Here is a 115,343-nt window from a genome sequence, read left to right on the forward strand (position 1 = left end):
TAATATTCTGACTTGTTTGTGGCTGAGACTTCACAGCGTCAGCCAAAGCTTGAACTGCCAGCGCGATTTCAGAGTCTGATTTTGCTGCTGACTCTACTTTTTCCACCAAAACAGCTTGTCCATAATCCTCTGGCTGCCGTTCAACTAATTCTGGATGTTGTGCTGCTAATTCTATGGCACTTGCTGTATCAGGAGACTTGCGCTTGAGCAGTTGCATCAACTTCCCAGCTTCCTCCACTACCTTTTCTGTGAAAATTTCGCTTGTCTTTTCAATTACTTTCGTTACAGCCAAAGTTGCGATCGCGCCAGCCGTGAAGAATTCCATATGTTACCAATTGTAAATGGAGTGAGTTAGCTATGTAGCTTTTCATTAAGTATCCTAGCTTAAAGAGTAGAGAAGCGTCAATGACGCACATCCAGGCCAGTCTTTAGTTTGAGCCACATATCCCTTCTGAAAAGAGCGATCGCCCCTCAACAAACCAATCTAACTGAAGGGCGATCGCCCTTTCATTCCCAAAAGCGATCGCCCTTGTGACAAGACATTTAAGTGCGATCGCAACAGCCTAAGCAACACCATAGCTCGTAAACTGCCTTGCATAGGGAGGCTGAAGCCCCAAAACGATATCCTCCCGTGCCACACCCATCAGCACTAACTCCTCAGCAATGAGTTCATCGGTTTGATTGCGTTGAATCCAGACTTTCCCATCTCTGATGTCTAAGTGGATCGGGCAACTATAAATCCGATTGTGACCGTCCCAACCTAAATCTACTATTTGATAATGGTCATGTTCAGTGTCAAATAATACCTGGATTTCAAGGTCGTCATTGATAGGTTTAGTTTTGCTATATTCCATCAGGAAAGTGCGAACAATTTGCCGATATTTAGCTAATCGATCCATTCCACAATCACCTCTTAATCTGGTGGTTTCTCTGTAACTCGCTCTTTCCAGTATCCTGGTTCTCGATTGCAGTGCATTACTGCCACAATTAAAATAAAATCATCCTCTATGGTGTAGAGAATTCCATAAGGAAACTTTCGCGTTAGGCAACGGCGAATATCTTCATCAACTATCGGCGAACGAGTTGGAGATTCGACAAGACGGAAGATAGCATCTTCAACGGCATTAATAAAAGCTTGCGCTAATTCAACTCGACGCTCTGTATAAAATTGGACAGCTTGAGCATATTCAGTTAATGCTGCCGGGTGAAAAACGTACCTCATTGTGCTATAATCTGCCTAATATGAGCTAACGCTTCTTCTCCTGGAATTGGCTCAACCATACCGCTTCGGATTTCGTCGCGACGCTGCTTAGCTTCCACAGTCCACAACTTTTGAACTGTTCCGTCTATATCAAATTCAAGACTCTCAACTAGCCTCTCTGCTAACTGCGCTCTCAACGCATTTGGCAAAGATAAAGCTTCTTTCATCAGTCGCTCAATTGATAGCATAATTATATCCCCAACTAAAATCGCTAAATAGTTAAGTTGAAAAGGAAGCACATTGTACAATCTGGTTTGATTATAGCCGATCACCCTGAATTTATACAAAATCGTTTGAATTTAAGAGAGTCTGAACAATGAGCGAAAATACCATTACCCAAGCCGCTGATAATATCTTTCTAGACCTCGGATTTTCAGCCCAAGAAGCTGATAACTTACTAATCCGATCGCAATTAATGCTAGCCCTGCAAAATCAGATTAAACATCACGGTTGGACTATTGACCAAACGGCTCAACATCTCAAACAGTCAAGCGACGAAATCAAAGCTTTGACTCAAGGTAAAATTGGGCAGTTCTCCGTTGATACTCTGATTATAATGCTCAACCAAGTAGGCATGACTGTCAAAGTCGAAATTTCCCCGCCCGGTAGCTTAGGGCGATCGCCCTTTCATTCCCAACAAGCGATCGCGCTTTTGATTCACCTCACCAAAAAAGCCACACACTCAACATGAGAAGTCTGAGGAAAGAAATCCGCCGGCTGCACTCGCGCTAACTTATAATCCCCATTTTCGCACAAAATCTTCAGGTCGCGAGCCAAAGTAGCAGGCTTGCAGCTAACATAAACAATGCGATTTGGTTTAATTCCCTTGATAGCTTCCAAAACCGCGCGATCGCACCCTTTCCTCGGCGGATCTAACAGCACAATATCCGGTGTCAATCCCAAGGAAGGCAGCAAACTCTCTACAGTTCCCACCTGAAACTCGACATTTCTCACGTCATTTAACTCACCATTTAATCTGGCTTGTTCGATCGCCGCCGGTTGCACTTCTAAACCTATGGCTATTTTCACTTGTTTTGCTAGGGGTAAAGTAAAAGTACCAATGCCACAGTAAGCGTCCACCAAAACCTCGTTCCCCTGCAAATTCAATTCGCCTACCATCACCTCTAACAATGCTTCAGCAGCCTCTGTATTTACCTGGAAAAAAGTATCAGCCCTTAGCTGAAAATTCAAACCAGCAAAGCTTTCTCGCAGATAAGAACGGCCCGCAATGCAGCGAGTTTCTGCACCAAAAATCACATTAGTTTGAACTGGATTTATATTCAAACAAACCCCTGCCAGTTGAGGATATTGTTTGAGCCACTCTGATGCTTGCTCTTCGAGTCCCGGTAACTCTCCAGTGCGAACTATTAAAGTTAGCAGCATCTCGCCGGTGCGCCGTCCGATCCGCAGGGATAAGTGACGCAATTCTCCTGTATGTTTCTTTTCGTCGTAGACTTGCCAATCCCGCCAGTGGATATCTTCTTTGACTTCTTTTAACAAAGGATTGAGGCGCGGGTCTTGCACCGGACACTGATTGAGATTGACTAATTTGTGGGTGCTTTTTTGATAGTAACCAGCTTGTACTTGACCTGTTGCAGATATGGCCACGGGATAAGTCGCTTTGTTGCGGTATCCCAAAAATTGGGAAAATCCCTCGATTTTTCCCGTTAAAATTTCATCAACTTGCGGATTGCTAAATCCGCCAATCCTTTCTAAGGCTTGAATGATTTGATTTTGCTTGGCTGTAAGCTGATATTGATAATCTACGTGCTGCCACTGACAGCCGCCACACTTGTCAGCGACAATGCAGTTAGCTCGGATGCGGTGTTCGGAGGCTTCGAGAAGTGTGTCCAGCTTGCCTGTAGCATAGGTGGATTTGACTTGCACGAGGCGGACAAGGACTCGATCGCCCGTCACGGTATCGGGTACAAACACTACTAACTCACCAAAACGACCAACTCCGTCGCCGGTGTCTGTCAAGTCGGTAATCTCTATCTCAATCAGTTGACCTTGCTGGCAAGGGTTTGCCAATTTCGTCGAGTTTGGGGTGGGGAATTTAGATTTGGTCACAAGTAGTCGTGGTAGGATTTAATATGTTAATGCAATATCGCTCTCTCTTTCCTGAGATAAGTCGTAGCGAAGCGGGGCGTAAGCCATCGCACTCAAACTCAATTGCAGGCTGTCTTCCTGCTGCTGAACGTCTTGCTGCTAAAGCCAAGCTTCAACCGGGGAGTCGAGCTTGTCGGGAGTTGCCTCGATATCGTCGGTGCGATATGGTCTTGGGGCGATTTAGCAAAAACTCGTTAAATAGTCAAAGTGTCTGCCGACATCCAAACTCTCACTCGCAATGTTTGAGTTTTTCCCGCAGTACCCTGGAACACAAGGAAACTGGCTTGAACATCAAGCATAACGCTTGGGGAGATTTACCCTCTACTTCTAGGATTGATAAATGTTAGGAGCAAGGAAAGTCTGCGAACCAAGAATCCCGTCGCCAACAGATGGGAATGTTTATTAATGTTATCCTCAAATTTGAATAACAATGAGCGTAGTTAGCCAATTTATTCTCCAAGCCGACGACGAACTTCGCTATCCCAGTACCGGCGAACTTCAAAGCATCAAAGATTTTTTTAAAACCGGAGAACAGCGGGTGCGTATTGCTACTGCGCTGTCTGACAGTGAGAAAAAAATTGTTGAAGAAGCTAGCAAAAAACTCTGGAAAAAACGCCCTGACTTTATCTCCCCCGGAGGTAATGCTTACGGCCAACGCGAACGGGCTTTGTGTCTGCGCGACTACGGCTGGTACTTGCGCCTGATTACCTACGGTATCTTGGCGGGTGACAAGGAGCCGATCGAAAGCATCGGTTTGATTGGCGTTCGGGAAATGTATAATTCTCTCGGCGTTCCTGTTCCTGGCATGGTCGAAGCTATCCGCTGTTTGAAGGAAGCTTCTTTGGCTTTGCTCAATCAGGAGGATGCTAAGGAAGCAGCTCCTTATTTTGATTATATCGCTCAGGCAATGTCTTAATTGCTTTGGTGATTGCTTTCATCAATGTGGCGGAGCATTCGCGGGTGATTTTTGGGGTGATTTTATCTCGCAATTGCTCGCAAATGTTTCGCTTCTGTTTTGGGAAAGGAAATCTGCCTCATTTCTGCTAGGAAGCAATACAGTTTAAGCTTTCCCAGATGTTGAGTTCGTCTTGTCTTTCTATGCACATTTGATTTAAAAAGTCAAGTGTTTTTTGGAGAGATTGTTTTTTGAATTTCCGGCTGTCGTAGTGAATGGATGTTTTGAGCTGCGAGAGTTCGGAAAGGCTGGGGCAGGTTTGGATATGATGGGCGATCGCATTTTGCCATTCTTCCAGCCTACGGTACGAGATAAATTGTCCGCCTCTGTCCCGCCGATGCACGAAAACCACGAAAGCCCAGGATTCGACTCGCTTAATTTGATTTTGGCTAATTTTGAGCAGTTGGGCGATCGACCTGACGGTGATGCGGAGCTTTTTCGAGGGTTGGATGCGGCGAAACAGTGCTGTCATGGCTGTCTATTTAGTTCGTTCCAACATTGTAACATAAGAGTCGCAAGTTGCAAACTTAAAAAATGAAACTAGAAAGTCAGGCGTGATAGCTTAGCTTTATGCAGATAGGTGATGACTGATGGTTGTAGCAGAAGCTAGGCGAGAAAAAGAATACTTGAGACGGAGATTTACTGATACCGGGCTGCGGCGGTTGGGTAAATTCCTGCGATCGTGGCGGGAAGCTAGGGGGTGGAGCGTTCACGAACTGAGCGAAAAGACCAAGCAGCATGAGGCTCAATTTTATAATCTAGGGGGAGAGCCTTTGCCGAAAGTTTTGGGGGTCAGCATTGCAGGCATTTCGAGAATCGAAAATGGCTATTACAACAAGCCTGCACCCGATCTTTTGTGGCTGTTCCTCGATGTTCTCGAACCAGTTCACCCGGTTGAAAAGCGGTTGGTTACTCTAGAAGAGTTACTGTTGATCGGAACTGAATTTTGGAACCCAAACGTCGAGGCGTAGGATTGACATAATAGTTAAATTGGATCTGTAAAATGCCGGGATTTCTTGACTTTAAGGCTGTCGTCGATCAGGAAAAACTGCGCCCTGTGCGATTTACGGATACGGGACGCGGTAGATTGGGCAAACTTCTGAAAGCAGCTAGAGAGATTCGGGGCTGGTCAATTATTGAAACAGAAATGGTCACAAAAGAATACGAGGCCGCTCTGTTTCGGACAGCAGGAGATCCTGTAGCAAAAGATGTCGGTATTAGTAATGCTACTGTTAGTCGCTACGAACGCGGGAAGTTAGAAAGTTTGGATTGGCGATCGCTCTCTCTGTTATGCTTTGTGCTCAAGCCGATCGATCCGGTGACTGGGGAAGCCCTGGAACCGACAAATGCGCTTTACATCGCGTGCGAACATCCGCCGTACAATGATGCGAAGCTCTATGACTAGATTATTTGCAGATAAGTAATGTCAGGATTCTCTAACAAGGCTGTGGTAGACAAAGAGCAGGAATTGCGTCCCGTTCGCTTCACTGAAACGGGGCGGATGCGTTTGGGGAAGATTTTAAAAGCAGCAAGACAGACAACAGGTTGGTCTGTCAGCGAAACAGAGTTCAAAACAAAGGGATATGAACAGGCGCTGTTCACAGCTACAAATCAACCCGTACCCAAAGATGTGGGTATCAGTGCCGCAAAAGTCAACCGTTACGAACGCGGGAAGCTGGATAATTTGGATTGGCGATCGCTCTCTCTGTTATGCTTTGTCCTCAAGCCGATCGATCCGGTGACTGGGGAAGCCTTGGAACCCACCAATGCTTTATATATCGCGTGCGAACATCCGCCGTACAATGACGCGAAGCTTTACGAATAGTTGATGGCTGACATCTGGCAGTATTGTTAATCAGCATTTTTTGGGCGGGCTAGAAGCCCACCCCACAAGCAAAATATTGAGTTGTTGTGGAACAGGCATCTTGCCTGTTCTTAACAATAGTGCGGGCTAGGAGCAACGGCCCACAAGCAAAATATTGAGTTGTTGTGGAACAGGCATCTTGCCTGTTCTTAACAATAGTGATCGGGAGTGAGTTATTACCGATCGCCCTTTTGTTGAGCAATTAAAGCTTTAGCTTGCTGCCATAGAGATTCTAACTCTTCTGGGGCATAATCTGACAAAGGTCGATCGCACGCAGCCTCTACCTTCGCAAACCGCTGCACGAAGCGATCGTTTGTTCCCTGCAAAGCAGCCGACGGATCTAAATCGTACCAGCGAGCTAATTGAATCAACACAAACATAATATCTCCCAATTCTGACTGCTGCGCTGCCTTATCCTCGTGTTTGAGAGCGTGTTCAAATTCTGCCATTTCTTCGTGAAATTTATCCCAAACGCCCTCTACACTGTCCCAATCAAAACTCACTTCCGCAGCTTTTTGAGAGATTTTCATCCCGGCAGTTATCGGCGGCAAAGTGCTGGCATAACGGCTCATTTTCGAGGCTAAAGTTGCCGGTTTTTCCGAAGTTGTGCCTTTTTCTGCTGCTTTGATTTTTTCCCAGTTTTCGTTGACTTCATCAACGCTGTTGAGTTCGACATCGCCAAAGACGTGGGGATGTCGCCGAATTAGTTTTTCTGTAATGCCCGCAGCGATTTCGGCGAAGGTAAACTGATTGGATTCGCTGGCAATTTGAGCTTGCAGAATTACCTGTAACAGTAAGTCGCCCAATTCTTCGACGATCGCATCTTTATCTCCTTTGCGAATCGCGTCGGCGGTTTCATAAGCTTCTTCGATGATGTGAGGAATGAGAGTTTCGGGAGTTTGGGCTAAATCCCAAGGACATCCGCCGTCGGGCGATCGCAATTTAGCCACAACTTCTATGAGTTCTTTTAGTGCTGTGAGCGATCGACTTTCAGAATTAGACATAATAATTTACCTTTTATATCACCCGCCAAGACGGTTATAACGTTGTTACTCCAACTATTGATTTTATTACTTCTTCCTTCTTCCTTCTTCCTTCTTCCTTCTGCCTTCTGCTAAGGATTTGCTAGATGTGCGAGTGGGAGCTTTGATTTTGGGTCTCTTAATTGTCTTAGGAGGGCGCAACCCGCTCAATCCTTTCTTTTTGAATCTTTTGTAAGCCGAGCCACCCCAATCGCTCAGATAATGGCTCATAGCGCCCAATTCTAGACCGATGTAAACGGCTAAAATTTCGATGTGGTGTTCCCAGATCGATCGCCCATAACTGAAAACCACATCCTGCCAATTCGCGCCTAAGTTCCCGACTTTTTCCGCAACTGCCAATCCCAAAACTCCGAGAACCGCGATCCAGATAGCGAGGTACAAGATTCGCAAAGCAGTGCCGATCAGAGGGCCGTGGGACAAAAAAGAGCGGTGGCGCAGGCTTTTTTGGTATGGGAGCCAAATCGCCTTGAACCATCCCCAGCGCTGATACTGGCAAGAGTAGATATCCAAATCGGGGCCAAACATCAGCCCGCCGAATAAGAAGCTGCCGGAAACGAGCAAAGTCAGGTTGCTGCTCTGAGTCTGGCCAAAGGTGAGGGCTGCCACCAAGGGCAAACTCCACATGGTTATTTGATCGTGGGTGCGGCCAGAGGGCATTTAAAGTTTAGGATTTTTTTTACTTGATCTTTCTGAGTTACTGTGATATGATAAATCCCGGTGAGTGCAATTGGGTGATTAGCTCAGTGGTAGAGCGCCTGCTTTACACGCAGGATGCCGTAGGTTCAAATCCTACATTACCCATCCGACAACTCAATATCAACAGTTTCAGCCGTTTTTAGCCTTCAAGCCAAGAACGGCTTTAACTGTTGCTGTTGACGGTTGACTGTTGAATTGGGTGACGACTAAATTTAACATTCTGTGGCGGATGTCTCAAAAGTTGCCACCCAATGCTAGAAAATTAATTTATTGATTTTCTTTTTTAGAACCAGCTATATGAAGCCTAAAATAACTAGCCCGATCGCGTGGCAGCAAGCTGAACTGCTCATGCAGCCAGCGATGATCCGAGTGCTCGACAACATCCGCAAACAATTAGAGGAGTCTGTCTGGACGGGCACTTATCAAGAAGTGCAGATTCCAATTCCTGGCTATCAACTAATTTTAGAGCTTCAAGGCGAGCAAAGATGCGTCGATATTTGGGAACTTTGCTATCGAGTCTGCTTTGTCAACTACCAGCCCGCCCACACTCAACTGCAAAGCCAGGAAGTCGTAATTGACACTAGCTTGATTGACGATGACACTGGCGATGTAGATTGGAATCGTCTTGATGCCAAAGCCAGCCAATTAATACAAGAAATATTCGCCAATTTAAGCAAATAGTCAGTTGTCAGTTGACAGGAAAGCAGTAGTTAACAGTCAACAGTCATCAGTCAACAGTCAACAGTCAACAGTCAACAAAATTTTATGCTGATTCAAGAATTGCACGACATTCAAGCAGCGGCTGGTGCTACTTTTGTAGAGTTAACAACCAAAGAAATTGTGCCAGTCAGTTTTGGTAACGACGCAGAAGCGATCGCCGCAACGAAACAAGGTGCCGCTTTGTACGATCGCACTCACTGGGGACGCATTCAAATCTCAGATAGCGATCGCCTGCGGTTCTTGCACAATCAAAGTACCAATAACTTTAATATACTCAAACCCGGTCAAGGTTGCGATACCGTTTTCGTCACATCCACCGCCCGGACGATCGACCTCGCCACCGCCTATGCTACAGAAGATGCCGTACTGCTGTTAGTTTCGCCCAACCGCCACCGCCAACTACTCGAATTGCTCGATCGCTATATTTTCCCAATGGATCGCGTCGAGTTAACAGATTTAACCGATACAACTGTTGCTTTCAGTTTCCTCGGCCCGGAAAGCACTCAACTACTAGAAAAAATCGGAGTTACTGAACTCGAAAATCAACCTTACGCTACTCACAAATTGATAAAAACCCCCCCTCTTTCCCCCCCTTACCAAGGGGGGGATGAAGGGGGGGTTCGAGTTGCGGTTGGTAGCGGTTTAGCAACTCCCGGCTACACATTAATTGCGCCCGCAAACGGTGCAGCCCAGTTATGGCATGAATTAGTCAAAGCTGGGGCCGTACCGATGGGCGATCGAGTTTGGGAACAACTGCGAATCCAACAAGGACGCCCCGCACCCGATTTTGAACTCACAGATGATTACAACCCCTTAGAAGCCCGTCTTTTACACACGATTACCTATGACAAAGGCTGCTACATCGGTCAAGAAACAATTGCCCGGTTGAACACCTACAAAGGAGTCAAACAGCAACTTTGGGGCGTGCAGTTGAGCGGTGCTGTTGAACCCGGAACAGCAGTCACAATCGGAGAAGAAAAAGTCGGCAAACTCACCAGTTTTACGGAAACTGAATCGGGCTTTTTTGGTCTGGCTTACATCCGCACAAAAGCTGGCGGCGAAGGACTCAACGTGCAAGTCGGATCGGTATCAGGGGAAATAGTAAATCTACCTTTCTTGAGTTCCTAGTTGCGATCGATCGCCTGTTGGCGCCGCAGCGCCCAAAACTTTTTTGTTGAGGTTGATTTGGGTGAACCTTAACCCAATAAATTGACACGAAGTCCTATCTTTAGATAGATTTGCAAACCAACAACAGCACTTATTCTGTATTACAGTCGTCCCAGAAAAAACAGAGTTTTTCAATGAAAAAGTTTACATCGCGCTTAGTTACAACTTGCCTGCGAGTAGGAATAATCTTTGCTGTAGGAATAGCGCTGATTTTTAGCTCCGAATTGGAATTTTCGGGCAACAAAATGCAAGCGTTCGCTACACCTTTAACCCCAGAAACTAAATCTTACGAAATTGCCCTTCCCGATCGCGAGCCAACAAGCGATACAGAGAAGGATGCCAGGGGTGTACTTGACAATATCCGAGAAAAGCTGAATCTCGACCAACCCATTGCCCCCAGTACCAAAAAATTTATAGAATCGGTAAAAGATAACGTGGGCGAAGCAGTTACGCCAGCACGGGAAGCAGTAGAAAAAGCGGCTGATCTAGGTAGCACCGATCGAGCCAACTAATTCAATCGCATCCAGTTTTCAAATATCATATTCTTAGTCCGCCTGCGCGGACTTTGTTTGTTTAGTAGCGATTTCCAGATCCGAATCATGGAAGGGAGAATGAACCCGGATTTGATTGTTCACATCGGCACTTCAGGCTGGAGTTACGACCATTGGGAAGGTGTGCTTTATCCCCACCAGCTACCGCCTCGCTCTAGGCTCGATTGCTATATCCAGCACTATCAAACCGTCGAAGTTAATAGCACCTACTACCGCTGGCCACCAAACACTACCTTTGCTAACTGGCGAGAGCGCCTCCCCCAAGGATTTCTGATGACTGTAAAAGCGCCGCGCGGTCTAACGCACTCCAAGCGTCTTTACTCGCCAGAAAAGTGGTTGGAACGCATGAGTGAGGGACTTCAATGCTTGGGCGATCGCCTTGGTATTCTGCTTGTCCAGCTTCCTCCCCAGTTCGGCTGCGATTTGGCCCGCCTAGCCTACTTTCTAGAACAGGTTCCCCCTTGGATCAAAGTAGCTGTGGAATTCCGACACCCAAGCTGGCACACAGAAGAGGTATTTTCGCTGCTAGAACGCCAAGGAGCGGCTTACTGCGTGATGAGCGGGGCGCTCCTCCCCTGTATCCTGCGCGCAACGGGCTCATTCGTCTATGTGCGCCTCCACGGCCCCGACCCCAACAATCTCTACGGCGGCTCCTACTCGGATGATGATTTGCATTGGTGGGCCGATCGCATCCACGAGTGGGAAAGCCAGGGGCGAAGCGTGTTCGTCTACTTCAACAACGACGGAGAGGGAAATGCTGTGAGGAACGCTTCAAAGCTAAAAACTTTTGTGGAGAACGGTACTTCCTGACAAGCGAAGATTGAGAGCGCCCCCATTCTTTTGGGCGCATTCAAAAACGGTTCGCAGTTCCCTGAAGCTGAATTAGAAATCAGAGGTGGCGTTCGTCTAGGTTGTTGTTTGACGATCGCACTCACCCGGAACCCGCACATCCAACTCAACATCACCCAGCACAAGCCGATCGCATTCAACTCAACATTACTGAACACTTTTGCTTCCATTTCAAACAAATCCCGCAGGGTGCGCTTGACATTGGGAAACACGAAATACTCGGCCAGTTTCTCGATGCGATAATTCAACACTTTGTAGCGGTGTTTGAAGTACAGTTCCACATTCCCTCGCTGTTCCCACAATCCCAGCAAGTTGACGGCAACATCTGAGTAATGCGCTCTCACATCCCGCTGGACTTCGGCTATCCCTTCCTCAATTAGTCGAGTCGTAATTCCAATTTTATACAAGCTGCTGCCGTCAGCTTTTACCTCAAGAAAGTAGAGCGAGTTCACTCTTGATGCGCCTCCATTGTGCGCGGTAAATATTCAAGTCAGCCCGCCGTTCGTCTCTCGCAAGATAACTCTTGCGCGCGGGCAACATCTACGGAGCGATCTAACTTAACTAACAGGGAATTGAAAGCCCCTCCTTATGCTCGGTCAGGAATCAGGGAGTATTGTAAAACTTTAATAAGTTTGTAAGCATCAATAAACAATAGTAGTATAATATAGTCAGAAAAGTCAAAAAAAAAATGTTGCTCTCGTTGAAAAATGGAGGCTCTAAATGCAACTAGCAGAGAGACACATCATTAAATCTACGGAACACCGTTTCGCCGAAATTGATGAATTAGCTTTTAAATCCAAGAATCTCTACAATGCTGCTAACTACGTCATTCGTCAGAGCTTTGTTTATGGATGGGGCTATGTCAATTACAACGAAATGAACCGTTTGATGAAGTCTCATCAAGCATACAAGGCTTTGCCAGCTAAAGTCAGTCAGCAAATATTAATGATCCTAGATAAGAATTGGAAATCGTTTTTTGAAGCGGTTAAAGCTTACAAAATTGATTGCTCTAAATTCACTAATAGCCCAAAACTGCCCAAGTACAAGGATAAGGTCAAAGGGCGAAACATTATCGTATACACGATACAAGCAATTAGTAGCAAACTGTTGAAGAAAGGGATTATTAAGCTTTCGGGTACTAACCTCTCCATCAAAACCCAAGTCAATCCCGATCAAGTTTGTCAAGTTAGGTTGGTTCCCAAATGTGATTCTTATGTGATCGAGGTAATTTATGACAAGTCGGAGTCCACCCTGGACGATGATAAATTCGTAGCTAGTATTGATTTAGGACTGGATAACTTAGTGGCGTTAACTTCAAATCAGCCGAGTTTTACCCCGCTCCTGATTAACGGGCGACCATTAAAATCAATCAATCAGTTCTACAACAAACGTAAAGCACTGCTACAAACTCAATTGAAAGCGAGTCGCAAGAGTTCACCTCGCATTCAACGGTCAACTCGCTGTCGCAACCAAAAAATTGATAATTACTTGCATCATACCAGTCGCCGGATTGTTGACTATTTGGTTGCCAAACAAATTGGGACGTTAGTAATTGGCAAGAACGCCCAGTGGAAAACTGAGATTGCTTTAGGAAAACCAACCAATCAAAATTTTGTCAGCATTCCTCACGCTCGACTAATTGAGATGTTGGAATACAAAGCTCGACTGGTTGGGATTAAGGTGATCGTGCAAGAAGAGTCTTATACTTCACGAGCAAATTTTCTGGGTTTAGATCCAATCCCTGTGTACGGAAAGACTGACAAAGATATTGCATTTAGTGGCAGGCGGATAAAAAGAGGGTTGTACAAAACATCAGTCGGTCGATTAATTAACTCTGATGTGAATGCCGCTTACAACATCCTCAGAAAAGCAATCCCAAATGCGTTTAGCGATGGGATAGAGAGCTGCGTAGTTCAGCCGAGGCGGGTCAATCCGCTTAAAGTGAAAGTGAAGGGGGAGGGGCTTAATGCCTCCCATGTCATGTAAGAAATGAGTATGCTTTTACCAGCTATTGGATTCTAGATATCAAGGGCCGTCGATTGTATGTGTTTCCGGAGCCAGAGGCAGAGTGTTATGCTAGCCCAGTTGTGTTGGCAGAGTCGGATTTAATCGCACCTTTGGCATTTCCAGATTGTCAGGAGTCTGTGGAGGATTTGCTCAGCACTAATGCTGAGCCGAGTTGTGAGTGAGGAAACTTTAAAAATTTCTGGACACATTGAAACAAACTTGCAGTGCTGTATCAGCCATCCGCTACAGACAGGAATTTTCAACGCAATCGTTGTTTTTTGGACGCTTGCTACAACACCAAACTCTAGCTTAAATGCTTGTAGCGAAGTCTACATTTGATTGTTTTTATAAGTACCTCTAAAGAATTGTTTGTAGATTCTCCTGAAGACGGAGGATAGCAGGAACCAAGGTAAATAACATACAAACTGTACAGAGTTATTGGAGAATCTAAAGGCAGAATTTAAAAGTAGTCTATTTGCGCCTTATAGGACAGACATGGGACTTACGCACTTGCCAACGTTGAACAAAGTGGCAGTATGTGGCGTACTCTTGTGTATTCCTTCAGGTTAATGACTACTTGATATTTGATACTTAATTAATTAAGTTTCCCTGATTTCCTCTTTCTCTGTTCTACCTGTCAGACGCTATTTACCCAGTTGTTATAAGTACCTCTAAAGAATTGTTTGTAGATTCTCCTGAAGACGGATGATAACAGCGACCAAGGTAAATAATATACAAACAGTACAGAGTTATTAGGAAATCTAAAGGCAGAATTTAAAAGCAGTCTATTGGCGCCTTATAGTAGGGAAGACATTCGACTTACGCACTTGCCCAAGCTAAACAAAGTGGCAGTACGTGGCCTATTTCTGTGCCTTACTTCAGGTTAATGACTACTTAATATTTGATACTTAATTAATTAAGTTTCCCTGATTTCTTCTTTCTCTGTTCTCCCTGTAAGACCCTAATTACCCTGTGGCAAAACGTTTCCTTGTAGATGCCACAGAGTATGCCTGAAATTTTCGCACTTTAAGATATTTGTCCTGCTTGTAGGTCATGGGCTATACCCAGACAGACCTACTCTTTTTTACGTGATTATCCACTTATTATCTAAGAACTCTCATGGTTAACTTACTCAGACCGCCCAGTGTTTCTTCAAGTTCTCGCTTCGGTACTGTAACTGGTTTGTGGAGGCAACAGTCTCTTTACGACAGAAGGGCGCTTAATACTGGAATCGTCCATTTCGGGCCTGGTCGTTTTTTTAGGGGCCACCTCGCCTACATAATACATAACTATCTTGCACAGAAGGATTCCCAAGAGCAGAGATGGGGGATTTGTGGGGTTAGCCTCAAGAGTCAACAGACCATTACTAAGTTGAAACCGCAGAGATTCCTTTACACTTTGACCAAACATTCTAGTTGCGCTCAAAATCGTGAGGAAGCGGAAGTTATCGGTTCTATCAGGGAAATAGTTAATGGTAGAGACAAGTGCGAGTATGTGCTTGAAAAGATGGCGTCTCCCTCTGTGCATCTGGTGACTCTTACAATTACTCAAGGAGGCTACCATCTAGACAAGAATTTTAATCTCGACACAGCGAATGAAGACATCGCGCACGATCTGCAAAATCCTTCCACTCCAACTACTGCAATTGGCTTTATCGTAGAGGCGCTACGCCGACGACGCGATCGCTCAATGGCCCCCTTCACCACCCTTTCTTGCGATAACCTTCCAAGAAACGGGGATATTCTGCAAAAAGCAGTGCTAGCTTACGCTGAAGAGATCGATCCTCAACTTGCAGAATACATCAGGGATAACGCGACGTTCCCTAATTCGGTTGTAGACAGGATTGTGCCTCAAGAGCAAGAATCCGACTATAACTACCCCAGCCGACTGTTGCAAGTTCGCGATCGCGCACCCATTGTAACCGAACCATTTTGGCAGTTGGTCGTGGAAGACAAATTCACAGGCGATCGCCCCAAGTGGGAAGATACGGGCGTGATTATGACTAGCGACATCACTCCCTTCCTGTATATGAAGTCGAGATTCTTGAATGCAGTACACTCCTTCATAGCCTGTTTAGCTGTAAGAGCAGGTATAAAGTATATGCACGAGGCGATCGCCCTACCGGAATTCCACTTGTTTACTCGGAATCTCATGGACGATATCGCAGCAGCAACACCAGTGCCTCGCGAGATGTGTGAACAATATATGGAACAGGTGTTACTAAGGCTCAGTAACGAAGCTCTTCCCGATACTACTGAGAGAATCTCTTCAGAAACAGCGAGGAAAGTAGGCAAGTATATATTTCCGATACTTCAGGATGCCTATAGCCGAAAAGTCAGCATGAAGCGGATTATACTTCCTGTTGCAGCGTGGCTTCTTGCAGTCAGAGAGGAGGCGAGCGAGTCTGGTCAGCCTTATCATGCCAAGGATACCCAAAGTGCAATTACAGCGATTCAAGAAGGCGCAGTAATTAGTGGGATTCTGGGATTGGAGAATGGCGAACAGACCGAGGTCGTAGATAATGAATGCCAACAAGCTTTGCGAGATATCCAGACCCACGGACTATTGACTACGCTTAAGAATTACAGTGAGGGAGGCCTTTTGAATGAAACCGTTTCAGCATGATTTGGTGGTGCTTTTCGATCATGACGGAACAGTCGTTGATAGTGAAACCATCGCACTTAAGAGCGCATGGAGGCTGACAAATGAAGTGGCTCGTGAGTTCCCTGGCGCTCAACACTATGAGCTTGATGAGTTTGTTAAAAGCTTCGCCGGGAAACCCTACAGGGAAATACTCAAAAAGCTCTACCCAGATTCATTAACCAGTCTTAAGGAAGGTGATATTGACAGGCTAGTGGCTGAAGAAGAAAAGAGAGCGATTGAACGGCTTACTGTAGAGGCAAAAGCGACTGAAGGAACGCCCCAAGTGCTGTCTTCCCTGCGCGACGACGGATTTGAATATGCACTTGTAAGTAACAGCAGCTTACAGCGGCTGAGTGCTTGCCTTAGTTCTGCAGCCCTGACCGACTATTTCCCCAGCGAGCAGATATTTAGCGCTCACGACTCTCTCCCGGTTCCGCGGCCCAAGCCGCTTCCTGACATCTACCTACATGCAGTGAAGTGTCTGGACGCAGAAGTTTCGGGTTGCGTGGCAGTTGAAGATTCTCTCAGTGGGGTAAGGGCTGCAGTTGCCGCTGGAATTGGGCAGATTATCGGTTATGTAGGGGGAACTCATATAAGCGAGGATGAACGAAGCAGCCGTGCAGATGCTCTTCAGTCGGCTGGTGCTCACCAAGTTATCGAGCGGATGCACGATCTTATCGGTCTATTATCAGCAACCCCAGTGTAAGGACACGGGCCATCAGGCGATCGCTTGATGCCCTTAGCCCGGTGTGTGAAAAATTAGATTTTGTCAAGAATAGCTCGGGCGACAACTTCATCGGAGATCAGTCATGCGATCGACTTGCCATGCAGAGCCGCCAAAATTGACTCCACCTTTTTCACCCATCCTGCAATACTGATAATAAGCCGTCATCACAAGGTCATAAATTAAGATGAACAGCAATACCAGCACAAGCTCAACAATCAAGCTGAATGAAGCATCCCTGTCTCGTTTACCTGGAAACGTTCCCATACCCAAGTACGATCGCCATCAAATTACTAATGGAATTGTGCATATTGGGGTTGGTGGATTTCATCGATCGCACCAAGCGCTTTATCTCGATGATTATTTCCATCAGAATCCTGGTAGTGATTGGGGAATCTGTGGTGTTGGATTGCTGGACTATGACTATGACAGGCGGATGCGGGATGCGCTTCAATCCCAAGATTGTTTGTATACCTTAGTTGAGCGATCGCCTGAGCGCGATCGCGCTCGCATCATCGGCTCAATCACTCGATACCTGTTTGCACCAGACAATCGTCAAGCAGTTATTGAAGAATTAGCAGATCCCAAATGCCGAATTGTTACTCTAACGATCACTGAAAGCGGCTACTACTACATTGAAGGAAGTGGCGAATTCGATGTGAACCACCCGACAATTCAGCACGATTTGCAACATCCTGACCAACCACTCGGGACATACGGTTTTTTGACAGCCGCACTGGAAAAGCGACGTAAACAGGGGTTGGCACCCTTTACAGTCTTGTCCTGCGACAATATCCAGGGCAACGGCAACATGGTGCGGAAAATGCTAACAACATTTGCCGAAATGCGCGATCCAGAGTTAGGACGTTGGATTGCTGAACACGTTGCGTTTCCCAACTGCATGGTCGATCGCATTACTCCGATGACAACCCCAGCAGATATCAAAATGGTGGCGGAACAGTTTGGTATTGATGATGCGTTTCCAGGCGTGACGGAGCCTTTCATCCAGTGGGTAATCGAAGATACCTTTTGTGCAGGCAGACCTGATTGGGAATCTGTTGGTGTACAGATGACTAAGGATGTTCATCCCTACGAGATGATGAAAATCCGGCTGCTCAACGCCAGTCATATGCTGATTGGCTATCTTGGCTCTCTGGCAGGTTATACCTACGTTTATGAAGTCATGGCTGATCCCTTGTTTCAGCAAGCAGTCGCTAACCTGATGGACGAGGTGACACCAATACTCCAACCCGTTCCGGGGATTGATTTAGATGATTATAAAAAAACTTTAATTGAACGGTTTTCCAATCCCAAAATTCGCGATCAGCTTCCACGCCTTTGCCTGAGTGGATCGGCAAAAATTCCTAAGTTTGTTTTGGGATCGCTCCGCGATAAATTACAACTTGAAGGTGCGATCGATTACCTAAGTTTGACGATTGCTGCTTGGTGTCGATACATCAATAGTCATGATGAACAAGGGCAACCTATTCCCATTGATGACCCATTAGCAGACATCCTCACTCAACGCGCCAGTTTGAGTGAATTAGATCCCAGACCATTACTCAGCCTCACTGAAATTTTTGGAGATTTAGTAGAGTCACCACGTTTCGTCGAGGCTGTTGCTGACCAGTTGCGTAGTTTGCATGAGTTTGGTGCTAAAGGAACGCTAGCCCGATTGTCGTAGGCACCCTCCGCATCCGTGAGTCGGACTAAATCCCCACCTAGTTTGTTAAACTTATCCATAGTTAATTTCCCGGAGGAAGTTCTATTGTGTTTGCCATCAAAAGAGCGCTAAAACTAAATAACAACGAAGCGACCTTGATGGCAAAACACGCGGGATTTAGGCGGGTTGTGTTTAACTTTGGGTTAAGCCTTCGCACTCAAATGTACAGCGAAGGCAAGCTTTCCGACTCGAAAGTAATTAATGAAATCAAAAAGGTTTTGACAAATCACGTCAAAAAACAACCTGAATTTGCTTGGATGAACCAGTTGTCTAGCCGACTCTACCAAAACGCATTGATCGACTTAAAAGATGCGTTTAGTCGGTATCGTTCAGGTGCCTCGGGCCATCCCAGATTTGCAAGCCGCCGAGACGGTCAATCCTTTAGGGTTGATTCATCTAATGGAAAAGTTCTTCTAAGTGCTGGAAATACGATCGAGATTCCCACGCTCGGAACATTTCGACTGCACGAACCGCTGGAATGCAGTTTCGTTTCTCAGACTTTCACTTTGTCAAAAGAAGCAAATCGCTGGTTTGTATCGTTCTGTGTTGATGCAGAACGCTTACCATTTGAGCAAACTAAAGAATCGGTAGGAATTGACGTAGGGGTTAAATATGCGGCCACTCTGTCAAACCAGCAAGTTTTTGAGGCACCAAAACCCCTGAAGCAAGCGAAAACCAAGCTTGCCAGATTGCAGCGCCAAGCTTCAAAACAGGTAAAAGGTTCTAACAACCAGCGCAAAACCTACAATAAAATCGGTCGAATTCACGCGCGGATAGCTTGTATTCGCTCATACTTTTTACACAAGCTGACGACTTACTTAGCTAAAAGTTTCAAGCTGCTTAAGATTGAAGACTTGAATGTAAAAGGGATGATGGCTAACCACAATCTGGCTGGGGCAATATCTGACCTAGGCTTTTATGAATTCAAGCGTCAGCTCGACTATAAGTGCAAAATGTATGGCTCGAAGTTGGTGCTAGTAGACCAGTGGTTTCCTAGTTCTAAAATCTGCTCGAATTGTGGCAATAAAAAAGATATGCCACTAAGCGTTAGGACTTATGATTGTCCGGCTTGTGGTATATCGATTGACCGCGATTTGAACGCAAGTATCAACATTTTAAATTGGGAACCCTCGGCTTGAGGGGGATAGCCTACTTATCTTGGGATAGCCGACTACCCAACAGCGTAGGAAGTGAACACTGAACAACTAAAGAAAGAGGACTTTAGATAAGTTTAGGCAAGTTTTACGAAGCAGGAAACTTATTGGACACTGCCACGGCTGCACTACCTTAAAGCCGTGGGATTCTCCGGTCTAGCCCAGCTCTATGTCTACGAGTGCAAAGGGAAATTCAGCAGCCAGTACAGGGCAATATTTATTGAGGTGATTCTTTCCTATCTTCGCTCTCGCCCAAGCATCTATCTTAAGGCGGATTCTCCTGAGTGAGTAACTCAGGTTGAATAGAGAAGACCGTGTATGCATACGGATGAATCTTCATGAAGCGCGACGCCACAGGCAAGTTTGTTAGCAATTGGGACTCGGAGATGAAACAACGAGTTAGCGTATCTGTTACCAATACAGCATGGCGATCGCTCGATAAAGAGGCTCACAGGCAAGGAATTTCTCGCTCTGAAGTCATTGAACGCTTTGCCCGCACTCTTGAAAGCGAACAGTTGTTCTGTGCCCAAGAAACTCAGCGCAAGGTGGCAATGATTCTTGAAAGCATTACGGATGCTTTTGTCGCCTTCGATCGCGACTGGCGCTACACCTACGTGAATCAAGCGGCGGCTAAAATCCTGCACAAAACGCCAGAAGAGTTACTGGGCAAGCACGTTTGGAACGAGGTTTTTCCTGAGTTGGTCGGTGGAATTGCCTATTGGGAACTAAATCGGGCAGTGATGGAACAGGTTCCTGTTTCCTGGGAAGAATTTGGGGAACCGGTTCAGCGTTGGTTAGAGGCGAATGCCTATCCCTCTGCGGAGGGTGTAGCGGTTTATTTTCGAGATGTGACCGATCGCAAGCAAGCGGAGGCAGAACGAGAACGGTTGTTGCATGAGTTGGAAATTGAACGCGCCCGATTTGAAGCCGTTTTGCGACAAATGCCTGCGGGAGTCATGATTGCCGATGCGGCATCTGGTAAATTAGTTCTGGCGAACGAACAAACCAAGCAAGTTGTTGGTTATGGCTACGAACAGTTGCTTACTATTGAGGAATATGCACCCATTATTCCATCTGAAATCTTTCGCTTAGATGGTCAGCTCTATGCCCCTCATGAGTATCCCTTGGCGCGATCGCTAAAAACAGGTGAAGTCGTTACCAACGAAGAGATAGAAATTCATCGAAATGATGGTAGCCGCATTTTCATTAACGTCAACTCAGCACCAATTTTAGATAACCAGGGGCAGATTGTTGCAGCCGTTGTTGTCTTCCAAGACGTGAGCGAACGCAAACGTGTAGAGCAAGCCTTACGCGAGAGTGAATCGCAGCTACGAAGTTTATTTGATGCGAATCTCATTGGGATTATTATTGGCGATTTTCAAGGCAATATTCTGGAAGTCAACGAGGCTTGGCTTGCCACTTTAGGTTACACGCGAGAAGAAGTTTTATCGGGAGAGGTAAACTTCCTTGAGATTACTCCACCGGAGTTTCGGCATTTAGACGAGGAAGCAATGGCACAGATGAAACAAGTTGGTCGCCATGCGCCGTTTGAGAAAGAATACATTCGTAAAGACGGTACTCGCGTTCCCGTCTTGGTGGGAACTGCCTATCTAGGACAACCCGATGATTTGGGACTAGGATTTGTAATTGACCTAACAGAGCGCAAACGCTTGGAATTAGAACTGTGGCAGCGAGAGCAACAGTTCAAAATGCTGGCTGAAAATGCCCCGGATATTATTAGCCGAATTGATGCAGAGTTTCGCCATCTTTATGTCAGCCCTTCTGTAGAACTGGCAACAGGTATTCCATCAGAGCAATTTCTTGGCAAGACTAATGTCGAGCTAGGAATGCCAGAAGAAATGTATCGCGTTTGGCATGACAGTTGGGGGCAAGTCTTTGTAACAGGCTCCGAACAGACGATTGAATTTAAGTTTCCGACTTCTTATGGTATTCGATGGTATCAGTCGCGTATTGTCCCTGAATTTGCTCCTGATGGCTCCGTAGAAACGGTACTGGGGATTACTCGTGATGTGACCGATTACAAACAAGTTGAACAGGCATTACGAGAGAGCGAAGAACGCTTACGATTGGCACTGACAGCGGCTCAGATGGTTGTCTGGGATATGGATTTGCAGAGCAATCGAGTGGTGTGTTCTGCTAATGCTCTAAACGTTTGGGGTCTTCATGAAGGGACGGGAGAAGAGTTTTTTGCGCTCATTCATCCAGACGATCGACAACAGGTGAGCCAAGCGGCGGCAGGGGCAATGGCTGGAGAACACCCCTACACACAGGAGTTTCGGCTAATTAGTCCAGACGGCGTTGTGCGCTGGATCAACAGTCAGGGGAGAGTCTATCTGGATGAGACAGGGCAAGGAGTTCGCATGATTGGCGTTTCGGTTGATATTACAGAACGCAAACAGATCGAAGCAGAACGCGATCGCCTTTTAAAACGAGAACAAACTGCCCGACTCGAAGCAGAAAGCGAACGCAAGCGGTTGCATGACATCCTGATCCAATTGCCTGCCATGATTGCCATTGTTAAAGGTGCCGATCTTGTGTTTGAATTTGCCAATCCCACCTACCTGCAAGGGACTGGACGCACTCCAGCCATTATTGGGAAATCAATACGGGATGTTTTCCCGGAGATAGAGGGGCAAATTTACTTTGAAGCGTTTGAACAGGTTTATCGAACGGGAGAAACATTTATTCGGAAGGAGTCACCTACTTACTGGGATCGCAATGGCGATGGGGTGTTGGAAGAAGCATTTTTCAACTGTATCTTTCCGGCTTGGCGAGATGCTGAGGGAACCATTCAGGGCGTCTTAATTTATAACATGGAGGTGACAGCCCAGGTGCGGGCAAGGCAACAGATTGAGACATTACTGGCAGAACTTCAGCACAAGGAGAGACAGCAGCAATTTTTGATCGAATTGAATGATGCGATTCGTGCCATTCAAGACCCCAAGGAAATTATGTGGCAAGTGGTTTGTTCCACAGGGCAACACTTCCAAGTTACTCGCTGTACATACGGTGAAATTGATTCTACTCAGGAATATGTCATCGTCGATCGCGACTATTGCAATGGTGTAATCAGCATCGTCGGTAGCCATCACATGGATTCGTTTGGTCGTGAACTCATTGCTGAATTAAAGCAGGGCAAAACTATTGTCGTAGATGATGTCGATCGCGATCCTCGGACTGCCGGATCGGGGACTCCTACGTTTGACGCAATTCAAACCAAATCTCTTCTGTGTGTTCCATTGGTGAAAGAAGGGCGATTTGTTGCATTGTTGGTGTTGCACCATGTCTCTACCCGCCACTGGACGGAGGAAGATGTGGTGCTGATGGAGCGAATTGCTGAAAAAACCTGGCTCGCCGTGGAGCGATCGCGGGCAGAAGAAGAATTGCGCGAAAGTGAAGCTCATCTGCAACTGGCCGTAAAAATCGGACGAATGGGAACTTGGGACTGGGAGATGCAGACAGGTGCAATGCTTTGGTCAGAAGGACACTTCACCGTCCTGGGTCTACAACCAAACGAATACGAACCGGGCTATGAAGTTTGGGCAAGTCGGGTTCATCCTGATGACCTAGCAGAAGTTGAGGCAACACTTCAGCAAGCCATAGCTGACAAGAAGGAGTATCACCATGAATATCGCCTGCGTTGGTCAGATGGCTCCATTCACTGGGTCGAAGCGAGAGGACAGTTTACTTATGATAGTCAAGGAAATCCCAAGCATTCGATCGGAGCCGTCATTGATATCACAGAACGCAAGCAAGCGGAACAGGAACGAGAACAACTACTAGAGCGCGAACGCATTGCCCGTTCAGAGGCAGAAGTGGCACAGCACCAATTGGCAACTATTTTTAATACATCTCCGATTGGACTTGCCCTGTTAGATGCCCAGCAGCGATTTATTGCCATCAACGAAGCCTTAGCAGAAATTAATGGATTAACCCGCGAGCAACACTTAGGACATTCCATTTCAGAACTTTTTGGTCAATCCGATCCACAATTAGTTGAAGTATTTCATCAGATCTATACCACAGGAAATCCCTTTATTTCACCAAACTTTGCGGTGAATGTTCCTGGACGCAGCGATCGCCGTCCCGGTTACTACAACGTTTACTATCTTCCGACTGTTAACTCAAATGGTCAGGTTGAAGGGGTTTTAGTTTATGTAGTCGATGTGACTGAACGGGTGCAGTTAGAACGTGCACAACGTTTTCTGTCTGAGGCAAGTGCGGTGCTTGCATCCTCACTCGATTATCAAACCACTCTAGAGCGAGTCGCGCAGCTTACAGTGCCGGAATTAGCGGACTGGTGTACGGTTCACATGATAGAAGAGGATGGTGCGATCGAGCAGATTGCGGTTGCTCACATTGACCCTGCCAAACTGGAATGGGCTTATCAGATTAGAGACAAGTATCCACTAAACCCGGATGACCCTCGCGCTGCTGCATACACATTGCGAACTGGACAACCTGATTTGGTGGCGGAGATTCCCGATGAACTGTTGGTACTCTCAGCGCGTGACTCAGAGCATTTAGAGATGCTGCGGCAGGTTGGATTCAGCTCTGCAATGACGGTGCCACTACGAACTCAGGCACGAATTCTAGGGGTCATTTCCTTTATCTCAGCCGAATCTGGACGACGGTATACCTCAGCAGATTTGCAACTGGCAGAGGAATTGGCTCGTCGTGCTTCCTTGGCGATCGACAATGCTCAGTTGTACCAGGTGGCTCAACGCGATCGCGCAAAAGCAGAAGCCGCTAACCGCATTAAAGACGAATTCTTGGCGGTGTTGTCCCACGAGTTGCGATCGCCCCTCAATCCGATTCTGGGCTGGACAAAATTGCTACGAACTGGGCGATTAGATGGCACAAAAACGCAGCAAGCCCTGGAAACGATCGAACGCAATGCCAAGCTGCAAGCCCAATTAATTGAGGATTTGTTGGATGTCTCGCGCATTCTGCAAGGAAAAATGACGTTAAACGTCGCGAGTGTGAATCTAGCGGCAACGATTGAAGCCGCCCTGGAAACGGTACGACTAGCAGCCGAAGCCAAACACATTCACATCCAGACCACATTTAATCCTATTTCAGGAACGGTTTCAGGCGATACCAATCGCCTCCAACAAGTAGTCTGGAACCTCCTCTCCAATGCTGTGAAGTTCACCCCAACCGGAGGACGAGTCGAGGTGCAACTAGAGCAGGTTGGTATGTATGCTCAGATTCAAGTCAAAGATACTGGAAAAGGCATCACACGAGACTTCTTACCCCATGTGTTTGACTACTTCCGCCAAGAAGATGGTACAATAACCCGACAATTCGGCGGGTTGGGATTAGGGCTGGCGATCGTGCGTCATTTTACCGAACTGCATGGAGGAACCGTTCAAGCAGACAGCTTAGGACAGAACTTAGGGGCTACATTTACCATCCGGCTCCCGTTAAACATTGTCGAGCCAGAACCCTCTTCTGATGACAGGCACCCAGAAAGTGCGACAGATTTAGCAGGGGTTTATGTCTTGGTGGTGGATGACGATGCAGATATGCGGGAGTTGGCAGCATTCACCCTAATGCAATCTGGCGCACAAGTTGCCACAGCCGCTTCGGGTGCACAGGCGTTGACCCTCCTGAATCAATCTGTCCCCGATCTACTCTTATGTGACATTGGGATGCCAGAGATGGATGGCTATTCCCTGATTCGGCAAATTAGAAAGTGGTCACCCCAACAGGGAGGTACGATTCCTGCGATCGCACTTACTGCCTATGCTGGAGAGATCAATCAGCAGCAAGCCTTAGCTGCTGGATTTGGGCTGCATATCTCCAAGCCTGTTGAACCAGAGGAATTGGTAAAAGCGATCGCCCGTTTGCTAAGACACTAAATGATTTGAGGATTAGCCTAATGCTGCTTGGAATAGATTTAGGAACAGGCTCTGCTAAGGCATTGCTCTTAGCGACAGACGGAACCACTATAGGTGAAGCATCAAGCTCCTATCCTGTTCATGCACCTCACCCCGGATGGGCTGAGTCTGATCCAGAGGATTGGTGGTTAGCTGTTGCCTCGGCTGTTAGGAAGGCAGTGGGAAATCATGCTGATCGGGTACAGGCGATCGGACTTTCAGGACAAATGCACGGCGTTGTCCTAGCGTCGGAGTCGGGTCAGCCTCTGCGTCCTGCTATCCTCTGGGCAGATAGTCGCTCTAGTGCCACGCTTAACACTTATCATTCGCTCGATGCCGCTATTCTAGAGCGCTTGGGCAACCCGATTACGGCTGGAATGGCTGGGCCCACTTTGTTGTGGCTACGAGAGCACGAGGCTACTGTCTACGCCCAAGCGCGTTGGGCACTTCAGCCAAAAGATTGGCTGCGGTTACGGATGACTGAAGAAGTCGCAACCGAACCATCTGATGCTAGTGGTACTTTGCTTTACGATGTTGTGTCGGACAACTGGGCAGGGGAAGCAATCTCAGCGCTGAATCTACGTGGTGATTGGTTTCCAGAAATTATCCCCTCTAGTGCGATCGCAGGCTACCTAACAACTGTTGCTTCAGAGCATCTTGGCTTACCTGTTGGCTTACCGGTTATCGCTGGTGCTGCGGATACCGCAGCGGCGGCACTTGGTAACGGACTATTAGAGCCTGGATTGGTTCAACTAACGATCGGCACAGGCGCTCAAATCATTACACCTCGATCGCAACCAATTATCGATCGTCATGGTCGTACCCATCTCTATCGAGCTGCCGTACCTAACCAGTGGTATACCCTTGCTGCAATGCAAAATGCGGGGTTAGCGCTGGAGTGGGTGCGAGGTATCCTCGGCTTGAGCTGGCAGGAAGTCTATACTAAAGCGTTTTCTGTTCCCCCAGGATGTGAAGGATTGACATTTTTGCCATACCTCACAGGTGAGCGAACTCCACACCTCGACCCCTATGTACGTGGGGCATGGGTGGGGCTTGGACTGCATCACACACAGGCGCACCTGATGAGGGCAGCTTTAGAGGGAGTTGCTTTTGCCTTACGACAAGGTTTTGAGGCACTTGAAGCAACAGGTTTTAAAGCGGCAGAACTGCGTTTAGCAGGCGGTGGAACTGCAGAAATGCCTTGGAAACAATTACTGACCGATGTATTGAGAATACCCCTCTATGCAACTACAGTTGCTGCTGCTTCCGGACGTGGTGCTGCTCTACTGGCGGGTATAGGAATTGGCATATACGCAGATGCTAATGACACGAGCAAACTGGCAGCCGCACCAACGCTTGCTGCAACTCCCCAATCAGTTGATCCAACCCTAGAAGAGGCTTGGATGCGATATCAATCGCTTTATCCACAGCTTAAAAAAATGTCATAGGAGTTATGCCTCAAGGAGGACGTGCTAGAAGCTATCTACAAATTATTCTTAAGCTAAGAATGCTTAAGATAACTCAAATAAAAAAAGAAAATTTACTAACATAGTAGGTACATATCACATGAATATAGTAAGTGGAATAAATCTCCCAAAATCAGCCGATGCTTCTGATTTATACATACAGTGTAATGAATCTGCATCTATCAACTACCAGGAAGATGAAAAAAAAGTTGTCTTAAGTCAAGGTGGTATTGTCTCCTCAAATTCTTACTTCAATTCCTTTTACGAACTATTTTATACTAAATACACAACTCTTAGCTCTATCTACTATGTGCTGAAACTTGAAGGAGATTTTAAAGTTGCTGTTTACAGAGAAGTTAACGGAGAAAACAAAAGAGAAATTATTTCTGAACAGAACTTTGAGAAATGTCAATTCTCAGAGCCGGTAAAAATCTTACCAATAAATCTCCTTCAAAATGAAAACGCTGGCCGAATATATTTTGAAATAACCTGTTCTAGTGAACAGGGTGCATTTAAAGAGGCGTGGATAGCAACTGATGAAAATAAAACTAGAGAGGTATCGTTAGCAATTACCATTTGTACGTTCAAAAAAGAGACTTATATAAAAAATACATTGACTGCGATTTTTCAAGATGAATTGCTACAAACTAAAAACTTCAAATTATTTGTTGTTGATAATGGTAGAACTTTAAACAAAGCTGATTTCACGGAGCCAAAGCTGAAACTGGTTCCCAATATAAATGCGGGTGGAAGTGGTGGTTTTACTAGAGGGCTAGTTGAAGCTTTAGAGGAAAACGTCTACTCTCATTTTTTGCTTATGGATGATGATATAGAGTTAGAAAGTCAATGTATTTATAGGTTGTTTTCTTTGCATGAGTACGCCAAGACTGATTTAGCAGTAGCTGGCGGACTGCTAAATTTAGAGAAAAAGCATATGTTGTATGAAGCAGGAGCAACGTACAACGAAGATTCTAAAACTAGAGGATTTGCGCCTGGGTCATTAACCGCTGCAAATCATAATATTGATCTACGAAGTTCTAGTTCTCTCAACAGGTTACTGGTGGAAGAACATATAGATTATGGCGGATTTTGGTTTTTCTCTTTTTCTAAAGACGTTGTTGAAAAAATTAAATTACCGCTACCTTTATTTATCAAGATAGACGACATAGAGTTTTGTTTAAGGATTAATGAGTTGGGTAACAAAATAGTAGCTTTTCCCTCAATGGCTGTCTGGCATCAACCTGCTTCGGCAAAGAAGTTAAATTGGGAAACTTATTATTATATCCGTAATGATCTAATAACTTATGCCATCCATTATTCGATAGAATATATGGATACAGTTCAGCATTTTACAAAAGTAATACTGGAGTCTTTATCAAGGTTTGATTATAACCATGTAGAAATGGTTATAAAATCTTTTGAAGACTATATAAAAGGACCCGATTTTATTAAAAATGCTGAGCCAGAAGCATTCCATGTAAACATTATAAAGCTTAGTAAAAGCTATAATGACCAAAATGAGATAGAAGATAAAGTAGTTGGCACTAACCTTTTGACTAGGTGGTTTAAAGTTGCTGCTGAAAGTAGTATTGAATGGTCATCCGTAAGTGAAAAATGGAAAAGTGCTTCAAAGGAGATGACATCTACTATATTTTGGCAGCAATACCTTGGGCTAAAGAAATAGAATTGAGCGTCTCCACTGGTTGATAGTTGACAGCTTAGGCCGCCAGCAACTCAACGATTCACAACAAAAGCGCCTTGGGATTAATTGTGGTAGTTGACACTCCCCCGTCACAACGTAGCTTGACGGGGGATTCTTCCTTCACAGCTTGATGCCGAGTAAAAGCAGTGCCTTTACTTGGTCTTACTCTAGCTCCAGAAGCTACGGAGGTATTTCCTACCTCTAAAATTCGTAAACCCTCATCTCTAATGTTTTTAGCTGCATAGATGTTTCTATCATGGTGATACCCGCATTAGGGCATTCCCACTTTCTGATATCCAATGAAAGCCAATTTACAGCAGATTGCAAGCTTATAGACGGCAATAGCAGCATTTAGAAAACCAGTTTTTTAGATGTTGAGGATTAATTAAATAAGCGTGCGAAGTGCGACCCAGATTTAGTATCCGATGGAAGTAACTTGAGTTAAATGATGACATAATCTTCGGCCAAAACAGCTTGAGTGACCTGCGGTTCCGGCTCTATTGGGTCGCTGTAATGAGTGTCAATGTATTGGATGAAACTTTCCCGATAAGCTTTGAGATGCGAGTTAAGTGCTTCTATATCCTGCTCTCCTGTCGCGAAACTACTCTCTCTTCTGAATTGACCGGATTCCTTAACAAAAGCCATGTCAACTTGCCACAAAGCCTGATCAGTCGGGCGATATGCCAAATCAACAATATCGTAAGCTGCGAATCCTTGGGACTTCATAAAACTCATTACATCATACATCTGACCGAACAAAGTAACTTCTACAATTACATATTCAGTCTGCTGCAAAATGTCAGTAGCTCCCGCTAAAACATTTAATTCCTGTCCGTCTACATCAACTTTAATTAAATACGGGCCTGGCAAATTTCTTTCCCTGCATATTCCATCCAGGGTAATTGCTGGTATGTTTCGCAAATAAGGATCGCTGCTGTCAGTAACTCGATTTTCAGAAATTGAAGAATGCAACATAGAGGGACTGACGTTAAGCGTGAAAACTCCCGCTTCTTTAGTCGCCGCAGCGATAATGTATTCTGCACTTTTGAGCTTGCGGCAAATTTTGGCGAGATAAGGTTCATTTTCGGCGATGGGTTCAATTAGCAAATGTCGCGAATTAGGGAAAGTGTCATAAAGGTTAAAAGTTCCCAATGCCGCACCGACATCAATCACAGTTTTTGGTTCAAAACCTAACTGTTTAGCCAGCAGCAAGCTGCCTGACATCGAGTTTCTGAGAATTCCTGTTTGTTGTTGGCTCACAATTTTTTCCTGATTTCAATGCGGATAAAGTTAATATTATGTCTTGCAGCCGAGTTATTGTATGTCCGAATAAAGAAACGAAGCAATCGCCGAGGTTTCCGATTGCTTCCCTTCGGATCGTAATGACAGAAATAGGTTTCAACTGAGATGTCGCACCATTCTCAATCAGTTTTTTAGGAACAGGCAAGATGCCTGTTCCACAAGAAAATTTACTATTTGTGGAACAGGCATCTTGCCTGTCCTTGAGCAGGGTGCAAGATGTGAGTTTCAACCCAACCTGCTACTATTTCGCGGATTTCTGCGCCTTGTTTTCCGGTTCGACAGATTGCAAAGCTTCGTCGAGAATGGCCCGTGCTTCTTCGGCTTTACTTCTAGCTTCTCGATAGCGGACATTAGCTTGAGCGAAGTTTTTGAGAACCTTGAAACCATCTTTCAAACGACCAATTTCCTCGGCAGTCACAGCCTCATCTGTAAACAAAATGTCGATCGCCGCCCGGATTTTGAGTGCTTCTTCGCGGGATTCCATGACTTTCAATTTGAGACTTGCCAAATTGCTCAAAATCTGGACGGCTTCAGTAATCGCATCCTCGCCTTCAGACGCAGCATCTTCGATATCCTTAACTTCAACAAACTGCTTGGGCCCAAATCCCTCCACGAGTTCCGTAGGCAGCTTGCCCTCATCCATGAGATCCATCAGCCGATCCATCGCTTCTTCGCGGGCTTTGGCTGAATCTTTCCCTTTGACAGTTAAAATAATTTCGGGGCTTTGAGGAAGTGTATAGCGAACCATATTTTGACAGCCTGTGCGCGAAAACAATTGAATGATATTTTATCTTTATTCGATCGCCAGTTGCAGCTATCAATCCGCTCCCTTACCAACCGCTTGCCAAAACTTGACACATATACACTCAAAAGGAACCCTCGACAATGAAAGATAAATTTCTTAACTTGCTTAACTTGCTTTTAGTAGCTGATGTGTTTTTCGTCTTTGCCATTTTTGGGTGGTTTGTGATCGCAGTAGCAGGGCGATCGACCGGGGTGAATCTCGGTTTTGATTTGTGGTACAGTCTGTGGCAGCCCGTATTTAATCCCGCCCTGGGAATTCTTATGGGCGGTGCTATTCTCAGCGGTATAATTAACCAAGTTTCTAAACGCCTCAATCCCAAGTAAAATTTATGTTTTGTTTGAGACGGTGATTGGCGATGCGACTGAGTTGGCGATCGAACTTGTGGGATGCGTCAGAGATGAGGCACTCCATTAGGTGGATGAAGCTGAAAAATACATAAGTAGTCAAAAGCGAGTGAAAAGCTCCCTGAAGGAGCGATTTCTTATGAAAGCAATCACAAAAGTTATGATTGCTTTACATTCTGTTACAGAGTAAATTTTATTTTCGCCTACCTATTTACGTCGAAAATCAGGATTGAACCATCGCGATCTAAAAATATCAACTCATGTTCTGAAGAACAAAAGTCGGGCATTAATTATGGGAAAACAAAAATGTATAGGTATCCTCACTAGCGGGGGTGACTGTGCAGGCTTAAACGCCGTTATTCGAGCGGTTGTCTACCGCGCAACGGGCACTTACAATTGGAAAGTGATGGGGATTCGTCAAGCCACCCACGGATTGATGAGTCGTCCCCCTGAAGCAATTTCCTTGGATATTGAGAAAGTAGACTCGTGGCTCACCATTGGCGGTACGATGCTAGGCACGACAAATAAGGGCGACCCTTTTGCTTTCCCGATGCCTGATGGGACTCTACGCGATCGTGCTGAGGACATTATCGAAGGCTATCATCAACTAGGTTTGGATGCTTTAATTGGCATTGGTGGCGACGGTAGTCTTGCCATTCTCAGGAAGATTGCTCAACAAGGTAATTTGAATTTAGTTGCTATTCCTAAAACTATAGATAATGATGTCGGAATTACCGAGCGTTCCATCGGTTTTGATACGGCGGTCAATATTGCCACAGAAGCACTCGATCGCTTGCATTTTACTGCGGCCAGTCACAGTCGCGTCATGATTGTTGAAGTCATGGGACGCGACGCTGGACATATTGCGATTAGTGCCGGAATTTCTGGGGGAGCTGATATAATTCTGATTCCCGAAATTCCTTACAAAATTTCCCAAATCTGTGCCAAAATCCAAGAACGCCAAGACCGGGGAAAAAACTACTGTTTAATTATAGTAGCGGAGGCAGTTCGCACTGAAGAAGGCGAGTTAGTAATGCACACAAATCGCTTAGGTCAAAGTCGATTAGGCGGAATTGGTCAGTATTTAGCTGATACAATTTCTGACTGCGGCGGTGCAGAAACTCGCGTCACTGTTTTGGGACACATTCAACGTGGAGGAACTCCTTCACCGCTAGAAAGACTAATTGCTTCTGCTTTTGGCATCGCAGCAGTTGATTTAATTGCCGAAGAGAAATACGACTGCATGGTATCTTGGCAAAAGCGGGAAGTTGTGAGCGTTCCTCTCGAAGATGCGATCGCCAAATATAGACCTGTAGACTTCGATGGTACTCTGGTTAAAACGGCCCGCGGTTTAGGAATTTGTCTGGGAGACTAAACAATTACCCCTCCGATTTCTTAAAGATTAACAATTTGTAGTGAGGACTAAAGTCCTTTGTTTCCCAACTCAACAGCAAAGATTAAAGTCCTTACTACAAACATTTGGCAATTCTGGAAAAGGTTTAGGGTGTAATCCCCCCCAAAAGTCGGATTGCCCGCCTGCCAGTTTGGATGCTGCAGAGGTACGATGGAATATAGGGAGGGAGGCCAAGCCCGCGAAGGTTAAGCTTGGCGACAATACCCACAGGAAGGGAAAAATGACACTTAACTTGCGACGACCGATTTTGATAGGCGGAATAGGACTTTCAGCAGCGCTGTGGCTGCTGGAAACTCTACAGCATTCGGGTTCAGAAATGGGCGAAACGGCACTCATCGGCTTGGCGGCTGCCGGTGCGGGGTATTGGTGGTGGAAACAACAATCCCCCAAACTCGAACTCGCACTCCCGGAACCCTTGGCGAACCGGGAAGCAGCCGAAAAAGCGATCGCGGCTTCAGAAACCGCAATTAAATTGCTGGCTTCAGAAGCTCCAAACTCTGCAGATCCGGCTAATCTAACAGCACAGCTCGATCGGCTCAGAGCGGAATTAGACAGACAAGATTTGCGGATTACCGTAACGGGTGGCAAAGCTGTTGGCAAAACTGCCTTAATTCAAGTTTTAAATTCTAATTGGGCATCTCAACACCAGCACAAGCTGAGTTTTCCAGAAACAGCACCGCTATTTGCTAATACAAATACCGATGCCAAAATCGGCGGTGATTTAGTGCTGTTTGTGACAGCGGGCGACATCACAGATTCCGAATTTCAAACATTATCTCAGCTAGCTGCCGCAGGTCAGCGCGTGCTGCTAGTCTGGAACAAACTAGACCAATATTTGCCAGAACAGCAGTCGCAGGTTTTGAACTCTTTGCAGCAGAAAATGCAAGGAATATTGGGAACCGAAGATATAATTGCGATCGCAGCTTCTCCCAATTCTATTAAAGTGCGCCGACACCAAGCGGACGGCACAGTTCAAGAACGGATCGAAAAGCAAGTCTCTCAACTCGACGCGCTGACAGAAAGATTGACTAAAATCTTAACTGAAGAACGGCAACAGTTGGTCTGGGCGAGTGCAGTGCGCGAGGCTGCAAGTATCAAGTTAGAGGCAAAAACCTTATTAAATGCGGTCAGGCGCGATCGGGCAATTCCCATTATCGAACAATATCAGTACATCGCCGCCGCCACCGTGTTTGCTAACCCGGTTCCCGCTTTAGACTTGTTAGCAACAACCGCCATCAGCACCCAACTCGTAATCGATCTCGGCGCTATATACCAGCAACAGTTTTCCTTAGACCAAGCTAAGACAGTAGCGGGTACTTTAGCTAATCAAATGTTTAAATTGGGATTAGTAGAACTGTCTACCCAAACTATTACTGGACTGCTGAAAAGCAATGCCGTCACCTATGTAGCAGGAGGCGCGGTGCAGGGAATTAGTGCAGCCTATTTTACCAGAATAGCAGGACTGAGTTTGATTGAATATTTCCAAAGTCAAGAACTGGAAAATGCTCCCAAAGGCATTTTCAATCTCGACCAGTTGACTAAAACTTTGCAAGCAGTATTTACGCAAAATCAGCAAGTTTCTTTCTTGCAATCTTTCGTCAACCAAGTGGCGAGTCGCCTTTCATCTCAGGTATCTGGGCCCGAAACCGTTAAGTCGGTGGCCAATTAGAAGTAGTCCAGCATCTGATGTTAAATTGGGTCGATGGCCCATGATATGCGTAGGGACACGGCAGTGCCGTGTCCCTACCTAATTCCAAAAAAAAAAATTATAAATTTATGAAAAATTGTATTAAAATAAGAAATAGGATTTATAATTCGACGATCAATTATACCTGCTTAAAAAAGCCGATCGCCAATGGCTGACAATTCCCTTCAAGAAAATCGCTTATCCCTTGCCCGCGCCAGTTTGCGCGAAGCCCTGGCGCGCTATTCCCACCTGCGCCAAGGGAAAAAAAACTCGAATAATACTGAATTAGAAGCGGCGCTGCAATATCAGTTAGATATCTTAACTTCCACCTCAGAAAAACTAGACCACAACATAATCCGCATTGCTACTTTCGGCTTAGTCAGCCGTGGCAAGTCAGCCGTATTAAACGCGCTTTTAGGTCACAAAATTCTGCAAACAGGCCCTCTCAACGGCGTGACTCAGTGGCCGCGTTCCGTGCGCTGGAGTGTGCCTTTATCCTTCCTTGACAGCGACGAATCCCCCCAACCCCCTCTTGCCAAGGGGGGGAAAGGAGGGGTGCAAGTTGAATTAATCGATACTCCCGGACTTGATGAAGTTGGCGGCGAAGTGCGCGGCGAAATGGCGAAACAAGTAACTCGCCAAGCTGACTTAATTCTGTTTGTCGTTGCAGGCGATATCACCCGAACTGAATATCAAGCACTGTGCGAATTGCAAACAGCTCAAAAACCGGTGATTTTAGTTTTTAATAAAATTGACCTTTATCCAGAATTAGACAGAAAAGCTATTTACCAAAGTTTGCAAGCGCTGGGAAATTCTGAAGAGTTAGCAGCCGCTGCGGTAACAGAGGAAACAGATAGCGAAAATTTGTCCGATCGCCCAAACAACTCCTCCGATAAATCTACTGCAAAATCCCCGCCTAAAACTGCCAAATCATTAGAAATAGTCATGGTAGCCGCCGAACCCGCGCCTGTGCAAGTGCGGGTGGAATGGTCTGACGGAAAAGTAACTAACGAATGGGAGTCGCCACCCCCGCAGATAGACGAACTCAAACATAAAATTCTCACAATTCTTAACAGAGAAGGTCGATCGCTCCTCGCTCTAAATGCTTTAGTGGAAGCTAGAGATGCTGAAGCAAACATTGCCCGTCACGTTCTCAAATTGCGACAAACAGAAGCCGAAGATTTAATCTGGCAATTTGCAAAATATAAAGCTTTGGCTGTGGGTTTAAATCCAGTGGCCTTCTTGGATGTAATGGGAGCAAGTGTCGCAGATTTAGCCTTAATTCGCTCTTTATCCAGACTTTACGGCTTACCCATGACTGGTTACGAAGCCGGGAAACTTTGGCAGACTATTTTCTCCAGTGCTGGCGGCGTACTTTTGGGAGAATTGGGTAGCAGTTTTCTGTTGGGATTTGGCAAAAGTGCGGCGGCTGCGGCCCCGCACATCGGCTTTTCTACTTTTGCCGGAGTTGCTGTAACTCAAGCTAGTTTAGCAGCTTACGGAACCTATGCTGTCGGTCGCGCCGCCCAAGTTTATTTAGAAAAAGGCTGCACTTGGGGCCCCCTGGGACAAGATACGGTAATTCAAGAAATTCTCGCCACCATCGAGCGTAATACAATTATCGATCGCTTGCAGCAAGAGTTTAAAATATGACACAAACAACAGCCATTACTGAAATCATTCAAACTTTAGCAGATGTTGAATCTCGATTCAATATTACGCGAACTGAATCGGAGGGATTTTTCCCAGAATGGTATGCAGATTTACCAGAAATTACAGAAGTCGATAAAGCCGCTCTCAATTTAATTCGGCGGCGGTATCTTTATCATTTAAATGATGGAAGCCTTACAGAAGGAACCGTTACGCTAATCATGGGTTCGACTCTATTGGAACGAGCGGGTTTTTACGATCCACCTTTTAAAATGATGGCTGAAAAATCTGTACAAATTGTTTTAGATGACGAGGATGATGAAGTAGAAACTCTCAAGGGACGGATTGATGTTTTAGTGATGCAAAATCAGTTTTGGGTGACACTCTTAGAGTCGAAGCGCACCACCATTTCAGTAATGTCTGCACTCCCCCAAACACTAGCATACATGACCGCCAATCCCCGCAAGGATAGACCGAGTTTTGCTGCGATGACAAATGGCAGTGAAATTGTATTCGTCAAGCTAGACTTTCAGAATCCGCCTAAATATGACTTATCAAGAATATTTTCACCTGTTCCTCTAATGAACGAACTTTATACGGTTCTTCAAGTCTTGAGAAAAATTGGTCAACTCATTGTTTAGCCCTAAAAATCGCTGTTGACTAGGGTGCGTCAATCGATTTTAGATTTGAGATTTTAGATTAAAGAATTGAAGCATTGACCCCACGGATAAATTCGGGGGCTTGTTTATCGAATACAGGTTTTTTATTTCTCCGTCCTGAGTCTGCGAAGGAATGAATCCGGGGGCTTGTATCCTGGATGCTTTCGGTCAGAAGAGCGTTATTTCTTAATAATCCAAGAGCTAGGATCTGACGCACCCTACTGCTTTTATTCTTATACAATTGTCAAAAAAGAATGCAACTGTAGCTAAGCTCCAAACCACGATTTTAATCAGTGATTCCCAATTCTTTAATCGAAAATCGAAAATCGAAAATGGTATTACCGTCTGGCGATTCTCACACCTTCCCTAAAATGGGCGATAGTCGCAATTACCGCTATAGAAAAGTAAAATATTCTAATCAGCCAAAAACAAACCCGCATTGACCAAGAAACAATAGTCGGAGCAATACCTGTGAACTGTACAAATCTGGAATTAACTTTTTTTTCAAAGCTGTCGAGGTCTTTCATCTCAGATTGTTTCGTCGGAATAACCGGAAACTGACCAGTATATACGTAATAACCGACAAAACCAGGCAATCCTACTTTTCTATTCAAAAATGAGTTAGTTAAGGTTGTAGTTTGCGGAGGCGATAATTTATCCGATTCTTCCACTTTGTCCAGCCAAGAATTATATCGAATTGCGGGCGTAATCATGAAAACTAAGGGGACTATAAGTATCAACAAAGCCGCACTAACTTTGCGACCGTATTGAGGGTGTAAAAGCCTTGTCGCCACACCCACTCCCATACCGATAAAAGCAAATACCAATATATTTAACAGTTCAATAATTTCGATACCCCTCAACAAATCGCCGATAATCAGAATTGTATATAATAATTTGTCGGCTAGTAGCAGAGCGGCCCACTTGATGAGAATTGAAACGCCTACAATAGTAGCTACAATTGCTACATACCCGATGCCACCTAGAACGTACAGTAAAATTGAGCCGGCTTGTTTGAATGATTGCATGGAATTATTCACTTTTGTGAAAGTTGAGGAGTCCGATTGACAAAACAACTTGAAATTTTAAAGCAATCTGGAGTTCCAAATTAGACTTTTAAAATTGATTAGCTTGACATCTTGAAATCAATCTACAATCTACAATCGATCGACAAGTTCCCGCGCGGCCGCTTTGGTGACTTGTGCGATCCGTTCTTTCACAACACCCTCTTCGATCGCCCTCTGGTCTGATTCTAGTTCGCGATCGATCCCCAACCATAAAAGATACTCGATATTACCCGCCGGGCCAAGTAAAGGCGACCACGTTAAGCCACGTTGCTGCCATCCTAAAGCTGTAGCTGCCTTCCACACTTGAAAAATCGCATCAGCTTGAGTTGGTGAGTCTCGCACTACGCCTTTTTTCCCGACTCTCTCGCGCCCTACCTCAAACTGCGGCTTTACCAGCAACACCGCTTCTCGCGGTGGTACCAACAATTCCCACAGCGCCGGTAAAATCTTATCCAGGGAAATAAACGACACATCTACTACCGCCAAATCTGCTTGCCCAGAGTCCCCATAAAGCTCAGTAGCAGTCATGTACCGCAAATTGGTACGTTCTTTCAAAATTACCCTCGGATCGTTCCGCAAGCCCCAATCTGCTTGACCGTAGCCAACATCTATGCCGTAGACTAAGGCGGCGCCGGCTTGCAGCAAACAGTCGGTAAAACCGCCTGTGGAGATGCCGCCATCGAGACAAATTCTGCCTGCAACGGGAATCGCAAAAACTTCTAAAGCTTTGGCTAATTTGTCGCCGCCTCTAGAAACATAGCGCGATCGCTCTTTAATCTGAATTTTTGCTGCAATGTCCACCTCAGTGCCCGGTTTGTCAACTACCTGCTGGTTGATAGAGACTTTTCCAGTCCGAATCAAGGCCTGAGCTTGCTGTCTGGAACTGCACAAATCTAGGCTGACCAATAATGTGTCTAGTCGCTGTTTAGCCAAGGTTTTTAATCTGTACGGATAGGGTGAAGAACAGTACCAGATTAGCACTTACGCACAAGCCCGACTGCTAATTTTTGGCGATTATTTTGGTTTGGCGATTGTCGCGGGGCGATCGCCCCCAGCTCACCTGATGTGACTGATATCGCTCTGAGTGTGTAGTTGGATCACAGATAAACATTCATAGAATCACACAATAATTTTTACGACTAGCGGATGATTTATATGCAGCTAAAAGCGCTACAAATACCATCAGGGCGATCGACCATGAAAACCATTAACTTTCCTATCAGAAATCCTGGCAATTGTCAAGAAAATCCCCTCGCCTTCGTCAGCGGTGACATCATCCACATTCTTTACCCCAATGGCGAAGTAGAAGCAACAACCGCCGAACAAGTCGATTTGCATCAAACCAAAAATCCCCTAGACAAATGCCTCGTCTGGGGATGTGTTGACGATTTTTAACACCAGTTGCCAAAAACAATGCAACTATAGGGAAGCTCCAAACCCTTAATTCAGAAGTCCTTACCAATTGTTAAAATCTTTAATTTATAGCCTTTCTCAAAAAGATGAGGTACAATAACAGCAGTGTGTAAACCAGTTAAAAATATTTGACGATGTAACTTGTCCGAACGCAAAATCTATGGCTTTTCCTAATTCTTGATAATTAGTAGTCTTGATAGAACGGAGAATGATTTTAAGTTTTGACCACAGATTTTCAATTGGTGAAAAATCTGGTGAATAAGGTGATAAGTATATTAATTTTGCCCCTGTTTTTTCGATCGCTTTTTTCACTTCTTCTCCCAAGTGAATGGGACAATTATCCATCACTACACAAGCACCTTTCCAGAGTTTTGGCACAAGTTTTCTGATAATAAAAGCTTCAAATGTAATTGCATCAGTTCCGCCTATTAGATTAACCGATGTCAAAATCTCATTGACTGACCTTGCTCCAATTATTGAGACATTTTTGCCACGTTTAGTTGGTTTTGACCCCTTGGCTCTTTCACCTTTTTGCATACCTAGCATATAACCTAACCATTGCCAAATTAACTCCCGATTCGTCAATGAATATTAAGTCTTTCAAACTAATCTCTTTAATTGTTTTCCAGAACTCACATCGCAGGATTTGAACTCGCTCTGTCCCTTTCCCTGAAGGGAAGAGAGTTTTTTTTGACAGTAATGTCTAAGAGTTTTATCATTCTTCCTATTGTTGCTCTACTAACAGAAAATCCAATTCTCCCATAAAGTAAATAACGGAGTTCTTCAAGAGTTGCATCATTATTTCCTTCAATCAATTCCGCCAAGATGAGTAGTTGCTCCGCATTCAGTTTGCCTTTGACTCCACATCGGTCAGTTCTCGGAGTAATGTTTTTTGTTTCACGATATTGTTTAAGCAATTTTTGTACAAAACTCAGGGCTACAGAAAAACGCTTAGCTATTGCTTTTTGTGAAATGGGTTCAGTATGATAAGTATCAAGGATTTTTTGCCTAAAATCAATCGAATAAGCTTTCATTTTTAACAATGTATGAAGTTTGGTACAAGTAAACGTGTTGTGAGTCAAGCATCGTGTGCTTTCAAAAAAATGCTATTATGTGTGGTATCGCTTTCGCGTGGCTTTACTCAACCATGTAATTATAGTTCATTTGATCTTATCTTCTCTGTTTGACCCTCACGAGTGAGTGTCAGTAACATCATACCTCATCTTTCTGAGAAAGGCTATAAAATTTTTAGTTTAAAATCTTTAATTTAAAATCTTTAATCTAAAATTGTATAACCCATAAAAAAAGATCGCTTGGAGGCTGTGATGCCAAAAAAAGCGATCGATCCAACTGCTACTAACTGCAAGCCACAAGTGCAATTTGCTGTTAAAAGAATTAGCAAATTGACTTAAATATCTTGTTCGCTCAATTCGCGCATCAAGTAATCAAAAGGCTGCTCCAAAAAAGGCCCCACAGACAAGCCAGCAGCTTGCACTTGAGCCTTAACCATCTCCTTCATAATGCCAATCCCCATCACCGTCGGGCCAATGGGAACGCTTAGAGAATTGTAAGTTTCCCGCAAACCTTGCAGCACGCGCTCGTCCAGCACGTCGGTACTTCCAGCCACCAGGGCGTAAGTAGCATAGCGCAAGTAGTAGTCCATATCCCGCAGACAAGCCGCGTAGCGACGAGTCGTGTAGGCATTTCCCCCGGGACGGATCAGTTCCGGCTGTTCAGCAAATAGCTGGATACCAGCTTGCTTGACAATTGCCGCAGCATTGCTGTTAATCGCAGCCGCCGCCTGTACCCGTGCCGTGCCCGTTGCAAAATAAGATTTCAACCGATCGATACCATCTCGGTCTAAATACCTACCAGCAACATCATAATTTTCAATCAGGCTCGTCACTGCATCGCGCATAAGTTTCTCTCCCAAAAATCTTTATCAATACTTTGCTATCTGAGACAGACCGCCTATTGTAGACTACTACAAATCGGCGTTTGATTAAGATTTGAGATGGGATTTTCACGAAGGGTAGTCTATCCGCCGCAAACTGTCGTAAAATTCAGCCGTTTGCCTTGTATGTTCAGCCGAAAAATAATCCACAGGGCAAGAATCTCAAACTGCCGCGCCGCACTGGGCCCCTATTTCAAAATTTTGTATCTATGGCTACAAAATAGTGGATACTGAAGGCCTACGATCGCCCACACAGTCTGAAATCGGCCGATCGCCAAGACACAACCAATATCAGGAGTAAGTCATGTTCCAGACACCCCAAGAAGCCTTAAACTACATACAAGAAAATAAGATCCAGATCGTTGACCTCAAATTCATCGATATGCCGGGGATCTGGCAGCACCTTTCCCTGTACCACGACCAAATCGACGAAACCGCATTCACAGACGGCGTACCCTTCGACGGTTCAAGCATTAGGGGCTGGAAAGCCATCAACGAATCAGACATGACGATGGTCATCGATCCGACCACCGCTTGGATGGACCCGTTCATGGCAGAACCTACCATCAGCTTCATTTGCAGCATCAAAGAACCTCGCACCGGCGAACCTTACAGTCGCTGTCCTCGCACCATTGCCCAAAAAGCCATAGACTACTTGCTTTCGACAGGTCTCGGCGATACAGCATTCTTTGGCCCGGAAGCAGAATTCTTTATTTTTGATGACGTTCGCTTCGACCAAACCCAAAATTCCGGCTACTATTACGTAGATTCGATCGAAGGTCGCTGGAATTCCGGCAAAGAAGAAGCAGGCGGCAACCTCGGCTACAAACCGCGTTACAAAGAAGGTTATTTCCCAGTAGCACCAACCGATACCTCACAAGACATGAGAACGGAAATGCTGCTGACAATGGCAAAATGTGGCGTACCCATCGAAAAGCACCACCACGAAGTCGCCACCGGCGGTCAATGCGAACTCGGTTTCCGCTTTGCCACTTTAGTACAAGCAGCCGACTACTTGCTGACTTACAAATACGTAATCAAAAACGTCGGCAAAAAATACGGCAAAACCATCACTTTCATGCCCAAACCGCTGTTTAACGACAACGGTTCCGGGATGCACGTTCACCAGTCGATTTGGAAAGACGGTCAACCTCTATTTGCAGGCGATCAATATGCTGGTTTCAGTCAAATGGGACTGCATTACATCGGTGGCATTCTCAAGCACGCACCGGCACTTTTGGCAATCACCAACCCCACGACCAATTCCTACAAGCGTTTAGTTCCGGGCTTTGAAGCGCCTGTAAACTTAGCTTACTCTCAAGGAAATCGATCGGCATCAGTGCGGATTCCGTTGTCGGGAACCAACCCCAAAGCCAAGCGGTTAGAATTCCGCTGTCCCGATGCCACATCCAACCCCTATTTAGCATTTGCAGCCATGCTGTGCGCCGGCATAGACGGCATCAAGAATCAAATCGATCCGGGCGAACCTTTGGACGTGGATATCTACGACCTTTCCCCTGAAGAATTGAGCAAAATTCCTTCAACTCCCGGTTCATTGGAAGGCGCTTTAGAAGCTTTAGAAAAAGACCACAGTTTCTTAACTGAAAGCGGCGTATTTACCGAAGACTTCATCCAAACCTGGATTTCCTACAAACTCGACAACGAAGTCAACCCGATGCGGCTGCGTCCTCACCCCTACGAGTTTGCTCTCTACTACGACTGTTAGAAAATTAACACTTAAAAATTAAAAGTTAAAAATGGTGATTATACCCTTTTTAACCTATGATTTTTAATTAATTAATAAGAACGCCGCCCTTAAAAGCGGCGTTTTTTTGGAATTTAGAACTTCTGGATCAACGCCCAGACTCTCCCGTTACCCGACACTATCTTGGCCACGCTGTTAGTAGTAGGGCCCATTGTAGCCTCAGAGACATCCTCTACAGCCCATGTATTTGCTTTCTCATCAACAATAAACCTGGGGGGGTGACAAAGAGGCTTAGGATATAGACCGAATAAGGGTTGCAGCCCTCAGACCTTGTTCATAAAAGTGACGTTTAGAAGGAGTTAAATTCATTAACTGTTGCATCTCCAAAGCATATTGTTCTAGATAATCAACCCACTTTTCGGCATCTACGCCAACACCAAATGTACTCCGTCTACGATATTTTTTCTTGGGTTCTTTGCGACGAGATACATATTTTTGTACCTGCTTTTTTTTCAATTCAGTGCCTTGAAATATTGCCGAACTGTAGGCAAGCGTCATCAGGAGAATCATATTAATAAGTCTGTTTCCTTTGAGGCTAGTCCCTTCAAGATTGGAGTTTAGACTAAGCAGGTCAAAAAGCGCGATCGCTGTGAGACTAGCGAACAGTTCTCAAAAACGGCCCTGGTCGCTGGCGACAAGCTATCAGACTCAACCCTAAGATAGATGCCAGCGACCGTTGACGTTCTCGGAGACTTGCAACAAGAGAAAAAAACTGTCTGCGATAGTTTCAACAGACAGCGTAAGGGTAGAAAATTGAGAATTCAGCAAAAAATCTCAAATCTACCTGCAATCTCTGTTTGAACAATTATACGAATTTCGTCAACAAGCTTATGAATGCCTTGGCAAGGCAAAAGATGCCACCTTTGAACTAGCAGACGCGGTAATGACGACGCGCCACGTCTCATGCGCGAGGAGATTTGGCTCTCAATCCCTTGTTTCGGCGTGAGTGGTCGAGCGCCTATGAAGCACTACAAGATTGTAGACCCGATCAAGAAAAATTGATGCAACTGTACATCCAACAGATGTCACAAGTAGAACGTCCAGTATTAGCGATCGATCATACGGCATGGTTGAGGCCTCATGCACCTACTCTCAAAGAGCGTACTTATGAACATCAACCGACAGCCTTGCCTCACGGCATACCTGTTGGTATCGGTCAGGGGTATAGTACGATCGCGTGGATACCTTCGACCATCGGCAGTTGGGCATTACCCTTAAGACACGAACGTATTACTAGTTGGGAAAATCCGATGGCTAAAGGCGCTGAACAATTGGCACAAGTGTGTGAATATCTTCAGAATCGACCCATAGCCCTATTTGATAGCGAGTATGGGTGTGCTCCTTTGATAAAAGCAACCGCTGCGATTGCCGCTGATAAACTAATGCGTATTCGTTCTAATCGTTGCTTGTGGTCAGCACCTCTATCTTATAGTGGTAGAGGAAGACCCAGAACTCATGGAAAGCAGTTTAAGCTTAACGACGCTCAAAGCTGGTGGGAACCAGAACAAACACTCTTTATCTCTTGAACCGAAACTCGGACGAATCAGATTGAGAAAATGGGATAACTTGCATTTTCGAGGCAGTCCCAAACATCCGATGACTCTGATTTTAGTAGAACGCTTAGAAGCTGTAACGGGTCAATTAAAAACTCAACCTTTGTGGTTAGTTTGGGTCGGCATCCAAATGCCATCTCTGGCAGAAATTTGGCAACTATATCTACGTCGTTTTGCCCTCGAACACTGGTATCGCTTAGCCAAACAAACCTTGCATTGGACTGTGCCGAAGCTGAGCACTCCCGAACAATGTCAACGATGGAGCGATTTGATGCCATTAGTGACCTGGCAACTATGGTTAGCTAGGGTTTGCTGAATAATCGATCGCAAACTAAGAACAGGAGCGATCGATATATTCAAGCAGAGTTAAATATAAGTTTTTTCTGTATCGAGTCCCCCCATCTATAATTGGGGATTATCTTCAACCCAAAAACAGGTGTTCTTTTTCCAAATAGACATAAAAACACACAAAAAAGCCGACGCCACCAGGTAGCAAGGTTCATTACCAAAAAACTAATTGCAATAACTGTACCAGATGTATTATCAAGTTTTGCCATCACTCGATTGAGACCGAATCTTCGTTTCCCTTGCCCAAACTTGCCCTCAATTGCATTTCTAATTCTCTCATCTTCCAACGCTTGCTTCTTTTTTGATTTACTCACATTTGCTGGGGGTCTTCCTAGAGGGGGCCCACTGAGCCTAATTCCTCTTTCTTTGCACCACGCTCGGTTTGATATTGTACGATAAATGCGATCTGCATGAACTGACTCTGGATAATATCCTGTAAATCTATAATAAGCTTCTACTTGTGCTTTTAAGTCCCCTGATTCGTTAAAGTTATCCCAGCTCATCCGGTCTAAAAATACATATCCTTCAAAACAACTGGCTGACAGTTTGGCTCCAAACTCTACGCTTTTCCCGGCTTTTCCTCTGACTATAGGACGAATATGGGGTTGACTTAAACTTACTATTCTATCCTCAATACTCTGTTTATCGTTGTCAAATAACCACTGTTGTTGGCGAGCGACTTCTGTGAGGACTAGCAAAGTTTTATATTGCTTTTTATTCAGACCTTCTATGGTCGCACCTAAATCGATTAGCTGCTCAATATGAGCTAGGTTTCTTTTGATGTACTGAAGTTGTTTTTTAATTGCCTGTCTTCTTTTGTTTCGGGTGGGTCGTCTTTGTTTGGCTACTGCTAAGTAATCTTTTCGGGCGAGATTACGGTAGGTTCTTGGTTTTTTATGGGTTTTTTCTTTGATTTGTTTATAGAGAATGTCTAGGATTTTTTCTGTATGAACTCTGGCTCCGTTTAATAGTCCTAAGTCGGTCGGATAACTAATATCGGCTGGGGCACAGGTTGCATCTACGATCAACTTACCGCGATTGGGTGACTCATTTTTGCCGTCCGAAGCCTTTTTTTTTTCTGGTTTGATTGGGGTGAGAGAGCGCATTTTTTCGACCATGCGTTCGTTGACTTTATTGATGAGGTTCGGACTGATTCGTTGCCGAAAGTGTACTAATAGAGATGGGTCAAATGCGAGTTCATTACTGTAGCTTGATTGACCGATAAAGTATTGCAGATAGGGGTTTTCGCGAATCTGTTCTACCGTTTCGCGAGCGCTAATTCCCAGTTTTTCTTTGATGATTAATGCTCCCAATGCCATCCGAAATGATTTGGCTGGTGCGCCCTTTTCTGTGGGGAAGTTTTGGGCATATTCTGCTTCAAACTCTGACCAGGGAATTAGTTCGGCCATTTTTACCCAACGGTTGTCTGATGACAACCTTCCTCCAAAGGGCAGTTCAAACTCGGATGGGGGACTTGAGGCAAGCTCAGCTTTTCTGTACACGCTCGCACTGGGTGATGCAAGGCTTTTGTACTATTTTACCTGTTTATCTTGCACACTTTCCTTGATCGGACGATCGCATAACCAAGCCGTGTAACCTTTCTGCACTTATCCAGCAAGCCCTAGCTAAAGATTTAGTGAAAGAAACTCGTCTACCCTGGCAAAAGTCTCTCTCTGAATTGACCCCTGGAAGGGTTGCACAATCAATGCTTCCACTTTTGATCGGGATTGGGACTCCCACTGTTGCTCCCAAACGCCGAGGAAATTCAGATGGATGGCAACCAGGAAAAGCTCGCACTAAAAGATGTCGCTATCCTGTGGTCAAAAAGGGTAAAGGTCGGTTCCAAAAATCACCAAAATCCATTAGTTAACCTGGGAATATCTCTCTAAATTCACCACAAATTGACTCAGCTAACCCTGAGTCAATTTGTGCTTAGTCTAAACTCCAATTCAAGATCGTAGCCTCCTTTTTTACAGTGTCGAAACATTTCTTCAATGCCCATCCGCTGCTTATAAGCATTGATTGCTGCTGGCAATGAACCTAAATCCGTGAGAATAAACCAAGCTTCTTTAACTTGATATTTCCCATAATTTCTTTTCCATTTACAAGCAAGCTCAAATCCGGTGGCAGGTCGCGTTTTTCTCACTCTTTTTCCTTGAACATACTCATAGGTTCCTGCTACTATTCCTAATTCATCTAACCGTTGCCAAATTAAATGTTCCATTTCGATACACTGATTCTTTTTGAGTCTCAAGCAAAACGACACACCCCTGGGGGGGTGACAACCAGCCTGAAACCCAGAGGTGGTGAGGATTGAGCCAATGTGTGCTAAAAAAAGATAGGCAGCATAATTGTTACACGCTTGCCTATCCAAAAAATAATGATACCAACATTTTACCAGACTCATTTAAAAAAACAACTGACCAAAGCTCAGTTTCTTGTAATGACAACTTTGCTATCTGTGATGCAATCAGAAAAACAAGTGAGATTAGAACGACTGGCACGGGTATTTCCTTACCCAATTACAACGGAAAGTCGGCGTAGAAAACTACAAAAATTTCTGGATTTACCAAACTTAACTATCTCATTAATTTGGTTCCCCTTAATTACTTATTGGTTGACCACTTATTGCCGCATTGGTACTCGTTTATCAATTGCAATCGACCGCAGTCAATGGGGGTGCATTAATCTCTTTATGGTTAGCCTGATCTGGGAGCGAAGAGCAATTCCATTATACTGGTCGTTGTTGCCCAAATTAGGAAATAGTAACTTCGAGTCACAAACTACCAATTTAGAGCAAGTTTTACCATTATTTTCAGAATATAAAGTCATCGTTTTAGGAGACCGTGAATTTTGTTCTGTTGATTTGGGAAACTGGCTTAAGGAAAAGGGTGTGTCTTTTTGCTTAAGACTGAAAAAGAATCTTTGTATCGAAACAGAACATTTAGTTTGGCAACGGTTGGATGAATTAGGAATAGTACCCGGAACTTCTTTGTATGTTCAAGGGAAAAAAGTGAGGAAAACTCTACCTACTACCGGATTTGAGCTTGCTTGTAAGTGGAAAAGGAACTATGGGAAATATCAAGTTAAAGAAGCCTGGTTTATTCTCACGGACTTAGGCTCATTGCGAGCAGCGCTCAATGCTTATAAGCAGCGGATGGGCATTGAAGAAATGTTCCGAGACTGTAAAACAGGAGGCTACGATCTTGAAGGAACAAGCCTCAAAGGGAACCGACTTATTAACATGATTCTGCTCATGACACTTGCGTACAGTTCAGCAATATTTCAAGGTAATGAACTGAAGAAAAAGCAGGTACAAGAATATGTATCTCGTCGCACAGAACCAAAGAAAAAATATCGCAGACGGAGTACATTTGGTGTTGGATTAGATGGAGAAAAGTGGGTTAATTATCTAGAACAATATTCTTTGGAGGTGGAACAGTTAATGAAGTTAACTCCTTCTAAACGCCGCTTTTATCAACAAGGTATGCGGGCTGCAACCCTTATACAGTCTATCTCGTAGACCTCTTTGTCACCCCCCCAGCGACACACCCTTTGATTTAAGCCAGTTTCCTAAATCAACCGAACAAAATTCACGGTCTCCTAAAACGATAACTTTATATTCTGAAAATAATGGTAAAATTTGCTCCAAATTTGTAGTGTGTGAGTCCAAGTTACTGTTTCCTAATTTTGGCAACAGCGACCAGTATAATGGAATTGCTCTTTTTTCCCAGATTAGGCTAACCATAAAAAGATTAATGCGCCCCCATTGACTGCGGTCAATGGCGATTGATAAACTTTGACCAACACGACAATAAGTTGTCAACCAATAAGTAATTAATGGGAACCAAATTAATGAAATAGTTAAGTGTGGCAAATCCAAAAATCTTTGTAACTTACGTCGCCGACTTTCGCTGGTAATTAGAGAGGGAAATACGCGGGAGAGCCGTTCTAATCTGATTTGTTTTTCGGATTGTATCACAGGTAACAAGATTTCAATCAGCTTAAACTGAGCTAACGTTAGTTTTTTTTCTAAATGAATGCGGTAGAATGTTGGTATCATTATTTTTTGGATAGGCAAGCGTATAACAATTTTGCTGCCTATCTTTTTTTAGCACACATTGGCTTAATCCTTACTCCCTCTTTGTTTCAGCCTGGTTGTTACCCCCCAGGGTAAATAATAGTATTGTTTTTAGATGAATGTCATCTACTTCATGGCGATCTGACAGGCTACGTTTGCGGTCTATCAGATAGGAGAATTGAAATTCCAATTACGGTAGTCCTGCATAGTCAGGAAAACCTGTTATAATTTACTTACTCAATCTGCCTTAACTTTTAGCTTATGAAATGTCCCAGGTGCGACTCTAAATATATTGTAAAAAATGGTCACCCTCACACTGGGAAACAAAGTTTTAAATGTCGAGATTGTGCCAGAGAATTTGTGATAGCTCCCAGACATCAGCCGATTTCGGAAGACACAAGAGAGTTAATAGATAGACTTTTATTATAAAAAATATCTCTGGCTGGAATTGTTAGGGCTACCGGAGTTTCCCCAAGGTGGCTACAATACTATGTTAATAAAAAGTTAGGAGCCGTCAAGAGACAAGTGGAAGTGAAGTCAAAAAAAAAGGGAAAGCTAACTACTCAATGTGATGAAATGTTGTCATTTGTAGGAGACAAGGGTAACAAGCAGTGGATTTGGTTAGCAATTGATGTGTTGACTAAAGAGATTGTAGGAGTATATATTGGTAAAAGAGATGAAGCTGGCGCGAGGGGATTGTGGGATTCTCTCTCGGCAGTTTATCGTCAATGTGCTGTCAGTTATACAGACTTTTGGAGTGCTTACGGAATAGTTTTTCCTAAAAAGAAACACAAAGCTGTAGGAAAGGATACTGGTCAGACAAACTATATAGAAAGATTTAATAATACCATGAGACAAAGAATATCTCGATTGGGGAGAAAGACTCTTTCCTTCTCTAAAAAACTCTCCAATCATATTGGAGCTATTTGGTATTTTATTCATGAGTATAACGCCAGTTTATCTATCAATTAAAACCATTTATTATACTGACTATGCAGGACTACCATGCTTGATGATTATCTAGCCCTATAACTTTCGCTATTGATGGTAGTGTTTTACGTTTTATGTCCGATATCATACCGACATGTAAGTACTTAAAAGCTTCAAAGCTCCTAACTTCTGGAAATATGTTTTGGTAAATTTGACAGTATTCATCTATAAATTTGACTGTGGGTACTGGTTGACGAGGCTCTACCATAGGACTGGCAATGCTTTTGGGGTGTGTCACTGATTATACTACCACAAGAGTGACAAAAGAGGGTTATAATCAACTCGCACAAACAAAAACCGGGCAACTTCACAGCTACCCGGCAATCCTAACTTTAGACTTCAGACAAATCTAAAATCTAAAACCTAAAATTCTTAAACAGCTACAGTCTTCTTAGCAGAAGAGCTCAATTCGCCCTTAGCATACTTAGCTGCAAAATCGTCCAAAGACACTTGCTTAATCTTTGTACCGTGACCAGCGCAACCGAAAGAGTTATAACGATCGCTACAAACCTTCTGCATATACTTGATCGACGGCTTCAAGAAGTGGCGGGGGTCAAACTCATCAGGCTTCGCAAACAAAGCTTCGCGCACCGCAGCGGTAATCGCCAAACGGTTGTCAGTATCGATATTGATCTTACGAACGCCGCACTTGATGCCCTTTTGGATTTCTTCCACAGGTACGCCGTAGGTTTCGCGGATTTTGCCGCCGTTGCTGTTGATAATTTCCAGCAATTCTTGGGGTACAGAAGAAGAACCGTGCATCACCAAGTGAGTATTCGGCAAGCGGCGGTGAATTTCTTCAATGCGGCTGATTGCCAAAATTTCGCCTGTCGGCTTGCGAGTGAACTTGTAAGCGCCGTGAGAAGTGCCGATCGCAACTGCTAGAGCATCAACGCCGGTTTGCTCGACGAAATCAACAGCTTGTTCAGGATCTGTCAGCAACTGATCGTGAGAAAGCGCACCTTCAAAGCCGTGGCCGTCTTCTGCTTCGCCCATTCCTGTTTCCAGAGAACCCAAACAACCCAGTTCGCCTTCAACGCTAACGCCGATCGAATGAGCAACATTCACCACATCGCGAGTAACTTGAACATTGTACTCGTAGCTAGCGGGAGTCTTAGCATCCGCTTCCAGAGAACCGTCCATCATCACGCTGGTGAAACCTTGGCGCATGGCAGAATAGCAAGTGCCGGGGGCATTGCCGTGGTCTTGGTGCATGGAAATGGGAATGTGAGGATAGGTTTCAACTGCTGCCAAAATCAAGTGGCGCAGGAAATTTTCGCCAGCGTAGGAGCGAGCGCCGCGAGAAGCTTGCAAAATCACAGGGCTGTTGGTTTCGTCAGCAGCGCGCATGATCGCTTGGATTTGCTCCATGTTGTTGACGTTGTAAGCCGGTAGGCCGTAACCATTTTCAGCCGCGTGGTCGAGCAGCAATCGCATAGGTACAAGCGCCATAGATATTCCTCCTAATTATTTGTGATTTTTGGGCAGTGAATTTTGGACAAGCTCAATTCTTACGATAATATTAAGACAATTTGCCACCGATCGCGCACTATCTTTCCAGATTTAGTTAAAAGTTCAAAAAACAAAATTTTGAGTTCCGAGCATTCAACTCAAAACTCAAAATTCTCAACTTACCAATTTTTTATGGGTCGCCCGGGATTTGAACCCGAGACCAATCGGTTAAAAGCCGAATGCTCTACCGCTGAGCTAGCGACCCGCGAAAACATTGTTACCGCACACAATTTCTAATAGTAGCACCCCTCATTTGAAATAGCAAGTGTTTTTTAAATAAAGTTTGCAGTCATGCGAACCAGCATCTGGCAAGTCGCTCCCGGCTGCAAATAAATCATGTGTTCGCCAGTGTTGAGGGCATTTCGAGGAGCAGTCCAAGGTTCCAAACAGTAAAAATCCTTGCCCTTCAACATCCAGAAAACCAACTTCCCATAGCTGGAGTTGTAACTGAGCGTGAGCCGCAAGCCTTGGGCCGCGTCAGTGACAGTAGCAGCAAGACCAGTGAGTTCGTCAAAGGAAATATCAATTTCATCCAACGTCGGGTCAAAAACCCCAGTGAAGTAACCCTTTTGATGGGTGTTCTGATCTCTGTACTGCATCCCCGGAATCTCAAAGCGGAGCTTTGATTTGTCCGTCGCCAAAAAGTACGGGTGCAAACCACTAGAAAACGGCATGGGTTCAGCAGACAGATTGGTGTATCGCTGAAAAATTTCCAAAGAATTGCCTTTAATCTGATAAGTGAAGGCTAGTTGGAAATCAAAGGGATAAACAGCCAGCGTCTTGTCACAGCTATCGAGAATTAGCGTAAGAGCGGCGCAACCCTCCGTAACTTGTTCGCCTATCCTCCAAGGCAAGTCTCGAGCAAAGCCGTGCTGTTTGAGCTGACGCTCCACTCCCTTGTGCGTGTAAGTATTGTCGGGGAGATTGCTGCAGATGGGAAACAGGATAGGAATCCCGCCACGTACAGTCAGATCCGGATTGGCGAACCGTTCCGCGTCCAAGTACAAGATTTCTTTGCCTTCAACCAGCCAGCTAGTGGCAATACCGCCCCGTTCCGGCACAACTTCTAGAGTAGAGTTAGCGGTTTCGTCGGAGAGGATATAGGTTTTGTACTGCTTTTGCTTGAGCGCGATCGCAAACACATTTGTCATCGGTAGTAGGTCATTGATCATTGGTTGTCAGTAAATCGGTCGTTAATAATTGGCCGCTAGTATCTTGATGTTCACCCATTACCGGCCCCATCCTCCCCCTGCCTCCTCGTTGTTCCGACCCCCATCGGTTAACCAATGCTCCCAGCTATAGGAGGCAGGGCGATCCGGTGCTTGGAGCGTTTGCTGCTGGTACCTGGAACGATTGCTGAGGTGGACTGCTGTTTGACTGCGACTTCAAAAGATACACCCCTGGGAGGAAGATAGCTTTGGGGACTCGGCACTGCTCCTTGACTGGGAGATGGGGGCGAAATAAACGGTTCTTTGATGAATGGCTCTTTTGTAAATGGCTCTGGTTCCCCGCTGGGATTTTGAGGTTGAGTGGGGTAGATGCGCGGTGGCAAATTTTGATTCGGAGGCGGGTTTGACTCAATTGCAGGCCCTGTCCCGTTTGGGAAAAATGAGGAGTTGTCCGACTGTTGGGGCGCAGCCGGCAAAGTCGGCAAAATCAAAGTAGGTTTGGGTTCTCCGGGACTCTGGAGATTGCTTTCACCGGAGGTTCCCCCGGAACTTTGCCCGGGCTGGTATGTACCGTTCTTTGCTGATCCTGGCAATGGAGAATTGGGAGTTTTTGGTGTGGCTCCTGGCTGGACTAGGGCTTCGAGAACTACAGAAGAGCGCATCGGTCGATCGAAAATACTAGAAATTTGCTCGACGCGTTTGAGGATGCGATCGGCTGCGGCTCCCTTCACCACTTTCGGCTGAAACTTTTTCACCTCCACAGGCAGAAACTCTACCTTCATATTCCTGTCTTTGAGCGATACTTTCAGGACTGCGGTATCGTAATCCCTGCGAGCATTCCCGCCGAATATAAAATTACCCAGCGAGTAAACTATCGGCCGGCCCTTGTAAATTTCTGCACCTTGCAATACCTGGGGATGGTGTCCCACTACCAAATCAGCTCCTTGGTCGATCGTGAACCGAGCCAAATCAATCTGCCAGTCCCCCGGATAATCTGCCAATTCGACTCCCCAGTGGTAATTAACAATAATCCAGTCTACCTGACCCCTAAGAGCTCGAATATCCTCTGCCACGCGATTGTTGCGGCGGGGGTTAGTGCCCGCTTTCCCTTGGTCGGCGGCGTGAAGCTCGGCATCGTAATAACTGAGGTAGGCAATCCGCTGACCCTTAACTTCAATAATATCTGGACGCCTCGCTTCTTTAATATCTCTGCCGACTCCCAGGTGTTGAATCCCACTATTATCTAGAGTATTCATCGTCTCCACCAGCCCCGGTTCCTCGTAATCCATAGCGCGGCTATTTGCCAGATTGACAATATCCACTCCTCCGGCTGTTAATACTTTCACCGATTCTGGCTCGGCTTTAAAATTTAATTGTTTTTTGCCAGACCCCAATGTAGAGCGAGTCAGGGAGTTTTCTAGGTTAACCATCGCCACATCTGCTTGCCGGTACTCGTCCATATTGGCGAAAGCCCATTGGTGATCGTTGGCAGCAGATGCTCCGACCGCATCCGATAGATTCACATTTCCTCCGAACATCAGCGTTACTGTTGGGTCGAAAGGATTAGCAACTTGCTTTTGCTTTATTACTGGTACCACTTCTAAGGCCGCTTGCACGGTATCCCCACGTTTTGGAGGAGGCCCCGACATTACCCCAGTTTGCTGGTACCCGGATACTGGGGATACTGACTGCAGGCTCAGGGCTTCGTGGTAGCTGACCCAACACCCTAAAATAAATGAGGCAAGTGCCGATCCCACTAGCAGCAGAGAACGATACGTTTTAAATTTAACCCAATCGACGACCGGTAGGGAACGGTAACGCCGCCGCTGGCGGTTTGCCGGAGTCACAATTCGCACTGACTGTTTCCAGAGAATGTCTGCATCCCCAGCCAAGCGCGCGTGAATTCGCACTCCTTCTACTGCTGGCGAGTTGAGTCTCCAGAGTTGGTGGCAAATAAATTTGACTAAGCCTTCCCGGAGTGTGCTCCCGAGTAAGGTAGTATCTGGCGCAAATTCGCGCTGGAATTCTACGAGGATTTGGACGCAGCCGGAATGAGCCTGTTCGACGCGGGCATAAATCCCTTCGGGGCGCAGCAAGCTGTCAATCCAATAATTTAGGGCTTGAAAGTTGCCCGATCGCGCTAGCTCCAAGATAGACGGCTGCGACCAATTTTCTGCGTACACCATCAATTAGCCTCCTTAATACGCACGAGCAATGACTCCAATTTGTTTTGAACGGAACCGCAATTCTTTTAGCTTAACCGCCACAGGTTCCGCTGCCCGTTTTGAAGCTAGTTGTTGGCCGCCACCATTTTCTACATTTAGGGGCGACCTGCTGTCAGTGATTTTTATCACACTCCAGTCTGTTGATTTTAGATTTTAGATTTTAGGTTTTAGATTGAGGAAAGAGGCGGTACTGTGGGCGATCGAACAAACGTCGTAACCAGAGGTTTCTGGGGGAGTTGAGATAGAAAAGAGCGAGATTTTTGAGGCAGAGCCTGTTTTTATTGTCGCTGTTTGAGTGTCGGTTTCAAGCTTTCGCTTTGAGATTTGAGATTTGAGATTGAGCCAAGAGGCGTTAGTGGGCGATCGAACAAACCTCGTAACCAGAGGTTTCTGGGGGATTTGAGGCAGAAGAGAGCGAGATTTTTGAGGCAGAGTCTGTTGTTATTGTCGCTGTTAATCGCGTGCCGGAGTCAAGTCCCATGCTCTGATCTATGCTGGCAAATGCCTCTCACGAGGGATGCCACTAGCTGCACAACCTGTAATTGGATAAATGGCGTACTAGATAGATTTGGTGGTAAAATCATATTTGGTAACTCCCATCGGTACAAAAGTTGCGGAAAACGTGAAACTGGCCAGTCCATACGGCTGTGCCTTCCGATGTAAAACCCAAAGTACGTTACGGTAAACAGACCATATTTTAAGCAAGTTACACTGCGCAGGAGAACTGACAAATGCTACAGCGCAAAATCTATCAACTCTGTTGTGATGGTCGTGAGGTTTCTATTTTTCTTCGAGATCAGCAACGTTGGATAGAGCGCGCTCGTATCCTAGATATTGAAGGGGATCTAGTCACGCTGCGCTACGAAACCGACGAAGAAGACGAAATCAGCTCCTGGGAAGAAATGGTGCGTCTCGAAAGTATTGGAGCTGTGTCCCAGAAGTTGGCTTCGGTATCCCGAACGAACTGCGAACCCCTAGTTTCTGACGATTGCCCCGAAGCCGAACAAATTCGCAATCACTACCCAGACTCGAGTTTGGAATAGTTTTGATCTGGCGCTTGAGGCACAAGGAAAACTTGGGGGAAAAGAAAACGACTTTTCTCCCTTTTTTGTGAAGAAATTATGCAAAAAACCCGGTTTAGGCCAAAAATATTCTCGGTTATGACCACCTAAGCTATTTTGCCTTTAAATTTAAGCTTGATGGCGGGATCTCCTGCCCACGCGACAAGAGCGTAAGTACACAGTAGTTTAAAAATTCAATGCGCGACACCCTAGCCCTGCTGAAACAGGGTTTTTTGTCTGGGTGCGTCCAGGACTGTTTTTTTGTTTTCTTTGCCCGCCGGCTGGTTTCGAGGTTCCCGACAGCTTATTCGCCGTCTGTTTCGCCCTCTATGAACAGTTCGGAGTCCGGTATCGCTTTAAACACCGGACAGAAACCGTCGGGGGTTACTTTAAAGCCAAACAAAGCACTGGACTGGTTCCAACAGCGCTGGCTGCGGTAGTGCTGGCAATTGCCACAGCATTCGAGGTGGGCCTGAACGGCGCTGCCTTGAAAAAGGAGTTCCCGCTGGGAGATGCCACGCAGTACGAGTTCTTCGCCTTGCCAGCGCGCTTCTACCAAACCGGTATCGGCAAAATTGGCCCACCGAGGATCGGCAGTAATCGGACTCGGCAAGCTGATTGCTACCTCTGTCCCCAATTCGCTGAGTTCTCCCTCATAGTTAGTTTCTGGGATAGCGGGCTGCAAAAACATTTCCCCGATCGGCAATTCGACAAGTGTTCCGGCCGCCGGAGTGTGCAACTGGTAGCGGTTTCGCAGCTCGTCCAAGTTAGCCAAGTCAGCCAAATATGCAGGGGAACCGTGGAGTAAAATTACGTGCTGGGGACGCAAATTGTGGATGAGTTGGGTAGTCCCGGGCCCGTCGCAGTGTTCGGCTAGTAGATAAGTTTCGACACTTGTGATTCCAGATTCGGGCGTGTTGCCCAGCCAGTCGCTGACGGGATATCCTGGTTTTTGAGGGGCGAGCAAAATCCAAGGATTTGTGCCATCGGCAACATACAAAGCCAAATCAGCTATTTGGTCAGTAATCACAATACAGGGCGTGGCTCCCAATCCGGGGCGTTGTTCGGCAGACAGCCGGCGGACGCGGGGTTTCACCCTTTCGTCCCAAAACAAAGGTTGGTGCAGAGCAAAATTTTGGACGGCGGTGGGAAATTGGGGTAACAGTTCCAGATAAGCGTCGCACCCGTCGGCGACAGTGCCGTCCACCCAAATATCCAAGTCGCGGCCAGTAAAGTAGTGGTGACTGCGGAGCAGCATCAGCATTTCTTGGCCCAAACCAAGGGCCGGCGCGGGCAGCAGTACCGAGTACCCGTCGGCGATGGCGCGGTGGATACGATCGGCTAACTGATTTTCTAGCTGTCGGCGGTGAGGGTGGCGCGCCGTGCCGTAACTGCCTTCCAAAATTAACACATCCGGCTTCATGCCCCTGAGTTCTCCCAGGGGCAAACCTTCCACCAAACGAGAATTGGACAGGAAAAAGTCCCCGGTGTAAACCACTGTGTAGGTGCGGTGGGGCGCGGCATAAGTCAGCAGCACAGTCGCCGCTCCGGGCAAATGGCCCGACGGGAACAACTGCACGCTCAGTCCAGGGCGCACTTCGAGCGGCGACTGCCAGGGCAGTCCCTGGCAGAACCCCGACTCTGGCTGCTGAGCAAGTTCTGGCCAGTTGAGCGGTAGCAGTCGCGCTGTCACTTCGCTGGCGTAAATTGGCAAGTGGGGGAAAGATTGATGGAGTGCTAGCAAACCTCTGGCATGGTCAGAGTGGGCGTGGGTACACACCACAAAATCGGCTGGCAGCGATCGATTTAGTGTCGCTGACAGCGGTGCAATATCCTCTACACCGCAGTCGAGTAAAATGCGGTGCGGCCCCATTCGGACTAGCAGACAGACCCCTTCCTGTGCGTGGCCTGCGCCGTAAGGTAAACAATCGAGATCCATCACTGCGGTTAGCTCCCTGCTTTGCACGCAACTTGCAGTATCGCCACTTTTAAACATTGGTTGCGACTGCATTCATTCGATCAAGTTCAGTCTCGGACGCAGAAACCGGATTTGATGGACGAAAACACTTTGTTGCCGCCCTCGCTCCCGGTAAAAAAACCCGGTTCATCTAAAGTTGTGGTGGGTAAGCCCTGGAGTTAAATGTTTGCTCGAAGGCTCCGGCTCTCGTGCAAGGACAGTAATTGCACTTAAGATTTGATGCAGCGCCAAGAAAGCGATTTTCCGAAGGCATTGGCAGGACGGGCATTCGCCCTTCGACAAAGTTCAGGCTACTGGTTCTTGCATCAAAAGTTACATTTTATTGCACCATGTAAGAGCAGCGAGCTCGATCTCATATTCTGAGTTTTAAATCTTTTTCCACAATTTGCGCCTGCTAAAAGCTAGTCTTTTTTATGAGAAGATTTTAATTCAGATGCCCAAAGATCTTGATAAAACTTTACAATTCTTCATTTTTAGGGGTGTGAGGGCGGTGTATAGTCCAATCTGCAAAACGGAGAACCAGCATCCTGCTAGCTAACTGCTTTTGTCGGGGCAGACAGAGACTTTATGAGCTTGCTCGGTTTCTTTGTAAAAGTTTGATACATTCTTCTAAGCAAACCTTGTGGCTATGGAGGAGAGAGTTTAAATGGCTTTTTGACCGAAAGCATCCAGGATACAAGCCCCCGGATTCATTCCTTCGCAGACTCAGGACCCAGAAATAAAAAACCTGTATCCGATGAAACTTGCCCCCCGAATTTATCCGTGGGCTCAATGCTTCAATTCTTTAATCTAGGTAGTCCTAAGCAGGAAAGGATGAGCAGACAGGAAGCGAGGCATTGTAGTAGTGAATGAATAACCAGATTGCTCCAATGTGGTTCTCTAGCTTCTTTGAGAATGACAAGGTTTTACGAACTAGACGTGACACGCGCTGACGTAAAGTGCAATTGAAGCGTTCAATATAGCTAGTTTTTCCTGTTTCTTTGCCCACTGCACAATGCCGTTTGCTGGGTAAGACCTCCGCATAGGCTGACCAGAAATCGCTGTAAATCACCGCACTGCAGGCGGTACACCGGGGGCAGTGACTGCCACAACCAAGAGTGCTGATTCTGCGCTACGATCGCCGATGTGAACTCCGACAATCTCACGGGTTTGAACATCAAGAGCGAGCCACACCCACTGCTTGTTGCCTTTGTCACCGACGAACGACCACAGTTCATCCATCTGCACCGTCAGACGGCGTTTCGGCTTTGGGCGCACCTGCACCTCCTTGTTGACCTGCTGGTATTTGGCGTTGACGTAGTGTTGCACCCACAGTTGTGAGATTCCCAAGGCACGGGCAATCCCGGCTAGCGACACCTTCTCCAGGAGCAATCGATCAACGATAGCTTTGGTTTCCTTGCTAATCATCCGCCACTGCGGATCTTCGACAAACTGCCGTCCACAATCTCGACATTTATAATTTTGCTTCTGATGCCGAGTTCGACCGTTTTTGATCACAGATTCAGACTGACAACTCGGACACAGAGGTAAAGCAGTAGACATAAAGACAAACTACGTTAGCATTACAACAGTTTTATTCTCTCACCCTTTCCTCTTTAGCACTACCTAATCTAAAATCTAAAATCTAAAATCTAAAATCGATTGACTGCCGTGAGCAAATGACTGCTGCGCTTTGCACAGATTCTAGATAACTGACTGAGCCTCGTCGTTCTGCCAATTTTAACCTAGAGATACCAGTAGTTTATAGAGTTGGCTTTATTAACAAATGAAGCCGACACTGACTTATTTAACCTGCTGAATCTCGGTATTTATAGCCTTTAGTAAACATTTTAAGTGAAGAATATTGATTCTATTCGTGTGGTATGGATTGGATTATATTAACTCATTTATATCTGTTAAATAAAGAGGTAAAAATATAGCTAATGGGTCGAGTGTTGAAATTATAAACTGTTTTGTAGAGAATAAATTATTAGCTCAAACGACCAATACAAGACATACAAGGTATTGGTTTTGGCGCAATTTTACATAGGAGTCGAGTTTTTTTTAATAGTTTTTAAGGAGCTGCCTCTATATTCTAACAACGGGCTTGGGATTGTTATAAAATAATTACTACTGGCGAAAGTTTGAATTGCGATATAGCAATCCTAAATGATTTTCTATATCTAGAGCAATCCTAAATGATTTTCTGTGTGTAAGTATATTGACGTATTTTGGGGAAATCAAATTTATGTTCGTTAGTAAAAAACTCAAACAGAAACTTGACAATCTTAAAAGACCTACATAAATACCAATACTTTCTTAAAAAGTTTTTAGCTTGTAACCAAATATCTTCAACGGGGTTCTGTTGGGGAGCATTGGGAGCAAATAAAATACAAGTAATTGACCAATTAGCAGGTTCTTTGGCAGCATTGAGTTCTAATAAAAAGTCTCTAAATTCTCCATATTTATGATAACTAGCTCCATCCCAAATCAAGATAATCTTGCGATTTTTATATTTATCTTGTAAGTATTTTATGAATTTAACTGTTGATTTTCCATCACCAGATGGATGGCTCTGAACATGGAATTCTTTGCTTTGATAATTGAGTGCGCCAAAATAAGTTTGTCTATCTTTTTCATTGGTAATTGGGACTTCAATTCGGATTTGGGATTGACCCCAAACATAACCAGTCAGATCACCATGAAGTAGATGACATTCATCTAAAAACAATACTATTATTTCCCCAGACTCTATACCAGCCTTGTTTTTAAATAAAATATCGTTAATTTCTTCCGTCTTTTTTTTTACCAGTTCTTTATCAAATTTAGGATTAATTTTTTGAGTTTTTTTCCAACTAATTTTCGCCCGGTCAAAAAGTTCATAGTAACTCTGTTTTGATTTATATATCACACCAAATTCTTGTTCTAAATAAGTAACTAGCTCATCTAAATTCCAATATTCTTTATTTCTTAACCACTCGATTACTTCAGTATTTTGTAGAGCTGTTAAATACCCTTTTGACCCTTTATGTCCTAGTTTGATTCCGGCGATGCCTTTGGTTTTAAATTGTTTTTTCCAATAACCAATAAAAAAATTACTTACACCTAAAATTTTGCTGATCTCATGGTAGATATTACCTGAGAGCGCCATCCTTACAGCTATTGCTCGTTTTAGTTCTCTGGCATCTATATCGCTTTTAATGAAAGATTCTAAACAATCTATTTCTTTTTGCCTATCTTTTTGTTGCAGTTGTAAGTTATTCATTTTTTTATGGTCACGATCGAGTATTGCATATAATTGTATCACAATCATGATAATGATTTAGGATTGCTATAGTGTTTAATTATTGGGTAGGTTTCCGAGAATAGTAGCCGATCGCAATTAAAGCTGAAATGAGGAGCGATAGCACAAACCGGGTTTTGTAAAAAAATGGGGTTTTTACAGGTGGCATTAATGGCGAGGATTGGTGGCGTTATGCTGCCAATAGCACCTGCAATTGACACAAGCCTCGACGAGGGATCGTTGGCGGTGGTAAAAGTTGTGTAGGGAAAAAACTTGACATCAGCGGGTCATTGAAAGTAAAAATAAATAAAAGCAATAAAAACAATGAGGCTTTATCTTTGATTCGTGATCGGCAATCGGCAAGTATGGCATTGAGAAGTTGCTCTCCCCTAAAACAATTTCTGCTAAAATACATCCGGTAATATACGGAGTATCTAGGATTTTTTCGCAATCTAAAATCTAAAATCTAAAATCTAAAATGGCAACAGCTATTCTTGAGCTGGAAATCTCCAAACTCCCGCCAGAAATTACGGTTGAGGAGCGTTACAGCAAAGCCTTGATTTTAATTCGACTGCACGGGAAACCGATCGGTCAAGCTCTTTTGCCCGTAGTCGGAGGCCGCCTTGGCTGTGACGAATTACGGGAAACACTGAGGAATGGTGCCGGTGACAACTTGTGGAAAAACTTGCTCTACGACACTCTAGAATGGGATGAGCGGGGGTCGGTGGAGGCATTGCCGATCGCCACAGTAGCAGTTTGCACGCGCGATCGACCGGAAGATTTGCGGCGCTGTCTAGACGCGCTGATGCTGCTGCCCGACGACGGTCAGGAATACTTAGTAATTGACAATTGTCCCGCCACGGACGCTACCAAGGAACTAATCAAAAATTACCCAAAAGTCCGCTATGTGCGCGAAGACTTACCAGGCTCCAGCGCTGCCCGTAACCGAGCTTTATGCGAAGCTAAACATGAATTCGTAGCGTTTACAGATGACGATGCTGCCCCCGATCCGAACTGGCTGCGATCGCTCTTGTGGAATTTTAGCGATCCGCGAGTGATGTGCGTCACGGGGCTGGTGATGCCCTTGGAACTGGAAACCGAAGCGCAAGAATGGTTTGAGTGCTACAGCCCCCACGGGCGGGGATTTGAGCGCCGAGTTGTTGACGGGGCGCACTGTAATCCTCTGATTGTGCATCTTGTGGGAGTTTCGGCGAGTATGGCTGTGCGGAAAAGTTTGATCGACTACATTGGCCTGTTTGACGAAGCTTTGGGGGCTGGAACACCCACGGTGGGCGGCGAAGACTATGAACTCTTTGCCCGCATTTTGCGTGCGGGCTACTGCATTGTCTATGAGCCGAGAGCATTGAGCTGGCACCGCCATCGGCGCACTTGGGAAGAATTGCAAAAAACGCTCCAAGGCTACGGAATCGGAGTCTATGCTTTCTGGACGCGGATTTTTGTAATCAACAGAGAATTCAGTGTACCTCTATTAGCTTGGGGATGGCTGCGGTATAAGCAAATTCCTGAATTAATTGCTTCTTGGCGAAAGCAACCGGGCTGTATTCCTAGTGATTTACTTTTGGCTCAACTGCGGGGGTGCATTAGCGGGCCGATGGCTTATTTTTATTCTCGCAAGCGGTTGCGGGAAGTTAAAGGGGAAATCAATCGATTTTAGATTTTAGATTTTAGATTTTAGATTTTAGATTTACTCCACAGATGAATCTGGGAAATGAAACTAAGGTGTAAGCTTTTTGGATTAGTCATTAGTCATTAGTCAGGAGGAACAGGGAAGTTCGGCGACGGATGGTGTAATGGATTTAAGGGATTTAACAGATGGATATTGATGGGACAGCGAAGAAGTAAGAGTGTTGGAAATTTTAATCACCACTTATAAATTTCCAAATACCAAATACCAAATACCAATTACCAAATACCAAGGGTGCATCTCAGTGAAAGCAAATACATCAAGCGGAAAGTTGACCATTGAGATAAGCACAGCGCAAACAATGGATAGAGGAAACACCCTCCAAATTCCACGCTCGCTCGATATTTTCACTCTTATTAAAGGACAAGTGGTGGTGATGGATAATACCACGTTTCATCAAGGTGGTCGGATTGAAAAATTAATTCAACGTACAGGATGTAGACTGTTATATTTACCACCTTACTCTCCAGATTTCAACTTGCATTGACCAATGCTGGTCTTTGCCGGGGAGTTGAATTCGTAAACTCAAGAATCAGTGTGATTCTTTAGCAGATGCGTTCGAGGCTGTTTTACGCATTGCGTCCTAACCGCCTTGCCGGGTGCTATACCTTTTGCTTTAGCGGGGGATTCTGTTGGCTATCATTACCAACACGAAACTAACAATCTCCATCGCTCTTTCTGCCGCTCTCGTCAGGAAGGGCGCTTGGATGTTTTGATCGGTCGCCGACACCCGGAACTCAGACCGACGCTGCACGTAAAAGACTACGAAACTCCTTATTTTTTGGTAGACAAGATTGTGGTGGCGCTGACGTTTTTCTCGCCGGCGGTTGTGGATGGGCTGGCTGTGGGAGTCAGGAAATCTCTGGATTTGCTCGAAAGCTTGGGGATGCGGGAAACTTGGCGGTGGTTGCGGGCAAAATTGCGCGGTTATTGGTATTTGCGGGGTGTGATTGATGAGCTAAAAAGTCGCTCTGCTGTTTCTAATTTTATGCACGGAGGCCCGGCGCGTGCTGATTTGGACAATCGCGAAAATGTGGGTCGGGCTGGTGAGATCACTCATAAAGTGGGTTGTATAGGAGTGATTCTTAGCTCAACGGGCGCCTACAAGACCTTACAAGATATTATGGTTTTTTGTGCCGTTATACTTAGCATTGGGCTTTCTTGTCAAAAAAGAGTCTTTCATGGGCTGCCTCTCTATTCTCACAACTGTCTTGGGATTGCTATAGAACTACTACTTGTTGCGAAAGTTTGAATTGCGAGATTGCTTAATTGTTTGGTCTATTGTCGAGAATAGTACCCGATCGCAATTAAAGCTGAAATGAGGAGCGATCGCACAAACCGGGTTTTGTCAAAAAATCGGGTTTTTACAGGTGGCATTAATGGTGAGGCTTGGTGGCGTTATGCTGCCAATAGCACCTGCAATTGACACAAGCCTCGACGAGGGATCGTTGGCGGTGGTAAAAGTTGTGTAGGGAAAAAACTTGACATCAGCGGGTCATTGAAAGTAAAAATAAATAAAAGCAATAAAAACAATGAGGCTTTATCTTTGATTCGCGATCGGCAATCGGCAAGTATGGCATTGAGAAGTTGCTATCCCCTAAAACAATTTCTGCTAAAATACATCGAAGAATATAGGGAGTATCTAGGATTTTTTCGCAATCTAAAATCTAAAATCTAAAATGGCAACAGCTATTCTTGACCTGGAAATGTCCAAACTCCCGCCAGAAATTACGGTTGAGGAGCGTTACAGCAAAGCCTTGATTTTAATTCGACTGCACGGAAAACCGATCGGTCAAGCTCTTTTGCCCGTAGTCGGAGGCCGCCTTGGCGGTGACGAATTACGGGAAACACTGATGAATGCTGCTGGTGACAACTTGTGGAAAAACTGGCTCTACGACACTCTAGAATGGGATGAGCGGGGGCTAGTGGAGGCATTGCCGCTCGCCACAGTAGCAGTTTGCACGCGCGATCGACCGGAAGATTTGCGGCGCTGTCTAGACGCGCTGATGCTGCTGCCAGATGAGGGTCAGGAATACCTGGTAATTGACAATTGTCCCGCCACGGAAGCCAGCAGTGAATTGGTCAAAAATTACCCAAAAGTCCGCTATGTGCGCGAAGATGTAGCGGGCGAGAGCGCCGCCCGCAACCGAGCTTTACGCGAAGCTAAACACGAATTCGTAGCGTTTACAGATGACGATGCTGCCCCCGATCCAAACTGGCTGCGATCGCTGTTGCGAAATTTCAGCGATCCGCGAGTTATATGTGTCACGGGGCTACTGATGCCCCTTGAACTGGAAACGGAAGCGCAAGAATGGTTTGAGCGCTACAGCCCCTACGGGCGGGGCTTCGAGCGCCGAGTTTTGGACGGGGCGCACTGCAATCCGCTGGTTGTATATCCTGTGGGCGTTTCCGGGAGTATGGCTTTGCGAAAAAGTTCGATCGTTGACAGCATCGGGCTGTTTGACGAAGCTTTGGGCGTGGGCACACCGGCTAAGTGCGGTTCAGACTGCGAACAGTTTTCCCGCATTTTGCGCGCTGGCTACCGCATCGTCTACGAACCGAGGGCTGTGAGTTGGCACCGCCACCGGCGCACCTGGGAAGAACTGCGCAACTTGCTCAAATGCTACGGACTCGGAGTCTATGCTTTCTGGACGCGGATATTTGTGGTCAACAGAGAATTTAGTGTGCCTCTGTTAGCTTGGTCGTGGCTGTGGTACAAACAAATTCCTGAACTAATTGCTTCCTTGCGAAAGCAAGCGGGTTCTGTTCCTCGTGATTTGCTTTTGGCTGAATTACGAGGCTGCATTAGCGGCCCGATGGCTTATTTTGTTTCAAGGAAGAATCAAAAAGCAAGAATCAAGAAGCAAGAAGCAAGTTCGGCAACGAATTCTGTAACGGAACTAACGGATGGAAAGATGAAGCAAGAAGGCATCGAGATGAAGATAGAGATGAAGCAAGAAGGCATCGAGATGAAGTAATAATTCATGTTGTAACCTACAATCCCCCATTTCTTTGCTTTGCTTCGCCCAATTCGCAATTACCAATTACCGATTCAATTAACGAAAAGCCGATTGCTGATTAGAGATTTTAGATTAAAGTTACTAATCAATTCTCAAATCTAAAATCTAAAATTACCCATTACCCATTACCCATTACCCATTAACAAAATGAACAGGGAAAATCCTACTGTCAGCGTCATTATTCCTAGCCACAACCGAAGTTATTCACTGCGGCGGGCGCTTGATGCACTGCACTCGCAGACTTATCCGATCGACCTCATCGAAGTTATTGTGGTCGCAGATAGTTGCATAGATGATACTTTGGCAATACTGCAAGACTACAAAGCTCCGTTTAAACTGCAAACGATCGAGGTAAATTGTGGAAGCGCTTCAATCGCCCGCAATACGGGAGCGGCTTCGGCTACCGGGCAATTGCTACTGTTTCTCGACGACGATATAGAAGCGCTGCCGCCTTTGGTAGAAAGCCACGTTCGCACTCACCGAGAGCGTCCGGGCTGTGCTGTCATGGGCCCTTATCCGCCTAAGATGCAAGGAGCAACTAGGTTTTTTGACGTGGAAGTGCGATCGTGGTGGGAAGACAAATTTTATCAGATGAGGCAACCAGCTCACCGATTCACCTATCAAGATCTGCTCAGCGGCAACCTTTCTTTGGATGCTGAACTGTTTGCCCGTCTTGATGGCTTCGATTCGGCTTTCGGGAACTGCGGCGGGGAAGATTACGAGTTTGGGATACGTTTGCTGAAAGCTGGGGTATCTTTTGCTGTGGCGGAAGATGCTGTTGGGTATCATTACGAACATGAAACTAACAATCTCGATCGCTCTTTTCGCAGAGCTCGCCAGGAAGGGCGAGCGTATGTTTTAATCGGCCAGCGACACCCGGAACTCAAGCCGACTCTGCACGTAGGGGATTACGAAACTCCTTATTTTTTGGCAGATCGGATTTTGGTCGCCCTGGTTTTTTACTGGCCGGCCGCTCTAGATTTGCTGGCTGTGGGACTGAGACGGTCGCTAGATTTGGTAGAAGCTGTGGGGATGCGCGGTACTTGGCGGTGGCTGCGGACTAAACTACTGGATTACTGGTACTTGCGGGGCGTGATGGATGAGTTGAAAACTCGATCGGCAATTTCTAATTTTGTCCAAGAAGGCCCGGCCCGCGCGGATTTGGGCGGACATGAAATTAACATCGATTTGCAGCAAGGTTGGGAAGCAGCAGAAAGCCTGCTAGACGCGGAACGACCGGCTGGGGTTTACCTGTATTACGACCAACTGACAGTCGGTCACATTGTTCCGCAAGCGGGTGCGGAACCGCTGCGGGGCGCTCACTTGCGATCGATTCTGGCGCTTCACTTTGCTGAACCCCTAGCTCGGGCGATGGCGGTTAACGGTATGCCCCGCACGGGTGAAACGATCGAAGAAAAGCCTTTAGTTGCTTTTGAAAGTTACGAGTTAGCAATTAATAACTAATTAGATAGGTGCAAATAAACATTACATGGGTCGGAGGGGTGAGTGCATTCATCTTCTCGCTTAGATCTCCCGATCGTTAGCTAAAGGGGCCCCTACCAGATATTGTTTTTTCGTGCGGCTCTAGTTAAGTCGGGAAATCTAAACCAAAAACTCAAACCTCAAAAGTTGGGAAATTGGGAAACGGCAACCACCAACTTAAAAGTCAAAACTCAAAACTTTTCTATCGAGTTCCCGCTGCAAAATTTTCAGGAGCAAGTTATGGCAATAAAAGTGATGGAAATTGAGTTTACCGAACAGATTAATCCGATTCGGCAACTCGAACAATACGAAGCAGTTCGCATTTTAGTTCGCTACCGGGGACGGCCTCTGGGCTGGGCTTCTGTTAGTAACAATCCCTGGGAGCAAACAATTTCGGCCGCTCGAGTGCGACAAACAATTGTGGATCAGTTAGGCAAAGAGTTGGTGCGATCGACTTTAGGAGAACAGTTCGGCGTTGTTTCTGAAGCAGTGGCGGATCGCCACCTGCCGTCAATTAGCGTTGTCATCTGCACGCGCGATCGCACGGATTTGCTCAAAGGTGCTCTGGAATCACTGCTGGCTCTCGACTACCCCGAGCGCGAAATTATCGTTATAGACAATGCTCCTTCCAATAGCCGCACCGCTGAATTGGTCGCGCGATTACCTGTACGCTACGTTAGGGAAGAACGGCCAGGATTGAACTGGGCTCGCAATCGCGCGATCGCCGAAGCCAGCCACCAGATTATTGCTTTTACTGACGATGATATGCGGCCCGATCGAGGTTGGCTGCAGGGGATCGCTTCGGCTTTTGCTGACCCGAAAATTATGGCAGTTAGCGGTTTAGTCGCGCCGGCGGAACTAGAAACAGAGGCTCAAATTCAATTTGAACTCTGCTACGCAGGAATGCTGCAATACCTCCACAGTTTGAAATTTGATGGTAGCAAGCTCTCGACGCGGGAGTTGCTGTGGGCGAGCAAATACGGCGTGGGGGCGAATATGGCTTTCCGGCGGCAAGTTTTCGAGGCTGTGGGCAATTTTGACGTTGCTCTCGATGTGGGGACTGCGACTCGCGGTGGTGGGGATATTGAGATGTTTCATCGGATTTTGGCTAAGGGATACTCGACTTTTTATGAGCCGAGAGCTTTTGTGTGGCACTTGCATCGGCGCAGCGACAAGGCTTTGAGCAAGCAGTTGCAGGATAACGGGCGCGGTTTTGGGGCTTATTTGCTGACGTGTGATCGCAACGGCACTGTGCCGCGCTGGGAAATTTTGAAATTTGCTATGTTTCAATGGCTGGGTTGGTGGCTGGTGCGCCGCTTGGGGGCTCCGGGTTTCCTGCCGCGCAAGTTGGTAGTCAGCGAGTTGCTAGGAGCTCTCGACAGTCCTTTTGCTTACAGAAAAGCACAGTTGCAGGCGCAGCAGTTAGCTGAGATTGAGCCGGAAGAGCAGCTACAGTCTGAACCGCAGGAGGTTGCCGGAGGTGTGCGATGAGAAGTGTTCCAAAACTGATTGACAGGCGCAAAATTGCTCATTTCTTCGATTTGCTGCGCGTGTTGGTCGATCGCGATATGAAATTACTTTACAAGCGATCGGCTTTGGGGATTGCTTGGACTTTAATCAATCCGCTGTTGCAGTTAGCTGTATTTTCCTTTGTGTTTCGCTCTGTTGTACCGATTAACGTTCCGAAATTTTCTTCCTTTGCTTTCAGCGGTTTGTTAATCTGGAGTTGGTCTCAAACCGCATTATTTCAAGCAACGGGATTAATTACCAGCAATAAAGCGCTAATCAGACAGCCAAATTTCCCCACCGCAATTTTGCCGGTAGTCACGACGATGACGGGGTTAATTCACTTTCTGTTAGCTTTGCCGGTGTTAATTATCTTTCTGGCAATTGATGGCGTTCAGCCGAGTTCAGTGCTGTTTGTGTTGCCACTGCTGATGGTTATTCAGTTTATTTTGACAGTCAGCTTGGCTTATCCCCTCGCCGCTTTGAATGTCACTTTTCGCGATACTCAGCACACTTTGGGCGTAGTTTTGCAGATGCTGTTTTACCTGACTCCGATTTTCTACGACCTCAGCAGCGTCCCGAAACAATTTCAGCCTTTATATCAGTTGAATCCAATGGTGCCACTGCTTGGAGCTTACCGCGCCATACTGCTCAAGGGTACGCAGCCGGATTGGCTGGCGCTGTTAATTGTTAGCTTGGTTGTGGCTGCTCTTTTGCCGATCGGACTGGGAATTTTTAGACGGCAAAGCAATACTTTTGTGGAGGAATTGTAAATGCGTCAAGCTATTGTTGTCAAAGGTTTGGGGAAACGTTTCAACCGCTACTCTGCCGATCGACCTTATACGATTATGCAGGCAGCTTTGGCGGGTTTTCGGCAGATGAAACCGCAGGCGCGTTTTTGGGCACTGCGGGATATCAATTTCACTGTTTCTCCTGGGGAAATGCTGGGAATTCTCGGCAAGAATGGCGCGGGAAAATCGACGCTGCTGCAACTTGTTGGCGGTATCGGCTACGCTCAAGAAGGAACTATTGAAGTTAATGGCAGAATTGGCGGTTTGTTGGATTTGGGTGCGGGTTTTCACTCGGATTTAACGGGCAGAGAAAATGTGTTTGTGGGTGCGGTGGTGGCCGGTTTGACTCGTCGGGAAGCGGCCCGCCGGTTTGATGATATTGTGGAATTTGCGGAATTGCAACAGTTTATTGATAGCCCGATGCGGACTTACAGTACCGGGATGCAAATGCGGCTGGCTTTTTCAGTGGCGGTACACACCGATCCAGAAGTGCTGTTAGTTGATGAACATTTGTCGGTTGGTGATGTGGCTTTTCAAAATAAATGTTTGAACAGAATAACGGAGTTTAAGAATCAAGGATGTGCGATTGTTTTGATTTCTCACAACGCGGCGCAAATTCATAAACTGTGCGATCGGGCTTTGTGGCTGAAATCAGGTGAAATCGTGGCTTACGGGGAACCAGAAGTGGTAGTCGGTCAGTATTTGTCGGAAATGCGCCCAGCAACGGAAAAACGCACTCCCATGCGTCCTCCTGAAGTGACGAGTATGGGTTCGCAACTGCGAATTAATGACAATCGCTTCGGTTCTTTGGAAGTAGAAATTACGGATGTTAAAGTGTTGCCGGATGATGAGATAAACAGTGGTGATCCTATTACTGTGGAAATTCATTATTCTGTACCGAAGCCAATTTCTGCGGCTATTTTTGGCGTGACAATCAGCCGGGAAGACGGTCAAAGTTGTTTGGAGACTAATACTAATCAAATGGGCAGATTGCTGCCGCTGGCGGAAGGTAAAGGCACAATCCGCCTGCACGTAGACAGGCTGGATTTAGGCAACGGTCAGTATTACGTGAATGCTGGGGTTTACGAGAAGAGTTTGGCTTACGCCTATGATTATCATTGGCACACTTATCCGCTGTACGTGCGATCGACTGTAAACCAAAAAACGATTCTTTGTCCGCCCTACCGCTGGGAATTCGATGGCAAAATGCAGGTGGCGGATTTACCAGAAGCCACCGAAAAAGTTCACGCCTTGAATAAGGATAATCCCGCCTATGCCAAGATTTCCACTCAGTTAAAAAATAAGCAGGAACCTGACTTTTTAATTATTGGTGCTCAAAAGTGCGGCAGTGAGGCTTTGTGTGGTTATTTAGAAAATCACTTGCAAATTATTAAAGAAGGTGCGAGGAGAATCCAGTTTTTTGATTTAAATTTTGAGCGGGGTGTTGATTGGTACAGCAAGCAGTTGACTCGCAGTGTAACAGGTGACAAGGTGTTGCTGTGGGAGATGACTGGTTACTATATTTATCATCCGTTGGTGGCAGAGCGGGTTTACAAGTGTTTCCCGGATGTTAAGCTGATTGTAATGCTGCGAAACCCTGTCAAACGAGCTTGGCTGAACTATCATTTAGAAGTGGCGATCGGCTGCGAGAAGCTGGATTTTGAAAAGGCGATCGCTTCCGAGCCCGATCGCCTAAAAGGTGAAATTGAAAAGATAAAAGCCGATAAAGATTATTACAGTTTCAACCACCAGCATTATTCTTATTTGTCGCGAGGAATTTATGTCGAACAAATCAGAAATTGGCTCGATTATTTTCCGAGGGAACAGTTGCTAATTCTCAAGAGCGAAGATTTTGAGGCAAATGCCGACAAAGTTTTTTCGGAAGTGTTAGATTTCTTGGGTATTAGTACGATCGTAACTAAAGAATATGAGATGAATACGATCGAGGAGTACAGCAAAATACCAGCAGCAATCGAACAACAATTGACAGATTATTTCAAACCTTACAATCAAGAACTTTCGGATTTGTTAAAACAGGATTTTACTTGGAGTTAGAATTGGCAGGTTGGGTTCCGAGAACGAAACCCAACCCACCTCAAAATCTACCGTTATTTATAATTGCAAAATGTTATGAAACGCATATTTCTCGTAGGAGCGCCTCGCAGTGGCACAACAATTCTTCAAAGCTTATTAGCGGCTCATCCCGAAGTTATTTCTTTTCCGGAATCTAAGTTTTTTCACTATTTGCTGTACGATCAGTTTGCGGGAAAGTTGCCAGGTAGAATGGAAGCTTTTTTTAAGGATGAGATTAAACGTCCTGAACTTTTGAAAGATTTTGATGACAGCCAAACTGTGGAAGCTAAAGCTAGTTGGTTTGTGAGAGTTTTGGATGGTTTGGCGGCTGAACAAAAAAAAAGCATTTGGTTGGAAAAAACGCCGGAACACATATATTTTATTGATGACATACAGCGCTTTTTGCCGGATGCGAAATTCATACATATTTTGCGAAACGGTATGGATACAATAGCTTCTATGTATGAGGCTACTAGGAATTTTAACGAATTGTGGGGCGCTGGTTGGGATTTAAACCACTGTATCGATCGCTGGGAACACGCGATGTTAACTAGCCACAAATATATTAATAAATTGAATCATATATTAGTTAAATATGAGGATCTTTTAGATAACAAAACACAAATTCTAGGAAAAATTTGTAATTTTATGGGCATTGAATATGACGACACAATGCTCGTTAACTATCAAGAAAAAGCAGCGAACCTCAGTTTAAATCTACCTTGGCACAAAGGAATTGAGAGAGATGTCAAAAGTAGTAACGTTCACAAATATCATAAAATTTTTACTCGCAATGAAATCAGATATATTTTAGATAAAATTCAGCGAGTCAAGGAGGAAATGGCCTGGAAAGTTACGGTGGAAGTGACGGAACCAATTTCAGATATTTACGCTTGGCAAATATGCGATCGCCTGTCCTGTACGATCCAACTAGAAGGAATTAAACTCGGTATTATTGAATTGCCGATTTGCGACTGCATGGTTGCGGCGGCGGTTTTGGCGGATGCGGTGGCAGCCCAGTTTGCTTGGCAAATTCTCGATCGCTTCTTTCAACGCAATCGCTGCGAAAAAGGCAATAAATTGTGGGAAACTTTGCTGGAACCATTGCACCCTAAACATGACTGGACGCTATTTCTGCAAGAATTATGGGGGCGTCCGCATTGGCATTTGGAGGATTTCTACAATCCTGAAATAGCTGAGGAAGTCTCAACAATTACCCTCGAAAAAAATTTGATAGTCTTAGAAATTAGCGAGGAATTTGCTAATATAAAAGTTGAGCTTTCGGAAATAGACGTGCTGGTGAAAGTAGGCGGCGTTGCTGTCGGTATTGTCACTGTTGCGGTGGAAAATAATTTTGTTTCAGCTCAAAAATTGCGATCGACAATTACTCGAAATATGGGTTTTGAGTTGTGCGTCGCCGCCGTGCGAGAAGCTTTGCTGGGAAAACCACTCAACGGCAAGCAATGGCTACGATCGCGCTTAGCCTCTTGTGCTCAACAAAGGTCTAATTTGCCCGACTGCTGGAATGCACCGGGTGCTGGGGGCATTTATCCCCAAAATGCGGTGATGTTCGGCAGGCGATCGGGTGCGATCGGGACGAGTGTCAGCCGTCGCGCCTCACTCCCGGCGGCGGCGCTGCAGGAAATCGAGTCAGCGGCGGCAATCGCTGGGGAACCGACAAGGCAAATTCCCCCAGAAAACGAGTTTCCAAAGCAAGTATTTTACGTTGGGGAACCGACAAGGCAAATTCCCCCAGAAAACGAGTTTCCAAAGCAAGTATTTTACGCACCGGAAATCATTTGCTCAAAATCTTCTTATCGGGAAGTTTCTCACTCGGTGAAACCTCAAGTTTTTGACAATCATAGCGTTACACAAAAACTCCCGATTCTCTCCTACGGCCGCATTTCTCCTGACGGTTTAGACGCAGTTACGCCCCAGATTTTTGAACAACAGTTACACAATCTCAAAGATCATGGTTATTACAGTGCGAGTTGGGAAAATTGGCGAAGCGCGAAACAGACTAAAACTCCTTTACCCGGTAAAGCTGTATTGATGACATTTGACGGCGGCTATCTCGATTTTTTCCAATATGCTTGGCCTCTGCTAAAACGCTTTGATTTTACAGCAACTGTTTTTCTGGTAGCGGAGTCAATAGGAAAGACAAATAGTTGGGAAAAAGCCGAAGTTGAAGAAGTGCCGTTAATGGGATGGCCGGAAATTTTGCAACTGCGGGATGCAGGGATTGAATTCGGTTCTATGTCTGCTACTCATCAACCTTTGACTGCATTGTCGCCCACAGAAATTGTGCGGGAGGCTGCCAAATCCCGTGCTATCTTGGAACGGGGATTAGAGAAACCCGTTAAATGTTTTGCCTATCCTTACGGGGATGTCGATCCAATTGTAGCGCATTTAATTGGAGCGAGTGGATATACTTTTGGTGTATCATATACATTGAATTTTAGCAGTTTTGACGATTCTTTATTGTTGCTGCCGCGCATTCAAGTCACCGCCGAAAATGCCTTAAAATTAGCTTAGTAAGGTGCGTCAATTAGCGAGATTTTTCCCTCAATTAAAAATCTCTCAAGGGACGTACCTTACAAGTGAAATTTATTAATCAATTCCTTGATTTTTCTCTGCAAATAACCGCCTAACCCTCGGGATATTTTCTCAAATTTATAATGAAATAAAATCTCCATAACATCTTCAGTTTTCATATACTTTAAATAAGAAATCATTTTATCTGTCAGTTGATCATTAACATCATCGATATACTTTCTCACCGCCAACCTTTCCGAAATATTCCATTTCTGATCAAACTTGCGGTGCATTTCCCTTTCATAATCCTGAAAATCTGAGATTTTTCCCTCCAAATAGCTTTGAATATATTTCCCCGCGATTTGGGCACCATCCATCCCGTGTCTAATTCCTTCGCCACCCAAAAAATTTACTGTCGAAACACTATCGCCGATCGCAATTATATTATCCTTGCAATAAATATCCTTCAAACCACGACTGTACTTCAGCATGGAACCGTGTTTGTCAAGAATTTTATAATTTTTAGACTTCAGATATTCATCAATCAATAAATCAATATATTTTTTCAGCGGTGACAAATGCCTAAGCGTTTTCTGCTCTAAAAAAATTCGCGCAGCACCAACTTTCAGCCTGTTTGGTTCCATTGGAAATATCCAAGAATAACCTTTAGGCATCCATTTATCGCCCACAAATAAGATTAAATCGCCGCTGTGTTTATTGTAAATTTCTGGCTCTACTTCAATTAAATATTCGATTCCGGTTCCCGACAAAAAATCTGGCTTATCCTTCTCTTTTTCGTACATAATCGCCCTAGCAAAGCCAGTAGCATCAACCAATACTTTAGTGCTAACTTTGATAAGTTTACCGTCGGATAACTGTTTAAATTCGACTGTTGTTTCGCCCGTGCTTTGTGAATGTCCGGTGTAGCGATAACCAAGCCAAACTTCACCGCCAAATCGCTCAACTTCGCTGGCCAAAAATGCTCTAAATTTAGCAAAGTTGAGCACAACTCCCATGCTTTCGGGAGACTCCCAAGTTTGACTGACTTTGCTAGTTTGAATAGTAAGTTTGTGCCAAAAACTGCCGATAACGGATTCAGGTAAATCGAATTTATAGAGGGTTTCTAGAGGTGTAGCGGCGCTGGAAAAGTCATTTTTATTAAAATTGTCGTTTTGCTCTGCCAGCAAGACTTTGTGGCCGGATTTGGCTAGGATTCTCGCGCAGTGTCCGCCTGCGGGGCCGGCTCCTACTATTACTATGTCAAAACTTTTTAAATTCATTTTGCTTTTAACTCGCTTCCAATGTCAAAACACCCGCAGACATATCAACTACTAAGCGCCGAGTTTTCAGCTACTGGCGACCGATTAAAATTTCCGGTACGATTTGGTTTCACGTTAGTCATTGTTTTTTCTCCCTTATCCTCAAGTCTTCCTTCAATCATGCTGCTCGGAGATCGAAGGATAAGGTGCGCTAGGCGCACCCTACCATTCTAGCTATTTACACGCTAACAGGAGACTGTTTGCGGCTGAATGTTGCTAAGATGCGATCGCACATTTGCGACGGATTTAATCCTAAACTTGCAAATGATTGTTCAGGCGTTGCATGATCTACCAATGTATCGGGTACACCCAACCGCATCACTGGAACAACAACATTATTGTCGAGCAAAGCTTCGGCTACTGCTGAACCAAAGCCTCCCATCAAACAGCCTTCTTCCATTGTGACAACTTTGCCGATTCGCTGCGCTAAAGGCAAGATTAATTCGGTGTCCAAAGGCTTGACAAAACGCGCATTGATCACAGTTGCTTCAATGCCGTGTTCGCTCAGAATCTCGGCGGTTTGCATCGCCGGATAAACCATTGAACCGTAACCTAATATCAGCAAATCGTCGCCGTTGCGGAGAATTTCGGCTTTGCCGATCGGCACTTCTTCCCAACCTTCTTCCATCAGAGGCACCCCATAACCGTTGCCGCGCGGGTAACGCATGGTGATCGGGCCGCTGGTGTGGTTGATGCCTGTGACTATCATCCGCTGCAATTCTGCCTCATCTTTTGGCGCCATAATTGTCATATTTGGCAGACACCGCAAGAAGGAAATGTCGTACATTCCTTGGTGAGTGGGGCCGTCAGCACCGACAATGCCCGCGCGATCCAAACAGAAGAAAACTGGCAAATTTTGGATGCAGACATCGTGAATTATTTGGTCGTATCCCCGCTGCACAAATGTCGAGTAAATTGCTACAACCGGGCGCATTCCTTCGCAGGCTAAACCAGCGGATAAAGTCACGGCGTGCTGTTCGGCAATCCCGACATCAATGTACTGTTTAGGCAGTTTTTCATGAAGTTTATCCAGACCTGTTCCGGTTGCCATTGCAGCGGTAATTCCGACAATTTTGGGATTATCTTCGGCTAGCTTGACCAGGGCGTGGGCAAAGACTTTCGAGTAAGCTGGAGGCTTTGGTTTAGTGGAGGGAATGCCTTTGCCGGTGGTTAAGTTAAAGGGATTTTGGGCGTGATATCCTACTTGGTCTTTTTCGGCGATCGCATATCCTTTGCCCTTCACCGTCACAACGTGAACTAGCACCGGCCCTTGGATAGTATGAGCTTGTTTGAAAGTGGTAATTAACTCTTCCAAATTGTGTCCATCTACCGGGCCCATGTAAGTAAAGCCCAATTCTTCAATTACTGCTCCAACTTTCGAGACGGCCAAGCGTTTCATCCCTTCTTTGAGGCGTTCCATTTCTGGAGTAAAAGTTTCGCCGACAAAGGGAATGTGTTTGAATTGTTCCTCTAAGTTATCTTTGAGAAACTGCACTGGTGGCGACAATCGCATCTTGTTCAAATAGCGGGTAATTGCGCCGACGTTGGGCGAGATGGACATCTCGTTGTCGTTGAGCACAACTAACAAATTAGTTTTCGGCATATGGCCCGCGTGGTTGATGGCTTCGAGTGCCATGCCGCCAGTCAATGCGCCGTCGCCGATGACTGCTACAGTTTTAAAGTTTTCCCCCTTGAGGTCGCGCGCCATTGCCATTCCTAGTGCTGCGGAAATGCTTGTGGAAGCGTGGCCTGCGCCGAAGTGGTCGAATTTGCTCTCGCAGCGCTTGAGATAGCCTGCAACGCCGTCTTTTTGGCGTAGGGTGTGGAATTGGTTGTAGCGGCCGGTTATCAATTTGTGAGGATAAGCTTGGTGGCCGACATCCCAAGTAACTTTGTCGCGATCGAGGTCAAGTGTTTGGTAGAGTGCTAAGGTCAGTTCGACTACACCCAATCCTGGGCCGAGGTGGCCGCCGCTAGCGGCTACAGTTTCTAAATGCTTTTCTCGAATTTGTCGGGCAATTTGTTCGAGTTGATGAATCGAGAGGCCGTGTAATTGGTTTGGGTGAGTCAGTTCGCTGAGATGCATATTTTAAAATCTTGCTCCTGTGAATCAGGACGAATCCTTAACAGATATAGGTTGTGCCTGCGAGGTTGGCTACGCGCAAACGTTAGAATAGTTTAACGGTTATTTGAGAAAAACTGTTAGGCGTAAGATTTTTGTTATTTTTGACCGGGTAATTATAGTTAATAAATTGTGCGCCGTCAATATAAAAAAAGCTTATGTTGTTAGTTCCTAATCGCTAATTGTTAGCTACATGGAGATTTTTAAGTATTTTTAACTACTTTTTGGAATAAGAGCTGACTTTTTAGCCATCTTGTTTCTGCAAGCGGACTATGATACAAAATCATTAACTGTGATGGGAGCATCTCATATTTGTAAAAACACTTTTTCGCGCTCCTGCCTTCTGCCTTTTTCCTTCTGCCTCAAAACTCTAATTTCTAGCTGGGCTGCTTTCATTAAGATGCTCCCACTGTGATTTATATAACATACCTGATGTCAAGTCATTGGTAACAAGTGAGAAATGAGTAGATTTTGTCAATACTTCTAAGCGTAGGAATAATTAACTAATAATGATAATCAAAAAAGGGGAAAGCTTGGACTCGACCAACTAAGGCCATGATCATTATCAATAAAGTGTCAAAGAGTTTTCACAAGCCCGCCAGATAATTATGTAATACCAAATCCGGGTTAATTATCTCTAATTTATGACCACCGATCCCAAAAGGAGCTATACGATCGCGGGAGAGACACCGAAGCGATCGACAATATTCACTTGTTTACCAACTCTCAAGCGAGCTGTATTTATTGAAGTTGGTGACAATTTTTCTTCAAAATTTACCTCAAAGGTTCTGTTTTTTGAAAGCACACAAGCGAGTGAAGTTTCGGCAGGGTCATCATCAGGGGGTAACGTTCCCCGGATTGGGTATTATAAAACGATAGAATTGACGAGTAATTGAGCGATTGTGTAGGTAAGCTCACATTTTGCACCATTCTCAAGAACAGGCAAGATGCCTGTTCCACAAAGAGTAGATTTTCTTGTGGGACGGGCCGGAGAGCCCGTTCATAAAAGGCTTATTGACAATGGGGCAAAATCTCAGTAAGTAAACATGGGTGCTAGCCGAAAAACCAACAGCGGCCACGCAAAAAAAACTCACAGGCCAATGTTGGAAGAGAAGATCAACGACCTCTACCAGAAAGCATTCCATTTACATTGGGAAAGTTTTCCCGAATTTGGATAGTAGAGACCTCAACTCTCGAAGTATTGTTTTGTAAGCTCAAAGGCCTAGAAGATTTACCACAAGGGCAGTTGGCCGGAAAGAAAGAACACGGGGACTGAAGTTCCCCGCGTCGGTTCCCTCTGGGGTCTGAAGACGCGATCGTTTCCCGCATCCCATATTACTTTTAGGAAAGGTTCTGCTTAATTCAATCTCTCTTACTCCGGTGATGGCAAAGGAGTTTCCGCTTCTTCGGGCGGCGGAATTTCCGCAGGAGTCGATTCGGGCGACGGCGAGAGATTCTCGCTATCGGTCGGCGGAATTTCCCCAGGAGTCGATTCGGGCGACGGCGAGAGATTCTCGCTATCGGCCGGCGGAATTTCCCCAGGAGTCGATTCCCCGGGAGTCGATTCGGGCGACGGCGAGGGACTCTCGGCCCCGGGCGAGGGACTCTCCGAAGGACTTGGGGCAAGAGTTTCCGGCGGTGGCGAAAGTGGTGCGGGCTCTGGCTGGGGGCTTTGGAGGCTTTGCACCCACAAACCTAAACCGCCGCCGCCTAATATCAGCGCCAACACCCCCAGTAGGGGCAGCGGAAGCTTGGACTGCCGTTTTTGAACTGGTTCCGGGGCGGGGGAAGTTTCGGGGTACAACAACTGTTTGGACGATTCTGAAAGCTGAGATTCTGGAATCCTCCCGGACTTCTGGAGGGATGCCGGGAGGGAAGGCGGCCGCGACACCGAGGCTGACACTGGCGCTGACGCCACCGCCGGATCAAACAGTACCAATCTCTCCGGCGACATCCGACAGTGAGTCACCACCACCGAGGTGTTGTCATAACCGTTTTTCTCGTTGGCGAGACGAATCCAAGACTGAACTGCGGTTTCCAAAGACATTTTGCCATCGAGCACCTCTGGGCCGTAATTCTCCCAAGATTGCTCTACCCAGTCGTTGTCGCTCAAACCGTCGGAACACAGCAGCAGTAAGCCTTCCTCTTCGATAATAAATCGCTGAATCGTCGGGCGCAGGAACTCGGCGTCCCGCGTGCCCAAAGCTTGAGTCAGAGCTCCTGCATCGGCTCGCAGTTGAGTTTCCCAGTATAAACAGTGTCCTAGCTGGACTTCCCTTGACGCTACGTCGTCGTCCACAGTCAGTCGCTGACAGTAATTTTTGCCAATCCAATAAGCGCGGCTGTCTCCAACATTCACTAAATAAAGTTCGTGACTGTTATTCGAGGGCAAATCCTCGGAAATTTTCACTTTTTGAGGCAACTGGAGGGCCATCACCAAAGTCGTCCCCATCCGCTGGCGCAACTCTTTTCCCTGCTCGTTATTTTGAGCGGAAATCACGTTATTCACAACTCTCACTATTTCTTCGAGTTGCTTGATGACCATTGTTGGGGTCATCAACTCTTCTTGTTGAGCGATTTCTGCGAGCAAATTTTGGATTAAAGCTTTCAGGGACTGCACGGCTAATTGACTGGCAACTTCTCCTCCTTCGTGGCCTCCAACCCCGTCGCAAACCATTGTCAAGTAAGGAATTAGTTTCTCGCCCCCAGAAGTTTTGCTGGATTGAAAATCAGCAGCAATCGGATAGCAACTGTCTTCATTTTGGGAGCGCTGCGGCCCGGTATCAGTCATGCCGACTACATCTAAGTGCAGAGGCAATTGAGCGGCTTGTTCTAATAGTAAATCGTTTAGTTCCAGGGCGATCGCGTCGAAATTCATGCTGCTACGGCGCATAAACTGACAAATCTCTCCGATTCTCGACTGCACCTCGGGTTGCGCGGATTCCACCAAACCTGACCACACATCTCCCAAATCCCGCAGAGTCGGTACAAAATTTCCCCGGTGCAGTTCCAGCAGGCGTACCCGCCAACCTTCCACCCGCAAATTTTGCGGTACCAGCAAACTCGAAGCGACTCCTTGTTCCGACAGCGGCCCCCACAGTTGGAGCATTTGCCACAGCCAGTAAACTTGGCGCGCGGCGCTTGTCCCAGACCAAGATTCTAAAATAGAAGGATACGGGCTACCGAAATTATTGATGGGCACATTTTCCAACAACAGCACCTCTGCCGCTTCCGGTGCTTCCCCCAGGGAACAAAAACCGTATACTTCCGGCGTATGCAGCCGTTGGGGATACAAATGCAGGTAAGGCATAATCGTATCCGGCAGTTGTTCCGGGACGCTGGGAGGCACAGCAGGACGGCTGTCGAGCCAGATTTGGGGTGCAATGACAAAGTATCGATCGGCTATTACCTTACCCGTCGGCACTTCCTCGGCTGCTTGTCCCACCACCCACACATAGCGATAAATTAAATCCGTTTCGCACGCTGCACAGTGCTGGCGGCCAAAGGTATTGCGTGGATCGGGACAGCTAAGATTTGGGCAATAAAGGGGTTCGGAGAAACTGCTGATCATATCGAAATAGTTTGTGTAAAAACATTCTGAAGATATATGATTCGCAAGCTCAAATTCATGAGCTTGAGAATAAACTGATTTTAGCCCCTATCAATTTCTTAACTGCCTTTGGGCCCCTAGAAATTGTAGTTTCTGCCAGTCTGGACTGGCTTAAATTGTAATTTAAGTTACTAAACTCTGACTGGGAGTACGATGGAAGCCTCAACCTGCTACCGCTGCACGAAAAATCGCTCTGAGGGCTTGCAAGTGGCAAACCCTTGCAGAGTCAGTTGTTTGCATTTCTTAAATCTTAAATTTCCAATCTAAGATCTAAATAGTATCACCTATTCTTTTTATGATCTTGACTCCGACGCTACTTTGGCTGCTAGCTGGGTCTTTGCTGTGTTTGGCAGAGCTATTTCTCCCGACTGCTTTTGTCGCTTTTATGATGGGACTGAGCGCCTTCGCCGTAGCTGGATGCTCTCTAGTTCTACCTTACGTTAATTTACAAATATTCCTCTGGATGGTATTTTCGACAGTTTTTGTGCTGCTGTCTCGGCGGTTGATACCAAAAGGCACGGCAAGGGCGATCGCAGATTCTCAGGAAGCAAAAACTTTAACAGAAATTCCCCCCGGAGAAGCCGGTCGAGTCATTTATGAGGGGAATTCTTGGCAAGCTCGCTGTGAAGACACGAAGGCCACTATCCCCCCCAACCAAAACGTAATTGTCGTCGGACGGAAAGGCACTACTCTGATAGTTTTGCCAGAAAATTTCTTGCATTCTTAAACAAAATGCGTAATTAATCACAGGTAATTAGTAGTTAGTCATCAGTCATTAGTCATTAGTCATTAGTCATCAGTCATTAGTCATTGGTCAACATTTAACAGTCAACAGTCAACAGTCAACAGTCAACATTTATAGGAGGCGACCGTGGAACAATTTTTTTTACTTGTATTTTTAGCACTCGGTGGCTCAGCCCTCGCAGGTTCCGTCAAGATTATCAATCAGGGAAATGAAGCGCTGGTGGAAACTTTAGGTAAATACAGCGGCAGGAGACTGGAACCCGGTTTGAATTTTGTCAAGCCGTTTCTCGATCGCGTCGTCTACGAGCAAACCATTCGGGAAAAAGTCTTAGATGTTCCCCCACAAGCTTGTATTACCCGCGATAACGTTTCCATTACCGTTGATGCTGTGGTTTACTGGCGCATTGTAGACTTGGAAAAAGCCTGTTACAAAGTAGAAAATCTCCAGTCAGCAATGGTAAATATGGTGCTGACTCAAATTCGCGCCGAAATGGGTCAACTGGATCTCGAACAAACCTTTACTGCTCGTTCTCAAATTAATGAAATCTTGCTCAGAGATTTAGATCTTGTTACAGATCCTTGGGGAGTGAAAGTGACGCGGGTAGAACTGCGCGATATTGTCCCTTCTAAAACTGTACAGGAATCGATGGAATTGCAGATGGCAGCCGATCGACGCAAGCGGGCGGCAATTCTGACTTCCGAGGGAGAACGCGAGTCAGCAGTTAACAGCGCCAAAGGTAAAGCTGAAGCGCAAGTTCTGGATGCAGAAGCGCGCCAAAAAGCGACTATTTTGGAAGCGGAAGCTCAACAAAAGGCGATCGTCCTGAAAGCTCAAGCAGAACGCCAAAGTCAGGTTTTGAAAGCTCAAGCTACTTCTGAGGCCTTGCAAATTATCGGCAAAACTCTGCAAAATGACCCCGCTGCCCGCGAAGCTTTACAATTTTTGTTAGCTCAAAACTATCTGGATATGGGTCTAAAAATAGGCACCAGCGACAGCAGCAAGGTGATGTTTATGGACCCGCGCAGCATTCCCGCTACGCTAGAAGGAATGCGATCGATCGTTGGGGAAGGTAATAATAATGAGGTGAAAAAGTAGTCTTAGCTAGAATCGCAATTGAAAGAGATTGATAACTCTGTATGAGGGATGAAACTCCTCATACAGAGTTAGCATGAATAGCAAAAATGATTGTATCATCACGCGCCACATTATTAAATAATCGACCTTGCTGAATTAAGATATAATATCAGGTCCCGTCGAGCGATCGCGATTTTTGTAGGGTGGGTTCACCAACAATACCTGTCAATAATTGACAATCTCAAAAACCCACCCCGACCGGGATATTATGGTTAATCGATCGGACATGATATCATACCGTAAATCAGCAACGCCTTTTTCCGGCGTTGCTGAATTGAGGTATGATAAGTGCGGTCAAGGGATGTTTTGGCTACCCGATTTGCCTCGTTTGAGCGCGATTGAAAGGATACGATGGATAGGGAACCGGAACATCCCAAAACTTAAGATAATGAATTACTAACCTGATTGAATGTTTGAGCATTTCTCCCGACTTAGAATAGCACAGTGTCTTGCGATGAAGTCTGGCTTGCGTAATGTCGTAGTCGCGTATTCTCGCCCTCTACTCTGGTCATGTAAGTTTTACAGATAATTTGGTCTCCATCTGGAATAAATCTGGGGTAAACTGGCCATCCATCTGTGATATAAAAGTAACATTTCCAATTGCCAACTAGCTCCCATCGTGGCCGAAAAGTTGTAGCACTATGAGTTCCCAATACCCATCCTAAAATCCCTGGGTGAAAGTGATTTACGGCTGTCCATAACCAAATATTATTTTTTTTACCAACAAACGTTTCTAGTTCATCAAGTTCTCCCACCCGGGGAATTGTGTCGGGTTCGTAAGCATCAGGAAGCAATTCTCCTACTTGCTTGACCCAATTTATAATGCTGGTGTGATGTACTCCTTTAATCCTCTCAATTGCTCGAAAACCCGACCATTGACATACATTTTGAGACGTTCACGTTTAACTTCTTCCGAGTAACCTTTATGAGGTTGGTATAGCATTTCTTACAAAGGTGAGGTACAATAACAGCAGTGAGTAAACCAATTCCAAATATTTGCTGATGTAACTTCACTAAATGCAAACTCTATGGCTTTTGCTAACTCTTTATAATTAGGTGTCTTGATAGAACGGAGAATATTTTTAAGTTTTGACCATAAATTTTCAATTGGGGAGAAATCCGGCGAATAGGGCGACAAGTATATTAATTTAGCCCCTTTTTTTTGGATGGCTTTTTCTACTTCTTCTCCGGTATGAATAGTACAATTATCCATGACTACACAAGCACCTTTCCATAACTTTGGCACTAATTTTCGGATAATAAAAGCCTCAAATGTAATTGCATCAGTTGTACCTATTAAATTAACTGATGTTAGGACTTCTTTGACCGATATAGCTCCAATTATTGAGACATTTCTTCCGCGTTTATTCGGTTTTGATCCCTTGGCTCTTGAACCTTTTAGAGATCGAGCATATAACCTAACCATTGCCAAGTTTACTCCACATTCATCAATGAATATTAAGTCTTTGAAACAAACTTCTCTAATTTTTTGCCAGAACTCGTATCGCAGGTTCTGAACCCTGTCAGTGCCTTTGTCTGACGGGAAAAGAGTTTTTTTTTCAAAGTCATGTTTAAGAGTTTTGCCATTCTTCCCATCGTTGCTACGCTGATGGTAAAACCAATTTTTTGGTACAGTAAATAACGGAGTTCTTCGAGAGTTGCATCATTGTTTGCTTCAATCAATTCCGCTAAAATTAGCAGTTGTTCTGCATTCAGTTTTAATTTGACTCCACATCGCTCAGTGCGAGGAGCAATGTTTTGGGTGTCACGATACTGTTTAACCAATTTTTGGACAAAACTTAGGGCTACACAAAAACGGTTAGCTATTGCTCTTTGTGACAGCGGTTCATTATGGTACACATCCATAATTTTTTGTCTAAAATCAATCGAATAAGTTTTCATTTTTACTAATGCGTGATCCTTGCTAAAATTTGAGATAGTTGTCATTCTAGTGACTGCTGCGGGTCGAGGGACTACTGCTCGAAGATCGCCCTATTTAATTAGAGCTGTATAACATTTTGAAGTTCTATATTTTTCACTCCGTTTAAGTCAGTTATATTATACCTCATCTTTCTAAGAAATGCTATAGCAATCTATAAACTGTCTGCTACAACCGACACAAATATAATTCTGTTTACCTTTTTTATGACCATTTTTATTAACATGAGTTGACTGACATTCAGGACAGTGCATAAGCTCTGCGTTTTTTGAAGTGTTATTTTTGGTCGCTCGCACTATAAATTTATCATACCCTAATTCAGCGCCGCCTAAATCTTTTTGTAATCGGACACGAGTTAGCTGTAGTACCTCATCTCTCGTCATACCTGGCAATTAGCCTATAAGTGTATGGTTGATATTATCACTTATGATTGACTGTAAAGGCTAGAGCGATCGCCTATTGGATTGCGACACGATCCTGTCGCGACATTTCTCAGGGGGTAATTGGTCAAATCGGTTAAATCTTCTCGAAGAGTACCACTGTCAATAATAAAGCATTCCCTGGCGTGGTGGGGGCGGGCGTATTTAGCCTGTCTACACTCTTCAAGGGTACAAAAGTGAACCCACCTTTACTGTTTTTTGAGCATGGTTCTCTTTCTTTGTTAAGTTAAATCCCTGACATCCGTTAAATCTGGTGATTTCCCCGTTGTCTCCCTGGTCACTGAGTTTTATAACCCCGTTTCAAGGTGTGTCGGTGAGCCTAAATTTCAGGTAGCTGCGTTCACTTTTTTGCCGTCGTTAGCCAAAATGTCATGCAGGTGTCACAGTTGCTCATGAAGCCACAATTAAAAATGTGACACTTGATATTGCTAAAATTTACTCAATTGATGTTAATTTAATAAAATGTACTTTCATATCGCTGCATCTACTCCTCACAAGTGTTAAGTCCAAAAGCCTAACTCTTCTTTTGGTGACAGCAGGGTTTGGGATTTTTCGCGAAGCTTTTTGTAAAATTAGTACCAAATAACCGAGTTAATTAGATGCCAATGGTTCATAAAATTTTTCCCACTTATTTTATTCCTCACGGTCATTGCTACTTGTGGAAGCCGGGATTAGTGGGGCTACACGTTTTGTCCGATGGTTTGATAGCCGTCGCTTATTTTTTGATACCGATCACGCTGATTTATATTGTCAAAAAGCGGCAAGACGTGCCTTTTGACTGGGTTTTCATGCTGTTTGGCTCTTTTATTATCTGCTGCGGGATTACCCATATTATGGAAATATGGACGCTGTGGCATCCTAATTATTGGTTCTCTGGTTTTCTTAAAGGGATTACGGCGCTGATTTCGCTATCTACCGCAGCAGTGCTGGTGGAACTAATCCCAAAAATCTTGGCTATCCCCAGTCCTGATCAATTGGCGGTGGCAAATGTAGCTTTACAAAAGGAGATTGGCGATCGCAAACAAGCTCAAGAAGCACTCTCGGAATTAATGCTAGAATTGGAAAAACGGGTGATTGAGAGGACGATCGCTTTAGAATCAACCAATGAACTTTTGCAACAGGAAAATCGCGATCGCTCCTTGGCTGAAAATTCATTGCGGCAGTCTGAAGCTAAACTGCTTGAACGAACTCAGCAGCTAGAGAACGCCCTGCAACAGCTCAAAGACGCCCAAACTCAACTCGTGCAAACTGAAAAAATGTCTTCTTTGGGGCAAATGGTAGCTGGGGTTGCTCACGAAATCAATAACCCTGTTAACTTCATTTATGGCAATCTGATTCCGGCGGAGGAATACATTAAAGATATTTTGGCATTGATTAAGGCTTATCAAGTTTATTACCCCACTCCTGCGCCGGAAATTGCAGACAAGATTAAAACCATTGAACTCGATTTTGTTTTAAAAGACCTGCAAAAACTTTTTGGTTCGATCAAAATTGGAGCAGAGCGAATTAGGGAGATTGTTAAATCTTTACGAACTTTCTCCAGATTAGACGAAGCTGATATGAAAAAAGTAAATATCCATGAAGGGCTCGACAGCACTTTAATGATTTTGCAGCACCGCTTGAAAGAACAACCAAACCGTCCGCCGATTCAAGTGATTAAAGAGTATGGAGAGTTGCCACTATTGGAATGCTATGCGGGACAGCTTAACCAAGTATTTATGAACATTATTTCTAATGCTATTGATGCCTTAGAACAGAGTGTAGCGCAGGGAGATTTCCCCAAAGGCTATTGGGAAAATAATTTTCATGATTACTTACAAAACACCTATTGCCCACTGCTAAAAATTCGCCTCCGCACGCTTTTAGTTGATGGCAAGTGGGTGCAGATTCACATTGCTGATAATGGCACTGGCATAGATTATGACGCGATCGCTAAAATTTACGATCCGTTTTTTACGACGAAACCTATCGGCGCTGGTACCGGACTGGGTTTGGCGATTTCTTATCAGATTATTCAAGCCCATGAAGGTTATTTGCGCTGCACTTCCGAGGTTGGCAGAGGTACTGAGTTTATTATTGAAATTCCTTTGCGACCGCACAGTTGCGAGCGCAACCTTGCCCACAAGCAAACTGTTATGAACAAGTTTAGTTGAGGCGGTAATAACTCATTCCGCATCCAGCTACAATTTTGAATCTCTTTTACTTTTTTCCCTAGCTTAGGCATCGTTCACATCAACATTATCTGCAAATAGCAAATATTATGTGGGAAGCACTCAAAAATATCTTTTCTCCAACTCAGTATATGCCTCACGGTCATTGCTATCTGTGGCAAACGCCTTTAGTGTGGCTGCACGTAACAGCGGACTTTTTAATTGCGATCGCCTACTATTCAATTCCGGCGATGCTAATTTATTTTATCTACAAGCGGCGCGATGTCCCTTTTTTAGGAATATTTGCTTTATTTGGTGCATTTATTATTCTCTGCGGCACGGGTCACTTGCTAGAAATTTGGACGTTGTGGCATTCCGCCTATTGGCTATCGGGGATTGAAAAAGGAATTACTGCACTGGTTTCCTGCTACACAGCCGCCTCGATGGTAACACTATTGCCAAAATTTTTATCTTTAAAAGCTCCCCAAGAATTAGAGGAGATAAATCGCAAGTTGCAGTGTGAAATCGCCGTGCGTGAAGATGCAGAATTAGCTTTGCGCTGTGCTTATGATGACTTAGAAATTAAAGTGCAAGAGCGCACCGCAGAGTTGAGAGAAATTAACGGTTATTTAGAAGCCGAAATAAGAGAAAGAATAGCCGCTGAATCCGCTTTGCGAGAACGAGAAATTAGGTTAATAGAAAAACAAACTGGCTTGCTAGAATTAGCAAAAAGTTCTAGTATCTACGAGGGAAATATCAACGAGGCGTTGAGAGAGATTACACAAATGGCAACCCGTACTCTAAATGTGGAGCGGGGAAGTATTTGGTTTTATAAGCAAAATAAATCCACAATGTGGTGTGCCGAACTCTACGAACTGACGGCCAATCAACACAGCGAGGGTGTAGAACTGAAAGTTGCTGACTATCCTAGCTATTTTCAAGCTTTGAATACAGAACAGGCGATCGCAGTGGTTGATGCCAAAACCGATCCGCGCACCCTAGAATTTAGCGAATCTTATTTGACGCCTTTAAACATTTCGTCGATGCTAGATGTTCCTATTACCCATCAAGGACAAATTGCGGGTGTAATTTGTTTAGAACATCAGGGAACGACGAGGAATTGGACCCTCGACGAACAAAGCTTCGCTAGCTATGTGGCACAGATCGCAGCTTTAGCAATGGAAGCTCGCGATCGCAAGCAAGCCGAGTTAAACTTGCGCTCTGTCACCGAACGCTTGCAATATTTGCTGGCGACTACTCCGGCAGTGATTTTTAGCTGCACATTAGGGGAAAATTATGACGTAACATTTGTCAGCGATAATATTGTTTCAATGATTGGTTACGAAGCACGAGAATTTCTTGATGGTTCCCTTGATTGGCATAGCCTGATTCACCCAGAAGATCGAGAAATTGTTGCTACTGCATTTGCTCAGATATTGGAAAAAGAATCGATTTCCTACGAATACCGCGAACGGCACAAAGACGGCAATTATCGCTGGATATACGATGAGATAAAGTTAGTCAAAAATGCTGCTGGCATACCTGTGGAGTGCGTTGGTTATGGAGTAGATATTACGGCTCGCAAACAGGCCGAAGCAGCTTTGCAGCAACAAGTAAAAAGGGAGCGGCTCGTGAATTCCATTCAAGAGCGAATTCGTTCCTCTCTTAACTTAGAAGAAGTGCTGACAATGGCTGTGGAAGAAGTCCGCCAGTTTTTGTCCACCGACAGGACTATTATTTACCGCTTTAACCAAGATTGGAGTGGAGTGGTAGCCGTCGAGTCGGTAGCCGTGGGTACGATGCCAATTTTGGGAATTGACATTAATGACCCTTGTTTTCGAGAACGCTACGTCTCTTTTTACGAGCAGGGACACATTCGCGCGATCGACAATATTTACACGGCAGGTATTTCAGAGTGCCACCTTAATTTACTGAGCGAGTTGGAAGTTAAAGCTAACCTCGTGGTTCCCCTTTTGCAAGGTGAAAAACTATGGGGGCTACTCATTGCTCATCACTGTCGCAGTCATAGGCATTGGAACTCTTCTGAGATAGAATCTCTCAAGCAAATTTCCGTGCAGCTAACAATTGCCATCCAGCAATGCACCCTTTTTGAACAAGCCCAAACCGAAATTGCCGATCGCAAATTAGCAGAAACAGCATTACAAAAAGCTGTCGTAGCTGCTGATACAGCTAACCGCGCCAAGAGCGAATTCCTTTCTTCTATGAGCCACGAACTGCGGACTCCCCTGAATGCCATTCTCGGATTTAGTCAGGTGATGGTGCGCGATTCATCTCTCAACAATCAACACCAACAGCACCTAGAAATTATTAATCGCGCGGGTGAACACTTGCTTGCTCTAATTAATGACATTTTGGAAATGTCCAAAATTGAAGCCGGCCGAAGTCAGCTTAATGAAAGCAGTTTTAATTTAATGCGCTTGCTAAAAACCTTAGAAGAAATGTTTCGATTAAAAGCTAAATCTAAGAAATTGCAGCTAAATTTGGAAGTGGGTGACGGCGTACCACACTTTGTTACTGGAGATGAAGGTAAATTGCGCCAAATTTTGATTAATCTTGTAGGAAATGCGATCAAGTTTACAGAGAAGGGTAGCGTTACTTTGCGAGTTAAAAAGAAGGTAGAAGAAAGTTTGGGGGCTGAAACCGCAGAGTTTTCCAACACACCAAAAAAACTTGCCGGCGCGGGTTGTGAACATTCCGAATGCTTAGCGGTTGAAACCGCACCTATACAAAGAAAACCCGGATGGTACACTGGTTTTAATCAGTCCGAAAGCTTGGCAGAGTGTGATTGTGTAGACGCGAATCACCTTGCCCCGGAATTGTTACGCCTTCAGTTTGAAATTGAAGATACTGGCCTTGGCATTGCCGCAGAAGAGATGAATAAGTTATTTGAACCCTTTGAGCAAACAAAAACAGGTCAAAAATCTCAAGAGGGAACTGGATTAGGTTTACCAATTAGCCGCAAATTTGTACAAATGATGGGAGGAGATATTACTGTCAGCAGTACACCTGAGTTGGGAAGTAAGTTTGCATTTGATATTAAAATCAGCCTTGCCACTCCCACCGAGATTAAAATCCTTAAACCACAGAAAAAAGTAATTGGTTTAGCACCGAATCAACCAGAATACCGGATTTTGGTTGTTGACGATCGCGCCGATAACTGCCTAGTCATAGAGAGATTATTGTCACCACTAGGCATCCTCGTGCGAGAAGCTAGAGATGGTCAAGAAGCTATTGCTGTATGGGAAGATTGGCAACCGCACCTGATCTGGATGGATATGCAGATGCCTGTCATGGATGGCTATGAAGCCACCAGAAAAATTAAAGCTCATCCTCTCGGAAAACAAACTGTAATAGTTGCTCTTACTGCTAGCGCTTTTGAAGAGGAACGACAAACTATTTTAGGAGCAGGCTGCGATGATTTCATGCGTAAACCCTTCGAGGCAAAGATATTATTTGCGAAGATGGAAGAACTTTTAGGAGTGCGCTACCTTTATGAGGAATCTGTTGAGGCACCACTAGAAAATGACAGCGAAATTAGCGGAGTGACTAGCAATCTATCTGTAGAGTCACAACTCGCTCAAATGCCTCATGAGTGGGTGGAGAAGATATCTCATGCTGCTCATGAATGTTGCGACGATAAAATTCTTAAGTTGATTGAGGAATTGCCTAGAGAATTTGCTGGAGCCGCAGAAGTTTTAACTACTTTAGTGGACGATTTCCTGTTTGACGATATTATAGAGCTAGCGCAATCAGCAGTTCCGACGGTGAGAATACCAGTTTCCCCCTAATCTCAGCGTAGGAGCATCTCCTATTTAAAAAAGACCTAACCTTAACCCCCCATAACCTCTTCGTGTCCTCTCTTTGTAGGAGAGAAAATCAAAATTTATACTGTATCGTTTTGGTGGAGAGCGAATTATTAAGTGTTAAGATATTTGACCTTAAAAAACAACTGTGAATCCTCGCATGGACAGCAATCAATATCCTACCATTCAACCCAACATTTTAGTAGTTGATGATAAGCCCGATAACGTCCGGCTTTTATCTACAATCTTGACCGAACAAGGGTATCAGGTTCGTAAAGTGCTGAACGGGCAAAGGGCGATCGCTACAGTGCTGGAGTTTCCGCCGACTCTAATTTTGCTGGACGTGATGATGCCAGACATGAATGGATATGAGGTATGTGAAAAGTTGAAAGCTTCACCAAAAACCAGTTCCATTCCCGTGATTTTCTTAAGCGCCTTAGATGACGTTTTAGATAAGGTGAAAGCCTTTGATGTGGGAGGAGTTGACTATATTACTAAACCTTTTCACGCTAAAGAAGTATTGGCACGAGTGGCAAATCAGTTAACAATTCAAAGTCAACAACAGTTACTTCAAGAGCAAACAAAGCAATTCAAAGAACTTGTCGAACGTTTGCAAAACGAAATTAAAGAGCGGCAGGGGGTGGAGGTAGCTTTACGGCTTGCTCAAACAAAGTCCGATCATTTATTGTTGAATATTTTACCAGCCGCGATTGTTGAAAATTTGAAAAAGGGCGAGGGTTCTCCTGCTCAGAGGTTTGATTCAGCAACAGTTCTTTTTGCCGATATTGTCGATTTTACGTCTATTGCTGCGAGAATGTTACCTCTAGAATTGGTAAATGTACTGAACCAAATTTTTTCAAGGTTTGACCAATTAACAGAAAAACACGGTTTGGAAAAAATTAAAACAATTGGAGATGCTTATATGGTAGCGGGGGGGTTGCCTGTGCCGAGGGCAGATCATGTAGAAGCGATCGCCAATATGGCTTTGGATATGCAGGAAGCGATCGCTGATTTTCAAACCGACAAAGGCGAACCATTTCAAATTCGGATTGGCATTAATACAGGGCCCGTAGTTGCTGGCGTAATTGGCACTAAAAAATTCATTTATGACTTGTGGGGAGATACTGTTAATGTTGCTTCTCGGATGGAATGTCAAGGATTACCGGGGTATATTCAAGTTACTACTGCTATTTATGAGCTGTTAAAAGATCGCTATGTATTTGAGGAAAGAGGTGCGATAACGGTTAAAGGTAAAGGAGAGATGATCGCCTATTGGCTAAAGGCTAAAAAAAGTTAGTTCAAGCTAATGGAGAAGTTAGGGATCGGTTTACTTAAAAAATGAAAATAATTTGCAGACTCAATTTTAAATTTTCGCGTACAATCTCTATGCGATCGATAAATTCTCGAAAATAGAACCTGCGTTCTGATTCCGACAAGTCCAACCAAAATTGGGGAAGAGAAACAGTTTGAGCTATTTCTCGCAAATTCACGGGCGGTAGTTGCGCTAATTTGCTTTGCATTTGAGCAATTTCGGTGCGAATTTTGTATGCCCTCAATTCGGCAGTTTCTGTGTCTAAAATGCCATTTTCAATCAGGGCTGGCAGTTGATTTATGATTTGTTCTTTAAATTCGATCGCACTTCCCATGCCTGCTTTAACTCTATTCATATCCGGCATTTGCAACCCAGCAACAGCATCGGGTAAATCCCGACAAATTCCGGCGATGGTTAATTGCAATACTTCATCGTAGGAAAAACCGCTACATTTAGGCTGTTTTGGACAGTTAATCGGTCGCAAATAAAGGTATTCTTTTTCTTTGCGGTAGGAGGTGACTTTGGCAACTGTCATGGGCGATTTGCATTCTGCACAAATTGCTAAACCTGCGAGGGAACGTGGGGCGCTAGCGCTGCGAGGAGAAAGGCAGCGGTTGCGGCGCAGTAACCTGTCTATTTGGGCGGCTTCTTCTCTGGAAATAATCGGGACGTGGGTGTTAGAAATTACTTGGCCGTTTTGATATTCCAAATCGCCTCGGTAAGCGGGATTTGTCAGCCAGCGGCGGCCGGTGCTCACAGAGATTTTTTTGTTGTATTTTTTGGCTAAATACCGCACGGAACCTCGCAAGGAACCGTAAATTAAAAAGTGTTCAAAAAAGTCTTTGACGGTGGGGGCGGTGGTTTTATCGATCGTATAACAATCTTTGCCGCGCCGATAGCCGTAGGGAGCCTTACCCGGTGGCATCCGGGATTTGAGGCGGTTGCGCGCGTGTCCTTTGCGAATACTCCGGCTGTGTTGGCTGCGCTGGATTTCTGCGAGGATTTGCAGCAAGTTTTGGCGGTTTCGCGGTTCTGTTTCTGTTTGTACGATGATTTCGACGCCGAGGTTTTCGAGTTGGCCGAGGTGCGAACACACTTGCTGTACGGTGTCTCCGAGTTCTTCAAACCGCTGAATTAACAGGTATTTGACTGGTTCTGTTTGGCAGTCTTTTAGGAGTTGTTGCAGTTGTTGTCGCCCTCCTAAGTCTTGATAGGTGCGATCGACTTCTTGGCCCCAAATTTCCGGTGCGGGTGCTGCTTCCAGTAGCGGTTCGGTGTAAGAATAAGCGATGATTTTCATCTGTTACTGGCTGAGTTCGATGATGTTGCCGTCGGGATCTTGGGTAAATAATGCCGATCGACCTGACGCGCTCATTTGAAACTGGCAATTGTGAGCGATTAACTGCTGTGTGGCTGCCTCTAAGTTAGCCACAGAAAATGCTAGATGTCGATTGCGTCCCCATTTGGCATTGTCTACGGCATCTGGGATAATTGTTGCAGCTAAAATTAGGTGGAGCTGGAAGTCGCCGATTTGATACCAGATTCCGGGAAATTTTAAGTCTCTATCTATTTTTGGCAGTCCTAATACGGTGCTATAAAAGTGTTGGGATTTTTCTAGGTTGGAGATGAGTATGGCGCTGTGGAGGGATTTGGTAACTTGCATTTTTGTGAGGATTTTTTTTAGTTTAACGGCTGATCCAGGCAGATGAGCGCTGATTAACGCAGATTATTTGATGTTTGTTGAGTTGGGGATCTGATAACATTGTCAGTCGAGCTTAACATATCGAAAAAGGTAAATAGGTTATCGGAAAAAAACCGCATAGAAAATCGTAAATTGTAGGCTCGCGTTTAGTTATAGTCTATGGTAGCAGCGAGTTTAATACTACCAAACCCCCCCTCTCCCCATGTTATATTTATTTGTACCAACTGACTTATAAATCATGAAAGGTAAACAAGTATTGTTGACTGGCGGGATGGGGGGATTGTGACTGTGGGTGCGCGTGGGGGTGAACAGCCGATTGGACAATTGGTGGCTTACTGTGCTGCTAAAGCTGGAGTGGTGGCGCTCACAAAGGCGATCGCACATGAAACAAAAGATACTAATATCACTGCTAATACTGTCCTCCCCCGTGTGATTGATACTCCGACAAATAGATCCGCAATGGGTTCGGAAAAGGCTCACTAATGGGTGAAACCTGAATCTCTAGCTCAAGTAATTTACTTTTTTTGTTCGGAATCTGCCAAAGATGTTCGCGGCGTCATTATTTGGGTGTAGGGCAGCATTTGAAAAGTTAATCCACCTACTGTAAACCCCCCGCTGGGAGTGTTTTTAACAATGGTTTCTGAAAAAACTGCGATCGTCTCCAGATCGGGCAAATTCCGTCTCCGCAATGTCTTGGTAGTGCCCTTTGTTCTCCAAATTTTGGCTGCTGTTGGCTGCGTTGGCTATCTCTCTTACAGAAACGGAGAGCAGATAGTCAACGATATTGTTAGTCAGTTGCGGCAGGAAGTGAGTGCGAGAGTTTACGAACGTGTCCAAACCTATCTGGAAGCTCCGCCACTGGTGAATCAGATCAATCAGGATGCTGTACCTTTGGGGGTGTTGAACTTTGACGATTTAGAGCAAGCTCGACCCTATTTTTGGAAACAAGTTCTGCAATTTAAATCGATCGGTTACGCGGGAATTGCCAACGAAAAAGGTCAGTACCTGCGTGTGGGTTGGGTAAATCGGCTGGTTCGACTTGAACAACCTCAGCTTGCCCAGCAACTGATTCCCGGGGGTGGCGACTTGATATATTACAACCTTGACGCTGATGGAAACCCCACAACAATTGACAAAACCACACCCAATTATGACGTTCGCACGCGCCCTTTTTACAGAGTTGTTGTTGAGAAGAAACAGGCAGCTTGGAGTGAAGTTTATATTAATTTTGGTTACGGTACACTGCAAATTAATGCGAGTCTACCCTATTACGATCCCAAAGGCCAACTAATTGGCGTCCTGACTTGCCAGATGGGACTAGATCAAATTCGCCACTTTCTACAAACCTTAAGGGTGGGTAATTCCGGTCAAGTATTTATCATTGAACCCCAGGGTGAGTTAATAGCCACCTCGGTTAAAGAACAGCCTCTTTCGGTGGGAACAGGCCCAAATACAAAGCGAATCAAAGCACAGGAAAGCAGCAACCCATTGATGCGTCAAAGTGTGGTTTATCTGCTCGATCGCTTCAAGCGTTTGGAAGACATCCATCAAACTATTCAACTTGACTTTAAGCTCAACGGTGAGCGGCAATTTATCCAAGTTTCTCCGCTAACTGACAAGTACGGTCTCAATTGGCTGATTGTAGTAGTAGTTCCTGAAGCGGAGTTTATGGCGCAAATTTATGCTAACACTCGCCAGACCATTTTGCTGTGTATTGTGGCTCTCATTGTCTCTGTTGGAGTGGGTATTTTCACCGCTAGCTGGATTACTCGCCCCCTGAAGCAAATTGCTCAAGCTTCAGAATATCTAGCAGGTGGTGCTCTTAACCAAAACGTTGATTCCAGTCGAATTTGGGAAATAGAAACATTAACAAATTCCTTTAACAGCATGGCGAGACAACTGCAAGAATCCTTTGAAACGCTAGAAGATAAAGTCAAAGAACGTACCTCTGAACTCGCTACAGCCACCAAACAAATTGCTGCTCTCAACCAGCGCCTGAAAGCGGAAAACCTCCGCATGAGCTCCGAGCTCGATATGCTCAAACAAATGCAGCAGTTGATTCTGCCAAAACCTGCTGAACTTGCAGCCATTGAAGATTTAGATATTGCCGGATTTATGGAGCCAGCCTCGGAAGTAGGCGGTGATTACTACGACGTACTTTGTACTAACGGGGTTGTCACGATTTGCATTGGTGATGTCACCGGACACGGATTAGAAAGCGGCATTTTGATGGTGATGACTCAAGCGGCTGTTCGCACTCTTCAGGAAATGCAAGAATCCAACCCGGTGCGCTTTTTAGATACCCTCAACCGCACTATTTATAAAAATGTCCAGCGCATGAACTCCGACAAAAATATGACACTAGCTTTGCTCCACTACGCCGATCGCACAATTAGTATCAGCGGTCAACACGAGGAAACTCTTGTGGTCAGGAAAGGGGGTCAAATCCAGCGGATAGACACCATAAATTTAGGATTTCCGCTCGCATTAGATGAGGATATTTCCGATTGGATTAGCCATGTTTTAGTAGACTTAGAACCTGGGGACGGGGTGGTGCTTTATACTGACGGCATCCCCGAAGCTAGAAATATGCACAAAAAATTCTACGGTATCGAAAGACTCTGTGAAGTGGTTTCTCAAAACTGGCATTTGAGCGCCGAACAAATCAAGGAAGCCACCATCAATGATTTGCGAAACTTTATTGGAGAACAAAAGGTATTTGATGATATTACTTTGCTCGTATTGAAGCAACAGGGAAATATTGTGCATAATTGATGAGTGACGGTCGTCAATCCGCTTTCTACGAGGAATCTTGGATTTAGTGGTCCAGCATCGAAGCAGAAACAGGATTTGGAGTTCCGCGCCTGTAAGTTATAATAATTTACAGCGAGGAAGTCAAACAATTTTGCGCTTCCAGATTCGGAAGTATAAATTATGAAACCACAAATAAAGTTAGCGCCCTCTAAATCTCCAGAAGAACTCTATACCCAGCTACAGGAGTTGAGCGAAAAACTTGAGGAAGTCGAAGATGAAAAAAATAGCTATGAAACCTTAGTAGAAATTATCACCCAACACTCCACGGATCTGGAAAACCAGATCCGTCATAAAAATCGAGAGATGCAGACTTACATCGAGCAGGTAAAAAAGGTTATAGATGCAGCTATTGCTGTGAAAAACAACAGCTTTGAACCCGAGATATTGTCAGAAGTGGCAGCGCGCAGTGATGCGCTGGGAGAACTGGCACAGGTATTCTCGCATATGGTGCAAACGGTGAAAGCGCGGGAACAAGAATTAGAGAAACTTTTGCAGGCTTACGGACGTTTTGTTCCCGATGAATTTCTCCAATTTCTCGGCAAGCAGAGCATTGTTGATTTCCAGCTTGGAGATCACGTGAGCAAAGAGATGGCAATTATGTTTTCTGATATGCGTTCCTCCACCACGATGGCGGAGCAAATGACTCCTCAAGAAAACTTTGACTTCATCAATAACTATTTACAGCAAATTAGTCCCGAAATTCGTAAGCACAACGGTTTTATTGTCAAGTATATTGGAGATGGAGTCATGGCAGTTTTTCCTGATGGCGTTGATGATGCTATTCAGGCAGGAATTGTGAAATTGGAGCAGTTGCAGAAATACAATCAAAGCCGTAAAATAAATGGGGATATACCGCTGAAGATTGGCATTGGTATCCATGTGGGTGATACGATGGTTGGGATTATTGGAGACGCAAATCGGATGCAAGCAGATGCGCTCTCTGATCATGTCAATCTCACCGCTCGTCTGGAAGGTTTGACTAAGTATTATGGCGTATCTTTATTAATTTCTGGAGATGTGGTGCAACGTTTGAGTCAACCCCAAAAGTATCATATCCGTTTTTTGGATCGGGCTATTGTCAAAGGTAGACAAGAAGCCATTACAGTTTGTGAGGTGTTAGATGTTGAAGTAGAACCAGTGCGATCGCTCAAAATTCAAACTTTGCCTATATTTGAGGAGGGACTCCAACAATATTGTCAGGGAAATTTTGCTAACGCCCTAGTTTGTTTTGAACAGATAGTGGCGCTAAATCCAGATGACAAGCCCAGTCAACTTTACCTAAAACGAATCCAATCGCTGTTAGAAAATAGTATTCCTGCTAACTGGAATGGCGTGTGGAAATTCACCCAAAAGTGACATTAATACATCAATTGGAGGGAGAGAAATCATGACATCTGGAAGCTTAAAAACAATGACACAAATTTTTGGAGAATTCATTGAAGAATTTCCTCCTGAACACGACTCCCTAGAACTTACATTTACCCCCAGTTCTCGCCCCATCAAGCAGCGCTGGCGCAACAACCGGCTTTCTGCTCATTTTGTAGCCGATTATTTGTCTAGCTTTCTACCGGTGGATGAGGAGGATGCTAGCAGCGAGAAACGGATAAAAGAAAGCAAGGGAGCTGTGAGCTACGTAGCCAACGAACTGTTAGAAAATGCGATAAAATTTAATAACGATGATACCAATTACAAGGTCAGGTTTGGCATACATTTTATTGGTGAAACAGATGTGACGGCGGTAATTTTTGCCAGTAATAGTGTCAATCCACAAGGGGCAAATAAGCTGAAGGAGTTTATTGAAGAAATTATGGCTGCCGATCCTAATGAACTTTATTTGCAGCAGCTTGAAAAGAATGCGGAATCGGAAAGTGACACATCGGGATTGGGATTGCTGACGATGATTAATGACTATTCAGCTAAGATAGGTTGGAAATTCGATCGCTGGCAAGATAGTGATACCATCATTGTTACGACTGTAGTTCAAATTAAGGTCTAGTTTCTAGCGTTTCAATATTTACTCTCTTGTGCGATCGCAATATTTTAGTCAGGAAACAAAATCACAATGGCCATTCAAGAAATTAAAGGTGAAGATTACAGCATTCACTACGATCCAGAATCAGTCACAGTCACTTTCCAAGGCGAACTCAGCCTGAGCGGCCCTCCAGAGTATGCACCAATAGTCGAATTGTTAGATGAGGTCGCTAATGGGGAACCTCCTACTATTACCTTGAACCTACAACAATTGGAATTTGTTAACAGTTCTGGTATCAGTATGCTGTCTAAATTTGTTATTAGTATCCGGAAAAAGAAAACGATTCAACTTGTGGTATTGGGTTCAAATGATATTCCTTGGCAACAGAAATCTCTCAGAAATTTAGAAAAGCTGTTGCCAACTTTGAAGCTCGAATTAGCATAGGGTATCTGTAAATTTTAATTAAAGTTAACACAGGCGGGACGCCCGTGCCACACACAGTTAACACAGGCGGGACGCCCGTGCCCCACACAGTTAACACAGGCGGGACGCCCGTGGCACAGTTAACACAGGCGGGACGCCCGTGCCACACACAGTTAACATAAAGAAAATTGGATGATTAGTAAATTGCTTAAGTTTGGTGGATCGGGAGTTCAATGATAAACTCGGTTCCCTTGCCGGGCTCCGACTCGCACCGAAGCGAGCCTCGGTGATTTTCTACTAAGATTTTGTAGACAATAGACAATCCTAAACCAGTACCTTTACCAATTTTTTTGGTGGTGAAAAACTGCTCGAACATTCGCTCTTTTATCTGTGGTGTCATTCCGGTTCCCGTGTCAGCAATCCGCACTCTCACGCGCTCTGGCCCTGCTAATTCTGTGGTGATCGAAATTTTTAGCGCAGCATAGGGCTGATTTTGTGATACCTCGTCCAAAGCATCGATCGCGTTGGTAATTAGATTCATAAATACTTGATTTAGCTGTCCTGAATAACACTCTACAGGAGGCAACTTTCCATAATTTTTAACTACTTGAATGTCGCGACGGTCTATTTGAGAATTGAGACGGTTTCGCAAAATTAACACGGTGCTGTCAATGCTGTCGTGCAAATCGCACATGGTCATGTTACTGTTATCGGTTCGCGAAAAGTTGCCCATAGATTTGACAATTTCGCGAATGCGATTAGAACCCATTTGCATGGAAGAGATAACTTTAGGCAAGTCTTCAACTAGAAAACCAAGATCTATCTCTTCGACTTTCGCTGTGATGTCGGGACAGGGATTGGGATAGCATTTTTGATAGAGACACAGCAGGTGCAACAAATCTTGAGTATAAATTGCGGCATGGCTCAAGTTGCCGTAAATAAAACTAACTGGGTTATTAATTTCGTGGACGATACTAGCCATTAGCGCCCCCAGCGAAGACATTTTTTCGCTGTGGAGGAGTTGAGCTTGAGTTTGTTTTAGTTCGCAAAGTGCGCGATCGATCTCGGCCGCTTGAGCTTCTGCTTTCGCGGTAGCAGCACAACTTTCTTGATAAAGTTCAACCTGTTTAAGGTCGATTTCAAATTGTTCGATTTCGCTTTCTTGCTGGTATTGACTCACCACGGCATCGAAAGCTTCTAGCAATTCGCCGCCCGCTGCTTCGATAATGTACAGCAGATGGGGATTTTCCAGCATGAGTTCGGCATCGGGAACTTGCAGCAATGCTTTTATTCGATCGATATATTGGCGGACTTGTTTGTCTAGATACAGTGGCGCCTCAAAATACAGTGCCTTGACGGTGGCTGAAGGGGGACTCACTAAGTTGATGCGGCTGTCAGTATTAATTAAGTCGCGGTGCGATTTTTCCATAAGCTCGATCGCCTCTAACAAATTCCCCCGCAGTTTGGCTCTTTCTACCCCATTCTGAGAGCAAACTAACCTCATGCAAAAAAAAGCCGTGCGTTGGGAAAGCATTCGCTGACGGCCACTGATATTAATTACCGCAGCACTAATTTTTCTGGCTGTCGTAATTTCTTCCAGATTAAAGTAGTTGCTCAGTGCTGCCATTGGTAATACCCCCGACTCAATTAAATGTCTGTAGCTCCTGCTGACACAAGATTTAAGAGCCATAAAAAAACATTGTACAATACACTAAGCAATATATTCTGTATTTCTTACTAAAGTAGTATACTAAAATACAATAATTTTCAATTAGTAGTCTATCACAATTTTTATGAGTCGGCTTCTTGCACCGTTTTTCTTAATCATTCAAAAATTTACAAATCAACTTCGCCATAACTTGAGCTTGAGTTTGTGGCAACCCGTGAGCAGCATTAGGAATAATTGCTAACTCGGCCCCCGGTATCTCATTAGCGTAGGTTTCACAGTGCCATAAAGGAATTGTTTCGTCACTATCTGCTGCGATGACTAAGGTAGGAATTTGCAATTTGTGAATTTCTTTTTCTACTGTATCAACTGCGTCTTCTGGCCGCATCCGGCTCATTAAAAATGACCTTGCTACTGGTTGAGACATTAACTCGCGTCGCCACCCGGAAATTTGCTGCAATTTATCACTTTTTCCAGCTAAACTAGCAAAAGGTTTTGCCAACTGCAAGGCCCAATCCACGGCTGGAGTTTTCCACAACAGGGGCCGCAAAGCATCATATTGACCACAAAAACTATCGTCCCGAATTCCCGCTGGTGCTGCTAATACTAAACTGCTCACAGAAGTAGGATATTTTAGAGAATATGCAGATGCTACCCAACCGCCAAAAGAATGTCCGATAATGCAGCAGGGTTCGATATTTAGTTGTTCTACAACTTGCCGCACAAAAGCAACTTCTACAGCTACGTCATAGCGGATTTCTGGTTTGCTGGATTCTCCAAAACCTAACATATCTAAACTGATGCACCGAAACTGAGATTGCAATAACTCAATTAATGGCAGCCAGCAAGTCTTTTCTCCGAAGAAACCGTGCAGCATCAATAAGGGTGTGCCGCACCCGATGTCGAGGTAGGCTGCTGTTTGAGTGGTGCTATTGACAAATGTACTTAAGGTGTGCTTTTGTCCTACAACTGCTTGAGACTGCATGGGGATCGACTTCTGATAGGTAAGGTACATTTGTAAACTATTGTAACAAAAGAGCAGTCCAAAGGTTAAAGTTCATTACGGAGTACACAATTAGAAATAGACCATGATATTCTCTATGATTATTAGAAAATACTGCCAACTCAAAGCAGGAGAACACTTTGAACTCTACTTTAAAACAGTACCCGGCTTGCTCTCTTCGCGAAGATGTCAGTGAGTACGTAGCACACCTACAGCTTCACATGACGTTACAAGCTCGCAACTTGCTCCCTACCATTACTACCGCTAAGGACAGTCGCGAACAACTGTTGCAGCAGACTCAGGCTCATTTTGAGAAACGAGTTTCTCGACAAACTCTTTAAACAAATTTTCGGTTTCCCCAATTTACGATCGCCCGCGATCGAAACTTTCCCAAATTTCAGCATCCCAGAAACCCGGTAGCCTCAAAAATACCGGGTTTCTTTTCGGCTAATTAGGCAGGGGGCCGGGTTTTGGGTAATATGCCTTGGGTGTGCTTGAATTTTATTTTTATGCGAATTCCGATTATTGCATTTTTGAGTTTGGCGGCGCCTGCAGGCGGTGAATTGGCGGCGCGGGCGATTGATCCGAGTGCCGCATCGACTCAGGCGGAGTTTAGAGAGGGAACCGCAGAAATTGACAGGCGAGACGCCTGTCCCACAAGGGCACAGAGGGAGGAGGATGAGGTCATCGGTGATAACTTAACGTCAAACCGACTGTCTCTGTTGTTTGTAGCGAAGTCTAGATCCCCCCTAACCCCCCTTAATAAGGGGGGGACAAGAAATATGCTCAAAGTCCCCCTTATTAAGGGGGATTTAGGGGGATCTAGACTCGATGACAAGCGACATTTGTTATCGGTTCCAGTCTTAAATAGTCACCAATCGGATGAGGTGAACCCAACTGTGCGGGATTTGCCGGCATCCGATGAGCTCGCAACTTCTCCAGAAGTACGCGCGGCGCAGCTATCCCCTAGGGAATCTCCCTCATATCGTTTCCGGTTGCATCAAAATAATAAAGTCGAGTCAACAGTTAACACTCAACCATTCAGTTTTTCCACCCCGAGTCAACAGTCAACAGCCAACAGTCAACAGTCAACAGTCATTCCGGTGCAACCGGAATTGATATCTCTCAAGTCCAGGCACAATAAAGATTTTACATCTCTGTTAAAAACTCCGGCGGCGATCGCGGCCAACCCCGAAATTCCCGAAGCAGTAAACAGCAACGCCCAACAGCTAGGCGGTACTCTACAAATCAGTCAAGCCGGCAATGCTGAAGGCGTTTACGTTGCTGATGTGAAAATTCGCTTTGTCAATTCCCGAGGCGAAGCTGTTGATAAAAAAGGGAATCCGGTTGAGGGCAGAATTTCGGAAGATTTTATCCGAGGCGAACTCAAACTCAAGGCGGGGGATAACTACAGCCGGGAAGTTGTGCGATCGGATTTGCAGCAGTTGCAGCAATTGGGATTGTTTGACAAGGTTACGGTTTCGATTGAAGAAGTTGGCACGGATGTTAATGTAATTTACAACGTTCAAGAGCGATCGGCTCGATCTTTTAGCGTAAGTGCCACTCTTAGTGATGATATTGGCGTTGCTGTTCCTCTTTCGTATACCGATCGAACTTTCGGCCGGGCTCCACAGCGGCTAGCAGTGGAACTTGTGCCCAGCCTCCGAGGTATTGAGTACCAGATCGAGTTTGTCAGTCCTTACGTTGTAGGCGAAGACCGTTTGGGATACAGTGTCAGAGGTTTTCGCGATCGCAAAACATCGGAAATTTTCAACAAAGATATTGATTTGCCCAACGGGAACCGAGTTCGGGAAATTCGGATGGGCGGAAATCTCGCATTTACGCGACCTTTGGGCGATTGGCGAGGGACTTTGGGACTGAATTATACAAACATCAGTACGCGCGATCGCAACTTAAATATCGCCCGCCGCGATGAACTCGGCAATCCTCTCACATTCAGCGGCTCGGGCGTTGAGGAGTTATACACTGTTTCTGTGGGTGCGCTGCTCGATCGGCGGGATAATCCCTTCACCCCTACCAGCGGCTCGATTCTCAGCCTCAGTACCGAGCAGTCGATACCTCTCGGGCGAGGAAACATTGTGAGCAACCGCCTGTTGGCAAATTATATACAATATATACCAGTAACTTTGCTCGGCCGCGGCGAGTCCGAAGCCTTGCCCGAAATGCTGGCTTTTAACCTGCAAGCGGGGACGGTAATCGGGGATTTGCCACCAACAGAAGCTTTTCGTCTCGGCGGCCGCAATTCCGTGCGGGGTTACGATACCGGGGATATTGGCAGCGGCCGGAGTTATTTTTTAGCTTCCGGCGAATATCGGTTTCCTGTGGGCCAGGATGTCGGCGGCGTGATATTTGTTGATTTTGCGTCGGATTTGGGAACGGGAGATAGTGTACTCGGAAAACCGGCCGTAGTCAGGGACAAACCGGGGACTGGGGCGGGTGTTGGGGTGGGCGTGAGGGTGCGATCGCGCTTTGGATTAATTCGCTTAGATGTGGGTGTTAGCGACTCCGGCGACCTCAAATTTATACTCGGTACAAAGCAGCGATTTTAAATTACTCATTAGTCAGTAGTCATTAGTCAGGAGTTAAGTTTAGGGGTGGGTTTCACCAATCATCTATCTCAGAAACCAACAATATAATAAACCCGCCTCCACGAACACGACAAATCCGAATCTACATTTTTTGGATTCGATCGAACATCAGGTTAATCTGGGTTATCGGCTGTGTGGGTGCGGGTTTACTCTAAGTTCACCTTGTAGAACTGTGACTGTAAGGAGAATTTGTCCAAGTTAGACACTTTCTTTGTGCTTTCATTTTTTCCTACCCTCTCCGAGCCAGCCAGAGTCGATCTTACTTCAATAAATGTTGAATTCTAGCTTGCATCCTCTTTTTCTCGCTCAATCAATCCACAGATTCTGCCGTTAAAGCTCGCCTCAGTAGTTGTAGCTGGTGAGTCTGAAACGAAGGCAGAGATTTGCTCATACCGATTGGCTAATTCGTGACGGAATGCCAGCATTTCCTGGATGTGGCAGTCCAACTCATCGAGGTGTTTCTTCACCATTGTCTGGAGGCTGGCACAGGGAGGAATCCCCCCAGCCCTCATTTCAATTAGCTGTTTAATTTCATCGAGCGAAAGCCCGAATAGCTTGGCTTTCTGGATGAATCGCAGACGCTCTAGAGCGTCTGCGGAATAGATGCGATATTGTGACTCTGTTCGCTCAGGTGGGTCGAGTAAGCCCAAGCGTTCGTAATAGCGAATCGTTTGAGTGGGGAGATTTACTTGCTTGCCCAACTCACCTATCAATAGGCCTTGTTTCACTTTCGTACCGTCTCCTTTGCTGTGATGGGGAAGGATAGTTTCCTTCCCCATACTTGCTCTATCCTTGTCCAATGCCAGCCGCCACAAGTGCTTCGCGGGATACTGGAGTCTGGTTGGAGCAGCACTCAGCAAGCTTGCCATTTACAACAACAGCAGGGACGCGGTGAATGCCGTACTGGTTTGCTTTCTCACGGCAATCATTACTAGCACAACCCTCGCGCAGGTCGTACACCTGCACCTCGCAGTTCGGGCAGGCTAACTCCCTCACCAACTTAACGGTTTCATCACATAAAGGACACCCAGCCGTAAAGACTTCGACTATACGCTTTGCCATCTCAAACTTCTCCTTGTGAACTCTGAGATCAGTCTAAACCTTATACTCAACTTCAATGTCAAGGGGTGTGTTTCGTCACCAACGAGGGGAGGATAGTGTCAGCAACGAAGTTCCCAAAGGCGACTCCCTCGGCCTGGGCTTGCGGCCTGTCGGTGATTTCTGCTAAGGATAGGGCTAGTTGTCGATCGAATAATTGAGTTGGATTTCTTTGCTCAACCCAACCTCCAAAGTTTGTGGTAGTAATCGAAATTGAGTGAAATATAGGAGCTCGGTAAGGACACAACAATGTTGTATCCCTACTGTGTTGTAGGCAATTGAGAATTGCTATATTTATTTATGCTCGTAAATGCTTAACGCTTTGGTTTCTTCAGATCAACATTTTTCGGCTTAGCCGGCGGAGTGCGCGGATAAAACTTAAACTTATTGAGCGCAGCACTTGCCGATTTAGCCACACCGCTATCTATATCTCGCAAAGCTTTTTGTAGCAGCGGAATCACTTTTTCCGACTTAATCATTGCTAGTGCTTCCACAGCAGCTTCGCGCACATCCGGGTGAATATCTTGAGCTAATTTTCCCAAGGTTTCTATTGCTCGCTGACTTTCGGCTCTCAGAGCATTAGCAGCAGCCATTTTACCTAAAGAAGACGCTGCAAACTTGCGGGTTTCTTTGTCCTGACTTTGAACACATCCCATCAACTGCGGTAGGGAATAGCTTGGTGCTTGTCTGGCAATTGGAAGCTGTGGTTCGACTTCGGGTTGATGTAAATCAATTGGTTGTGGTTCCGAAAAATCTGTGTAATTTAACTCTTCTTTAACTTCTGTTTGATTTAACTCACTTGAAAGTTTCTGCAAAACTTCTTCTTGTGATAAACCTTCGGCAAATTCTGTTGAATTTAACTGACTGAACTGCTGCTGGGGGACTTCTTGTGGTTGTACATTACTCTCGTACTGCTCTTGCAAAGACCTGATAGTAACTTGCATCTGAGCTTCGTGGTTTCTCAACTGCTCGTGAGCCGCTTGCAACTGACTCTCGTATTGCTCTTGCAAAGCCTCCATATTTAACTGCATTTCAACCTCTCGGTTCTCATATTCCTCGGCAGTTTGCCTCAAGCGAATTTCGTGTTCATCTTGCAGGTTTTGCAAATGTTGATCCATCTGAGCTTGATAACTTAGATGCAATTCGTCAGCAACTTTGAGTAAATGATGTTCGTGTTCTGCTTGCAAAGATTGGAGATTTTGCTGCATCCTAGCATTGTTAGCAGCTTCTAATTCCTCGCTGATTTGTCGCCGCAGCTCGTACTCGTCTACGCTGGCAACTGGTTGGACCTGCCTGTCGCGTTCTGCCAAAACTTGTTGGAGCTGATTTTCATATTGAGCCGCAACTTGTTTGAGCTGGTTTTCGTATTGGGTAGTAACTTGTCTGAGTAAATTTTCGTGTTCGATAGTAGCTTTTCTAAGCTGATTTTCCCGTTCTCCCTTCTGAGATTCGACAGCTTGTTGCACCCGAGACATCTGAGCTAATTCTATTTCCTCACTAATTCTGCGAGTTTGCTGCAAGTATTCTTGCTTTTGCTTCTTTAAGCGCTTTTCCACTAACCAGTAAGCAACTGCTACCCCTGCCAAAAAACCTACGATCGCTCCTATGATACCCACAACTGAGATCCTCCCGACAAAATAGTGATGCTTAACTTTTTACATTTAACCATAGAGCCTCCTGTAACCGCCCAGTAGCAACAGCCAGCCTGTCACTGCAAGCCAGTGAACCGCCACCGCAGGCCAGATAGAACCGCTTTGCAGGTAGGCGAGGGAACACGCAACTCCCAAAATTGCCGCCAGTAGCAAAAATACTGGATTCATAAAGGTCGATCGACCAACCGGGTAAAAAGTCAGCGCGTTCAGCGGGTGGTAAACTACAAAAGTCGCCAAACTCGCGCCTCCCCAAAACCACAGCATTAACCCAGAAGCCTTCTCGAACGGGTGCGGCAGCATTAACACCCGGAACAATAATTCCTCGGTGATGCCCGGACTTAACAAACAGCCAAGAAGCACTCCCACAATTGTACGCCCAGAGGTTTGCACGTCTACTTTTAGAAATCCCGACCAAAAACCGACGGAAAGAGCGATCGAAGTGTAAACCAGCGCGAGCATAGCTGCAACCAGCCAATCGGTGAAATCGGGAATAGTTGAAAAAGCCAGGGTGATGCGGCGTATCAGGAATCCCGGCAGCGCGATGGCACTAAAATTTAACATAATCAAACTGATCCTTAAAATTTTCAAACAGATGTTAGCAGTAAATTGAGCCGTTTATTATGCAAAACCAATCACCCCCGCCCGTCAGAGTCCACGTTTTTGTTTCGGGATTAGTTCAAGGAGTAGGATACCGATATTCAACGATGAATCAAGCAAAGTATTTCGGCCTGGGCGGCTGGGTAAGAAATCTCCCCGATGGGCGCGTTGAGGCTGTCTTTGAAGGCTCCAAAAAAGCTGTGGAAGGAATGATTAGTTGGTGCCGCCGTGGCCCCACCGGTGCTACGGTTAGTGAGTTGGTTTTGGAATACGAAGACCCGGAGGGCGATTCCCTACCCTACGGGAACTCCTGCGGGGAACGGGATAGCTCCGCTTCACGGACTTTTGAGATCCGCCGATAAAACAACAATAAACGCAATAAACTGCGGTTGAAACCGCTACTATACAAACGAAGTCTGCCTAGTCTACGGCAGGCTTCGCTCACACTGACTAAAGAATGAATCCGATAAAAAGCGCGAATTTGGTATTGCCAATTATCAATGATTAGCAAGTTGACTTAAATTAGCAAACAACTGAGCAACTTTTGTCAAATCTTTATCTCCCGGCGCTATTTCTACGCCGCTAGAAAGGTCAACACCGCTGAAGTTATTGCCGATCGCACTATCAATTGCATTTAAAATATTATCAGGTGTTAAACCGCCCGCCAGCAGCCAAGGACACTGGGGTCTAAACTCTGATAACATCATCCAGTCGATCGTTTTGCCAGTGCCGCCGAGTTGATTGGGATGGTAAGCATCGAGCAGTAAAGTATCGACACGAACAGCGTAAATAGCCGCCGTCTCTAGAGTTTCAGGAGTCTTAACTCTCAAGGCTTTGATAATTTCAATTCCCGGCAAAAACTCCCGCAATCGATCGCAATATTCCGCTGTTTCATCTCCATGCAACTGCACCCCGCTTAAATTTGACTCTGCCGCTACTTGACAGATATTTTCTATTGTGGTGTTTGCAAAAACGCCGATGCGATCGACATTTTCCGGTAACTGCTCGACAATCAGGCGAATTGTTTCTGGGCTGACATAGCGCGGGGAAGCCGGCACACAGATAAACCCCAAAGCTTGGGCTCCCAAGCGGGCGATCGCAATTCCTTGGTCTAATTTAGTGATTCCGCAAATTTTTACCCGCACTCCGACTCCTCCCTTGCGAATTTGTATCAAAATATAAACGAATTGTTAACTATTAAAACAAATCTTAGTTTAATGCAAAACGCTTTTTATAATCTTGGAAATCAATATATCTATGAAATCAGGAGATAAGAACGTGATCAACTCATCTTTGCTGTTAGCCGTACAATCTACCGCTCCTTCAACACCGGAGTGGTCGCCAATGGTAGGACTGACAATGATTTTATGTAATTTGCTGGCGATCACGATCGGCTACTACGGCATAGACAAGCGAAACAGAGGCAAGGGCCCAGCTTTACCCGTTGCACTCCCTGGAATGTTCAAAGGCTTCGGCGTACCAGAATTGCTGGCCACAGCCAGCTTCGGCCACTTGCTCGGAGCCGGAGTAATCTTGGGCTTGGGTAGCGCCGGAGTTCTGTAAAAATCAGGGGAAAGGCAAAGGCAAGGGGTAGAAAAGATATAATAGAAACTCTTTCTTGCTCTCCTTTCCCAGGAAACTTCATGCAGACAGGTTGGCGAATCGGCTCTTTATTTGGCATCCCCCTAGTTATAGATTATTCGTGGTTTATAATTTTAGCCTTAGCAACCCGCGAATACGCCAGCAGTTACGGCCTGTGGGGGCCTGCGCTCTCCTGGAGTGCGGGGTTAGCAATAGCTCTGCTACTGTTTGCTTCCGTGCTCTTGCACGAACTCGGACACAGCTTGGCGGCGATATCGCAAGGCATTAAAGTTAATTCTATTACCTTATTTTTATTTGGCGGAGTAGCTTCGATCGACTCGGAATCAAAAACTCCGGGTCAAGCTTTTCAAGTAGCCATTGCCGGCCCTCTAGTCAGCTTTGCGTTGTTTTTAATCCTCGGTTTGGGTTCTCAAGTTCTGCCGCCGAAAAGTTTGTTAGCAATTGTCATCGAAAGGGTAGCACTAATCAATCTCGTTTTGGGATTATTTAACTTAATTCCCGGTCTGCCTTTGGACGGAGGACAAGTTTTAAAAGCAGCAATTTGGAAAATAACAGGCTCTCGATTTGCAGGCGTTCGCTGGGCGGCAAAAACAGGACAAGTTTTAGGTTGGCTGGGTGTTGCTTTGGGTCTGAGTTTATGCTTTTTAGCGCGCGAGTACGGCGGCTTGTGGATTGCGCTGATCGGCGGATTTGCCATTCGCAATGCCACTGCTTATAGCAGATTGACTTCACTGCAAGAAGCCTTGGTTAAAATTAAAGCCCGCGATGCGATGAGCCGCGAGTTTCGAGTTGTAGATGCAGATTTGACTCTGCGAGAATTTGCCGATCGCTATTTGTTAGAAGTCAATCCGTTTCCATTTTACATTGCTGCGACCAACGGCCGGGATTTGGGGTTAGTGTCGATCGACGATATCCGCTTCACAGAACGCAGTCAATGGCCAATTCAGACTTTGCACAACATTTTGAAACCCCTGGGAAAAACCCCCACAGTCTCCGAAAAAGCATCCATCGCCGAAGTAATTAACAGCATGGAAGCCCGCCAACTCCCGCGAATCATTGTTCTCTCGCCCATTGGTTCAGTAGCAGGGACGATCGATCGCGGCGACGTAGTTAAAGTTTTAGCAAAATACCTCAAACCCCAGATTTCAATCGCCGACATCAAGCGCAGCAAAGAAGAAAACAGCTATCCGCAGGGATTGCAGTTAAGTGCGATCGCCAAAACAGCACAGGAAAATTAAAAATTGGGCATCGGTAAGGGGCATTAGTGATAAGTTAAGATGTAGCCAACTTTGTCACTCAGGGTTCAAACATTAAATTTTATGCCCAAATTCTTTAATAGAATTTATCATAAATTGGGGGAGGGACGTTGGAAAAACTTAACTTATTTCTTCCCCTTCCCTGACTTGCAACCTCTTGCTATTATCTGGATTGTCGTGACCGGAACTCTATTGGGAGTGCGGCATTTAGGCGGGTTGCAGCCACTGGAATTAAATGCTTTCGACCTCATGGTGCAGTTGCGGCCCGATCCAGGCCCTGACCCCAGGTTACTGATAGTTGAAGTCACAGAGCGAGATATTAATACTATTGAAAAATGGCCACTTTCCGATCGCGTTTTAGCAAAAGCGCTCGCAGAAATAGCGCGTCTAGAACCCACAGCTATTGGCATTGATATAATTCGTGATATTCCCTACGAACCGGGGAATGCAGAATTAGCAACTCAACTGAAAAACCCCAAAGTATTTCCCATTACCTTCATCGGCACCTCAAAGTACGATCGAGTGCAGCCACCTCCCAACATACCCGACCGGCGGGTAGGATTTAACGATTTGTATCTCGATCCAGATGGTATAGTGCGTCGCAATGTAATTTCTATTGGCGATGGTAAGAAAACGTTTTATTCATTTCCCTCCAGGCTAGCTTTTGCATATTTGGATAGCCGAAAAATAGAATCTAAAGGTACAAAAAACAATGAATTCCTGGTAAATAAAATAGTATTTTCAAAGTTGCGCTCAAACTCAGGAGGTTATCAGAACATTCCTGCCCAAGGCTATCAAATATTGCTCAATTACCGTTCTGCTAAAAATATAGCAGAAACCGTGACAATAACTCAAGTTTTGCAAGGCAAAGTTGACCCCAAATTGGTAAAAGGTAAAATAGTCTTAATTGGCGTTACAGCCCCAACTGTAAAAGATATTTTTTCTACCCCTTACAGCGCTACTAAAAACGGTAATATCCCGACGCCTGGGGTATTAATTCACGCAACGGCCACCAGCCACATTCTCAGTGCAGTGTTAGACGGCAAAGGGCTATTTTGGTATTGGGACGAATGGCACGAAATTCTCTGGATCGCTGTGTGGAGTGCAGTGGGTGGCTGTTTAGCTTGGCGGCTAGAAAAATCCCTAAATTTGATCGCGATCGCGATTGTAGCTTGCGGCTCATTATTCGGATTCACCTTTTTCCTCTTCATGCAACAGGGGTGGATACCTTTAATCGCTCCAGCTATGGGACTTTTAATCACCGCAGGAGTCGCAGTTACCTATAAATACGAGCAGTCGAGGCAACAGCAAGGGATTGTGATGAAATTATTAGGACAACAAACTTCACCGGCGATCGCAAATGCGCTGTGGAAAGAGCGCGTCCATCTGCTCGAATCAGGGTTATTGCCAGGGCAAAAAGTTACTGCTACCATCATCCTCACCGACTTGCAGGGTTTTAGTACAATCTCCGAAAAACTACCACCAGAAGTGGTAATGAGTTGGTTAAATGAGTATTTATCAGCAATGGCTCAAGAAGTCCAAGCACATCAAGGCGTGATTAATAAATTTACCGGAGATGGAATGCTGGCAGTATTTGGCGTACCCATTCCCCGCACCACTCCCGAAGAAATTGCCGAAGATGCTCGCCTTGCCGTATCTTGTGCTTTAGCCATCAGTTCCCGCTTGCCAGAAATGAATCAAAATTGGCTTGCGCGCGGTTTACCGGTCGCAAAAATGCGAGTAGGCATCTTTACAGGGCCTGTTATGGTGGGTAGTCTGGGAGGCACAACCCGTTTAGAATATGGAGTGATCGGCGACAGCGTAAATATTGCCTCTCGCCTGGAAAGCTGCGAAAAGCATCGGCAAGAGGGCACTTGCCGGATATTGATTGCAGAAGAAACCTTTCTGCATCTGGCGAACAAATTTGAGGTAGAATCTTGGGGACCTTTACCGTTAAGAGGTAGGGAACAAAAAGTTAATGTCTACCGGATTTTGGGAAGGAAAAAGAAATAAAAAGAGAGACTCTCTCCCTACAAATTCATGGAGTTAATATGAAAACAATTACTAAGTTTCTCATCAATCTGATATCAGTTGGCTCAATAGTATTGATAGCTACACTTAACATTTCTCAATTGGCAGTTGTGGGGCAGCCGATAATAAACACACCTGACCGCCCACCCAACCCTATACCGGGAGGGCCGCGCTTCATTCAGCCTACTGAAGATATAGATGAGCGGCCCCCCACTCAACCGGGACGCCCTGTGCGCGGTGGCTGCGCGAGCATTAGTCAGCTAGGTCTCACAGCCTTAGTGCCTACAAATAAGATGGGACGGACTGTTTCCGACTATCCAACGTTCTTTTTCTACTTGCCTCCAACAGAGGCGGAATCAGCCGAATTTATCCTAAAAGATCCAAGCGGCAACCAGATTTATAAACAGGATCTCACAATTAGCAATTTATCAGGGGTGATCGGCGTTAGTATCCCCGCTAACCAAAAGGTGCTGCCCTTGGAAGTAGGCAAAAGTTACACTTGGAATTTTACAGTGATTTGCGACTCTCAAGACCGATCGGCAGATCAGATCGAAATCGGTACTGTACGGCGTGTTGAACTCAGTGCAGATATCCGCCGTCAATTAGATCAGGCAGATCCGCGCCAGAAAACCTTTATTTATGCTCAAAATGGGATTTGGCAAGATGCCCTCAGCACTTTAGCTGCCGCCCGCCGTGATCAGCCTAATGATACAACGTTCAAGGCTGACTGGGAAAGCTTGCTGGATTCTGTGAAATTGGGCGAAATTGCCAAAGAGCCGATCGTTCAAACTAAGCCACAGCCATAAGCTTTACTGCATTTAAATTTAACTTTTTTGGCGTCGGAGCAACGGCCCACAAGAGTTTTAATAAAAATAAGTGTACAAATTTTTAACTGGTATCACTAACAGCCAAGATGACCGTTCCACAACAAAGAAATTTTATTGTGGAACGGCCATCTTGGCTGTTCCGAAAAGGCTGCCGACTTTTTGACCCACAATAATTATTCCATAAATCTCTTGTGGAACGGCCATCTTGGCTGTTCCCAAAAGGCGCGCGGAAAGCCGGCTCCCAAATATGCAGGTTAAATGTGAAACAGCTTATTACTTGTTAATTCCAAAATATCCTGCCATTCCTGATCCGAAAGCGGCTGCACCTCCAAATCAATTTCAAAATAGCGACAAGCAGCCGCACTCAAAACATCAATTACAGTTGCAATCAAATCATCTCCTCCTTCAGATAGAGGTAATTGCACAGGAATTAATTGCTCCCCAAAAACTTGAGAAAACAAACAAACATCTGGCTGCAAACGCATCGAACCGTGCTGCAAAATAGCATCACCCCGTCGCAATTGCGCGCTACCAATTAACTTGCAGCCATCAAGTGTAACTAAATCTGCACCCGTCGCAGTACCAAAACAATTCGGATTGTGAATATAACCCCTTCCAGCTTCCCCGTATTGCAAATCCAAACCCATCGCCCTCCAACCCTCAATCAAAAACTCGCAAATAGTCTGATAAGCTTTCATACGGCTGCTTCCAAATCCCGAGGCCACAACTGCATAAGTTAAATCCCCTTGGTGAAGTACGGCGCGCCCGCCGCTGGGCCTCCTCACCAACTCCACAGGGATTCCCTGCCAAGACAAATGCTGCCAAAACTCCGGCCACCTGCGCTGGTGGTAGCCCAAGGAAATCGCCGCCGGTTGCCAAGTGTAAAATCGCAGAGTTGGCGGATGTTTGCCCGCTAGATGCTGTTCCAGTAGCCATTGGTCGATCGCCATCTGCACGCTACCAGACGCCGACAACAGTGGAATTAAACGCCATACAGAATTAGCCATCAGTCCCCAGTCCTGAGTTCGCACTCAATAATTCGCAGAATGTTTTAAAATTAGTAACAGTTTTTTGGGCCTGTCTTCTCAGTTGGTACAAGTTTCACGCCCGCCGGTGCTTTAGAAATAAATAGAAAAAATAATCGCAGAACCATGAGCAACAGTGTAATTGTCATTAACGACGAAAAATTTGAAACAGAAGTCCTGAAAGCTGAGCAACCAGTGCTTGCCTATTTTTGGGCTACTTGGTGCGGGCCTTGCAAACTGATCGCGCCTTCGGTAGACTGGGTGGCGGCCAACTACAGCGATCGGCTGAAAGTGGTTAAAATGGAAATTGACCCCAATCCTAATACTGTCAAGCAGTATAAAGTAGAAGGAGTCCCAGCTCTCAGGCTGTTTAAAAATGCCGAAGTAGTGCTTTCTCACGAAGGAGCTATTAGTAAACAAACTTTAATCGGTTTGCTCGACGCTCACTTATAAAGTTTGGAAATGATTCGGGAGTTTCCAACTCCCAACTCACAACTATAGCAATCGCAAAGTTTTTTTAATATCTCTCTTTTATCCTCGATATTCCTCTTTGACTCGGCGCCATCGGCGCTCTCTGCGGTTA

At 45.3% G+C, this 115,343-nt stretch carries 94 protein-coding genes, 2 tRNA genes and 6 pseudogenes (1 of these 102 cut by a window edge); 58 read left to right on the top strand and 44 right to left on the bottom strand.

Annotated elements, in window-relative coordinates; translation table 11 throughout:
• The 4 genes from D0A37_RS00795 to D0A37_RS00810 all read right to left on the bottom strand — a co-directional run.
• A protein-coding gene (locus tag D0A37_RS00795) for a hypothetical protein (protein ID WP_242720107.1) crosses the window boundary here: on the bottom strand, window positions 1-325 show its 5' portion. The gene continues 71 nt to the left of window position 1, outside the view; the window shows 325 of its 396 coding nt (coding positions 1-325); the start codon lies at window positions 323-325; its stop codon lies off the left edge, out of view.
• Between the two features lie 238 nt (window positions 326-563).
• Window positions 564-899 carry a XisI protein gene (locus tag D0A37_RS00800; RefSeq protein WP_242720109.1) on the bottom strand — a complete coding sequence of 112 codons (336 nt, stop codon included), beginning with the start codon at window positions 897-899 and terminating at the stop codon, window positions 564-566.
• Between the two features lie 14 nt (window positions 900-913).
• Window positions 914-1,222, bottom strand: coding sequence for a type II toxin-antitoxin system RelE/ParE family toxin (locus tag D0A37_RS00805; RefSeq protein ID WP_242720111.1), 309 nt, complete (start codon window positions 1,220-1,222; stop codon window positions 914-916).
• A complete protein-coding gene (locus D0A37_RS00810) occupies window positions 1,219-1,449 on the bottom strand; it encodes an addiction module protein (protein WP_242720113.1) in 231 nt (76 codons plus the stop codon). Before D0A37_RS00810 ends, D0A37_RS00805 begins: the two co-directional genes overlap by 4 nt.
• A gap of 128 nt (window positions 1,450-1,577) precedes the next feature.
• Between D0A37_RS00810 and D0A37_RS00815 the strand changes: the two genes are divergently transcribed.
• Window positions 1,578-1,952, top strand: a complete 375-nt coding sequence (locus D0A37_RS00815) for a helix-turn-helix domain-containing protein (protein ID WP_242720115.1) — start codon at window positions 1,578-1,580, stop codon at window positions 1,950-1,952.
• Here D0A37_RS00815 and rlmD read toward each other — a convergent pair.
• Window positions 1,919-3,331: a 23S rRNA (uracil(1939)-C(5))-methyltransferase RlmD gene (gene rlmD / locus D0A37_RS00820; RefSeq protein WP_242720117.1), complete on the bottom strand. Its 1,413-nt coding sequence runs from the start codon at window positions 3,329-3,331 to the stop codon at window positions 1,919-1,921. The two genes, D0A37_RS00815 and rlmD, sit on opposite strands and share 34 nt — an antisense overlap.
• A 469-nt stretch (window positions 3,332-3,800) precedes the next feature.
• On the opposite strand from rlmD, the gene D0A37_RS00825 reads away from it, so the two are divergent.
• The gene (locus D0A37_RS00825; protein ID WP_242720119.1) at window positions 3,801-4,286 is read left to right on the top strand and encodes an allophycocyanin subunit alpha-B; all 486 of its coding nucleotides are present in this window, start codon (window positions 3,801-3,803) and stop codon (window positions 4,284-4,286) included.
• A gap of 127 nt (window positions 4,287-4,413) precedes the next feature.
• On the opposite strand, the gene D0A37_RS00830 is transcribed toward D0A37_RS00825, so the two are convergent.
• The gene (locus D0A37_RS00830; protein ID WP_242720121.1) at window positions 4,414-4,797 is read right to left on the bottom strand and encodes a hypothetical protein; all 384 of its coding nucleotides are present in this window, start codon (window positions 4,795-4,797) and stop codon (window positions 4,414-4,416) included.
• Between the two features lie 118 nt (window positions 4,798-4,915).
• Between D0A37_RS00830 and D0A37_RS00835 the strand changes: the two genes are divergently transcribed.
• The 3 genes from D0A37_RS00835 to D0A37_RS00845 are packed head-to-tail and all read left to right on the top strand — an operon-like array spanning window position 4,916 to window position 6,150.
• Window positions 4,916-5,296 (top strand): helix-turn-helix domain-containing protein, encoded by a 381-nt coding sequence (locus tag D0A37_RS00835; RefSeq protein WP_242720123.1) that lies wholly within the window; start codon window positions 4,916-4,918, stop codon window positions 5,294-5,296.
• 32 nt (window positions 5,297-5,328) lie between these two features.
• On the top strand, window positions 5,329-5,730 hold the full coding sequence (locus D0A37_RS00840) for an XRE family transcriptional regulator (RefSeq protein ID WP_242720125.1): 402 nt from the start codon (window positions 5,329-5,331) through the stop codon (window positions 5,728-5,730).
• An 18-nt stretch (window positions 5,731-5,748) separates the two neighbouring features.
• A complete protein-coding gene (locus D0A37_RS00845; protein ID WP_242720127.1) occupies window positions 5,749-6,150 on the top strand; it encodes a helix-turn-helix domain-containing protein in 402 nt (133 codons plus the stop codon).
• Between the two features lie 215 nt (window positions 6,151-6,365).
• Here the strand turns inward: D0A37_RS00845 and mazG are convergent, their stop codons facing one another.
• Together mazG and D0A37_RS00855 are read right to left on the bottom strand one after the other, a co-directional pair.
• Window positions 6,366-7,193: a nucleoside triphosphate pyrophosphohydrolase gene (gene mazG / locus D0A37_RS00850; RefSeq protein WP_242720129.1), complete on the bottom strand. Its 828-nt coding sequence runs from the start codon at window positions 7,191-7,193 to the stop codon at window positions 6,366-6,368.
• A gap of 66 nt (window positions 7,194-7,259) precedes the next feature.
• Complete coding sequence (locus D0A37_RS00855) at window positions 7,260-7,889, bottom strand: metal-binding protein (RefSeq protein ID WP_242720131.1); 630 nt, start codon at window positions 7,887-7,889, stop codon at window positions 7,260-7,262.
• A gap of 72 nt (window positions 7,890-7,961) precedes the next feature.
• Here D0A37_RS00855 and D0A37_RS00860 point away from each other — a divergent pair.
• From D0A37_RS00860 to D0A37_RS00880, 5 genes are all read left to right on the top strand, one after another.
• A tRNA-Val gene (locus D0A37_RS00860) sits at window positions 7,962-8,033 on the top strand.
• A 192-nt stretch (window positions 8,034-8,225) separates the two neighbouring features.
• The gene (locus D0A37_RS00865; protein ID WP_242720133.1) at window positions 8,226-8,609 is read left to right on the top strand and encodes a hypothetical protein; all 384 of its coding nucleotides are present in this window, start codon (window positions 8,226-8,228) and stop codon (window positions 8,607-8,609) included.
• Window positions 8,610-8,696: 87 nt separating this feature from the next.
• Window positions 8,697-9,776 (top strand): CAF17-like 4Fe-4S cluster assembly/insertion protein YgfZ, encoded by a 1,080-nt coding sequence (gene ygfZ, locus D0A37_RS00870; protein ID WP_242725831.1) that lies wholly within the window; start codon window positions 8,697-8,699, stop codon window positions 9,774-9,776.
• Window positions 9,777-9,949: 173 nt separating this feature from the next.
• Entirely contained in the window at window positions 9,950-10,327 is a 378-nt protein-coding gene (locus tag D0A37_RS00875) for a hypothetical protein (protein WP_242720134.1), read from the top strand.
• A gap of 87 nt (window positions 10,328-10,414) precedes the next feature.
• Entirely contained in the window at window positions 10,415-11,176 is a 762-nt protein-coding gene (locus D0A37_RS00880) for a DUF72 domain-containing protein (protein WP_242720135.1), read from the top strand.
• Here D0A37_RS00880 and D0A37_RS00885 read toward each other — a convergent pair.
• Window positions 11,095-11,667, bottom strand: coding sequence for a GIY-YIG nuclease family protein (locus D0A37_RS00885; protein WP_242720136.1), 573 nt, complete (start codon window positions 11,665-11,667; stop codon window positions 11,095-11,097). The genes D0A37_RS00880 and D0A37_RS00885 overlap by 82 nt on opposite strands.
• A 268-nt stretch (window positions 11,668-11,935) precedes the next feature.
• On the opposite strand from D0A37_RS00885, the gene D0A37_RS00890 reads away from it, so the two are divergent.
• The 9 genes from D0A37_RS00890 (at window position 11,936) to D0A37_RS00930 (ending at window position 28,519) form a co-directional block, all read left to right on the top strand.
• Window positions 11,936-13,201, top strand: coding sequence for an RNA-guided endonuclease InsQ/TnpB family protein (locus D0A37_RS00890; RefSeq protein WP_242720137.1), 1,266 nt, complete (start codon window positions 11,936-11,938; stop codon window positions 13,199-13,201).
• Between the two features lie 53 nt (window positions 13,202-13,254).
• A complete protein-coding gene (locus D0A37_RS00895; protein ID WP_242720138.1) occupies window positions 13,255-13,404 on the top strand; it encodes a hypothetical protein in 150 nt (49 codons plus the stop codon).
• A 937-nt stretch (window positions 13,405-14,341) separates the two neighbouring features.
• Window positions 14,342-15,847: a mannitol dehydrogenase family protein gene (locus tag D0A37_RS00900; RefSeq protein WP_242720139.1), complete on the top strand. Its 1,506-nt coding sequence runs from the start codon at window positions 14,342-14,344 to the stop codon at window positions 15,845-15,847.
• On the top strand, window positions 15,828-16,571 hold the full coding sequence (locus tag D0A37_RS00905) for an HAD family hydrolase (RefSeq protein ID WP_242720141.1): 744 nt from the start codon (window positions 15,828-15,830) through the stop codon (window positions 16,569-16,571). The genes D0A37_RS00900 and D0A37_RS00905 overlap by 20 nt, the downstream gene beginning before the upstream one ends.
• Window positions 16,572-16,776: 205 nt before the next feature.
• A complete protein-coding gene (locus D0A37_RS00910) occupies window positions 16,777-18,273 on the top strand; it encodes a mannitol dehydrogenase family protein (RefSeq protein ID WP_242720143.1) in 1,497 nt (498 codons plus the stop codon).
• Window positions 18,274-18,359: 86 nt separating this feature from the next.
• Window positions 18,360-19,451 carry an RNA-guided endonuclease InsQ/TnpB family protein gene (locus tag D0A37_RS00915; RefSeq protein WP_242720146.1) on the top strand — a complete coding sequence of 364 codons (1,092 nt, stop codon included), beginning with the start codon at window positions 18,360-18,362 and terminating at the stop codon, window positions 19,449-19,451.
• A 353-nt stretch (window positions 19,452-19,804) separates the two neighbouring features.
• Complete coding sequence (locus tag D0A37_RS00920) at window positions 19,805-25,351, top strand: PAS domain S-box protein (RefSeq protein ID WP_242720148.1); 5,547 nt, start codon at window positions 19,805-19,807, stop codon at window positions 25,349-25,351.
• A gap of 20 nt (window positions 25,352-25,371) precedes the next feature.
• On the top strand, window positions 25,372-26,817 hold the full coding sequence (xylB, locus tag D0A37_RS00925) for a xylulokinase (RefSeq protein ID WP_242720150.1): 1,446 nt from the start codon (window positions 25,372-25,374) through the stop codon (window positions 26,815-26,817).
• Between the two features lie 118 nt (window positions 26,818-26,935).
• Complete coding sequence (locus tag D0A37_RS00930; RefSeq protein WP_242720152.1) at window positions 26,936-28,519, top strand: glycosyltransferase; 1,584 nt, start codon at window positions 26,936-26,938, stop codon at window positions 28,517-28,519.
• Between the two features lie 459 nt (window positions 28,520-28,978).
• Here the strand turns inward: D0A37_RS00930 and D0A37_RS00935 are convergent, their stop codons facing one another.
• Window positions 28,979-29,797 carry an FkbM family methyltransferase gene (locus D0A37_RS00935; protein WP_242720154.1) on the bottom strand — a complete coding sequence of 273 codons (819 nt, stop codon included), beginning with the start codon at window positions 29,795-29,797 and terminating at the stop codon, window positions 28,979-28,981.
• Window positions 29,798-30,080: 283 nt separating this feature from the next.
• Window positions 30,081-30,587, bottom strand: coding sequence for a hypothetical protein (locus tag D0A37_RS00940; protein ID WP_006634121.1), 507 nt, complete (start codon window positions 30,585-30,587; stop codon window positions 30,081-30,083).
• 137 nt (window positions 30,588-30,724) lie between these two features.
• Here D0A37_RS00940 and D0A37_RS00945 point away from each other — a divergent pair, with 137 nt between their 5' ends.
• From D0A37_RS00945 to D0A37_RS00965, 5 genes are all read left to right on the top strand, one after another.
• Window positions 30,725-30,967, top strand: coding sequence for a DUF8620 family protein (locus D0A37_RS00945; protein WP_242720156.1), 243 nt, complete (start codon window positions 30,725-30,727; stop codon window positions 30,965-30,967).
• A 313-nt stretch (window positions 30,968-31,280) separates the two neighbouring features.
• Window positions 31,281-32,363 carry an ATP-dependent 6-phosphofructokinase gene (locus D0A37_RS00950; protein ID WP_242720158.1) on the top strand — a complete coding sequence of 361 codons (1,083 nt, stop codon included), beginning with the start codon at window positions 31,281-31,283 and terminating at the stop codon, window positions 32,361-32,363.
• Between the two features lie 259 nt (window positions 32,364-32,622).
• Window positions 32,623-34,071: a YcjF family protein gene (locus D0A37_RS00955; protein ID WP_242720160.1), complete on the top strand. Its 1,449-nt coding sequence runs from the start codon at window positions 32,623-32,625 to the stop codon at window positions 34,069-34,071.
• A gap of 186 nt (window positions 34,072-34,257) precedes the next feature.
• The gene (locus D0A37_RS00960; RefSeq protein WP_242720162.1) at window positions 34,258-35,742 is read left to right on the top strand and encodes a DUF697 domain-containing protein; all 1,485 of its coding nucleotides are present in this window, start codon (window positions 34,258-34,260) and stop codon (window positions 35,740-35,742) included.
• On the top strand, window positions 35,739-36,380 hold the full coding sequence (locus tag D0A37_RS00965) for a type I restriction endonuclease subunit R (RefSeq protein ID WP_242720164.1): 642 nt from the start codon (window positions 35,739-35,741) through the stop codon (window positions 36,378-36,380). The genes D0A37_RS00960 and D0A37_RS00965 overlap by 4 nt, the downstream gene beginning before the upstream one ends.
• A 356-nt stretch (window positions 36,381-36,736) precedes the next feature.
• Here the strand turns inward: D0A37_RS00965 and D0A37_RS00970 are convergent, their stop codons facing one another.
• On the bottom strand, window positions 36,737-37,426 hold the full coding sequence (locus D0A37_RS00970) for a hypothetical protein (RefSeq protein WP_242720166.1): 690 nt from the start codon (window positions 37,424-37,426) through the stop codon (window positions 36,737-36,739).
• A 129-nt stretch (window positions 37,427-37,555) separates the two neighbouring features.
• Window positions 37,556-38,398: a TlyA family RNA methyltransferase gene (locus tag D0A37_RS00975; RefSeq protein WP_242720168.1), complete on the bottom strand. Its 843-nt coding sequence runs from the start codon at window positions 38,396-38,398 to the stop codon at window positions 37,556-37,558.
• A gap of 222 nt (window positions 38,399-38,620) precedes the next feature.
• On the opposite strand from D0A37_RS00975, the gene D0A37_RS00980 reads away from it, so the two are divergent.
• Entirely contained in the window at window positions 38,621-38,860 is a 240-nt protein-coding gene (locus tag D0A37_RS00980; protein ID WP_242720170.1) for a hypothetical protein, read from the top strand.
• A gap of 96 nt (window positions 38,861-38,956) precedes the next feature.
• Here D0A37_RS00980 and D0A37_RS00985 read toward each other — a convergent pair.
• Window positions 38,957-39,912, bottom strand: a pseudogene (locus tag D0A37_RS00985) (IS630 family transposase).
• Between the two features lie 374 nt (window positions 39,913-40,286).
• Window positions 40,287-40,796, bottom strand: coding sequence for an allophycocyanin subunit beta (apcB, locus tag D0A37_RS00990; protein WP_006634129.1), 510 nt, complete (start codon window positions 40,794-40,796; stop codon window positions 40,287-40,289).
• A gap of 340 nt (window positions 40,797-41,136) precedes the next feature.
• Between apcB and glnA the strand changes: the two genes are divergently transcribed.
• Complete coding sequence (glnA, locus tag D0A37_RS00995) at window positions 41,137-42,558, top strand: type I glutamate--ammonia ligase (RefSeq protein ID WP_242720172.1); 1,422 nt, start codon at window positions 41,137-41,139, stop codon at window positions 42,556-42,558.
• A 270-nt stretch (window positions 42,559-42,828) separates the two neighbouring features.
• Here the strand turns inward: glnA and D0A37_RS01000 are convergent, their stop codons facing one another.
• The gene (locus D0A37_RS01000) at window positions 42,829-43,095 is read right to left on the bottom strand and encodes a hypothetical protein (RefSeq protein ID WP_242720174.1); all 267 of its coding nucleotides are present in this window, start codon (window positions 43,093-43,095) and stop codon (window positions 42,829-42,831) included.
• A 419-nt stretch (window positions 43,096-43,514) separates the two neighbouring features.
• On the opposite strand from D0A37_RS01000, the gene D0A37_RS01005 reads away from it, so the two are divergent.
• A complete protein-coding gene (locus tag D0A37_RS01005; RefSeq protein WP_242720176.1) occupies window positions 43,515-44,123 on the top strand; it encodes a transposase in 609 nt (202 codons plus the stop codon).
• Window positions 44,124-44,193: 70 nt separating this feature from the next.
• A complete protein-coding gene (locus tag D0A37_RS01010; RefSeq protein WP_242720178.1) occupies window positions 44,194-44,466 on the top strand; it encodes a hypothetical protein in 273 nt (90 codons plus the stop codon).
• 40 nt (window positions 44,467-44,506) lie between these two features.
• Here D0A37_RS01010 and D0A37_RS01015 read toward each other — a convergent pair whose 3' ends face one another.
• Both D0A37_RS01015 and D0A37_RS01020 read right to left on the bottom strand, forming a co-directional pair.
• On the bottom strand, window positions 44,507-46,000 hold the full coding sequence (locus tag D0A37_RS01015) for an IS5 family transposase (RefSeq protein ID WP_242717340.1): 1,494 nt from the start codon (window positions 45,998-46,000) through the stop codon (window positions 44,507-44,509).
• A gap of 419 nt (window positions 46,001-46,419) precedes the next feature.
• Window positions 46,420-46,722, bottom strand: coding sequence for a hypothetical protein (locus tag D0A37_RS01020; protein WP_242720180.1), 303 nt, complete (start codon window positions 46,720-46,722; stop codon window positions 46,420-46,422).
• A 156-nt stretch (window positions 46,723-46,878) separates the two neighbouring features.
• On the opposite strand from D0A37_RS01020, the gene D0A37_RS01025 reads away from it, so the two are divergent.
• Window positions 46,879-48,021, top strand: a complete 1,143-nt coding sequence (locus D0A37_RS01025) for an IS4 family transposase (RefSeq protein WP_242720182.1) — start codon at window positions 46,879-46,881, stop codon at window positions 48,019-48,021.
• Between the two features lie 9 nt (window positions 48,022-48,030).
• Here the strand turns inward: D0A37_RS01025 and D0A37_RS01030 are convergent, their stop codons facing one another.
• The gene (locus D0A37_RS01030) at window positions 48,031-48,561 is read right to left on the bottom strand and encodes a hypothetical protein (RefSeq protein WP_242720183.1); all 531 of its coding nucleotides are present in this window, start codon (window positions 48,559-48,561) and stop codon (window positions 48,031-48,033) included.
• A gap of 279 nt (window positions 48,562-48,840) precedes the next feature.
• Here D0A37_RS01030 and D0A37_RS01035 point away from each other — a divergent pair.
• A pseudogene (locus D0A37_RS01035) lies at window positions 48,841-49,551 on the top strand (IS1 family transposase).
• 37 nt (window positions 49,552-49,588) lie between these two features.
• Here D0A37_RS01035 and D0A37_RS01040 read toward each other — a convergent pair.
• The 6 genes and pseudogenes from D0A37_RS01040 to D0A37_RS01065 all read right to left on the bottom strand — a co-directional run.
• Window positions 49,589-49,777: pseudogene (locus D0A37_RS01040) on the bottom strand (IS701 family transposase); the annotation flags it as partial.
• 164 nt (window positions 49,778-49,941) lie between these two features.
• The gene (gene fba / locus D0A37_RS01045; RefSeq protein WP_006633469.1) at window positions 49,942-51,021 is read right to left on the bottom strand and encodes a class II fructose-bisphosphate aldolase; all 1,080 of its coding nucleotides are present in this window, start codon (window positions 51,019-51,021) and stop codon (window positions 49,942-49,944) included.
• 193 nt (window positions 51,022-51,214) lie between these two features.
• A tRNA-Lys gene (locus tag D0A37_RS01050) sits at window positions 51,215-51,286 on the bottom strand.
• A 67-nt stretch (window positions 51,287-51,353) separates the two neighbouring features.
• The gene (locus D0A37_RS01055; protein ID WP_445242571.1) at window positions 51,354-52,223 is read right to left on the bottom strand and encodes an aldose epimerase family protein; all 870 of its coding nucleotides are present in this window, start codon (window positions 52,221-52,223) and stop codon (window positions 51,354-51,356) included.
• Window positions 52,224-52,360: 137 nt separating this feature from the next.
• On the bottom strand, window positions 52,361-54,436 hold the full coding sequence (locus tag D0A37_RS01060; protein WP_242720185.1) for a CapA family protein: 2,076 nt from the start codon (window positions 54,434-54,436) through the stop codon (window positions 52,361-52,363).
• 12 nt (window positions 54,437-54,448) lie between these two features.
• The gene (locus tag D0A37_RS01065) at window positions 54,449-54,604 is read right to left on the bottom strand and encodes a hypothetical protein (RefSeq protein ID WP_242720186.1); all 156 of its coding nucleotides are present in this window, start codon (window positions 54,602-54,604) and stop codon (window positions 54,449-54,451) included.
• A 602-nt stretch (window positions 54,605-55,206) separates the two neighbouring features.
• On the opposite strand from D0A37_RS01065, the gene D0A37_RS01070 reads away from it, so the two are divergent.
• Window positions 55,207-55,518, top strand: coding sequence for a DUF6679 family protein (locus D0A37_RS01070; RefSeq protein ID WP_242720187.1), 312 nt, complete (start codon window positions 55,207-55,209; stop codon window positions 55,516-55,518).
• Between the two features lie 322 nt (window positions 55,519-55,840).
• On the opposite strand, the gene D0A37_RS01075 is transcribed toward D0A37_RS01070, so the two are convergent.
• From D0A37_RS01075 to D0A37_RS01085, 3 genes and pseudogenes are all read right to left on the bottom strand, one after another.
• On the bottom strand, window positions 55,841-57,475 hold the full coding sequence (locus D0A37_RS01075; protein WP_242725832.1) for an MBL fold metallo-hydrolase: 1,635 nt from the start codon (window positions 57,473-57,475) through the stop codon (window positions 55,841-55,843).
• Window positions 57,476-58,313: 838 nt separating this feature from the next.
• Window positions 58,314-59,056, bottom strand: a pseudogene (locus tag D0A37_RS01080) (IS1 family transposase).
• 631 nt (window positions 59,057-59,687) lie between these two features.
• Window positions 59,688-60,758: an IS630 family transposase gene (locus D0A37_RS01085; RefSeq protein ID WP_242717882.1), complete on the bottom strand. Its 1,071-nt coding sequence runs from the start codon at window positions 60,756-60,758 to the stop codon at window positions 59,688-59,690.
• 496 nt (window positions 60,759-61,254) lie between these two features.
• Here D0A37_RS01085 and D0A37_RS01090 point away from each other — a divergent pair, with 496 nt between their 5' ends.
• From D0A37_RS01090 to D0A37_RS01130, 9 genes are all read left to right on the top strand, one after another.
• Window positions 61,255-62,451, top strand: a complete 1,197-nt coding sequence (locus D0A37_RS01090) for a glycosyltransferase family 2 protein (RefSeq protein ID WP_242720188.1) — start codon at window positions 61,255-61,257, stop codon at window positions 62,449-62,451.
• Window positions 62,452-62,725: 274 nt separating this feature from the next.
• On the top strand, window positions 62,726-62,968 hold the full coding sequence (locus D0A37_RS01095) for a transposase (RefSeq protein WP_242720190.1): 243 nt from the start codon (window positions 62,726-62,728) through the stop codon (window positions 62,966-62,968).
• A 105-nt stretch (window positions 62,969-63,073) separates the two neighbouring features.
• A complete protein-coding gene (locus D0A37_RS01100) occupies window positions 63,074-63,733 on the top strand; it encodes a hypothetical protein (RefSeq protein WP_242720191.1) in 660 nt (219 codons plus the stop codon).
• Between the two features lie 427 nt (window positions 63,734-64,160).
• The gene (locus D0A37_RS01105; RefSeq protein WP_242720193.1) at window positions 64,161-65,459 is read left to right on the top strand and encodes a glycosyltransferase family 2 protein; all 1,299 of its coding nucleotides are present in this window, start codon (window positions 64,161-64,163) and stop codon (window positions 65,457-65,459) included.
• A gap of 189 nt (window positions 65,460-65,648) precedes the next feature.
• A complete protein-coding gene (locus D0A37_RS01110; RefSeq protein ID WP_242720195.1) occupies window positions 65,649-66,965 on the top strand; it encodes a glycosyltransferase family 2 protein in 1,317 nt (438 codons plus the stop codon).
• Window positions 66,966-67,130: 165 nt separating this feature from the next.
• The gene (locus D0A37_RS01115; RefSeq protein WP_242720197.1) at window positions 67,131-68,474 is read left to right on the top strand and encodes a glycosyltransferase family 2 protein; all 1,344 of its coding nucleotides are present in this window, start codon (window positions 67,131-67,133) and stop codon (window positions 68,472-68,474) included.
• Window positions 68,471-69,262, top strand: coding sequence for an ABC transporter permease (locus D0A37_RS01120; RefSeq protein WP_242720199.1), 792 nt, complete (start codon window positions 68,471-68,473; stop codon window positions 69,260-69,262). Before D0A37_RS01115 ends, D0A37_RS01120 begins: the two co-directional genes overlap by 4 nt.
• Window positions 69,263-71,335: a Wzt carbohydrate-binding domain-containing protein gene (locus D0A37_RS01125; RefSeq protein ID WP_242720201.1), complete on the top strand. Its 2,073-nt coding sequence runs from the start codon at window positions 69,263-69,265 to the stop codon at window positions 71,333-71,335. It abuts the gene before it with no gap.
• A gap of 75 nt (window positions 71,336-71,410) precedes the next feature.
• Entirely contained in the window at window positions 71,411-73,888 is a 2,478-nt protein-coding gene (locus D0A37_RS01130) for a sulfotransferase (RefSeq protein ID WP_242720204.1), read from the top strand.
• A gap of 59 nt (window positions 73,889-73,947) precedes the next feature.
• Here the strand turns inward: D0A37_RS01130 and D0A37_RS01135 are convergent, their stop codons facing one another.
• The 3 genes from D0A37_RS01135 to D0A37_RS01145 form a co-directional block, all read right to left on the bottom strand.
• A complete protein-coding gene (locus D0A37_RS01135) occupies window positions 73,948-75,168 on the bottom strand; it encodes an NAD(P)/FAD-dependent oxidoreductase (protein WP_242720206.1) in 1,221 nt (406 codons plus the stop codon).
• A gap of 217 nt (window positions 75,169-75,385) precedes the next feature.
• Window positions 75,386-77,293 (bottom strand): 1-deoxy-D-xylulose-5-phosphate synthase, encoded by a 1,908-nt coding sequence (gene dxs, locus D0A37_RS01140; protein ID WP_242720208.1) that lies wholly within the window; start codon window positions 77,291-77,293, stop codon window positions 75,386-75,388.
• 1,408 nt (window positions 77,294-78,701) lie between these two features.
• A complete protein-coding gene (locus tag D0A37_RS01145) occupies window positions 78,702-80,900 on the bottom strand; it encodes a protein phosphatase 2C domain-containing protein (RefSeq protein ID WP_242720210.1) in 2,199 nt (732 codons plus the stop codon).
• 334 nt (window positions 80,901-81,234) lie between these two features.
• On the opposite strand from D0A37_RS01145, the gene D0A37_RS01150 reads away from it, so the two are divergent.
• Window positions 81,235-81,666, top strand: a complete 432-nt coding sequence (locus D0A37_RS01150) for an NfeD family protein (RefSeq protein ID WP_242720212.1) — start codon at window positions 81,235-81,237, stop codon at window positions 81,664-81,666.
• Window positions 81,667-81,810: 144 nt separating this feature from the next.
• Window positions 81,811-82,779, top strand: coding sequence for an SPFH domain-containing protein (locus D0A37_RS01155; RefSeq protein ID WP_242720214.1), 969 nt, complete (start codon window positions 81,811-81,813; stop codon window positions 82,777-82,779).
• Between the two features lie 349 nt (window positions 82,780-83,128).
• Here D0A37_RS01155 and D0A37_RS01160 read toward each other — a convergent pair.
• The 3 genes and pseudogenes from D0A37_RS01160 to D0A37_RS01170 all read right to left on the bottom strand — a co-directional run.
• Window positions 83,129-83,758 (bottom strand): annotated as a pseudogene (locus D0A37_RS01160) (IS1 family transposase); the annotation flags it as partial.
• Window positions 83,759-83,764: 6 nt separating this feature from the next.
• Window positions 83,765-84,720, bottom strand: a protein-coding gene (locus D0A37_RS01165) for an IS630 family transposase (protein ID WP_242715677.1) whose coding sequence is annotated in 2 segments (ribosomal slippage) — window positions 83,765-84,387 and window positions 84,387-84,720 — 957 coding nt in all. Because the reading frame shifts where the segments join, the coding sequence is not laid out codon by codon here.
• A 183-nt stretch (window positions 84,721-84,903) separates the two neighbouring features.
• A pseudogene (locus D0A37_RS01170) lies at window positions 84,904-85,011 on the bottom strand (IS1/IS1595 family N-terminal zinc-binding domain-containing protein); the annotation flags it as partial.
• Between the two features lie 785 nt (window positions 85,012-85,796).
• On the opposite strand from D0A37_RS01170, the gene D0A37_RS01175 reads away from it, so the two are divergent.
• From D0A37_RS01175 to D0A37_RS01185, 3 genes are all read left to right on the top strand, one after another.
• The gene (locus D0A37_RS01175) at window positions 85,797-87,350 is read left to right on the top strand and encodes a sensor histidine kinase (RefSeq protein WP_242720216.1); all 1,554 of its coding nucleotides are present in this window, start codon (window positions 85,797-85,799) and stop codon (window positions 87,348-87,350) included.
• A 107-nt stretch (window positions 87,351-87,457) separates the two neighbouring features.
• A complete protein-coding gene (locus tag D0A37_RS01180) occupies window positions 87,458-91,156 on the top strand; it encodes a GAF domain-containing protein (protein WP_242720219.1) in 3,699 nt (1,232 codons plus the stop codon).
• Window positions 91,157-91,331: 175 nt separating this feature from the next.
• Window positions 91,332-92,468 carry an adenylate/guanylate cyclase domain-containing protein gene (locus D0A37_RS01185; RefSeq protein WP_242725833.1) on the top strand — a complete coding sequence of 379 codons (1,137 nt, stop codon included), beginning with the start codon at window positions 91,332-91,334 and terminating at the stop codon, window positions 92,466-92,468.
• A gap of 34 nt (window positions 92,469-92,502) precedes the next feature.
• Here the strand turns inward: D0A37_RS01185 and D0A37_RS01190 are convergent, their stop codons facing one another.
• Together D0A37_RS01190 and D0A37_RS01195 are read right to left on the bottom strand one after the other, a co-directional pair.
• Entirely contained in the window at window positions 92,503-93,783 is a 1,281-nt protein-coding gene (locus tag D0A37_RS01190) for a recombinase family protein (protein WP_242720221.1), read from the bottom strand.
• Between the two features lie 3 nt (window positions 93,784-93,786).
• Entirely contained in the window at window positions 93,787-94,146 is a 360-nt protein-coding gene (locus D0A37_RS01195; protein WP_242720223.1) for a VOC family protein, read from the bottom strand.
• A gap of 321 nt (window positions 94,147-94,467) precedes the next feature.
• On the opposite strand from D0A37_RS01195, the gene D0A37_RS01200 reads away from it, so the two are divergent.
• From D0A37_RS01200 to D0A37_RS01220, 5 genes are all read left to right on the top strand, one after another.
• Window positions 94,468-94,668 (top strand): SDR family NAD(P)-dependent oxidoreductase, encoded by a 201-nt coding sequence (locus D0A37_RS01200; protein WP_445242463.1) that lies wholly within the window; start codon window positions 94,468-94,470, stop codon window positions 94,666-94,668.
• A gap of 150 nt (window positions 94,669-94,818) precedes the next feature.
• Window positions 94,819-96,960: a SpoIIE family protein phosphatase gene (locus D0A37_RS01205; protein ID WP_242720225.1), complete on the top strand. Its 2,142-nt coding sequence runs from the start codon at window positions 94,819-94,821 to the stop codon at window positions 96,958-96,960.
• A gap of 159 nt (window positions 96,961-97,119) precedes the next feature.
• Complete coding sequence (locus D0A37_RS01210; protein WP_242720228.1) at window positions 97,120-98,355, top strand: adenylate/guanylate cyclase domain-containing protein; 1,236 nt, start codon at window positions 97,120-97,122, stop codon at window positions 98,353-98,355.
• Between the two features lie 55 nt (window positions 98,356-98,410).
• On the top strand, window positions 98,411-98,995 hold the full coding sequence (locus D0A37_RS01215) for a slr1658 family protein (protein WP_508632739.1): 585 nt from the start codon (window positions 98,411-98,413) through the stop codon (window positions 98,993-98,995).
• A 66-nt stretch (window positions 98,996-99,061) separates the two neighbouring features.
• Window positions 99,062-99,415 (top strand): slr1659 superfamily regulator, encoded by a 354-nt coding sequence (locus tag D0A37_RS01220; RefSeq protein WP_242720232.1) that lies wholly within the window; start codon window positions 99,062-99,064, stop codon window positions 99,413-99,415.
• Between the two features lie 187 nt (window positions 99,416-99,602).
• Here the strand turns inward: D0A37_RS01220 and D0A37_RS01225 are convergent, their stop codons facing one another.
• On the bottom strand, window positions 99,603-101,084 hold the full coding sequence (locus D0A37_RS01225; RefSeq protein ID WP_242720234.1) for a sensor histidine kinase: 1,482 nt from the start codon (window positions 101,082-101,084) through the stop codon (window positions 99,603-99,605).
• 130 nt (window positions 101,085-101,214) lie between these two features.
• Window positions 101,215-102,075: an alpha/beta fold hydrolase gene (locus D0A37_RS01230; RefSeq protein WP_242720236.1), complete on the bottom strand. Its 861-nt coding sequence runs from the start codon at window positions 102,073-102,075 to the stop codon at window positions 101,215-101,217.
• Between the two features lie 128 nt (window positions 102,076-102,203).
• Between D0A37_RS01230 and D0A37_RS01235 the strand changes: the two genes are divergently transcribed.
• Window positions 102,204-102,404, top strand: a complete 201-nt coding sequence (locus D0A37_RS01235) for a hypothetical protein (RefSeq protein ID WP_242720238.1) — start codon at window positions 102,204-102,206, stop codon at window positions 102,402-102,404.
• 168 nt (window positions 102,405-102,572) lie between these two features.
• Window positions 102,573-104,633 (top strand): BamA/TamA family outer membrane protein, encoded by a 2,061-nt coding sequence (locus D0A37_RS01240; RefSeq protein WP_242720240.1) that lies wholly within the window; start codon window positions 102,573-102,575, stop codon window positions 104,631-104,633.
• A gap of 320 nt (window positions 104,634-104,953) precedes the next feature.
• Here the strand turns inward: D0A37_RS01240 and D0A37_RS01245 are convergent, their stop codons facing one another.
• The 4 genes from D0A37_RS01245 to D0A37_RS01260 all read right to left on the bottom strand — a co-directional run bounded on the left by D0A37_RS01245 (window position 104,954) and on the right by D0A37_RS01260 (window position 107,983).
• Window positions 104,954-105,451 (bottom strand): heavy metal-responsive transcriptional regulator, encoded by a 498-nt coding sequence (locus tag D0A37_RS01245; RefSeq protein ID WP_242720242.1) that lies wholly within the window; start codon window positions 105,449-105,451, stop codon window positions 104,954-104,956.
• A 7-nt stretch (window positions 105,452-105,458) separates the two neighbouring features.
• Window positions 105,459-105,734, bottom strand: coding sequence for a thioredoxin family protein (locus D0A37_RS01250; protein ID WP_242720244.1), 276 nt, complete (start codon window positions 105,732-105,734; stop codon window positions 105,459-105,461).
• A gap of 350 nt (window positions 105,735-106,084) precedes the next feature.
• Entirely contained in the window at window positions 106,085-107,386 is a 1,302-nt protein-coding gene (locus tag D0A37_RS01255) for a HEAT repeat domain-containing protein (RefSeq protein WP_242720246.1), read from the bottom strand.
• Between the two features lie 45 nt (window positions 107,387-107,431).
• On the bottom strand, window positions 107,432-107,983 hold the full coding sequence (locus D0A37_RS01260) for a CPBP family glutamic-type intramembrane protease (RefSeq protein WP_242720248.1): 552 nt from the start codon (window positions 107,981-107,983) through the stop codon (window positions 107,432-107,434).
• Between the two features lie 59 nt (window positions 107,984-108,042).
• On the opposite strand from D0A37_RS01260, the gene D0A37_RS01265 reads away from it, so the two are divergent.
• Entirely contained in the window at window positions 108,043-108,381 is a 339-nt protein-coding gene (locus D0A37_RS01265; RefSeq protein ID WP_242720251.1) for an acylphosphatase, read from the top strand.
• Between the two features lie 135 nt (window positions 108,382-108,516).
• On the opposite strand, the gene D0A37_RS01270 is transcribed toward D0A37_RS01265, so the two are convergent.
• Window positions 108,517-109,164 (bottom strand): phosphoribosylanthranilate isomerase, encoded by a 648-nt coding sequence (locus D0A37_RS01270; RefSeq protein WP_242725835.1) that lies wholly within the window; start codon window positions 109,162-109,164, stop codon window positions 108,517-108,519.
• Window positions 109,165-109,276: 112 nt separating this feature from the next.
• Here D0A37_RS01270 and psaK point away from each other — a divergent pair, with 112 nt between their 5' ends.
• The 4 genes from psaK to D0A37_RS01290 all read left to right on the top strand — a co-directional run bounded on the left by psaK (window position 109,277) and on the right by D0A37_RS01290 (window position 113,714).
• A complete protein-coding gene (gene psaK, locus D0A37_RS01275; protein WP_445242464.1) occupies window positions 109,277-109,582 on the top strand; it encodes a photosystem I reaction center subunit PsaK in 306 nt (101 codons plus the stop codon).
• A gap of 80 nt (window positions 109,583-109,662) precedes the next feature.
• Window positions 109,663-110,859, top strand: a complete 1,197-nt coding sequence (locus tag D0A37_RS01280; protein ID WP_242720253.1) for a site-2 protease family protein — start codon at window positions 109,663-109,665, stop codon at window positions 110,857-110,859.
• Between the two features lie 81 nt (window positions 110,860-110,940).
• Window positions 110,941-112,890, top strand: coding sequence for a CHASE2 domain-containing protein (locus tag D0A37_RS01285; protein ID WP_242720255.1), 1,950 nt, complete (start codon window positions 110,941-110,943; stop codon window positions 112,888-112,890).
• 38 nt (window positions 112,891-112,928) lie between these two features.
• Window positions 112,929-113,714 carry a DUF928 domain-containing protein gene (locus tag D0A37_RS01290; protein WP_242720257.1) on the top strand — a complete coding sequence of 262 codons (786 nt, stop codon included), beginning with the start codon at window positions 112,929-112,931 and terminating at the stop codon, window positions 113,712-113,714.
• Between the two features lie 275 nt (window positions 113,715-113,989).
• On the opposite strand, the gene D0A37_RS01295 is transcribed toward D0A37_RS01290, so the two are convergent.
• Window positions 113,990-114,742: a lipoate--protein ligase family protein gene (locus D0A37_RS01295; protein WP_242720259.1), complete on the bottom strand. Its 753-nt coding sequence runs from the start codon at window positions 114,740-114,742 to the stop codon at window positions 113,990-113,992.
• Window positions 114,743-114,886: 144 nt separating this feature from the next.
• On the opposite strand from D0A37_RS01295, the gene D0A37_RS01300 reads away from it, so the two are divergent.
• Complete coding sequence (locus D0A37_RS01300) at window positions 114,887-115,213, top strand: thioredoxin family protein (protein WP_006634470.1); 327 nt, start codon at window positions 114,887-114,889, stop codon at window positions 115,211-115,213.
• Window positions 115,214-115,343 lie beyond the last annotated feature (130 nt).

Source organism: Microcoleus vaginatus HSN003, from assembly GCF_022701255.1.
Lineage (GTDB): Bacteria > Cyanobacteriota > Cyanobacteriia > Cyanobacteriales > Microcoleaceae > Microcoleus > Microcoleus vaginatus_B.

Bases quoted from the DNA above. Each gene is read 5' to 3' on its own strand.
- D0A37_RS00800 (WP_242720109.1), bottom strand. From the start codon at position 899: ATGGATCGATTAGCTAAATATCGGCAAATTGTTCGCACTTTCCTGATG.
- D0A37_RS00805 (WP_242720111.1), bottom strand. From the start codon at position 1,222: ATGAGGTACGTTTTTCACCCGGCAGCATTAACTGAATATGCTCAAGCT.
- D0A37_RS00810 (WP_242720113.1), bottom strand. From the start codon at position 1,449: ATGCTATCAATTGAGCGACTGATGAAAGAAGCTTTATCTTTGCCAAAT.
- D0A37_RS00815 (WP_242720115.1), top strand. From the start codon at position 1,578: ATGAGCGAAAATACCATTACCCAAGCCGCTGATAATATCTTTCTAGAC.
- D0A37_RS00825 (WP_242720119.1), top strand. From the start codon at position 3,801: ATGAGCGTAGTTAGCCAATTTATTCTCCAAGCCGACGACGAACTTCGC.
- D0A37_RS00830 (WP_242720121.1), bottom strand. From the start codon at position 4,797: ATGACAGCACTGTTTCGCCGCATCCAACCCTCGAAAAAGCTCCGCATC.
- D0A37_RS00835 (WP_242720123.1), top strand. From the start codon at position 4,916: ATGGTTGTAGCAGAAGCTAGGCGAGAAAAAGAATACTTGAGACGGAGA.
- D0A37_RS00840 (WP_242720125.1), top strand. From the start codon at position 5,329: ATGCCGGGATTTCTTGACTTTAAGGCTGTCGTCGATCAGGAAAAACTG.
- D0A37_RS00845 (WP_242720127.1), top strand. From the start codon at position 5,749: ATGTCAGGATTCTCTAACAAGGCTGTGGTAGACAAAGAGCAGGAATTG.
- mazG (WP_242720129.1), bottom strand. From the start codon at position 7,193: ATGTCTAATTCTGAAAGTCGATCGCTCACAGCACTAAAAGAACTCATA.
- D0A37_RS00855 (WP_242720131.1), bottom strand. From the start codon at position 7,889: ATGCCCTCTGGCCGCACCCACGATCAAATAACCATGTGGAGTTTGCCC.
- D0A37_RS00865 (WP_242720133.1), top strand. From the start codon at position 8,226: ATGAAGCCTAAAATAACTAGCCCGATCGCGTGGCAGCAAGCTGAACTG.
- D0A37_RS00875 (WP_242720134.1), top strand. From the start codon at position 9,950: ATGAAAAAGTTTACATCGCGCTTAGTTACAACTTGCCTGCGAGTAGGA.
- D0A37_RS00880 (WP_242720135.1), top strand. From the start codon at position 10,415: ATGGAAGGGAGAATGAACCCGGATTTGATTGTTCACATCGGCACTTCA.
- D0A37_RS00890 (WP_242720137.1), top strand. From the start codon at position 11,936: ATGCAACTAGCAGAGAGACACATCATTAAATCTACGGAACACCGTTTC.
- D0A37_RS00900 (WP_242720139.1), top strand. From the start codon at position 14,342: ATGGTTAACTTACTCAGACCGCCCAGTGTTTCTTCAAGTTCTCGCTTC.
- D0A37_RS00905 (WP_242720141.1), top strand. From the start codon at position 15,828: ATGAAACCGTTTCAGCATGATTTGGTGGTGCTTTTCGATCATGACGGA.
- D0A37_RS00910 (WP_242720143.1), top strand. From the start codon at position 16,777: ATGAACAGCAATACCAGCACAAGCTCAACAATCAAGCTGAATGAAGCA.
- D0A37_RS00920 (WP_242720148.1), top strand. From the start codon at position 19,805: ATGAAGCGCGACGCCACAGGCAAGTTTGTTAGCAATTGGGACTCGGAG.
- xylB (WP_242720150.1), top strand. From the start codon at position 25,372: ATGCTGCTTGGAATAGATTTAGGAACAGGCTCTGCTAAGGCATTGCTC.
- D0A37_RS00930 (WP_242720152.1), top strand. From the start codon at position 26,936: ATGAATATAGTAAGTGGAATAAATCTCCCAAAATCAGCCGATGCTTCT.
- D0A37_RS00940 (WP_006634121.1), bottom strand. From the start codon at position 30,587: ATGGTTCGCTATACACTTCCTCAAAGCCCCGAAATTATTTTAACTGTC.
- D0A37_RS00945 (WP_242720156.1), top strand. From the start codon at position 30,725: ATGAAAGATAAATTTCTTAACTTGCTTAACTTGCTTTTAGTAGCTGAT.
- D0A37_RS00950 (WP_242720158.1), top strand. From the start codon at position 31,281: ATGGGAAAACAAAAATGTATAGGTATCCTCACTAGCGGGGGTGACTGT.
- D0A37_RS00955 (WP_242720160.1), top strand. From the start codon at position 32,623: ATGACACTTAACTTGCGACGACCGATTTTGATAGGCGGAATAGGACTT.
- D0A37_RS00960 (WP_242720162.1), top strand. From the start codon at position 34,258: ATGGCTGACAATTCCCTTCAAGAAAATCGCTTATCCCTTGCCCGCGCC.
- D0A37_RS00965 (WP_242720164.1), top strand. From the start codon at position 35,739: ATGACACAAACAACAGCCATTACTGAAATCATTCAAACTTTAGCAGAT.
- D0A37_RS00970 (WP_242720166.1), bottom strand. From the start codon at position 37,426: ATGCAATCATTCAAACAAGCCGGCTCAATTTTACTGTACGTTCTAGGT.
- D0A37_RS00980 (WP_242720170.1), top strand. From the start codon at position 38,621: ATGCAGCTAAAAGCGCTACAAATACCATCAGGGCGATCGACCATGAAA.
- apcB (WP_006634129.1), bottom strand. From the start codon at position 40,796: ATGCGCGATGCAGTGACGAGCCTGATTGAAAATTATGATGTTGCTGGT.
- glnA (WP_242720172.1), top strand. From the start codon at position 41,137: ATGTTCCAGACACCCCAAGAAGCCTTAAACTACATACAAGAAAATAAG.
- D0A37_RS01000 (WP_242720174.1), bottom strand. From the start codon at position 43,095: ATGACGCTTGCCTACAGTTCGGCAATATTTCAAGGCACTGAATTGAAA.
- D0A37_RS01010 (WP_242720178.1), top strand. From the start codon at position 44,194: ATGACTCTGATTTTAGTAGAACGCTTAGAAGCTGTAACGGGTCAATTA.
- D0A37_RS01020 (WP_242720180.1), bottom strand. From the start codon at position 46,722: ATGGAACATTTAATTTGGCAACGGTTAGATGAATTAGGAATAGTAGCA.
- D0A37_RS01025 (WP_242720182.1), top strand. From the start codon at position 46,879: ATGATACCAACATTTTACCAGACTCATTTAAAAAAACAACTGACCAAA.
- D0A37_RS01030 (WP_242720183.1), bottom strand. From the start codon at position 48,561: ATGATACCAACATTCTACCGCATTCATTTAGAAAAAAAACTAACGTTA.
- fba (WP_006633469.1), bottom strand. From the start codon at position 51,021: ATGGCGCTTGTACCTATGCGATTGCTGCTCGACCACGCGGCTGAAAAT.
- D0A37_RS01060 (WP_242720185.1), bottom strand. From the start codon at position 54,436: ATGGTGTACGCAGAAAATTGGTCGCAGCCGTCTATCTTGGAGCTAGCG.
- D0A37_RS01070 (WP_242720187.1), top strand. From the start codon at position 55,207: ATGCTACAGCGCAAAATCTATCAACTCTGTTGTGATGGTCGTGAGGTT.
- D0A37_RS01075 (WP_242725832.1), bottom strand. From the start codon at position 57,475: ATGGATCTCGATTGTTTACCTTACGGCGCAGGCCACGCACAGGAAGGG.
- D0A37_RS01085 (WP_242717882.1), bottom strand. From the start codon at position 60,758: ATGAATAACTTACAACTGCAACAAAAAGATAGGCAAAAAGAAATAGAT.
- D0A37_RS01090 (WP_242720188.1), top strand. From the start codon at position 61,255: ATGGCAACAGCTATTCTTGAGCTGGAAATCTCCAAACTCCCGCCAGAA.
- D0A37_RS01105 (WP_242720193.1), top strand. From the start codon at position 64,161: ATGGCAACAGCTATTCTTGACCTGGAAATGTCCAAACTCCCGCCAGAA.
- D0A37_RS01110 (WP_242720195.1), top strand. From the start codon at position 65,649: ATGAACAGGGAAAATCCTACTGTCAGCGTCATTATTCCTAGCCACAAC.
- D0A37_RS01120 (WP_242720199.1), top strand. From the start codon at position 68,471: ATGAGAAGTGTTCCAAAACTGATTGACAGGCGCAAAATTGCTCATTTC.
- D0A37_RS01125 (WP_242720201.1), top strand. From the start codon at position 69,263: ATGCGTCAAGCTATTGTTGTCAAAGGTTTGGGGAAACGTTTCAACCGC.
- D0A37_RS01130 (WP_242720204.1), top strand. From the start codon at position 71,411: ATGAAACGCATATTTCTCGTAGGAGCGCCTCGCAGTGGCACAACAATT.
- D0A37_RS01135 (WP_242720206.1), bottom strand. From the start codon at position 75,168: ATGAATTTAAAAAGTTTTGACATAGTAATAGTAGGAGCCGGCCCCGCA.
- dxs (WP_242720208.1), bottom strand. From the start codon at position 77,293: ATGCATCTCAGCGAACTGACTCACCCAAACCAATTACACGGCCTCTCG.
- D0A37_RS01145 (WP_242720210.1), bottom strand. From the start codon at position 80,900: ATGATCAGCAGTTTCTCCGAACCCCTTTATTGCCCAAATCTTAGCTGT.
- D0A37_RS01150 (WP_242720212.1), top strand. From the start codon at position 81,235: ATGATCTTGACTCCGACGCTACTTTGGCTGCTAGCTGGGTCTTTGCTG.
- D0A37_RS01175 (WP_242720216.1), top strand. From the start codon at position 85,797: ATGCCAATGGTTCATAAAATTTTTCCCACTTATTTTATTCCTCACGGT.
- D0A37_RS01180 (WP_242720219.1), top strand. From the start codon at position 87,458: ATGTGGGAAGCACTCAAAAATATCTTTTCTCCAACTCAGTATATGCCT.
- D0A37_RS01185 (WP_242725833.1), top strand. From the start codon at position 91,332: ATGGACAGCAATCAATATCCTACCATTCAACCCAACATTTTAGTAGTT.
- D0A37_RS01190 (WP_242720221.1), bottom strand. From the start codon at position 93,783: ATGAAAATCATCGCTTATTCTTACACCGAACCGCTACTGGAAGCAGCA.
- D0A37_RS01195 (WP_242720223.1), bottom strand. From the start codon at position 94,146: ATGCAAGTTACCAAATCCCTCCACAGCGCCATACTCATCTCCAACCTA.
- D0A37_RS01205 (WP_242720225.1), top strand. From the start codon at position 94,819: ATGGTTTCTGAAAAAACTGCGATCGTCTCCAGATCGGGCAAATTCCGT.
- D0A37_RS01210 (WP_242720228.1), top strand. From the start codon at position 97,120: ATGAAACCACAAATAAAGTTAGCGCCCTCTAAATCTCCAGAAGAACTC.
- D0A37_RS01215 (WP_508632739.1), top strand. From the start codon at position 98,411: ATGACACAAATTTTTGGAGAATTCATTGAAGAATTTCCTCCTGAACAC.
- D0A37_RS01220 (WP_242720232.1), top strand. From the start codon at position 99,062: ATGGCCATTCAAGAAATTAAAGGTGAAGATTACAGCATTCACTACGAT.
- D0A37_RS01225 (WP_242720234.1), bottom strand. From the start codon at position 101,084: ATGGCTCTTAAATCTTGTGTCAGCAGGAGCTACAGACATTTAATTGAG.
- D0A37_RS01230 (WP_242720236.1), bottom strand. From the start codon at position 102,075: ATGTACCTTACCTATCAGAAGTCGATCCCCATGCAGTCTCAAGCAGTT.
- D0A37_RS01240 (WP_242720240.1), top strand. From the start codon at position 102,573: ATGCGAATTCCGATTATTGCATTTTTGAGTTTGGCGGCGCCTGCAGGC.
- D0A37_RS01245 (WP_242720242.1), bottom strand. From the start codon at position 105,451: ATGGGGAAGGAAACTATCCTTCCCCATCACAGCAAAGGAGACGGTACG.
- D0A37_RS01250 (WP_242720244.1), bottom strand. From the start codon at position 105,734: ATGGCAAAGCGTATAGTCGAAGTCTTTACGGCTGGGTGTCCTTTATGT.
- D0A37_RS01260 (WP_242720248.1), bottom strand. From the start codon at position 107,983: ATGTTAAATTTTAGTGCCATCGCGCTGCCGGGATTCCTGATACGCCGC.
- D0A37_RS01265 (WP_242720251.1), top strand. From the start codon at position 108,043: ATGCAAAACCAATCACCCCCGCCCGTCAGAGTCCACGTTTTTGTTTCG.
- psaK (WP_445242464.1), top strand. From the start codon at position 109,277: ATGAAATCAGGAGATAAGAACGTGATCAACTCATCTTTGCTGTTAGCC.
- D0A37_RS01280 (WP_242720253.1), top strand. From the start codon at position 109,663: ATGCAGACAGGTTGGCGAATCGGCTCTTTATTTGGCATCCCCCTAGTT.
- D0A37_RS01285 (WP_242720255.1), top strand. From the start codon at position 110,941: ATGCCCAAATTCTTTAATAGAATTTATCATAAATTGGGGGAGGGACGT.
- D0A37_RS01290 (WP_242720257.1), top strand. From the start codon at position 112,929: ATGAAAACAATTACTAAGTTTCTCATCAATCTGATATCAGTTGGCTCA.
- D0A37_RS01295 (WP_242720259.1), bottom strand. From the start codon at position 114,742: ATGGCTAATTCTGTATGGCGTTTAATTCCACTGTTGTCGGCGTCTGGT.
- D0A37_RS01300 (WP_006634470.1), top strand. From the start codon at position 114,887: ATGAGCAACAGTGTAATTGTCATTAACGACGAAAAATTTGAAACAGAA.